The 114,036-nt window shown below is 61.7% G+C and carries 101 protein-coding genes, 1 tRNA gene and 1 pseudogene (2 of these 103 cut by a window edge); 53 read left to right on the top strand and 50 right to left on the bottom strand.

What is annotated here, in order from left to right; all coding sequences use genetic code 11:
* The 3 genes from KUF59_RS02425 to KUF59_RS02435 all read right to left on the bottom strand — a co-directional run.
* On the bottom strand, window positions 1-866 hold the 5' portion of the coding sequence (locus KUF59_RS02425; RefSeq protein ID WP_212456082.1) for an efflux RND transporter periplasmic adaptor subunit. 64 nt of this gene lie to the left of the window's left edge; 866 of the gene's 930 nt are visible here — the first part of the coding sequence; the start codon lies at window positions 864-866; the stop codon falls past the left edge of the window.
* A gap of 166 nt (window positions 867-1,032) precedes the next feature.
* Window positions 1,033-1,701, bottom strand: coding sequence for an OmpA family protein (locus tag KUF59_RS02430; RefSeq protein WP_212456081.1), 669 nt, complete (start codon window positions 1,699-1,701; stop codon window positions 1,033-1,035).
* 139 nt (window positions 1,702-1,840) lie between these two features.
* A complete protein-coding gene (locus KUF59_RS02435; protein ID WP_212456080.1) occupies window positions 1,841-3,406 on the bottom strand; it encodes a caspase family protein in 1,566 nt (521 codons plus the stop codon).
* A gap of 390 nt (window positions 3,407-3,796) precedes the next feature.
* Between KUF59_RS02435 and KUF59_RS02440 the strand changes: the two genes are divergently transcribed.
* The gene (locus KUF59_RS02440) at window positions 3,797-4,603 is read left to right on the top strand and encodes an N-acyl homoserine lactonase family protein (RefSeq protein ID WP_212456079.1); all 807 of its coding nucleotides are present in this window, start codon (window positions 3,797-3,799) and stop codon (window positions 4,601-4,603) included.
* An 81-nt stretch (window positions 4,604-4,684) separates the two neighbouring features.
* On the opposite strand, the gene KUF59_RS02445 is transcribed toward KUF59_RS02440, so the two are convergent.
* Together KUF59_RS02445 and KUF59_RS02450 are read right to left on the bottom strand one after the other, a co-directional pair.
* Entirely contained in the window at window positions 4,685-5,428 is a 744-nt protein-coding gene (locus KUF59_RS02445; protein WP_212456537.1) for a class I SAM-dependent methyltransferase, read from the bottom strand.
* A 181-nt stretch (window positions 5,429-5,609) separates the two neighbouring features.
* Complete coding sequence (locus tag KUF59_RS02450; RefSeq protein WP_212456077.1) at window positions 5,610-6,173, bottom strand: MarR family winged helix-turn-helix transcriptional regulator; 564 nt, start codon at window positions 6,171-6,173, stop codon at window positions 5,610-5,612.
* A gap of 111 nt (window positions 6,174-6,284) precedes the next feature.
* On the opposite strand from KUF59_RS02450, the gene KUF59_RS02455 reads away from it, so the two are divergent.
* From KUF59_RS02455 to fahA, 5 genes are all read left to right on the top strand, one after another.
* Entirely contained in the window at window positions 6,285-7,898 is a 1,614-nt protein-coding gene (locus KUF59_RS02455) for an FAD-dependent oxidoreductase (RefSeq protein ID WP_258768124.1), read from the top strand.
* Between the two features lie 11 nt (window positions 7,899-7,909).
* Window positions 7,910-8,134 (top strand): DUF2783 domain-containing protein, encoded by a 225-nt coding sequence (locus tag KUF59_RS02460; protein WP_212456074.1) that lies wholly within the window; start codon window positions 7,910-7,912, stop codon window positions 8,132-8,134.
* A gap of 21 nt (window positions 8,135-8,155) precedes the next feature.
* The gene (locus KUF59_RS02465; protein ID WP_212456073.1) at window positions 8,156-9,112 is read left to right on the top strand and encodes an MBL fold metallo-hydrolase; all 957 of its coding nucleotides are present in this window, start codon (window positions 8,156-8,158) and stop codon (window positions 9,110-9,112) included.
* A 2-nt stretch (window positions 9,113-9,114) separates the two neighbouring features.
* The gene (gene hmgA / locus KUF59_RS02470) at window positions 9,115-10,461 is read left to right on the top strand and encodes a homogentisate 1,2-dioxygenase (RefSeq protein WP_212456072.1); all 1,347 of its coding nucleotides are present in this window, start codon (window positions 9,115-9,117) and stop codon (window positions 10,459-10,461) included.
* 205 nt (window positions 10,462-10,666) lie between these two features.
* Window positions 10,667-11,938, top strand: a complete 1,272-nt coding sequence (gene fahA / locus KUF59_RS02475; RefSeq protein ID WP_212456070.1) for a fumarylacetoacetase — start codon at window positions 10,667-10,669, stop codon at window positions 11,936-11,938.
* 132 nt (window positions 11,939-12,070) lie between these two features.
* Here fahA and KUF59_RS02480 read toward each other — a convergent pair whose 3' ends face one another.
* The 5 genes from KUF59_RS02480 to KUF59_RS02500 all read right to left on the bottom strand — a co-directional run bounded on the left by KUF59_RS02480 (window position 12,071) and on the right by KUF59_RS02500 (window position 17,607).
* Window positions 12,071-12,382 (bottom strand): DUF1272 domain-containing protein, encoded by a 312-nt coding sequence (locus tag KUF59_RS02480; protein WP_212456536.1) that lies wholly within the window; start codon window positions 12,380-12,382, stop codon window positions 12,071-12,073.
* Window positions 12,383-12,503: 121 nt separating this feature from the next.
* Window positions 12,504-13,616 (bottom strand): CaiB/BaiF CoA transferase family protein, encoded by a 1,113-nt coding sequence (locus tag KUF59_RS02485; protein WP_212456069.1) that lies wholly within the window; start codon window positions 13,614-13,616, stop codon window positions 12,504-12,506.
* Window positions 13,617-13,757: 141 nt separating this feature from the next.
* Window positions 13,758-14,558: an FAD binding domain-containing protein gene (locus KUF59_RS02490; RefSeq protein ID WP_212456068.1), complete on the bottom strand. Its 801-nt coding sequence runs from the start codon at window positions 14,556-14,558 to the stop codon at window positions 13,758-13,760.
* Window positions 14,559-14,696: 138 nt separating this feature from the next.
* Window positions 14,697-17,039 (bottom strand): xanthine dehydrogenase family protein molybdopterin-binding subunit, encoded by a 2,343-nt coding sequence (locus KUF59_RS02495; RefSeq protein ID WP_212456067.1) that lies wholly within the window; start codon window positions 17,037-17,039, stop codon window positions 14,697-14,699.
* Between the two features lie 82 nt (window positions 17,040-17,121).
* Entirely contained in the window at window positions 17,122-17,607 is a 486-nt protein-coding gene (locus tag KUF59_RS02500) for a (2Fe-2S)-binding protein (protein ID WP_212456066.1), read from the bottom strand.
* A gap of 557 nt (window positions 17,608-18,164) precedes the next feature.
* On the opposite strand from KUF59_RS02500, the gene KUF59_RS02505 reads away from it, so the two are divergent.
* The 5 genes from KUF59_RS02505 (at window position 18,165) to KUF59_RS02525 (ending at window position 23,540) form a co-directional block, all read left to right on the top strand.
* Window positions 18,165-18,614: an SRPBCC family protein gene (locus tag KUF59_RS02505; protein ID WP_212456064.1), complete on the top strand. Its 450-nt coding sequence runs from the start codon at window positions 18,165-18,167 to the stop codon at window positions 18,612-18,614.
* A 290-nt stretch (window positions 18,615-18,904) separates the two neighbouring features.
* Window positions 18,905-20,620, top strand: coding sequence for a PQQ-dependent dehydrogenase, methanol/ethanol family (locus KUF59_RS02510; RefSeq protein WP_249140060.1), 1,716 nt, complete (start codon window positions 18,905-18,907; stop codon window positions 20,618-20,620).
* Window positions 20,621-20,748: 128 nt separating this feature from the next.
* Complete coding sequence (locus tag KUF59_RS02515) at window positions 20,749-21,951, top strand: c-type cytochrome (RefSeq protein ID WP_309500920.1); 1,203 nt, start codon at window positions 20,749-20,751, stop codon at window positions 21,949-21,951.
* A 103-nt stretch (window positions 21,952-22,054) separates the two neighbouring features.
* Window positions 22,055-22,738 (top strand): response regulator, encoded by a 684-nt coding sequence (locus tag KUF59_RS02520; protein ID WP_212456059.1) that lies wholly within the window; start codon window positions 22,055-22,057, stop codon window positions 22,736-22,738.
* Window positions 22,739-22,841: 103 nt separating this feature from the next.
* The gene (locus KUF59_RS02525; RefSeq protein WP_212456057.1) at window positions 22,842-23,540 is read left to right on the top strand and encodes a response regulator; all 699 of its coding nucleotides are present in this window, start codon (window positions 22,842-22,844) and stop codon (window positions 23,538-23,540) included.
* An 82-nt stretch (window positions 23,541-23,622) separates the two neighbouring features.
* Here the strand turns inward: KUF59_RS02525 and KUF59_RS02530 are convergent, their stop codons facing one another.
* From KUF59_RS02530 to KUF59_RS02590, 12 genes are all read right to left on the bottom strand, one after another.
* Window positions 23,623-24,207, bottom strand: a complete 585-nt coding sequence (locus KUF59_RS02530) for a DUF1349 domain-containing protein (RefSeq protein WP_212456055.1) — start codon at window positions 24,205-24,207, stop codon at window positions 23,623-23,625.
* A gap of 85 nt (window positions 24,208-24,292) precedes the next feature.
* Window positions 24,293-25,135: a hypothetical protein gene (locus tag KUF59_RS02535; RefSeq protein WP_212456053.1), complete on the bottom strand. Its 843-nt coding sequence runs from the start codon at window positions 25,133-25,135 to the stop codon at window positions 24,293-24,295.
* A 10-nt stretch (window positions 25,136-25,145) separates the two neighbouring features.
* Entirely contained in the window at window positions 25,146-26,138 is a 993-nt protein-coding gene (locus KUF59_RS02540) for an ABC transporter substrate-binding protein (RefSeq protein ID WP_212456534.1), read from the bottom strand.
* 29 nt (window positions 26,139-26,167) lie between these two features.
* The gene (locus KUF59_RS02545; protein WP_212456051.1) at window positions 26,168-28,285 is read right to left on the bottom strand and encodes an adenylate/guanylate cyclase domain-containing protein; all 2,118 of its coding nucleotides are present in this window, start codon (window positions 28,283-28,285) and stop codon (window positions 26,168-26,170) included.
* 39 nt (window positions 28,286-28,324) lie between these two features.
* Entirely contained in the window at window positions 28,325-29,290 is a 966-nt protein-coding gene (locus KUF59_RS02550) for a SphA family protein (RefSeq protein WP_258768126.1), read from the bottom strand.
* An 85-nt stretch (window positions 29,291-29,375) separates the two neighbouring features.
* Window positions 29,376-31,742, bottom strand: a complete 2,367-nt coding sequence (locus KUF59_RS44170) for a DUF1254 domain-containing protein (protein WP_212456048.1) — start codon at window positions 31,740-31,742, stop codon at window positions 29,376-29,378.
* 67 nt (window positions 31,743-31,809) lie between these two features.
* Window positions 31,810-32,880 carry an HAD family hydrolase gene (locus tag KUF59_RS02565; protein ID WP_212456046.1) on the bottom strand — a complete coding sequence of 357 codons (1,071 nt, stop codon included), beginning with the start codon at window positions 32,878-32,880 and terminating at the stop codon, window positions 31,810-31,812.
* A gap of 53 nt (window positions 32,881-32,933) precedes the next feature.
* The gene (locus KUF59_RS02570) at window positions 32,934-34,628 is read right to left on the bottom strand and encodes an arylsulfatase (RefSeq protein ID WP_212456044.1); all 1,695 of its coding nucleotides are present in this window, start codon (window positions 34,626-34,628) and stop codon (window positions 32,934-32,936) included.
* 10 nt (window positions 34,629-34,638) lie between these two features.
* Window positions 34,639-35,598, bottom strand: coding sequence for a formylglycine-generating enzyme family protein (locus tag KUF59_RS02575; protein WP_212456533.1), 960 nt, complete (start codon window positions 35,596-35,598; stop codon window positions 34,639-34,641).
* Window positions 35,599-36,130: 532 nt separating this feature from the next.
* Complete coding sequence (locus KUF59_RS02580; RefSeq protein WP_212456042.1) at window positions 36,131-37,891, bottom strand: SulP family inorganic anion transporter; 1,761 nt, start codon at window positions 37,889-37,891, stop codon at window positions 36,131-36,133.
* A gap of 287 nt (window positions 37,892-38,178) precedes the next feature.
* On the bottom strand, window positions 38,179-39,528 hold the full coding sequence (locus KUF59_RS02585; RefSeq protein ID WP_212456532.1) for a hybrid sensor histidine kinase/response regulator: 1,350 nt from the start codon (window positions 39,526-39,528) through the stop codon (window positions 38,179-38,181).
* A gap of 5 nt (window positions 39,529-39,533) precedes the next feature.
* Entirely contained in the window at window positions 39,534-40,697 is a 1,164-nt protein-coding gene (locus KUF59_RS02590; protein WP_212456041.1) for an FIST N-terminal domain-containing protein, read from the bottom strand.
* A gap of 239 nt (window positions 40,698-40,936) precedes the next feature.
* On the opposite strand from KUF59_RS02590, the gene KUF59_RS02595 reads away from it, so the two are divergent.
* Together KUF59_RS02595 and KUF59_RS02600 are read left to right on the top strand one after the other, a co-directional pair.
* The gene (locus KUF59_RS02595; RefSeq protein WP_212456038.1) at window positions 40,937-42,976 is read left to right on the top strand and encodes a methyl-accepting chemotaxis protein; all 2,040 of its coding nucleotides are present in this window, start codon (window positions 40,937-40,939) and stop codon (window positions 42,974-42,976) included.
* Window positions 42,977-43,345: 369 nt separating this feature from the next.
* The gene (locus tag KUF59_RS02600; RefSeq protein ID WP_258768128.1) at window positions 43,346-45,379 is read left to right on the top strand and encodes a methyl-accepting chemotaxis protein; all 2,034 of its coding nucleotides are present in this window, start codon (window positions 43,346-43,348) and stop codon (window positions 45,377-45,379) included.
* 233 nt (window positions 45,380-45,612) lie between these two features.
* Here the strand turns inward: KUF59_RS02600 and KUF59_RS02605 are convergent, their stop codons facing one another.
* Complete coding sequence (locus KUF59_RS02605; RefSeq protein ID WP_212462746.1) at window positions 45,613-46,002, bottom strand: DUF3175 domain-containing protein; 390 nt, start codon at window positions 46,000-46,002, stop codon at window positions 45,613-45,615.
* A gap of 179 nt (window positions 46,003-46,181) precedes the next feature.
* On the opposite strand from KUF59_RS02605, the gene KUF59_RS02610 reads away from it, so the two are divergent.
* The 3 genes from KUF59_RS02610 (at window position 46,182) to KUF59_RS02620 (ending at window position 50,227) form a co-directional block, all read left to right on the top strand.
* Complete coding sequence (locus tag KUF59_RS02610) at window positions 46,182-47,669, top strand: MFS transporter (protein ID WP_212462745.1); 1,488 nt, start codon at window positions 46,182-46,184, stop codon at window positions 47,667-47,669.
* Window positions 47,670-47,672: 3 nt separating this feature from the next.
* Window positions 47,673-48,524 carry a trehalose-phosphatase gene (otsB, locus tag KUF59_RS02615; protein ID WP_212462744.1) on the top strand — a complete coding sequence of 284 codons (852 nt, stop codon included), beginning with the start codon at window positions 47,673-47,675 and terminating at the stop codon, window positions 48,522-48,524.
* 239 nt (window positions 48,525-48,763) lie between these two features.
* The gene (locus KUF59_RS02620; protein ID WP_212462743.1) at window positions 48,764-50,227 is read left to right on the top strand and encodes a trehalose-6-phosphate synthase; all 1,464 of its coding nucleotides are present in this window, start codon (window positions 48,764-48,766) and stop codon (window positions 50,225-50,227) included.
* A 44-nt stretch (window positions 50,228-50,271) separates the two neighbouring features.
* Here the strand turns inward: KUF59_RS02620 and KUF59_RS02625 are convergent, their stop codons facing one another.
* Complete coding sequence (locus KUF59_RS02625) at window positions 50,272-50,613, bottom strand: hypothetical protein (protein ID WP_212462742.1); 342 nt, start codon at window positions 50,611-50,613, stop codon at window positions 50,272-50,274.
* Between the two features lie 208 nt (window positions 50,614-50,821).
* Between KUF59_RS02625 and KUF59_RS02630 the strand changes: the two genes are divergently transcribed.
* Window positions 50,822-50,911 (top strand) — tRNA-Ser (locus tag KUF59_RS02630).
* 576 nt (window positions 50,912-51,487) lie between these two features.
* Here the strand turns inward: KUF59_RS02630 and KUF59_RS02635 are convergent.
* From KUF59_RS02635 to KUF59_RS02670, 8 genes are all read right to left on the bottom strand, one after another.
* Entirely contained in the window at window positions 51,488-52,741 is a 1,254-nt protein-coding gene (locus KUF59_RS02635; protein ID WP_258768131.1) for an efflux RND transporter periplasmic adaptor subunit, read from the bottom strand.
* 2 nt (window positions 52,742-52,743) lie between these two features.
* The gene (locus tag KUF59_RS02640; protein ID WP_258768133.1) at window positions 52,744-55,107 is read right to left on the bottom strand and encodes an ABC transporter permease; all 2,364 of its coding nucleotides are present in this window, start codon (window positions 55,105-55,107) and stop codon (window positions 52,744-52,746) included.
* A gap of 4 nt (window positions 55,108-55,111) precedes the next feature.
* A complete protein-coding gene (locus KUF59_RS02645) occupies window positions 55,112-55,819 on the bottom strand; it encodes an ABC transporter ATP-binding protein (RefSeq protein WP_258768134.1) in 708 nt (235 codons plus the stop codon).
* A 58-nt stretch (window positions 55,820-55,877) separates the two neighbouring features.
* On the bottom strand, window positions 55,878-56,351 hold the full coding sequence (locus KUF59_RS02650; protein WP_258768135.1) for a hypothetical protein: 474 nt from the start codon (window positions 56,349-56,351) through the stop codon (window positions 55,878-55,880).
* Between the two features lie 15 nt (window positions 56,352-56,366).
* Complete coding sequence (locus tag KUF59_RS02655; RefSeq protein ID WP_258768136.1) at window positions 56,367-57,044, bottom strand: methyltransferase family protein; 678 nt, start codon at window positions 57,042-57,044, stop codon at window positions 56,367-56,369.
* Entirely contained in the window at window positions 57,044-57,298 is a 255-nt protein-coding gene (locus KUF59_RS02660; protein ID WP_258768137.1) for a DUF2933 domain-containing protein, read from the bottom strand. The genes KUF59_RS02655 and KUF59_RS02660 overlap by 1 nt, the downstream gene beginning before the upstream one ends.
* A gap of 121 nt (window positions 57,299-57,419) precedes the next feature.
* Window positions 57,420-57,902: a DUF411 domain-containing protein gene (locus KUF59_RS02665; protein WP_258768138.1), complete on the bottom strand. Its 483-nt coding sequence runs from the start codon at window positions 57,900-57,902 to the stop codon at window positions 57,420-57,422.
* A 73-nt stretch (window positions 57,903-57,975) separates the two neighbouring features.
* A complete protein-coding gene (locus KUF59_RS02670; RefSeq protein WP_258768139.1) occupies window positions 57,976-58,662 on the bottom strand; it encodes a Spy/CpxP family protein refolding chaperone in 687 nt (228 codons plus the stop codon).
* Between the two features lie 185 nt (window positions 58,663-58,847).
* Here KUF59_RS02670 and KUF59_RS02675 point away from each other — a divergent pair, with 185 nt between their 5' ends.
* From KUF59_RS02675 to KUF59_RS02690, 4 genes are all read left to right on the top strand, one after another.
* A complete protein-coding gene (locus tag KUF59_RS02675; RefSeq protein WP_258768140.1) occupies window positions 58,848-59,096 on the top strand; it encodes a hypothetical protein in 249 nt (82 codons plus the stop codon).
* Between the two features lie 341 nt (window positions 59,097-59,437).
* Window positions 59,438-59,716, top strand: a complete 279-nt coding sequence (locus KUF59_RS02680) for a metal-sensing transcriptional repressor (RefSeq protein WP_258768141.1) — start codon at window positions 59,438-59,440, stop codon at window positions 59,714-59,716.
* 35 nt (window positions 59,717-59,751) lie between these two features.
* Window positions 59,752-60,972: an efflux RND transporter periplasmic adaptor subunit gene (locus KUF59_RS02685; RefSeq protein ID WP_258768145.1), complete on the top strand. Its 1,221-nt coding sequence runs from the start codon at window positions 59,752-59,754 to the stop codon at window positions 60,970-60,972.
* Window positions 60,973-60,975: 3 nt separating this feature from the next.
* Window positions 60,976-64,215 carry an efflux RND transporter permease subunit gene (locus KUF59_RS02690; RefSeq protein ID WP_258768146.1) on the top strand — a complete coding sequence of 1,080 codons (3,240 nt, stop codon included), beginning with the start codon at window positions 60,976-60,978 and terminating at the stop codon, window positions 64,213-64,215.
* Between the two features lie 54 nt (window positions 64,216-64,269).
* On the opposite strand, the gene KUF59_RS02695 is transcribed toward KUF59_RS02690, so the two are convergent.
* A complete protein-coding gene (locus KUF59_RS02695; RefSeq protein ID WP_258768147.1) occupies window positions 64,270-65,001 on the bottom strand; it encodes a sulfite exporter TauE/SafE family protein in 732 nt (243 codons plus the stop codon).
* Between the two features lie 307 nt (window positions 65,002-65,308).
* On the opposite strand from KUF59_RS02695, the gene KUF59_RS02700 reads away from it, so the two are divergent.
* From KUF59_RS02700 to KUF59_RS02710, 3 genes are all read left to right on the top strand, one after another.
* Window positions 65,309-65,539: a hypothetical protein gene (locus tag KUF59_RS02700; protein WP_258768148.1), complete on the top strand. Its 231-nt coding sequence runs from the start codon at window positions 65,309-65,311 to the stop codon at window positions 65,537-65,539.
* 2 nt (window positions 65,540-65,541) lie between these two features.
* Window positions 65,542-66,039, top strand: a complete 498-nt coding sequence (locus KUF59_RS02705) for a hypothetical protein (RefSeq protein WP_258768149.1) — start codon at window positions 65,542-65,544, stop codon at window positions 66,037-66,039.
* Between the two features lie 75 nt (window positions 66,040-66,114).
* Window positions 66,115-66,351, top strand: a complete 237-nt coding sequence (locus tag KUF59_RS02710) for a PepSY domain-containing protein (RefSeq protein WP_258768150.1) — start codon at window positions 66,115-66,117, stop codon at window positions 66,349-66,351.
* Window positions 66,352-66,529: 178 nt separating this feature from the next.
* Here KUF59_RS02710 and KUF59_RS02715 read toward each other — a convergent pair whose 3' ends face one another.
* The 3 genes from KUF59_RS02715 to KUF59_RS02725 form a co-directional block, all read right to left on the bottom strand.
* On the bottom strand, window positions 66,530-66,994 hold the full coding sequence (locus tag KUF59_RS02715; RefSeq protein ID WP_258768151.1) for a chromate resistance protein: 465 nt from the start codon (window positions 66,992-66,994) through the stop codon (window positions 66,530-66,532).
* 26 nt (window positions 66,995-67,020) lie between these two features.
* Window positions 67,021-67,911 carry a YncE family protein gene (locus KUF59_RS02720; protein ID WP_258768152.1) on the bottom strand — a complete coding sequence of 297 codons (891 nt, stop codon included), beginning with the start codon at window positions 67,909-67,911 and terminating at the stop codon, window positions 67,021-67,023.
* Between the two features lie 208 nt (window positions 67,912-68,119).
* Window positions 68,120-68,812, bottom strand: a complete 693-nt coding sequence (locus KUF59_RS02725; RefSeq protein WP_258768153.1) for a glutathione S-transferase family protein — start codon at window positions 68,810-68,812, stop codon at window positions 68,120-68,122.
* Here KUF59_RS02725 and KUF59_RS02730 point away from each other — a divergent pair.
* From KUF59_RS02730 to KUF59_RS02785, 12 genes are all read left to right on the top strand, one after another.
* The gene (locus KUF59_RS02730) at window positions 68,799-69,014 is read left to right on the top strand and encodes a hypothetical protein (protein ID WP_258768154.1); all 216 of its coding nucleotides are present in this window, start codon (window positions 68,799-68,801) and stop codon (window positions 69,012-69,014) included. The two genes, KUF59_RS02725 and KUF59_RS02730, sit on opposite strands and share 14 nt — an antisense overlap.
* A 207-nt stretch (window positions 69,015-69,221) precedes the next feature.
* On the top strand, window positions 69,222-70,157 hold the full coding sequence (locus tag KUF59_RS02735; RefSeq protein WP_258768155.1) for a transcriptional regulator GcvA: 936 nt from the start codon (window positions 69,222-69,224) through the stop codon (window positions 70,155-70,157).
* 757 nt (window positions 70,158-70,914) lie between these two features.
* Complete coding sequence (locus KUF59_RS02740) at window positions 70,915-71,088, top strand: hypothetical protein (RefSeq protein ID WP_258768156.1); 174 nt, start codon at window positions 70,915-70,917, stop codon at window positions 71,086-71,088.
* A 174-nt stretch (window positions 71,089-71,262) separates the two neighbouring features.
* Complete coding sequence (locus KUF59_RS02745) at window positions 71,263-72,009, top strand: ABC transporter ATP-binding protein (protein ID WP_258768157.1); 747 nt, start codon at window positions 71,263-71,265, stop codon at window positions 72,007-72,009.
* A gap of 7 nt (window positions 72,010-72,016) precedes the next feature.
* The gene (locus KUF59_RS02750; protein WP_258768158.1) at window positions 72,017-73,369 is read left to right on the top strand and encodes an ABC transporter permease subunit; all 1,353 of its coding nucleotides are present in this window, start codon (window positions 72,017-72,019) and stop codon (window positions 73,367-73,369) included.
* The gene (locus KUF59_RS02755; RefSeq protein ID WP_258768159.1) at window positions 73,366-74,043 is read left to right on the top strand and encodes a LamG domain-containing protein; all 678 of its coding nucleotides are present in this window, start codon (window positions 73,366-73,368) and stop codon (window positions 74,041-74,043) included. Before KUF59_RS02750 ends, KUF59_RS02755 begins: the two co-directional genes overlap by 4 nt.
* Before the next feature lie 178 nt (window positions 74,044-74,221).
* Window positions 74,222-75,511: an MFS transporter gene (locus tag KUF59_RS02760; protein WP_258768160.1), complete on the top strand. Its 1,290-nt coding sequence runs from the start codon at window positions 74,222-74,224 to the stop codon at window positions 75,509-75,511.
* Between the two features lie 130 nt (window positions 75,512-75,641).
* Entirely contained in the window at window positions 75,642-76,232 is a 591-nt protein-coding gene (locus KUF59_RS02765) for a superoxide dismutase (RefSeq protein WP_258768161.1), read from the top strand.
* A 140-nt stretch (window positions 76,233-76,372) separates the two neighbouring features.
* Window positions 76,373-77,248 carry a DUF1259 domain-containing protein gene (locus KUF59_RS02770; protein ID WP_258770095.1) on the top strand — a complete coding sequence of 292 codons (876 nt, stop codon included), beginning with the start codon at window positions 76,373-76,375 and terminating at the stop codon, window positions 77,246-77,248.
* A 467-nt stretch (window positions 77,249-77,715) separates the two neighbouring features.
* Window positions 77,716-80,169, top strand: coding sequence for a 3-keto-alpha-glucoside-1,2-lyase-like domain-containing protein (locus KUF59_RS02775; protein ID WP_258768162.1), 2,454 nt, complete (start codon window positions 77,716-77,718; stop codon window positions 80,167-80,169).
* Window positions 80,170-80,172: 3 nt separating this feature from the next.
* Window positions 80,173-82,053, top strand: coding sequence for an alpha-amylase family glycosyl hydrolase (locus tag KUF59_RS02780; protein WP_258768163.1), 1,881 nt, complete (start codon window positions 80,173-80,175; stop codon window positions 82,051-82,053).
* A gap of 158 nt (window positions 82,054-82,211) precedes the next feature.
* Window positions 82,212-82,604 carry an ABC transporter substrate binding protein gene (locus tag KUF59_RS02785; RefSeq protein ID WP_258768164.1) on the top strand — a complete coding sequence of 131 codons (393 nt, stop codon included), beginning with the start codon at window positions 82,212-82,214 and terminating at the stop codon, window positions 82,602-82,604.
* A gap of 212 nt (window positions 82,605-82,816) precedes the next feature.
* Here the strand turns inward: KUF59_RS02785 and KUF59_RS02790 are convergent, their stop codons facing one another.
* Both KUF59_RS02790 and KUF59_RS02795 read right to left on the bottom strand, forming a co-directional pair.
* Window positions 82,817-84,382 (bottom strand): winged helix-turn-helix domain-containing tetratricopeptide repeat protein, encoded by a 1,566-nt coding sequence (locus KUF59_RS02790; RefSeq protein WP_258768165.1) that lies wholly within the window; start codon window positions 84,380-84,382, stop codon window positions 82,817-82,819.
* 201 nt (window positions 84,383-84,583) lie between these two features.
* Entirely contained in the window at window positions 84,584-84,961 is a 378-nt protein-coding gene (locus KUF59_RS02795) for an NUDIX hydrolase (RefSeq protein ID WP_258768166.1), read from the bottom strand.
* Window positions 84,962-85,474: 513 nt separating this feature from the next.
* Between KUF59_RS02795 and KUF59_RS02800 the strand changes: the two genes are divergently transcribed.
* Window positions 85,475-86,539, top strand: a complete 1,065-nt coding sequence (locus tag KUF59_RS02800) for an ABC transporter substrate-binding protein (protein WP_258768167.1) — start codon at window positions 85,475-85,477, stop codon at window positions 86,537-86,539.
* Between the two features lie 200 nt (window positions 86,540-86,739).
* On the opposite strand, the gene KUF59_RS02805 is transcribed toward KUF59_RS02800, so the two are convergent.
* Window positions 86,740-87,363 (bottom strand): DUF1629 domain-containing protein, encoded by a 624-nt coding sequence (locus KUF59_RS02805; protein WP_258768168.1) that lies wholly within the window; start codon window positions 87,361-87,363, stop codon window positions 86,740-86,742.
* A gap of 472 nt (window positions 87,364-87,835) precedes the next feature.
* Between KUF59_RS02805 and KUF59_RS02810 the strand changes: the two genes are divergently transcribed.
* Complete coding sequence (locus KUF59_RS02810; protein ID WP_258768169.1) at window positions 87,836-88,798, top strand: ABC transporter substrate-binding protein; 963 nt, start codon at window positions 87,836-87,838, stop codon at window positions 88,796-88,798.
* An 89-nt stretch (window positions 88,799-88,887) separates the two neighbouring features.
* On the opposite strand, the gene KUF59_RS02815 is transcribed toward KUF59_RS02810, so the two are convergent.
* Together KUF59_RS02815 and KUF59_RS02820 are read right to left on the bottom strand one after the other, a co-directional pair.
* Window positions 88,888-89,523 carry a tyrosine-type recombinase/integrase gene (locus KUF59_RS02815; protein ID WP_258768170.1) on the bottom strand — a complete coding sequence of 212 codons (636 nt, stop codon included), beginning with the start codon at window positions 89,521-89,523 and terminating at the stop codon, window positions 88,888-88,890.
* 175 nt (window positions 89,524-89,698) lie between these two features.
* Window positions 89,699-90,676, bottom strand: a complete 978-nt coding sequence (locus tag KUF59_RS02820; protein ID WP_258768171.1) for a VOC family protein — start codon at window positions 90,674-90,676, stop codon at window positions 89,699-89,701.
* Window positions 90,677-91,008: 332 nt separating this feature from the next.
* Here KUF59_RS02820 and KUF59_RS02825 point away from each other — a divergent pair, with 332 nt between their 5' ends.
* Window positions 91,009-91,497 (top strand): hypothetical protein, encoded by a 489-nt coding sequence (locus tag KUF59_RS02825; protein WP_258768172.1) that lies wholly within the window; start codon window positions 91,009-91,011, stop codon window positions 91,495-91,497.
* A 372-nt stretch (window positions 91,498-91,869) separates the two neighbouring features.
* Here KUF59_RS02825 and KUF59_RS02830 read toward each other — a convergent pair whose 3' ends face one another.
* Window positions 91,870-92,211: a cupin domain-containing protein gene (locus KUF59_RS02830; RefSeq protein ID WP_258768173.1), complete on the bottom strand. Its 342-nt coding sequence runs from the start codon at window positions 92,209-92,211 to the stop codon at window positions 91,870-91,872.
* 376 nt (window positions 92,212-92,587) lie between these two features.
* Here KUF59_RS02830 and KUF59_RS02835 point away from each other — a divergent pair, with 376 nt between their 5' ends.
* The 6 genes from KUF59_RS02835 to KUF59_RS02860 all read left to right on the top strand — a co-directional run bounded on the left by KUF59_RS02835 (window position 92,588) and on the right by KUF59_RS02860 (window position 98,821).
* Window positions 92,588-93,406: a DUF2066 domain-containing protein gene (locus KUF59_RS02835; protein ID WP_258768174.1), complete on the top strand. Its 819-nt coding sequence runs from the start codon at window positions 92,588-92,590 to the stop codon at window positions 93,404-93,406.
* A 208-nt stretch (window positions 93,407-93,614) separates the two neighbouring features.
* Window positions 93,615-93,845, top strand: a complete 231-nt coding sequence (locus tag KUF59_RS02840) for a (2Fe-2S)-binding protein (protein WP_258768175.1) — start codon at window positions 93,615-93,617, stop codon at window positions 93,843-93,845.
* Between the two features lie 154 nt (window positions 93,846-93,999).
* Entirely contained in the window at window positions 94,000-95,031 is a 1,032-nt protein-coding gene (locus KUF59_RS02845) for an IS110 family RNA-guided transposase (protein ID WP_258768176.1), read from the top strand.
* A 459-nt stretch (window positions 95,032-95,490) separates the two neighbouring features.
* Window positions 95,491-96,495, top strand: a complete 1,005-nt coding sequence (locus KUF59_RS02850; protein WP_258768177.1) for an ABC transporter substrate-binding protein — start codon at window positions 95,491-95,493, stop codon at window positions 96,493-96,495.
* Between the two features lie 198 nt (window positions 96,496-96,693).
* Window positions 96,694-97,683 (top strand): ABC transporter substrate-binding protein, encoded by a 990-nt coding sequence (locus tag KUF59_RS02855; protein WP_258768178.1) that lies wholly within the window; start codon window positions 96,694-96,696, stop codon window positions 97,681-97,683.
* A gap of 106 nt (window positions 97,684-97,789) precedes the next feature.
* Window positions 97,790-98,821: an IS110 family RNA-guided transposase gene (locus KUF59_RS02860; RefSeq protein WP_258768179.1), complete on the top strand. Its 1,032-nt coding sequence runs from the start codon at window positions 97,790-97,792 to the stop codon at window positions 98,819-98,821.
* Window positions 98,822-99,213: 392 nt separating this feature from the next.
* On the opposite strand, the gene KUF59_RS02865 is transcribed toward KUF59_RS02860, so the two are convergent.
* Together KUF59_RS02865 and ku are read right to left on the bottom strand one after the other, a co-directional pair.
* A complete protein-coding gene (locus KUF59_RS02865) occupies window positions 99,214-99,831 on the bottom strand; it encodes a cell envelope biogenesis protein TolA (protein ID WP_258768180.1) in 618 nt (205 codons plus the stop codon).
* 30 nt (window positions 99,832-99,861) lie between these two features.
* On the bottom strand, window positions 99,862-100,791 hold the full coding sequence (gene ku / locus KUF59_RS02870) for a non-homologous end joining protein Ku (protein WP_258768182.1): 930 nt from the start codon (window positions 100,789-100,791) through the stop codon (window positions 99,862-99,864).
* Between the two features lie 208 nt (window positions 100,792-100,999).
* On the opposite strand from ku, the pseudogene KUF59_RS44175 reads away from it, so the two are divergent.
* The 4 genes and pseudogenes from KUF59_RS44175 to KUF59_RS02890 all read left to right on the top strand — a co-directional run bounded on the left by KUF59_RS44175 (window position 101,000) and on the right by KUF59_RS02890 (window position 102,998).
* Window positions 101,000-101,403, top strand: a pseudogene (locus tag KUF59_RS44175) (hypothetical protein).
* A 27-nt stretch (window positions 101,404-101,430) separates the two neighbouring features.
* A complete protein-coding gene (locus tag KUF59_RS02880) occupies window positions 101,431-101,880 on the top strand; it encodes a hypothetical protein (protein ID WP_258768183.1) in 450 nt (149 codons plus the stop codon).
* A gap of 2 nt (window positions 101,881-101,882) precedes the next feature.
* Entirely contained in the window at window positions 101,883-102,605 is a 723-nt protein-coding gene (locus KUF59_RS02885) for an SOS response-associated peptidase (protein ID WP_258768184.1), read from the top strand.
* Between the two features lie 126 nt (window positions 102,606-102,731).
* Entirely contained in the window at window positions 102,732-102,998 is a 267-nt protein-coding gene (locus KUF59_RS02890) for a hypothetical protein (RefSeq protein ID WP_258768185.1), read from the top strand.
* A gap of 404 nt (window positions 102,999-103,402) precedes the next feature.
* Here KUF59_RS02890 and KUF59_RS02895 read toward each other — a convergent pair whose 3' ends face one another.
* Window positions 103,403-104,434: an IS110 family RNA-guided transposase gene (locus KUF59_RS02895; protein ID WP_258768179.1), complete on the bottom strand. Its 1,032-nt coding sequence runs from the start codon at window positions 104,432-104,434 to the stop codon at window positions 103,403-103,405.
* Window positions 104,435-104,820: 386 nt separating this feature from the next.
* Here KUF59_RS02895 and KUF59_RS02900 point away from each other — a divergent pair, with 386 nt between their 5' ends.
* Window positions 104,821-105,621 carry a GNAT family N-acetyltransferase gene (locus tag KUF59_RS02900; protein WP_258768186.1) on the top strand — a complete coding sequence of 267 codons (801 nt, stop codon included), beginning with the start codon at window positions 104,821-104,823 and terminating at the stop codon, window positions 105,619-105,621.
* Between the two features lie 343 nt (window positions 105,622-105,964).
* A complete protein-coding gene (locus KUF59_RS02905; protein ID WP_258768187.1) occupies window positions 105,965-107,737 on the top strand; it encodes an adenylate/guanylate cyclase domain-containing protein in 1,773 nt (590 codons plus the stop codon).
* A gap of 543 nt (window positions 107,738-108,280) precedes the next feature.
* On the opposite strand, the gene KUF59_RS02910 is transcribed toward KUF59_RS02905, so the two are convergent.
* From KUF59_RS02910 to KUF59_RS02920, 3 genes are all read right to left on the bottom strand, one after another.
* Complete coding sequence (locus KUF59_RS02910; RefSeq protein WP_258768188.1) at window positions 108,281-108,769, bottom strand: peptidoglycan-binding domain-containing protein; 489 nt, start codon at window positions 108,767-108,769, stop codon at window positions 108,281-108,283.
* A gap of 710 nt (window positions 108,770-109,479) precedes the next feature.
* The gene (locus tag KUF59_RS02915; protein WP_258768189.1) at window positions 109,480-109,689 is read right to left on the bottom strand and encodes a PRC-barrel domain-containing protein; all 210 of its coding nucleotides are present in this window, start codon (window positions 109,687-109,689) and stop codon (window positions 109,480-109,482) included.
* 47 nt (window positions 109,690-109,736) lie between these two features.
* Window positions 109,737-109,937 carry a hypothetical protein gene (locus tag KUF59_RS02920; RefSeq protein WP_258768190.1) on the bottom strand — a complete coding sequence of 67 codons (201 nt, stop codon included), beginning with the start codon at window positions 109,935-109,937 and terminating at the stop codon, window positions 109,737-109,739.
* A gap of 398 nt (window positions 109,938-110,335) precedes the next feature.
* Between KUF59_RS02920 and KUF59_RS02925 the strand changes: the two genes are divergently transcribed.
* Window positions 110,336-110,512, top strand: a complete 177-nt coding sequence (locus KUF59_RS02925; protein WP_212460766.1) for a hypothetical protein — start codon at window positions 110,336-110,338, stop codon at window positions 110,510-110,512.
* A 385-nt stretch (window positions 110,513-110,897) separates the two neighbouring features.
* Here KUF59_RS02925 and KUF59_RS43960 read toward each other — a convergent pair whose 3' ends face one another.
* Window positions 110,898-111,485 carry a DUF2934 domain-containing protein gene (locus tag KUF59_RS43960; protein WP_309500922.1) on the bottom strand — a complete coding sequence of 196 codons (588 nt, stop codon included), beginning with the start codon at window positions 111,483-111,485 and terminating at the stop codon, window positions 110,898-110,900.
* A 598-nt stretch (window positions 111,486-112,083) separates the two neighbouring features.
* Here KUF59_RS43960 and KUF59_RS02940 point away from each other — a divergent pair.
* Window positions 112,084-113,778 carry a glycosyltransferase gene (locus tag KUF59_RS02940; protein ID WP_258768191.1) on the top strand — a complete coding sequence of 565 codons (1,695 nt, stop codon included), beginning with the start codon at window positions 112,084-112,086 and terminating at the stop codon, window positions 113,776-113,778.
* 93 nt (window positions 113,779-113,871) lie between these two features.
* Here the strand turns inward: KUF59_RS02940 and solA are convergent, their stop codons facing one another.
* Window positions 113,872-114,036, bottom strand: the 3' portion of a protein-coding gene (gene solA / locus KUF59_RS02945) for an N-methyl-L-tryptophan oxidase (RefSeq protein ID WP_212460764.1). Its footprint extends 1,023 nt past the window's final position; only the last 165 of its 1,188 coding nucleotides appear in the window; the start codon falls outside the window, past its right edge; its stop codon occupies window positions 113,872-113,874.

Consider the following 114,036-nt stretch of genomic DNA (forward strand, 5'->3'; position numbering starts at 1 on the left):
AGCGAAGAGCCGGCATCGGCCACGACGATTTCGCCGACGTCGAGCCCTTCCAGGATTTCCGTTGAGCTGTCAGACGTCAGCCCGACCCGCACCCGGCGCGTCTCGACCGTGTTTCCTTTGACCACCTGGATGGTGAGATGGTCAATGGCGGTCTTGGGAACCGCGACGCCGCAGCTCCGCTTGGCGTCGATCGAGGCGCGGGCGAACATGCCGACCTTCAACGAGGGATTGTTGGTGACCGTGATCCGCACGCGGCCGAGCTGCGTCGAGCGGTCGATCTCCGGCGAAACCAGCCGCACTCGCCCGATCAGATCGGGCGCGTCGTCACGGCTGATGCGGACGGTCGCGCCGGTATTGAGCTTGGACATGTGAACCGCCGGCACCTGCGCATCGAGCTCGATCTCGTTGTTGACGGCGATGCGGAACATCGGGCCGGCCTGCGGCGAGGCAGGAGCGCCGACGATGGTCCGGACTTCGGTGATGAGCCCGGGAGCCGAGGCTTTCAGCGAGATCGGACCCTGCGGGCCCGGCCGCTGCGGCTGTCCCGGCATTTGCGGCGGCGGGCTCAGCCGCGCCAGCTCCTGATTCTCGGTGACGACCGTGCCTTCTGAAACGAAGAGGTCGGTGACCCGCGAGCCTTCCTGGTCGGCAGAGACCACGGCCTCGCGGCGCGGCACGAAGAAGCCGGTCACCCGCACCAGGTCCGAGAAGCACGCATTGGTCGATTTCGTCACGACCACGAGCGCCTCGCCAGGCGTTTCCTTCGCCTCGGGGCGATGGCGGTTCTCGAACCAGTAATAACCGACGCCGAGTACGACGACGAACAGCACGGTTCCCGCAGGCTTGAGATATTCGGAGATGTTCATCGCCGGATCATCCTGGCCTGGTTCGCCGATGCCGGGACAAAGCCTGCGGACATCGCCAAAAGAGATTCCCTGAAACGAAGCTGCGTCCCGCAAGGGGGCGGGACGCATCGTGGAACTGCCAATTTACACAACATCACGACCGGTCACTTGAGCAATTGTGTCGCGGTCACTTCGATGCGGTGGTCTTGTTTTCCATGTTGACGACTTGCACGCGTCGGTTGGCCTCGGCCATCGGCTGGCTCGGATCCTTCAGCTTGCTCTTGCCGTAGCCGACGGTGACGAGGTCGGAGGCGGGGATGCTGTACTTGTCGATCAGATAGCGCTTGATCGAATCCGCCCGGCGCTCCGAAAGATCCTGATTATAGGTCTCGCCGCCCGCGGCGTCGGTATGGCCGGCGACGACGAAGGTCGAGCCCTTGAGATCGGGATTGGTCAGGGCGCGGCCGAGCGCCTGCACCGACGGCATCGACTTGGCACTGATGTTGGCCGAGTTGTAGTCGAAGGTGATCTCGAGATCGATATTCGGCTTGTCCTTGGCGGCGGTCGCGATTTCCTCACGCTCGACGGCCGAGAGCGAGCGCGTCGAACGGCCGCGGACGGACTGGATAAGCTTGGTCTCCGCCGCACTCGGGGCCGGCTCGGTTTGCGGGCCGATCGACAGGCCGCGGGTCAGGGGCTTCTTCGCCGGCGGGGCCAATGCCCTCACGATCTCGTCTTCGGAGACGTTCTTGGTCTTTTCGTCACCCGCGAATGCGCCCGACGGCGGCAGCATCAGCGCCGCGCCGATCGTCATGACAGAGAGGATCGCGGTAAAACCCTTTGCGGAAAATGTCATTCCCAGTCCCTCCTGCGCTGCCCGCGCGGTTCCAAAATTCCTGCAACAGGGCCCCGGACGGGCCAGGCGGCATCCTTCCGTTTGGTCTTCGCTGACCCCGCCTGGGTTCGAGCCGCGGCGGCCCCATTTCAAAAAAATATCAACGTACTCCGTAACTTGCGAATTCCTGGACGATGTTCGGGTCCATCGCCTTGGCGTTCGCAATATCGAGCGCGCCTTCGGAGGCCGAGCCGTTGCGCTGCTTGGCGATACCCCGCCCGTAGAGCGAGGAGGTCAAGCGCGGGTTGATCTTCAAGGCGGCGTCGAAATCGGCGATGGCGTTCTTCACCGCCCCGGATTTGAGGTTCACCAGGCCGCGGCTGTCGAGCGCGTCGACGAAGTTCGGGCGCAGCCGCAGCGCCTCGTTGCAGTCCTTCAGCGCACCCTGGAGGTCGCCGATCACGGTCCGGGTCCAGCAACGGTTGTTCAGGGCCTCGACGTCCTTCGGATTGATCCGCAGCGTGTCGTCAAAATCCTTGATGGCGAGGTTGTAGGCGCCCTTGCTGGCATAGACCTGACCGCGCCGGTACAGCGCGTTCACGTCGTCCGGATTGGAGGCGATCTTGGCCGTCAGGCTCTTGATGGTCGGGTCGTCAGCCAGCGCGGCGGTATCCACCGGCGCGCTCGGGCTGGTGCCGGTATCGGCCGGCTTCACCGGCGGGGGCGGCGGCGGAAGGGCGGCCTCGATCTGCGGCCTCGGCGTGGGTGACGGCGCAGGTGCAGGTGCAGGCGCAGGCGAGGGTGCAACGCTGACTTCCGGCGGCTTCGGCAGCGGCGGCGGTGCCGGCGGAGCGGGAGGCGGCGCAGGGGGCGGGTTGTTGGCGACGACCGCAGGCGGTGCAGGCGGCTGCGGCGCGGGCGCTGGCGTCGTTGCCGGCGGCGTCACATTGGTCGCCGTGGGGCGTGAGGTGTGGGCGCCCGGGATGAAGGAGAAGTCCTCCGCCAGCGAGGAGGACAGCCACGGCACCTGCTCGTTACGCGAGGCGCGGGTCACGCCCATCTTGGTGCGATTGAGCGTTTCCTCGGCCATCAGGTCGGGGACGCGGATTTCCTTCAGCAGTTCCTGCACGAACAGGCTGTGGTCGCCGCCGGTATCCGAGATCACCGAGGCGAGCGCGGCCGAATACATCACCAGCGTGCCGTTCGGCGCGATGACCGGCGCCAGCCCTGCCGAGTAGCTGCGGAAGCGCCGCTCGAACGGGTTGCGCCTTGAGGCATCGATCAGCGCGATCTTGACGCCGGCGCCACGCGTATTGATCTCGCCCAGCACGGTTTCGAGGCTGAAACCGTCTCGGCGCACGTCGGATTCGGTCCAGATCTGCGCATCGACCGGGATCATGTAGCTCTGGCGCGCCGACTGGATGCCGAAGCCGCTGAAAAACACCAGCGCGACCGAGCCCGGCTTGACCTTGCCATAGAGCTTGTCGAAGGCGCGGCGCATGCCGTCGCCGGTCAGGTTCTCGCCGATGTCGACGGTAAAACCATCGCGCTTGAGCTCGTCGGCGACGTCGCGGGCGTCGTTGAGTGGTTCCTTCAGCGGCGTATCGGCATCCGGATATTTGGCGTTGCCGATCACCAGCGCAAAACGGTCGCCGGCGGCGACGGATGGCGCGGTCGGGATGACCGAAAGCATGAGGGGCAAAAGCAGAAGGAAGCGAATTTTCATACCAGCGCGGTCCAGCCAAAAAGGCGCCGATCCAGCTTGCGCCGCGGCGACCTTAACTTACGCAATTTGCATTATCAAACCGGGGGCGGGGGCGCGTCAACCGCTTGGAGAACCGGCATTATCGCGACAATTGATCGCGACGAGGGGGCTTTGCATGAGGAGAATATTTCGCGTGTCACGGCTTCACTCGATCAAGATCCGTCCGGCGCCAAGGATGGCTCCGAGGCCGGCTCCAGAACCTCATAAGGCAGCTCTTGGGACCAAAATGTGATTGGTCTCACAGTCATCGCAAATGGATCGAGCGCTGGCGGCGTTTGACCTTTGCGACCGGCGATGGCTTGGTTCGCCGGATCGATCCTCAAGGCCGTCCTGAGAAGAAAAAGGTCAACAATGGGAAACGTCTACGAAATCTACGCGCTCCGTTACGCGACGATGTCGCCGCGCACGCCCAACATGAACTTCCTGTCGCCCGATCCGCACGAGACGACGGCGCAGGACCTGGACTACTTCGTCTGGCTGATCCGGGGACAGGGCCGCGATATCCTGGTCGATACCGGCTTCAACGCCGAGGAGGCCTCCTTACGCGCCCGCAAGCTGACGCTCAATCCGGTCGATGCGCTGGAGCGGTTCGGCGTGTCGGCGTCAGCGATTCGCGACATCATCGTGACACATCTGCATTACGATCACGCCGGCAATCTCGATCGCTTTCCGAACGCGCGTTTCCATCTCCAGGAGCGCGAGATGGCCTACGCGACCGGACGCTGCATGTGCAACGGCCTGCTGCGACATCCATTCTCGGTCGAACACGTCACGCTGATGGTGCGTCACGTCTATGGCGAGCGCGTCAGCTTCTATTCCGGCGACGGCGAGGTTGCACCCGGCGTGACGGTGCACCGCGTCGGCGGCCATTCCGACGGCTTGCAGGTGGTACGGGTCGAGACCGCGCGCGGGCCTGTCGTGCTGGCGTCCGATGCCGCGCACTACTACGCGAACCTGCAACGCAAAAGCCCGTTCCCGATCGTCTACAATGTCGGCGACATGGCAGTGGGTTGGGAGACGATCGAGCGTCTCGCCGGCCATCCCGACCGCTTCATCCCCGGCCATGATCCGCTCGTCACCGAGATCTATCCGCGCGCCAGCGACAAGGTCGATGCCTGGGCGCTGCATCTGGCGCCGTCGCGCTCGTTTGCGAAGTGATGGAAGCGAGCTCGGGCGTGTACCAAAAACCCTAACGTCTTCGGACATGTTCAACTTCCGAGACGGGCGGCGGGAGTTGTGTCAGCGAGTGCTGGAAGGATCCCCACAAGCAACGATATCGCGAGGAGATTTTCGACCCGCTATCTCCGGCGGAGAGAATACCGCCAGGTATCCTCCATCCCCTGCGAGCTTAGATGTGGTGACCTCGCGATAGCCGACGGCGGTCAATTCGCAGCGCAAGAGCTCAATTGGCGTGCCATGCTTCGACGTCGGAAGCTCAAGGTCGACAATTCCGACCCGCGCACCCTGCTTCAAGGCGGGCGCGAGATTGTAGAGGAAGGCATAGGGTTGGGCTATCTCGTGATACATGTGCACGAGGATTGCGGCATCCAGCGAGGAAGCGGGCAGGCGCGGGTCGTGTGGTTCGCCGAGCGCGAATTGCACGTTCGTCAACTTCAGACGTTCTGTTCGCCTGGCGAGCTCGATGAGGTAATCCCGCGTGACGTCCTGTGCTACGACAGAGCCGGCGGGTCCGACGAGGCGCGAGAGCCTGACCGTGTGGTAGCCACTGCCTGCACCAATGTCGCCGACTGTCATGCCTGGTTTCAATTCAAGAACACGTGCGATCTGACCGGCCTCATTGAGGGCGTCGCGGCGCTCTTCGGCGGAGCGGCGTGGGCTGACAATCCCTGCAACAGGGCGCTGCGGTGAGGGAAACTCGTTTGCAGCGACTCCGGGGGGAGCCAGATAACCTATGTCAGTGGCGTATGCGCGAGTTGCGGCAATTACCACAAGGAGCGTCGCTGCATGGGCCAGTGCCGTCACGGGCCTACCAAGCTTTCCCAGCCGGTTTAGGCGCAGTCGTCCAGGTTTTGTGAGCTTCAAATGCGGGCCCACCGTCATGTCAACGAGGTTCAATGTAGCAGGCAACTCCATCCGTGCGCCTCGCGCTTGCGCCCGCCAATCGCACCATAAGCCGACGTCTGCGCCCTCATGAGCACACGCCCTAATACGCCTGCTTCGCGTCCGCCTCTTCGCTGGTCTGGATCAGGTCGAGGCTCTGCTCGATCTTGCCGAGCAGCGCGGAAAACTGCTTGCGCTCCTGCGCCGTTAGGCAGGCGAGGATCTCGTCCTCCCGCCGCAACAATTGCGGAAAAAGTTCTTCGTAGAGCGCGCGGCCCTTCCTGGTCAGTTGCAGGCGGAATTCGCGGCGGTCGGCTTCGTTCTCGACGCGCTCGATCAATCCCTTGTGCAACAGCAGCGTCACGGCACGGCTGATCGTCGATTTGTGCGTGCGGGTGCATTGCGAGATGAACTGCGCACTGCAGGCGTCATTGCGGAAGCCGAGCGTGGCGAGCACGCGCCAGGCCGGAATGTCGAGCCCGTGGCGCTCCTGATATTCGGTCGAGAGCGCGGAACTCACCTCCGCCGCCAGCCGGTTCAGGCGGAACGGCACGAATTTGAACAGATCGAGCCGCGCCTTTGCCGTGCTCGAAGGCGATTTGGGCGCAGCTTCCTGCTGCTCGGCAGAGCGCGCTCTCAGCGCGGTGTCGCTTGATGTCTTGCCCAAGAAAAATAACTCCGAATTCCAGTTGACGCGCGGCGGCGGCCGGGCCAAGATAGTTGCACGTGAGACTATCTAGCAGATCAGGTCTCCCCTGACCAGAGCCGAGGTTAGCGCATGGCGCAGGCAAAAACCCAGTTCGGCTACCGCCGTCACCCCGATCAGGACCGCCCAGGCGCCAATCCGGCCGAGCATGCGGTCGTGGTGGTGGGGGCGGGGCCGGTCGGATTGTCGCTCGCGATCGACCTCGCGCAGCGCGGCCAGCGCGTCGTGCTGCTCGACGACGCCGACCGCATCGGCGAAGGCTCGCGCGCGATCTGCTTCTCAAAACGTTCGCTGGAATATTGGGACCGGCTCGGCGTCGGCGACCGCATGGTCGAGAAGGGCGTGGTGTGGAGCGTCGGCCGCATCTTTCACGGCGAGTCCCAGCTCTACCAGTTCAACCTGCTGCCTGAGGACGGCCACAAGCGGCCGGCCTTCATCAACCTCCAGCAATATTACGCCGAAGCCTATCTGGTCGATCGCATCACCGATTTGCCCGGCATCGATCTGCGCTGGCGCAACAAGGTGAGCGCGCTGGAACAACGCAACGACTCCGTCGTGCTGACGATCGATACGCCGGAAGGCGCTTATCGCCTGCACGCGCAATACGTCATTGCCTGCGACGGTGCGCGCTCCTCGCTGCGGCAGATGGTCGGCGCGGAATTCGCGGGCCAGGTGTTCGAGGACCAGTTTTTGATCGCCGACGTCAAGATGACGGCGGAATTTCCCACCGAGCGCTGGTTCTGGTTCGATCCGCCCTTCCATGCCGGGCGTTCGGCGCTGCTGCACAAGCAGCCCGACGACGTCTGGCGCATCGACCTGCAGCTCAACCGTTATGCGGATCCCGCCGTCGAGAAGCAGCCGGAAAACGTGCGGCCGCGGATTGCGCGCATGCTCGGGCACGACAAGTTCGAGTTCGAGTGGATCTCGCTGTACAAATTCCAGTGCCGGCGGATGGATCGCTTCCTTCACGGCCGTGTGGTCTTTGCCGGAGACTCCGCGCATCAGGTGTCGCCGTTCGGCGCACGCGGCGCCAATTCCGGACTGGAGGACGCGGAGAATTTGTCCTGGAAGCTCGATCGCGTCTTGCGCGGCCAGTCGCCGGCGAGCCTGCTCGAGAGCTATCACGTCGAGCGCAGCATGGCGGCCGACGAGAACATCCGCGAATCCACCCGTTCGACCGATTTCATGGCGCCGAACTCGCATCAGGAGGCGCGGCTGCGCAAGGCGGTGCTATCGCTCGCCAAGGAAACCGAGTTCGGCAAGCGCATGGTCAATGGCGGCCGGCTTTCGGTGCCCTGCAGCTACGACACGCCGCTGTCCTCGGCCGATACAGATGCATGGGGCGGTGGCCCGCGGCCCGGCTGTTCCATGCTCGACGCGCCGGTCGCGCCACGCGGGGGCGAGACGGCCTATCTCACCGATACGTTCCGCCAGGGCGGAACGGATTTTACCCTGCTCGGGTTTGGCAATGGAGCGGCGATCGATGTGCCTGATGGCGTCAAGGAGATCCGCATCGGCGGCGCGGACGGTTTTGGCGATGCGGCCGGCCCGATTGCGAAACGCTACGACGCCGCACCCGGCAGCGCCTATCTGCTGCGGCCCGACGGCTATGTGGCGGCGCGCTTTCGCCATCCCACGCGCGAGGCGATCGCGGCGGCGCTGTCGCGGGCGCAAGGTCTGAACTGAAGGGTTTGCCGATGGCTCTTTCCACCAGCTCGAACTTCGCGCGGCCCGATGACGCCTTTCGCGCCATCGTCGAGGCGCATCGCGGCCTCACGGAGGAGCAAAGTGCTGATTTCGACGCAGCGCTGGTCCTGATCCTCGCCAATCATATCGGCGACATCGACGTGCTGCGCGAGGCGATCGATCTCGCGCGCAGGCGCATGGTCGACGGCCAGCAGCAACAGCAGCAACAACAATAGCAAGACTCAAAGGAACTGATGATGGCGAAGAACTTCGCGTCCACCGGCGATCTCTCGGAAAAGAAGATCACCTTCGCCGAGATCGGCACCGATCTCTATGCCTTCACCGCCGAGGGCGATCCCAACACGGCCGTGATCGTCGGCGACGACGGCTGCCTCGTGTTCGACGCGCAGGCGACGCCCGCGATGGCGGGCAAGGTGATCGAGCGCGTCCGCACCGTGACCGACAAGCCGATCAAATATGTCGTGCTCTCGCACTATCACGCCGTGCGCGTGTTAGGGGCCTCCGCCTACAAGGCGCAGGGCATCGTCGCTTCGCAGGAGACCTATCGTCTCATCGAGGAGCGCGGCAAGCAGGATTGGGATTCCGAATATGGCCGCTTCCCGCGCCTGTTCCAGGACGCCCAGAGCATTCCCGGGCTGACCTGGCCGACGCTGACCTTTGAAGGCGAGATGTCGATCTATCTGGGCAAACGCGAGGTGCGTTTGATGCAGCTCGGGGCCGGCCACACCTCCGGCGACATCGTCGCCTGGGTGCCGGATGCGCAGGTGATGTTCTCCGGCGACCTCATCGAATATCACTCGGCCTGCTATTGCGGCGACGCGCATTTGCGCGAATGGCCGCTGACGCTGGACGAGATCCGCAACTTCAATCCCAAGGCGATCGCGCCGGGTCGCGGCGATGCGCTGAAGGGCCTGGCGACCGGCCGCGAGGCCATCGCGATGACGCGCGATTTCGTCACCTCCCTTTATGGCGCGGCAGAGATGTCCGTCGCCAAGGGCCGCACGCTGAAGGAATCGATGGCGGCGACGCGCGAGGTGATGGATCCGAAATTCCATAGCTTTGCCATCTATGAGCACTGCCTGCCGTTCAACGTGTCGCGCGCCTTCGACGAAGCATCCGGAATCGACGATCCCGTGATCTGGACCGACAAGCGCGACCAGGAAATGTGGGCCGCTCTGCAAGGAGGAGGATAGTCATGAACATCAACACCTCGCCTGATCAGATCGTTCGCTCTACCGCTCAGGTGACGCCGGGCTACATGTCCGGCTTCGGCAACTCCTTTGAGACCGAGGCGCTGCCCGGAGCGCTGCCGATCGGGCGCAACTCGCCGCAGCGTTGCGCCTACGGGCTCTATGCCGAGCAATTGTCCGGCTCGCCCTTCACCGCGCCGCGCGGCACCAATGAGCGTTCCTGGCTCTACCGCATCCGTCCCTCGGTGAAGCATTCGGGGCGCTTCACCAAGGTCGATGCCGGCCTCTGGCGCTCTGCGCCGTGCCATGAGAACGACCTGCCGATCGCGCAACTGCGCTGGGACCCGACGCCGATCCCGACGGAGCAGATTACATTCGTCCAGGGCGTGCAGACCATGACGACGGCGGGTGACGTCAATACCCAGGCCGGCATGGCGGCGCATGTCTATCTCATCACCAAATCGATGGAGAACCAGCACTTTTACAATGCCGACGGCGAGCTGATGTTCGTGCTGCAGCAGGGCAACTTGCGCCTCGTCACCGAGTTCGGCCGCATCGACGCCGAGCCCGGTGAGATCGTGGTGATCCCGCGCGGCGTCAAATTCCGTGTCGAGCTCTTGAACGGCCCGGCGCGCGGCTATCTCTGCGAAAATTATGGCGGCGCCTTCACGCTGCCGGAGCGCGGGCCGATCGGCGCCAACTGCCTTGCCAATGCGCGCGACTTCCTGACGCCGGTCGCCTCTTACGAGGACAAGGACACGCCGACCGAGCTGTTCGTGAAATGGGGCGGCTCGCTGTTCAAGACCACGTTGCCGCATTCGCCGATCGACGTCGTCGCCTGGCACGGCAACTATGCGCCCTACAAATACGATCTGCGCAGCTTCTCGCCGGTCGGCGCGATCGGCTTCGATCATCCCGATCCCTCGATCTTCACCGTGCTGACCTCGCCGTCGGAAACGGCGGGCACCGCGAATATCGACTTCGTCATCTTCCCCGAGCGCTGGATGGTCGCCGACAACACCTTCCGGCCGCCCTGGTATCACATGAACATCATGAGCGAGTTCATGGGGCTCATTTACGGCGTCTACGACGCCAAGCCGCAAGGCTTTGTCCCCGGCGGTATGAGCCTGCACAATTGCATGCTGCCGCACGGCCCCGACCGCGACGCTTTCGACCACGCCAGCAATGGCGAATTGAAGCCGGTCAAGCTCACGGGCACCATGGCCTTCATGTTCGAGACCCGCTACCCGCAGCGCGTCACTGCGCATGCCGCGAGTTCCGCGACGTTGCAGGATGACTATGCGGATTGCTGGAAGGGTCTCGAAAAACGGTTCGACCCGAACAAGCCGTGACGCTCTCTTACCCTCCCCTGGAGGGGGAGGGTCGCTCGCGCAAGCGAGCGGGGTGGGGTGATCTCTCAACACGGGCAGCGTTCGATGTGGAGAGACCTTCACCCCACCCCGTCTCATATTTCGCTGCGCTCAATATGAGCCGACCCTCCCCCTCCAGGGGAGGGTGAAGATGCCGGCACCACTTGCGGCTACATCCGAGAAACCAATGCCCCATCCCAACGACTCATCCCTCCGCTCCTTCATCGACGTCGATCCCGCCTCCGACTTCCCGATCCAGAACCTGCCCTATGGCGTGTTCTCGACCGCGGCCAATCCGACACAGCGGGTCGGCGTCGCGATCGGCAATTATGTGCTCGATCTCTGGGAGCTCGAGCAGGATTCCCGGCTCGATGTCGGGCCACTCGGCGTGTTCTCCGCGCCGTCGCTTAATCCGTTCATGGCGCTCGGGCCAAAGGTCTGGGCAAAGACGCGGGCGCGGATCAGCGAGCTCTTGCGATCAGATCATCCGGAGCTGCGCGACAACAAGGAATTGCGCGACCGCGCGCTGGTGCCGATGACTGAGGTGACGCTGCATATGCCGGTGCAGGTCTCCGGCTATACCGACTTCTATTCGTCCAAAGAGCACGCCACCAATGTCGGCGTGATGTTCCGCGGCAAGGACAACGCGCTGCAGCCGAACTGGCTCTATATGCCGATCGGCTATAACGGCCGCGCCTCCACGGTCGTGGTGTCGGGCACCAAAGTGAAACGCCCGCGCGGACAGTTGAAGCCGCCGACGGCTGACGTGCCGAGCTTTGCGCCCTGCAGGCGGCTCGATTTCGAACTGGAGATGGGCGTTGTGGTTGGCCAAGCCGCGCCGATGGGCGGGATGCTGACCGAGCAACAGGCCGAGGAGATGATTTTTGGCTTCGTGCTGCTCAACGACTGGAGCGCGCGCGACATCCAGCAATGGGAATATGTGCCGCTGGGGCCGTTCCTCGCAAAGGCGTTTGCGACCTCGATCAGCCCGTGGATCGTCACCCGCGAAGCGCTGGAGCCGTTCCGCCTGCAGGGGCCCGAACAGAGCCCGGCGCCGCTCGATTATCTCAAGCAGGACAAGCCGCAGAATTACAGCGTCGAGCTCGACGTCGCCTTGCGCGCCGCCGGCGCGAATGCGCCTGCAAGCATCAGCCGCACCAATTTCAAGTACATGTACTGGTCCTCGGTGCAGCAATTGATGCACCACGCCTCCGGCGGCTGCGCGATGAATGTCGGCGATCTCCTCGGCAGCGGCACCATCTCCGGTCCCGAGAAGGATCAACGCGGCAGCCTCTTGGAGATAAGCTGGAACGGCACCGAGCCCGTCGAATTGCCCGGCGGCACGAAACGCTCGTTCCTGGAGGACGGCGATTCGCTCGTCATGCGCGGCTGGTGCCAGGGCGACGGCTATCGCGTCGGTTTTGGCGAGGTCGAGGGAACGATTTTGCCGGCGGAATAGGGGACTGGAGGAGTGACGCAACGCTCCGTCCACATTCTCCGTCATTGCGAGCGCAGCGAAGCAATCCAGAATCTTTCCGCGGAGACAGTCTGGATTGCTTCGCTGCGCTCGCAATGACGATGTGGAGGCAGCTTACCGCATCTCCGGCGGTACCTCGCGGACCCTCGCGCAATGCGTCGCGACGTCCTCGACGCTGTACTTCAAATGCACCCGCTTGTCCGAGGGCACGTGCTTCGTCACGCACACGCCGGGCCGCCACTCCCGCGTGGGCCGAATCGGGCGCGGGGCGAAGCCGCCGCCGCAGTTCGGGCAGACGTTGGAGAGTTTTGTCTCGACGCAGTCCGCACAGAACGTGCATTCATAGGAGCAGATCCGCGCATTCGTTGCGTTCGGCGGCAGGTCGCAATCGCAATATTCGCAGTTCGGCCGCAGTTGCAGCGCCATGTCGAACACCTCGCTTCGGGAACCCATCATCGCAGATCGCGCCTTTGGCGCGAACGGCATATTTCCCTCGATTTCAGCCAGGCCCAAGCTGCGCTTGTCCGGAACGACAGCGGTGGTTGGGTTACTTCCCTGCCTTCCACGCTTTCGTCACCGCACCGATCTCCGCCGCCTCCGGCTCGCGGATCGCCGACACCGTCCGTGAGAAGCGCGGCGCGGGAGCGGGCTGCTTGACGCCGTGGCGCTCAACGAAAACCTTGCGCGCGACCATATGCGGATGCTCCGTCGCTTCCGACATCGTCAGCACCGGTGCGAAGCAGATGTCGGTGCCTTCCATGATCTTGCACCAGTCCTCGCGCGTCTTGCTCTTGAAGACGGCCTTCAGCTTCTCCTTCAATGCGGGCCAGGCCTTGCGATCCATTTGCGCGTCGAAATCGGCATCCGAGAGGCCGGCATGCTGACGCAACAGCGCATAAAACTGCGGCTCGATCGAGCCGATCGAGATGAAGTGGCCGCAGGCGCATTCGTAGACGCCGTAGAAATGCGCGCCGCCGTCGAGGAAATTCTGGTCGCGGCCTTCGGCCCAGCGACCCATCGCGGTCATGTCGAAGAAGAACGACATCAGCGACGCCGCGCCGTCGCACATCGCGGTGTCGACGACCTGGCCCTTGCCGGATTTTTGCGCTTCCAAAAGTGCGGCAAGCACTCCGACGACGAGATAGAGCGCGCCGCCGCCGAAATCGCCGACCAGGTTGAGCGGCGGCACCGGCGCATCCTTCGTGCCGATCGCGGCCAGCGCGCCGGTGATGGAGATGTAGTTGATGTCATGGCCGGCGGCATTCGCGAGCGGGCCTTCCTGGCCCCAGCCGGTCATCCGGCCGTAGACCAGCTTTGGGTTGCGTGCGAGCACGACGTCAGGCCCGAGCCCGAGCCGCTCCATCACGCCCGGACGAAAACCTTCGATCAGCGCGTCCGCATTGGCGAGCAAATCGAGTACGTCAGCGATCGCCGCCTTGTCCTTCAGGTCGAGCTCGACCACCTTGCGGCCGCGGCCCGCAACCGACTTCATGCTCTTCTTCGCGCCGACGCGATCGAGCGTGACGACCTCGGCGCCCATGTCGGCGAGCAGCATGCAGGCGAACGGGCCCGGACCAATGCCGGCGAACTCGACGATGCGAAAACCTGAGAGCGGGCCGGAGGCGCGAACGGAGGATCCTTGAGCTGGTTTATCGAGCACGGTTCTTGTTTCCTCGCGAGTTAATTGCTCGATTAACTTTTCCCGCCTTGATCCCCGAGAGGCAAGCGCTTTCGTGCCGCACACGACAAAAAAAGCGGCGCGCATTTCTGCGCGCCGCGGAAAATTTGTGTTGAGGCGCTATTAGCCCGCAGCAGTGACCGCGCGCGCCGCCATCACCTTGATGAGATTGGCGCGGTAGTCGGACGAGCCGTGGATGTCGGACAGCAGGCCGCTCGCGGGAATCGAGACGCCGTCGACCGCCGATGCCGACCAGTTCGCCTTCAAGGCGTTTTCGAGCGCCGCAACCCGCATCACGCCGCTCTGCGACGCGCCGGTCACCGCGACGCGGACGTCACCCGCCTTGGTCTTGGCGACGAACACGCCGGTCAGCGCGAAGCGCGAGGCCGGATGCGGGAACTTTGCGTAGCCCGCCTTCGCCGGAACCGGGAACGAGACCGCGGTGATGATCTCGCCGTCCTCGAGCGCCGTCGTGAACAGGCCCTTGAAGTAGTCGTCCGCGGCAATCGTGCGCTTGTTGGTTTTGAGCGTCGCGCCCAGCGCCAGCACCGCTGCCGGATAATCCGCGGCCGGATCGTTGTTGGCGAGCGAGCCGCCGATCGTGCCGCGATAGCGAACGGCGGGATCGCCGATCAGCGAGGCCAGATAAGCGAGCGCAGGGATCGCCTGCTTCGCGGCATCGCTGGTCGCGACGTCATAGTGCGGCGTGGCGGCCTTGACGGTCAGTGTGTCGCCGGCGGCCTCAATGCCGATCAACTCCTTGATCTTGGCAAGGTCGATCACGTCGGAGGGGCTGGCGAGCCGCTGCTTCATGACCGGCAGCAGCGTCTGGCCGCCGGACAGATACTTTGCCTCGCTGCCCTTGGCGAAGAGGGAGGCGGCCTCGTCCACCGAGGAGGCACGATGATAAGTGGTCTGGTACATCTTGTTGCTCCTGAAATCTTTTCTCTGTCATTCCGGGCTGCGCCGCAGGCGCAGACCCGGAATCTCGAGGTTGAATTCGTAGCTCCAGATTCCGGGTTCGACGCTTCGCGTCGCCCCGGAATGACGATGGTTGGGCTCTTAAGCCGCGTGGATCGTGCGCCACACCCGATCGGGGGTTGCGGGCATTTCCAGATTGTTCTTGCCGATCGCGTCCGTGATCGCGTTGATCACGGCCGCGGAAGCGCCGATCGCGCCGGCCTCGCCGCAACCCTTGATGCCCAGGGGATTGCCCGGGCAGAGCGTCGTGGTGTGGCTGAGCTTGAACGACGGCAGATCGTCGGCGCGCGGCATGGTGTAATCCATGAACGACGCGGTGACCGGCTGGCCGTTGGCATCATAGACGGCGTGCTCGAGCAACGCCTGCCCGATGCCCTGGGCAAGGCCGCCATGGACCTGGCCTTCGACGATCATCGGGTTGATCAGCCGGCCAAAATCGTCGGCCGCGACGAAGTTGACGAAGGTGGTCTTGCCGGTGCCGGGATCGACCTCGAGCTCGCAGATATAGGCGCCGGCCGGGAAGGTGAAGTTGGAGGGGTCGTAGAAGGCGCTTTCCTTCAGGCCCGGCTCCATCCCGTCAGGCAAATTATGCGCGGTGTAGGCCGCGAGTGCGACCATCGGCAGTGCGATGGCCTTGTCGGTGCCCGTCACCTTGAACTCGCCGTTCTCGATGACGATGTCGGCTTCGGAAGCCTCCAGCGCATGCGCTGCGATCTTCTTGGCCTTGGCCTCCATCTTCTCCATGGCTTTGAGGATCGCGGTGAGACCGACAGCCGCCGAGCGCGAGCCGTAGGTGCCCATGCCGAACTGCACCTTGTCGGTGTCGCCATGGACGATCGAAACCTGGCTGATGGGAACGCCCAGCCGATCCGCGACGAGCTGGCAGAACGTCGTCTCGTGACCCTGGCCGTGGCTGTGCGAGCCCGTGAGGATCTCGATCGTGCCGACCGGGTTGACGCGTACTTCGGCCGACTCCCACAGGCCAACGCCGGCGCCCAGGCTGCCGACCGCCTTCGACGGCGCGATGCCGCAGGCCTCGATGTAGCAGGACACGCCGATGCCGCGCAGCTTGCCTGCGGCTTTCGCCTGCGCCTTGCGGCTAGCGAAGCCCGCATAGTCGATCGCCTTCATCGCCGCGTCGAGCGAGGCGTTAAAGTCGCCGATGTCATAGGCCATGATGACGGGCGTCTGATGCGGGAACTGGGTGATGAAGTTCGTCTTGCGTAGCGCGGCCGGATCGACCTTCAACTGCCGCGCCGCCGTCTCCATCATCCGCTCGATCAGGTAGCTCGCCTCGGGCCGGCCAGCGCCGCGATAGGCATCGACCGGGGTGGTGTTGGTGTAGACGCCGATCACCTCGGCATGGATCGCCGGGATGTCGTACTGGCCCGACAGCAGCGTCGCGTAGAGATAGGTCGGCACCGCCGAGGAGAACAGCGACATGTAGGCGCCGAAATTGGCGTAGGTCTTCACCCTGAAGCCGAGGATCTTGTTGCTGGCGTCGAACGCCATCTCGGCATGGGTGACGTGGTCACGGCCGTGCGCGTCGGTGAGGAAGGCTTCGGTGCGGTCGCCGGTCCACTTCACCGGGCGGCCAACCTTCTTGGAGGCCCACAGCGCCACCATCTCTTCCGGATAGATGTAGATTTTTGAGCCGAAACCGCCGCCGACGTCGGGCGCGATCACGCGCAGCTTGTGCTCGGGCGCGATGTTGTAGAACGCCGACAGCACGAGGCGGGCGACGTGCGGATTCTGTGAGGTCGTGTAGAGTGTGTAGTGCTCTTCCGCTGTGTCGTAGTCGGCAAGCGCCGAGCGCGGCTCCATCGGGTTCGGCGCGAGGCGGTTGTTGGTGACATCCATCTTCACCACATTCGCCGCCTTGGCGAAGGCGTCGTTCACCGCGTTCTCGTCACCGATCACCCAGTCATAGACCTGGTTGCCAGGCGCTTCGGGATGCAGTTGCGGCGCGCCGGCCTTGATCGCGGCGTTGACGTCCGCCACCGCCGGAAGTTCCTCGTAATCGACGACGACGGCCTCGGCGGCGTCGCGCGCCAGATTCTTGCTCTCGGCGATCACGACCGCGACGGCCTGTCCGACGAAGCGCACCGTCTCCGGCGCCATCGCCGGCCATGCGCCCATCTTCATCGGGCTGCCGTCCTTGGAGGTGATGGCCCAGCCGCAGATGAGGTTGCCGACCTTGTCGTCGACGATCTCCTTGCCAGTGAGCACCGCGACCACGCCCGGCAACTTCAGCGCGGCGGAGGAATCGATCCCCTTCACCTTGGCATGCGCATGCGGGCTGCGGATGAAATGGGCATAGGTCATGCCCGGCAGTTTGATGTCGTCGACGTACCGGCCCTTGCCGGTAATGAAACGCTTGTCTTCCTTGCGCACGACGCTTGCGCCAATGCCTTCAACACCCATGTCCTGTCCTCCCGACCGGAATTTGTTTGACCGCGCTTTCCATCGAAAGCAGCAGTGGTTGTTCGATTAGGCGTGCAGCGGCCTACTCGGCCGCCTGAGAGACCTTCATGCGGCCGGCCGCATCCAGCACCGCCTTGACGATGTTGTGGTAGCCGGTGCAGCGGCAGATATTGCCTTCGAGCTCGTGGCGGACGGTGGCTTCGTCGAGCTGGCCGCCATGGCGGTGCACGATGTCGATCGCCGACATGATCATGCCCGGCGTGCAATAGCCGCACTGCAGGCCGTGATTGTCGCGGAACGCCGCCTGCATCGGATGCAGCTCGTCGCCCTTGGCGATGCCTTCGATCGTGGTGATGCTGGAGCCGTTGGCTTGCCCTGCGAGCGTGGTGCAGGACTTCACCGCGCGGCCGTCGATATGCACGACGCAGGCGCCGCACTGGCTGGTGTCGCAGCCGACATGGGTGCCGGTGAGGTTGAGGTGATCGCGCAGGAGATGGACCAGCAGCGTGCGGTCCTCGACATCGACTGAGACGGCCTTGCCGTTCACTGTCAGTTTGACTGTAGACACGTGAATACCCTCCCGAATGTTTGTAGTTATTCCAATTAGAAACAGCGCAACGGAACTTTGCAACTGGGATTTTGCGCGCCATGGCGCCGCAAAGGGCGTCACGGAAAAGTCATCAAGATCGCTGCCGCGGCGTTGAGCCAGGCAGCACATCTCTGCGTCGCCGCCAGCGGATGGTGCGACCTGCACGATGTCTGCGAAATGAAATAGGCGTCTCGTCTGCAGCGGCGTGTTTGCTTGCGACCATGCGAGGCCGTTCGCCCTCGACGTCAGTCCTGCTGCGCGTCGTCTCCCTCAAGATGTGTTCGTTGTTGCGACGAATAGGAACACGACGTTGAGGCTTTGTAATCGCGATCTTGGTAGTAGGCGGATTAGCAGCTAAGTCATTGATTTTCTTCATGACGAGCCGCGCGCCGAGCACCTGGGCCGACTTGCCGCACTGCATGCAGGCGCTTCGGCCGCGCGGCATACGCCCTCCTGAGTCTAGTACTTCCTGGCGATTGTCTGTCGCGCCGAACCAACCTAACGGACCATACAAACAACAGCGGAGGGTGGAAGCGATGCAGATGATCGACAGCCAACGTATTCCGGCATCGAAGGCCAAGGTGTGGGCCGCGCTCAACGACCCTGATATCCTCAAGCGCTGCATTCCCGGCTGCCAGTCGCTCGATATGGCGTCGCCGACCGAGATGACCGCCACGGTCGTGCTGAAGGTCGGTCCGGTCAAGGCGACCTTCAACGGCAAGGTGACGCTGACCGATATCGACGCGCCCAACTCCTATCGCATCATCGGCGAAGGCGCCGGCGGCGTTGCGGGTTTTGCCAAGGGTGGCGCCAAGGTGAGGCTCGAGGAGGAAACGCCCGACATCACCATCCTGCATTACGAGACCGAAGCGCAGATCGGCGGCAAGCTCGCGCAGCTCGGTTCGCGGCTGATCGACTCGACCTCCAGGAAACTCGCGGCGAACTTCTTTGAGAATTTTGCCGCCGTCGTCGCGCCCGCATCCTGATTCTCTTGCACGCGCCGCGCGCTTTTCGCGTGGGACGATCGGATTGCTGCACGAGAATGCCGCAATCCGATCGCGCAGCTTTACGCTGCAAACGAGCGGCAAGATGCAAGCGACGACAACGACATGTGCCGCAAATTCCGACGATGATTTGCACTACTACCTTCCGCCTATACTAAGCGCGCGAACGCGATGCTGTAATTTTCACGATGCTCGCAGTCGAACTGCGCATCGCTAAGCACAAAGCGCATCAGCGCCCAACGCGGCGCGGCAAACAACATCGCGGAGGGAATATGACCTTAGGCACCAAGGGATTTTTGGCCGGCATTTCGATGATCGCCATGCTGGCGGCCGGCACGGTTGGCGTTCGCGCCAACGATTCAGTACTCAAAGCACAATCCGACGCGAACCAATGGGCGGTTGCCGGTCACGACTACGGCAACACGCGCTTCAGCTCGCTCAACCAGATCAACACCGAGAACGCGGGTAAGTTGTCGCTCGCCTATTCGTTCTCGCTGGCCTCGCTGCGTTCGAACGAATCCTCGCCGATCGTCATCGGCAACACGCTCTACGTCTCGAGCTCCTGGGGGCCGAAATACGTCTACGCGCTCGACGCCGCGACGGGCGCGCGCAAATGGACCTACGAGCCGGATATCCCGGACGACGTGCTGCAATACGCCTGCTGCGACGTGAACAATCGCGGCGTCTCCTACGCCGACGGCAAGATCTTCGTCGGCCGCCTCGACGGCAAGCTGACGGCGCTCGATGCCGCGACCGGCAAGTCGCTGTGGACGGCGAAGGTGGTCGACTACAAGCAGGGCTCGGTGATCACCTCGCCGCCGGTGGTCGTGCGCGACAAGGTCATCACCGGCTTCGGTGGCGGCGAGTATGGCGTGCGCGGCGCGCTGCTCGCCTTCGACATCAACACCGGCAAGCAGCTCTGGCAGACCTATACCGTGCCGGCACCGGACGAGCCCGGTGGCGACACCTGGAAGGGCGATTCGGCGCAGCATGGCGGCGGCGCGGCCTGGCTGGTCGGCTCCTACGATCCCAAGACCGACACGGTCTATTGGGGCACCAGCAATCCGGGCCCGTGGAACACTGCGGTGCGTTCGACCGGCGACGGCAATTTCGGCAAGCTGACCAACCTCTACACCGCGTCCACGCTGGCGCTCGATCCGAACACCGGCAAGATCAAGTGGCACATCCAGACCACGCCGGCCGACGCCTGGGACTATGACGGCGTCAACGAAGCCGTGCTCGCCGATCTCAAGATCGGCGGCAACACCGTTCCGACGCTGATGAAGGCGGATCGCAACGGCTTCTTCTTCGTCGCCAACCGCGAGACCGGCAAGGTGCTGTCGGCCGAGAAGTACGTCTTCTCCAACTGGGCGAAGAAGTTCGACCTCGCCACCATGCGCGCGGAAGAGGATCCCGACAAGCGTCCCGGCCCGGGCCATCCCGCCAAGGACATCTGCCCGAACCTGATCGGCGGCAAGAACTGGCAGCCGATGTCGTTCAACCCGCAGACCGGTCTGGTCTACATCCCGTCCAACAATGTCTGCATGGACTGGTCGGTCGGCGACGTCACCTACAAGCGCGGCGTGTTCTATCTCGGCGCCGAATTCCCGACCAAGGAAGGTCCGGGCGGCTTCCTCGGCGAGCTCGTGGCGTGGGATCCGGTGAACCAGAAGAAGGTCTGGTCCATCAAGGAAGACCTGCCGTTCAACGGCGGCACGCTCACCACCGGCGGCGGCCTGGTCTTTGCAGGCAACATCCATGGCGACTTCCGTGCCATCGACGCCAAGTCCGGCAAGGTGCTCTGGAGCAAGAACCTCGGCTCCGGCATCGGCGCGGGTCCGGTGACCTATCAGGTGGACGGCAAGCAATACGTCGCCATCGTCGTCGGCCGTACCGCTGCGCTGCCCGCGTTCCTGGGCGAGGTAGGAAAGAAGATGACGGCCGCAGCTCCCGAGGGCGGTTCGCTCTTCGTGTTCTCCGTCCAGTGACAACTGCGCGCGTATCCTACCTGACATTCGGGATACGCGCGCTTTTTTCCAGAGCTTATCGTTGCGGCGCCGGCAGGAGCCTTGCGCCGCAGCAGTACCCCAACCATTCCCAACTAGGGGAGATGAGGATGCGTGCAAATCATTCTGGTACCGGCAAGCGACATGACGGCCGTTTCGCTATTGGTTGTGCCATTGCCGGCATCTCCGCGCTCGCGGCCGTCTCCGCACCGATCGCACCGGTGACGCAGGCTCGGGCCGACGAGGAACAGCCCTTCCGCCTCTGCGCCGATCCGACCAATCTCCCGTTCTCCAGCGATAGTCCCGCGCAGCCGGGCTTCTATGTCGAGATCGGTCAGGCCTTGGCGAAGGCGCTGGGCCGGCCGATCGCCTATGATTGGTACAAGTCCTATTTCGGCAAGCGCACCGTGCGCGTGACGCTGCTCGGCAAGCAATGTGACGCCATGATCGGCCTGCCGCGCTCCGACGATTTCATGGGGCCGGCCGTCATCTTCTCCAGCACCGTTGCCAAGGAAGGCTACGCGCTGGTGACGGCCAAAGACCGCGCGGTGGGTGGCGTCGACGATCTCCGCGGCAAGCGCGTCGCGGTGCAGTTCGCCAGCACGCCGCAAAATCTCTTGGCGAGCCGCGACGACATCGAGAAGGTTACGGTGCTGTCGCCCGAGGAAGGCATGAAGGCGCTCGACGCGGGCAAGGCCGATGTCGCTTTCATCTGGGGCCCGGTCGCGGGCTGGCTCAACACGACCGCCTATCAGGACCGCTACCGGATCCAGCTCACCGAAGGCGAGGGCCTGGCGTGGGACGCGGCCATCGGTTTTGCCAAAACGTCGACCGAGCTTCGCGACCGCGTCGACGCCGTGCTGCCGCAGCTTGCGCCCGTGATCGCCGATCTCGCGGTCAAATACGGCCTGCCGGCCGGTCAGCCGGTTCGCTTCGGTGCGGCGCAAGCGGCGCCATCAGGTGTGACGACGGGAAACGGGACCAAATTGGCGCAGGTCGCCAACGTGGTTGCGACCGAGACCAAGGGCGATGCATTGCCGAAGAACGCCGAGGCGGTCTCTAACGGCAAGGAAATCTTCAACGGCACCTGCGCGCATTGCCATGGGCCCGATGCCGTCCAGAGCGAACGCAAGATCGATCTGCGGCTGCTGCGTCATCGTTACGGCGACGACATGCACGACACCTACCTCAAGACCGTGCATGAGGGCCGTCCGGCCAAGGGCATGCCGGCCTGGAAGGAGGTCTTTACCGACGACCAGTTCGAGAACATCTACGCCTTCCTGATGACCGTCCAGGTCGAGTCCAACGACTGATGCGGTCATGACCGGACGGATGCGGGAAGATGTGATAACCTCCGTTCCGCATCGCCTCGGCGCGCATAGGGTGGACGCAGCGGGTGAGTTCCTGGAAGATGCCATGACCAGCTTCCTGATCATCGATGATCATCCGCTGTTTCGCGAGGCGCTCGGCAACGCCGTCCGCCTGGCGCTGCCGGAGGCGCAGATTTTCGAAGCCGTGTCGATCGAGGACGCCCTGCATATCCTTGCCTCCGAACAGGGCATCGACCTCGCGCTGCTCGACCTCTCGTTGCCGGATGCCGACGGGTTTTCAGGCTTCCTCCGGCTGCGCGAGACCTATCCGCGCATGCCCGTCGCGATCGTCTCCAGCGAGGAAGATCAGCACGTGGTCCGCGAGGCCTTAGCGCTGGGCGCCGCCGGCTATCTCCCCAAATCGACGTCCAAGCGCGAACTGGCGCAATCGATCGAGGGCGTGCTGAGCGGTTCGGTCTCGGTGCCGAAGGATTTTGTGGCGACGCCGGAGCGGCGCAAGGCCGCGAGCGCCAAGGCGCTGCAGGTCAAGCTTCGCGAGCTGACGCCGCAGCAGCTTCGCGTGCTGGATCTCTTGCGCCGCGGCTATCCGAACCGGCAGATCGCCCAGGAGCTGCAGCTCGCCGAATCCACGGTGAAGGCCCACATCACCGAGATCCTGCGCAAGCTCGGCCTGTTCAGCCGCAACAAGGCGGTGATCGAGATCGGCAAGATCGAACTGCCCGATCCCAGGAGCAGGTCCCACGCCCGGGTCGATCGCGGCACGCCGTAACGACCGCTCCCCATTTTTGATCTGAATCAAGCCGTCCCCGCACGGCTGATACATGCTATATCGCTCCGCATCGAAACCCGGCAACGATTGGGAATGCCCGAACGTGACGCGATTTCTGATTGTCGAAGATCACCCGCTGTTTAGCGAAGCTCTGGAAAGCGCCCTGCAGATGGAGGCGCCCGGAGCCGAGGTCTTGCAGGCGACCTCGATCGACGGGGCGCTCAGCCTTTTGTCGTCGACCGGGGCCGTCGACCTGATCCTGCTCGATCTCTTGATGCCGGGCACGACCGGCCTGTCGGGCATCATCCGCATCCGAAAGGCGTTTCCGCGCATCCCCGTCATCATCGTTTCCGGATATCAGGATCCGCAGATCATCGGCAGTGTGCTGTCGCTCGGGGTGTCCGGCTATATCCTCAAATCCTCGTCCAAGCAGGAGCTGGCGCAGTCGATCGGCGAGGTCCTGCGCGGCGCGGTCTGCCTGCCGCAGGCCTACCGTGCGCTGGCGCGTCCGCAACGCTTCCCCGTGCCCGCCCAGGATCTGCTCAAGCGCCTGCACGATCTGACGCCGCAGCAATTGCGCGTGCTCGAGATGCTCAAGCGTGGCCTGCAGAACAAGCAGATCGCCTATGAGCTGAAGATCTCCGAGACCACCGTGAAGGTCCACGTCTCCGACATCCTGCGCAAGCTGAACGTCCTCTCCCGTACCAAGGCGATCGTGGAGATGTCGAGAATCGATTTCACGACGCTGGCAAGCCAGGGCGCCGCCGCAAAGCGCGAGCAACCCGATTCGCCGTCGAACTAGGTACTCATTACGCGGCTGGCCGAACGTCGCACGAGGTTGCCGCAGGGCCAGAAGGGCCTAAGGTCAACACTACGGAGTCCCCTTAGCTTAGATCGTGCAAATTCCTGCCAAGCGGCGATGACAGTCGAAATGTCGTGAACAGAACCTTCAACCCGTCCCGCTCGGGTGTACAGGCCATTGGCCCCACAAGATAGGAGCTTGCCCTCGGGAATGGTGCCAGCCGCATGAGCGGCCAAAGCTTGCCGTCAGCCGAAACCTGCAGGCGAAGGACACCATTATCGACGGTCGCTCGTACCCAGAAGTCGCTGGCATCGTGTTCATACGGTGCAGTCGTCCAGTCAGAACGCTTGTCGGTCAACACGCTCGCAAGCATGGCGCGTCCGTCCGAGAACTCGATCCCGGCCTTGACCCAATGCTGCGCGTCGATGCGAACCATGATGCCCGCTTGATCGTAGAGTTCCTGGAACTCGCCCTGGACGTGCAGTTCGGCGGTGAATGCCCCGCCAGTCGGAAAACCCAAGAAATGCCCACTGTCGCGATTGAAGCCATAATGGGTTTCGCGCCAGAAATCGGTGGCTTTGTCAGTGACGATTTGAAGACTGTCACCTTCCGCCGTCCATCTCTGGGGTTCGTTGAGCCACACACCGTCACTTCTGCCGAAAATCATTTCAAACCTCGATGAAACTATCGGTGGCGCCCGAACTCTCCGATCGACGGGGCATCGAGAGGCTGTGTGCCGATCGCGCAGGGGGTCACGGACGAACTCTGACGTCACTGCGCGTGATCGGAGTGTAGGTCAGGATGATGCCAGGCGGATTCGGACCCGGTGTCCACTTTCCATTTTCGAGATATTCAACGGTGAAGTTCGCTCCGCGACAATCCGGCGCGACCGTCACGCGCGTGCTGTATTGCTTGCTGAACGGCACCTTCTTGCTTTCTCCCAGCACAAAACAGCTGTCCGCGAGCTTGGGCGCACCTTCGCGGGCTGCTGGGCGCGGTTTAGGCGGGCTGGCAGTCAAATTGACCCGTGTCCCATTGATGCAGCCGTCGCCTGCCTCCGCGCAGAAACTGCTCTTTGCGCAGAACTTGCCGGACGAACAAGCCTTCATCACGCGAAGGTCGACGCAGAGATCGCCCCTCACACAGGAAAATCCGGGCGAGCAACGCTGATCGCCGCACATCTCCCCGGTGGTGAAAGCGGGTACGCAGCCCTGGGGGCTGCAGCTTTGCGGGAATGGGCAATTCGTCCCGTTGCCGCAATCGACGGTGTTCGGCGCCTGGCAGGTGCCTCTTGCCGTGGTCCGCCATCCAGCGGGACAGGCGGAGCCATTGAATGCGCATCCGCCTCCCTCGATGCAGGCGGCGTTGGCCGGACACACGCTGCCGTCCCTGCAGGCTGCGAATGAAGCGTTGAGACAGCAACCCCAAAACAAGACAGTAAACAAGAACGCGAGAATATGCCTGAAGACAGTCATCATCTTCCCAAAAAGGCCGAAACCGGCCGTTTGCCCATTGCGCAATGATCGCACATTATCGCCGATTTGCCGACGCGTCAAGAGAACTTCGGATAAACGAAATTCATTGGCATGGGCCATCCGCAAGCCGTCATTGCACCGTCGCGAGATAATGGCTGGGGTCAAAATACTCCGACGCGCGTTTCGGGTTGGCGATGCCCGCATTGCTCACGAAGAAATCGCTGACCTGCTGCAGCCATTTCTCGACGGTCCCGTCGGCGTAAAGCCGTCGCCACTCCCGCGACGTGAACATTTTTTGCGCCTTGAAGGCTTCGACGACGTCGGCGATCGCAGCCTGCGGGTAGTGGTTCTTCTGTAATGCCTCCGCCGCCGCCCTGGTGTTGCGAACCATGTAGTCATTCGCATCCGCCCATCCGCGAATGATCTTTGCGAGAACGTCCTTGTTGGCCTCGTAATAGTCGGGGTGAACGACCCAGCCGCCGACCACCGCGGACTGCGGATAGAACGCAGATGCGTCCACCAGCTTCACCGCGTCCGGCAGCTTTTCCCTCACCGCGATATTGAAGGGGACCCAGAGTGCGACGGCCGGCACCTCGCCGGCGATGAAGGCCGCGACCGAAGCGGACATGGTGCCGTTGACAACCTCGACATCGGCGAGGCCAAGGCTGTTGGCGCGCAGCGCGCGGTCCAGGAAGATATGTGCCGTTGTCCTGGTCGTGGTCGCGATGCGCTTGCCGCGCAGGTCGGCGAACGTTCTGACGCCGAGATCCGGCCGCACCCAAAGCTGTGCGGTGGCGATCTCGATGTCGTTGATCAGGAAGGCGCGACCCGCGCCAAGCGCCAGATAATTCGAGATGACGCCGCCTGCCGAGAGCACATCCAGCTTGCCTTCGGCCATCGCCTCGAACACCAATGGGCCGGTGTTGAATTCGAACAGATCGAACGCGATCCCTTCTTTTTGAAACGAGCCGCGGTCGAGCCCCGTGAAGATATGGCCGTCGACCGCGACGACATGGAGATAGCCAAGCCTGATTTTCGTCACGTTCTGCGCGACCGCCGGCGCACCGAGCGTGGTGGCAAGGGCTGCGCCCGCACCGCTCCCCAGCAGCCGCCGGCGCGTCAACAACGGCATTGCGCTTCCGCCGCGACGTTTCATGCTGCGGCCCCCGGCATGCTTTGAACTGAGTGTCGTGCATGATGCCGCGCGACGCCATCGTCGGGATAGTCGATCAAAAATCCGGTCAACCGGGCAAGGATGCCGTCGCGTTCACCGCGCATGATCGCTGCATGGATATCTTCCCAGCGTCGGCAGATATCGAGCTCCGCGGCGGTTGCGTCGGCACGCCGGCCGCGCAATTCGCTGATCGTGACGGGCTCGGCAAACCCCTTAGGCCGGATGCAGTCGACGCTGCGGAACAAGAATTCCTGTTCCGCGCGGGCGCGAACGGCAGAGCTCACCAGCACCCGCGTGCCATAGTCCTTGTTCAGCCCCTCGAGCCGTGCCGTGAGATTGATGGTCGCGCCGAGCGCCGTGAAGTTCATGCGGTCGACGGAGCCGATATTGCCGACGACGGCGTCTCCGGTATGAAGCCCGAAGCGCGTTTTGTAGGGCGGCCAGCCCTCTTCTTCGAAATGTCCATTCAGTTGCTCGTTCCTTTGCAGGCAAGCAAGGACCGCCGCGCAGGCATTGGCGACATGGTTCGGATCGTCGGCCGGAGCATTCCAGAACGCCATGACCGCATCGCCGATGAACTTGTCGACCGTGCCGTGCCGCGACATGATCTCTTCGGACAAGGCCGCGAAATAGCGCGAGGTGTAGATCATCACCTGCGACGGATCGGCCTTCTCGGTCTTGGCCGTGAAGTCGGCGACGTCAGTGAAGAGCACGGTGATCTCGCGCCTGGTCCCTCCGAGTTCGAGCGAGGTGCCCGATTCGATCAGTTGCCGGACGATCTGCTTGGGAATGAAACTCGAAAAGTTGCGGATCACCGTGCGCATGGTGAAAACCGAGCGCCCGAGCTCGTCGATCTCCTGAATGATCGAGCGCAGCCGCGGCCGCTCGATGATCTGGAATTTCTGGATCTCGTCGGTCTGGCTCGCGAGCGCGCGCAATGATCGCGCCATCAGCGAGCCCATCCAGAAGGCCAACGGTAGCGAGGCCAGCACGAATCCGAGCGCCACGGCAAACAATGCCCGCCGCTCGGCGATGATGCTGGAAAAGAACTCGTCGAGCCGGGCGACCACCGCAAGGCGGATGTTGGCAGAGCCCGCGGTCTCGATGGTGTGGAAGGCCGCCACATAGCTCATGCCCGCAGCGTCGGAGAAGAACTTGTGAGATTCGCGGTCCTGTCTCCAGGACCTGATAGCAGCCGGCAGCCCGGTCAGCTTGACGGCATCCAGCTTCGGAAGGCCCTCGTGACGGCTCTCGGACGCCTGCTCCATCAGAATGCTCATATTCGGATGGGCGACGATCTGGCCGGCATCGTTGAACAGGAAAACCAGGCCCGAATTGCCGAGCCGCTGCCGGTCCAGCATGGCCTCGGACTGCGCCAGCAGAATGTCGCCGGCGATGACGCCGCGACGCCCTTCCTGCAACGGCGATCGCAGCGTGTAACCATGATCCCGCGTTGCGTAGAACAGATACGGCCCCGTGACGAGCGCGTCCTCATCCTTGAAGGCGTCGATGTACCACGGCCGCCGTCGCGGATCGTAATCGGCCGGACCCGGCCGCTCTTCGATGGTGATCAGATTGTCGGACAGGAATATGGTCTGCGCGCGCGCCGGCGTGGCCGAACGATTGATCGCGACCATCCGGAAGACGGCGTCTTCGGGCACGCCGAGATTCGCCCTGAAGACCGGATTTGCGCGATCGATCAGGTCGATCTCGAGAAAGGAGCCGTCCTCATAGCCGACATACAGGTTGAAGAGCTGCGGCGTGTTGCGCAGCATCGCCGCCATCAACGCATAGAGTTTTGGGTTGTCGTCGATCTCCGCCGCCTGGATCGACGGCAAGCCGCCGAGAATGCCGAGATTGTCCCGGATGGTCCGGAACTGTGCGTCGATCCGGTCGGCGCCGAGCTGGGCGACCTTGTCGATGAACGTGCCGGCGGCGGTTCGCGTGATCGAGGTAACGCGATTGAAGCTGAGATAGACCAGCGTCAGGCCAACGAACAGCACAGCCGCGATGAACACGGTGATGATCGACGCGCGGAAGCCGATTTGCCATCCACGCCGATCGGTCGCATTCATTGCGTTTTTAGTCTCGTCCATCGACTTCAGCCTGACGGTGACGCTCTCACATGTACCGTCCTAGTATTTGCGCGTGATCGGCTTTGCCGCCGGTTCCGGCGGCGCCGGTGAAACCACAAAGGTGACCCATGTGCTCCAGGTGCTGGCACGGTTCTCCACCTCCAGGTCCTTGTAGCCCTTGATATTCAGATAGCCCTGGTACTCCTTCGACATCGAAATGATGAAGCCGATCTGTGGGCCGAGGCCGATCGCGCGCCCCCTGAAGCCGCCGAGCTTCGCGCCGGGGCCGCTGTCGTCGGTGATCTGCTGCAGGAAGTAACCTGCCACGCCGATTTGCACGTTCTTGCTGATGAACTGCGAAGCCGCCCAGTCGACATGGAAGTCGATGCCGTTCTGGTATTGCAGAAACGGGTTCTCGAGGCTGTAGGTGAGGCCGCCGACGATCGAAAACTCGTGACCGGCTTTCGGATCGAGATAGGTGTATCCGGCGCCCACATCATATGCGACGAAGCCGAGATTGAGATTTGCCAGACGGCTCGGGTCGTAAGTCCCGCTCGGGATGTTGCCGACGATGTAGACCATCTCGTTGTGGACGCCCTGATTCCACTTCAGCGAGCCCTGGTAGAACACGTCGGATAGCGTTGTCCTGTTGTCGATAGCAGTCCCTGAGATCGCGTTGCCGCGCGGGCCGGTCAGGGTAGCGTCGATACCCACACCGACGTTTCCGGGCGCCGTGATGATCGAGAAGGCGGCCTGGCCGCCGAGCACCGGTGTCGGCGACGTATAGATGACGGCGAGAGCGAGCGCGTCGCCATGGGCGCTCAGGCCGGTGACGACCGAGCCTCGCCCGCCGCCGCTGGTCACGAAGTTCTGCGTCGCTCCCGCATTGGCCTGCAGATGCAGATAGATCGAGGCGTAGGCCCAGCCGGGAACCGTCGGCGTCGCCGCCAGGCTGCCGAAGATGCCCGGCAGCCAGAAGCTGACCCCGCCTGCGGCGGCCTTGGCGGAAGATGGAAGCAGGGACACGGCCACTCCGGCTGCCGCTGCGAATGAAATCCATCGCCGTTGAAGAGCCATGCTGTCCTCCTGCCATTCACGTCCAAATCGATTGTCAGCTCACCGGCTGGGGTTCGGGAAACTTCCATTTGCCGCTCAGGATTTCCTCGCGCGGCCGGTAAAGCCGGACGGTGTAGTTCCATCCCTTCGTGATCGGCAGGCAGTTGGGAATCTTGCCGTCGCAACCGCCGAACTGGACCGCGATCGAGCCGTCAAAGTTTCGCTTGGCCGTCAGATTGTTCAGCGAATAGGCGTCATACTGATTCTTCTCATAGTAGCCCTTCTCGTCGTAGACGCTGACCGACCAGAAGCCGTCGACCGGGACGTCCTTGACGTTAAGCTTGTACACGGTCGTGCCGTCGTTCTTCGCAGGCGTGATGTTGAGGTAGGTCGCGTCCTTGTCCGGGTTGCCACCCCAGCCCGCGGCCGTTCCGATCAGATGCCGCACCGGATCGACCTCGGCCTTGGTGCCGAAAGCGTGCTTGAAATCGGGAATCGTGCTCGCGAGGACCAAAAGCGCGTCGCGGACTTTTTTCTGGCTGGCCTGATCCCAGCTCGGCACCTCGAACTTTCCGCCGTTCTTTTGGCTGACCTTGACGGCGTCCTGAAGCTTGTGGACCTCTTCGACGTCCTTTGGATCGGACGGATTGACCAATGTTCTGATACCGGCAACGACGTAGCGCGTGCCGACCTTGTCTCTCGTCAGCGTCCGCGTGCCCGGGCCATAGGTGACGTCGACCACGTAGTGATCCTCATTGATCACCTGCATCGACATGAAGCGCTTGCCCGGATCGGGCATCGTGATCGACACAGGGCCGGCGTCGAGGTCGAAAACGCCGCTGGAATAAAGCGTGTCGCGGTTGAGGCGAATGACCGACTGGTTGTCGATGGAGGCGGGTTCACGGCGATGGTTGAATTTGCCGAGCCCGCTTTCCTTGACGAGATTGCTGAAATAGAGGTCGGATTCGGCCCGCTTGAAATTGTCGATGGTGACCGGCGCACCGCCTTGGGCCGGCGCGGCTCCAACCGTTGACGCCGCCGCCATCAATGCCGGCTTCGTCCATTTGCCGTCCAGCGCTTCTGCCTTTGGCCAGTAGAGTCGCAGCGCCGTCATGAATGGAGCGTTCGGCGCCGGTAGCCAGTTTGACTCCTTGTCGGCGCCGGGCGACTCCCGCTGTACGTAGAGTGTCAGCCCGCCGTCGGCGTTTTTCTTGAGGTTCGGCAGCATCGGCGAGTTGATCAGATAGCGATTGATCGGATTTGCGACGAGATATCGCGCCGGCAGCTCGTACATGGTGAGTGACCAGAACGAATTCACCGGCGGCAGTTGCCCAGGCGGGAATGTCAGGGTGTAACGCCCCGTCGTTCCGTTGAGAGGCTTGCCGTCGGCATCGATCGCGTAGGCGGGATAGATAGCTTCGTCGCGCGAGTTGCCGTAGATGCCGTCAACCGCGCCGACCATCCGGCGTGCGTAGTCATTCCCGAGAAACTCGCGTGTGCCAAAGACGTCGGCGCTGGTCATTGCGCCCGTCTTCATCTTCTCCTCGTTCTTCTCGTAGACCTTCCATGCATCGGAGATGCCGTCCTGGACCGCCTGACGAAGTTCCGGCGTCAATTGCTCGGGCTTGAACGGCTTTCCGCCTTCGATGCCGAGCTTGGCAAACCGCGCCCGTAATTCGGACTCGGAGGGATGGACCGGACAGAATTGCAGCGCGAAGTTCAGAACGTTGAAGAACTCGGCGGAGCTGCGCTGCTGCTGCGGCGTCAGCGGCTTGACGAAATCGACGGCGGGGGCGGCGGGTGCCGCCGCCTTGCCCGGGAACTGCGACAGCGGCTGCACCTTGAAACCGGCCTGCACCTTCTTCACCTTGTCGATGTCGTTGGGTCCGAACAACTGCGTCCGGTAAAACACCAATACGAACTCCGTTTCCGAGCGCAGCACATCGTTGATGCCGTCCGGCTTGTCGCCCTTCCAGTTCGGTCCGGCCAGCAGATAGCTGCCCGCATTGTTGCCGGTCGCGCGGCTGCCGACATAGGCAAAGTTGAAGGTGTACTGGTCGATGAATTGCAGCGAGTAGTAACGGTCCTTCTCGACCTCCGGCACAGTGAACACCAGAGGCTCGGCCCGCAGGTCCGCGCCGACATAGGAATAGGGCGTGTCCGAGTTGGGCGTCTGGATCGCCTTGTCATCCGGCGTGTAGACGCGGGCGTTGTTGAACAGCGTGTTCCACGGCGCCTTGTATTCGGCGCCCCCCTTGTCGACGAAGTACGAATACTGGACGCGATAATTGTCCACCATCGGATAACCGAAGATATATGCGTCTCTTGCGATGTCGCGCGCTTCATTGGGTGTGAGAGCTTGGGAGCATGCAGCTGCCGGCATCGAGAGAGAAATGAGTGCGGCGAGAAACAGTTTTTTCATGACAGCCCTTCCCGATTGATACGTCCTGCAACGTCGGTGGTGTCCGCGTGCATTCATTCGCGTTGTCCTACGGTTCGAACGCAAAAACCTTCTTCCAGTCGGCCTTCATGTCGACCACGGTCCAGCCCTTCGCCTTCGCCTCGTCCCACGCCTTGTCGAGCTGTCCGATCTTCGACGGCCGGTCGTAGGCGTATTCGCGCGCCTCGTCGGTGTGATGCACGATGCCGGCAAAGCGCGCGCCTGGTCCCGCCATGGTCCATTGCAGCATCTGGTGGTCGCCGTCGGAGTTGCCGAAGGTGAGGATCGGACGGCGACCGATCATCATGTTGATGCCGGACGGCTTACCCGGGCCGTCATCGATGAACTGCACCTTGGCCGTCTTCAGCAGCGACGGCTTGCCCGCGGTATCGAGCTGATATTGCGTGACGCCGGAGGAGCCCATCACCTGCTCCGGCGGGATGCCGTAGGCCTTTTCGGCCCACACCCGCATGAACTCGACACCGCCGCCGGATACGATGAAGGTCTTGAAGCCGTTGGCGCGGAGGTAAGCCAAAAGCTCGACCATCGGCTGGTAGACGAGCTCGTTGTAGGGACGGTTGAAGCGCGGATGTCTTGCGGTCGCGAGCCAGTCGGCGACGGATTTTGCGAATTCATCCGTGGTCATGCCGCTATGCGCGGCGGTCACCAGCGTCAGCAGGGCCTCTTCGCCCTGTTCGGCCAGCGCCTTCCTGTCGCCGGCGAGGAACGCCTTGAATGGCTGTTGCTGCTCCCACTCGGGATGCTTGGGCGCCATCGCCTTGACACTGTCGAGCGCGAAGGCGGCCTGGAAATATTCAGGCTGCTCGCACCACAGCGTGCCGTCATTGTCGAACACGGCGATACGCTCGGCGGGCGGCACAAAGTCTGCGCCGCCCTGCGTCGTCACCTTTGCGACGAAATCGCTGATGGATTTTTTCGCCGCGCCGCCGTGCCAGGAGGGCAGGGGATCGGATTGAGCAAGAGCAACCCCGGCATGCCAGACGAGGAAAAGCAACGCGATCACGGCCGAACTGAGCGAGGCTTTCCAGGTGCGTCCGAATACAACCAGGTCGAAGCCATTCCAAACTCGGCGGCCACCAACCGCTCTTGTTCTTGGCATGGTATGCCCCTTCAACTCCCAGCGCCCTCCGTGCACGCAGTTGCCGGTCCCGATCAATTCTTCGCGACACCCACTGTGACCTTCTCCATCGCATCACTGACGGTGAAGCTCGCCGCCTTGGCGCGCGGCGGGAATTCCTTGAAGCTCTCCAGCCACTGCGCGACGATGGCCTGCGCGGGCACGAACAGAAATGCCCGGCGTGCCTGCCAGTTGCCGTAGTAAATACTGTCAGTGCCGCGCTCGAACGGATCGGCCCGAAGATTGTAGAGATTGGGCCCGCGCAGCTTGGTGAAGTTGCCTTGCCAGACACCGATCGGAGTCTTGGGGTTCGGTTCGGCGTGCTGCTCCATGAAGGTGATCTTCCATTCGCGGACACGAAGCGCCATCAGGTCGCCGTCGTCGCTCCAGTAAAGGAATTCCTGACGCGGCGAGTCCTTTATGTCGCCCCTGAGGAAGGGCATCAGATTCTTGCCGTCGAGGTGAACCTTGAAGTTCTTGCCGTTCAGCGTGCCGCCGATCTTCAGCTTGTCGACCAAACCAGTCTCGCCCGCTGCTGCCGCGAAGGTGGGGATGAAGTCCTCATGCGCACAGACATCGTTGACAACGGTTCCAGCCTTGATCACGCCCGGCCAGCGGATCAGGCAAGGGACCCGGAAGGCGCCCTCCCAGTTCGTAGCCTTCTCACCTTTAAACGGGGTTGCGCCGCCATCAGGCCATGTGAACACTTCGGCGCCGTTGTCGGTCGTGTAGACGACGATGGTGTTGTCGGCAGCGCCGAGATCATCGACGAGCTTGAGCAACTGTCCGACGTGCCCGTCGGTCTCGATCATGCCGTCGGGATAGAGGCCGAGGCCAGTCTTGCCATCCGACTCCTTTTTCAGATGGGTGAAGATGTGCATTCGGGTTGAGTTGAAATAGCAGAACCACGGCGTTCCGGCCTGCTGCTGACGGGTGATGAAATCCTTGGCCGAGGCCAGGAATTCCTCATCGACGGTTTCCATGCGCTTTACGTCGAGCGGTCCGGTGTTCTCGATCACCTGCTTGCCGACGCGTCCAAAGGCTGGGTCGACGGTCGCATCATCGCGGTCGCTCGCCTTGCATTTGAGCACGCCGCGCGGCCCGAACTTGGCGCGGAATTGCGGGCTCTTGGGATAGTCCGGATTCTCCGGCTCCTCTTCTGCATTGAGGTGATAAAGATTGCCGAAGAACTCGTCGAAGCCGTGCACGGTCGGCAGGTACTCGTTGCGGTCGCCGAGATGGTTCTTGCCGAACTGGCCGGTGGCGTAACCGAACGATTTCATGACGTCGGCCACGCTCGGGTCGAGGGGCCCAAGCCCGAGCTCGGCGCCGGGGAGCCCGACCTTGGTCAACCCGGTGCGGATCGGCGACTGTCCCGTGATGAAGGCGGCGCGGCCGGCGGTGCAGCTCTGCTGGCCATACCAGTCGGTGAAGATGGCGCCTTCCCTGCCGATCCGGTCGATGTTGGGCGTGCGGTAGCCCATGATTCCGAGATTGTAGGCGCTGATGTTGAACCAGCCGATATCGTCGCCCATGATGAAGAGGATGTTCGGCTTGCGCGCATCGCCTGCGGGCGATGCGGCCGGAGCAGGCGCCGCCTTCTGCGCCTGCGCGAATGCCTCCGAGGTCAGCGTTGCGGCGGCGACGATCGACGACGTGCCCAAAAGAAGAATTCTGCGATCGATCGTCTGCTCAGCCCGGGACTGCTTGTTCTCGTTCTCGCTGCTCATGCGATACTCCCTACGTTGATATTGGGGCCATTTCTTCCTGCTCGTGACGAACGACGGTGGGCGACCGCACCACGCACCTGAAGCCGACATGGCTCGTCGACGTGTCGACTGGTTCGGCATGGCGTGCCGCAGGCCGGTAGCGGCGGCAATAGTTCGGCGCGCAGAGATGGGAACCGCCCTTCAGCACCTTGCGCGGAATGCGGATGTCGGGTTGGCATGGATCAAAGCTGGCTTCCTCGCCTCCGCCGCGTGGATTGACCGGAATGCAGCAGGGCTTTGCTGGGTCTGCTTCATGCTTCGCCGACCACCAGTCCGAGGTCCACTCCCACACATTGCCGATCATGTCGTAGAGGCCGTAGCCGTTCGGGGGAAAGGCCATGACAGGCGAGGTACGCTCGAAGCCATCCTCACCGAGGTTCTGGACAGGGAACCTCCCCTGCCAGATGTTGGCCATGTGCCTGCCGCCCGGCGCCAGCGTGTTGCCCCAGGCGAATTCCTCACCGTCGAGCCCGCCGCGCGCGGCGAACTCCCATTCCGCTTCGGTCGGCAGGTCCTTGCCGGCCCAGCGCGCATAGGCGAGTGCATCGCTGTAGGAGACGTGCACGACCGGATGATCGTCGAGGCCCTTGAGGTTGCTGTTTCGACCGTAAGGATGGCGCCAATTGGCGTCGCGCATGAAGGTCCACCACTGGCTCCAGTCCCTGAGATCGGTGATGCGCGGCAGCGGCGAGAACACGAGAGAGCCTGCGTAAAGCATGCTCGCCAGCGCGCCGGGATAGTCGTTCGTGTCAGGCACGATCTGCGCCGTCGTGACGTGACCGGTCGCGTTCACGAATGCCTTGAACTGCCGATTGGTCACCGGCGTACGATCGATCCAGAATCCGTCGACCGTCACGTGGTGACTTGGCGCCTCCTCCGGATAGTGGCGATCGGAGCCCATGCGGAACGTGCCGCCGGGAATCCACGCCATGTCGTCGGCGCGCGGGATACCTTGCTGATCGCTATCGATGTCTGGCTGCAGCACGACACATCCCCTTGCAGCGCGACTATTGCGGGCAGTCGCCCCAAAAACCCTGCGTGCGGGAGGGACCGGTGGAGTACCGGAACAATGGGAAAAGTCCGAGCGTCAGGGTTGCAGTTGCAGAGCGGAGGTTCGGCGCAGGCGAACGAAAATCATCGAGGGGACGCATACACATCGTCAGGCCCTTCATTGTTCTTCTTGTCGTTCTTGAATTCGGTCGCGCCTGGCGCGGCCGAAATGTCAGCCTTTCTTTTCTTGCCGATACAGGAACGCGCGCGCTCCACCCAATCGCGCAAGACAGCGGTCGCATGCTACCTCACGTTGCCTATTCTGGGACGTGTACCTTGTGCCAATGCGCGGAGACGTCGCTCACTGGGACAACGCGCGGCAAATTTGATGCGAATCGAGTGGGCTACGCTCCGAATGCCAGCTTGCCAGCGACTGTTTCGAAGGCATCGGAGATACGTGAGCCACTCTTACATTAAATCCTCTTTGGGCCAGACGCGCTGGTTCGGTCCGTGACGGTCTCCGAGCCCGGCATGCCCTGGTCCTCCCAGTCCTCCCACTCGACATTGTTGATTTCGAGATAGCGGGAGACGGCTACACCGATTGTTGGGAAGAAGTAATGCTCTCCAAGCTGCGCGAACAAGCCAAATCTTTTCAGCTTGTCCTTCACGGGATCTTTGAGCTCGGCAAAACAAAGCTCTATGCCCTGCGCGTGCAAGGTCTTGTCCAGTTCGGCAACCACGTCACAGGCGGTGACGTCTACGCTCGTAACCGGCTCCGCGGTAACAACCAGCCAACGTACGGGTGTTGGCGATGTTGCTATGGCACCCAGCACACGTTCCCTGAAGAATTCAGCGTTGGCAAAGAACAGAGGCGCATCCCACCGAAACAGGACCAGTCCGGGGATCCGACGTGCATCCGGATATCTGGTGATGTCGTGATAGCCCTTGACGCCCTGGGCGCGCCCCAACACGGCGGAGTGCGGGCGCCAGCCGTCCCACAGGAACTCGATGATTGCGAGCGCGATCGCAAGACCTATTCCCGGAATTACTCCGAGCACCGCTACACCGACGAAGCAGACGATCGCCAGCCAGAATTCCCAGCGTTGAATGCGATAGATTCGTCTGAGGTCGGCGACTTCGATCAAGCCGATCGCCGCGGCAATGACGACGGCGGCCAATGCGGCCGTGGGCAAATGTTGAAGGAGGCTTGGCGCGACCAGCAGAAGCAAGGCGATGGCTAGCGCGCCAACGACGCTGGTGAGTTGGGTGCGGGCGCCGGCGGCTTCTGCAACAGGCGTCCGCGAACTGCTGCTGCTGATCGGGAAACCCTGGAAAAAGCCTGCCGCCAGATTGGCGGCACCAAGCCCGACCATCTCCTGGTTGGGATCGACCCGAGACCCCAGTCGTGCGGCGTAGGCGCGTGAAAGGACGCTCGTATCGGCAAACGAGACTAGCGCTATTGCGCAACCGCCGAGCAGCACCGGGACGATGTCGCTGGAGGTGATCCGTGGCACGACGAAACCTGGCAGCCCCTGAGGAAGCGGGCCCAACACCTTGACGCCGTGGTGCGTCCCGAGATCGAGCACCCCGACGACGATCGTCGCCCCAACGACCGCAATCAGGATGCCCGGCAACTTGCTGTTCCTGAGAAGCAGGATCACGATCAACGTGGCGACCCCGATCGCCAACGCGACCCAATTTATCTGTCCTGCAAGGATCGCGCTGACGATTGCCCACAAGCTCCGCAACGGTCCTTCGTTCTCAATGGAGAAGCCGAAGAGTTTTGGCAGCTGGCTGATCAATACCGTCAGCGCAATTCCGTTCATATATCCGTAGCGTATCGGCTTGGAGAGAAGCTCGGTTACAAAGCCAAGACGCGCGACGCCTGCCAGGATGCAAACCATCCCCGAGACGATCGCCATCATGCCGGCGAGCGTCACCGCCCGCGCGGGATCGCCGTGAGCCAGGGGAGCGATGACGCCTAGGAGTATTCCTGCCAGCGCGGAGTCCGGGCCCAGGACGAGAATGCGACTTGGGCCGAACAACGCGTATGCCAGCAGCGGCACGATCGTTGCGTACAGACCATAGATGCCGGGCAAGCCCGATGCGGCTGCATAGGCAATTCCAACCGGGACCAGCATTGTCGCCAGGACGACGCCGGCGAAGACATCGTGCGGAAGCCATGCTGCTTCATATCGACGGAGAGTGTCGAGTCCGGGCAGCCAGTGCTTCATGGGTCGTCACTCCCAGCCCGCGCTGAGCCAGTTAGCCTCGCGTGATGTTTTGGCCTGATCAGGCTAATACGACCGTAGCGAACTGAACAGCGGCTTGGCGCCATGGCCCCATGGGGGCTTTCCGGCGCACTGTCGCCCGCTCGTTACGCGATGATCGCATATTGCCACCGATTTGCCCGACGTGTCAAGCGAAATTCGGATAAATGAAATTCGTTGCGCTGCAAGCCGCTTCTACGGTGCATGGGGTTGTTTCGACGCTTTGTGAGCGGGCCGCCCGCCCGCCCGGTCTATGTCAGCAAAAACGACAGCAGCGCCCGCATCTCGGCCGGCTTGATCGGCTTCTTCAGCACCTCGAGCCCGTAGAGGCTCGCTTCCTTGGCGGCCTTTTCGGAATAGTCGGCGGTGATGATCATGGCCGGCACGTCCAGCTTGAGCTGCCGGCGGATCTCTTCCACGGCGGACAGCCCGCTCTCGCCATGATCGAGATGGAGATCGGCGATGATCGCATCGGGCGCGCCGCCGAGCTCGCTCAGCCGCTCCGCCGCTTCAGTGCCGGATCGGGTCGTGGCGACGTCGCAGCCCCATCCCTCCAGGAGCGCGGCCATCGCCGCAGAGCCGGACGGATCGTTCTCGATCAGCAGGATTTTTGCGCCCTCCAGGCCGCCATAGTGGAGATTGGCGAGCTTGACCTCATGCACCTCGTCGCAGACCTCAGTGCGGTCGGCCTGCTCCAGCTCCAGCACGAAAGTCGATCCGCGTCCGACCTGGGACGACAGCCGCACCTCATGGCCGAGCACGGTCGCAAAGCGGCGGACGATCGACAGGCCGAGCCCAAAGCCGGCCTGGTCGATGGCGTTGGCCTCGCCGCGCTGGAATTCGCGAAAGATCGCCTCCTGCTGCGCAGGCGCAATGCCCGGTCCGGTATCGGTGACCTGGATCAGGACGCGATTGCCGCGCTGCCGGCAGCCCATGATGACACCGCCGCTGCGGGTGTAGCGGATCGCGTTGGCGAGCAGGTTTTGCAAAATTCGCCGCAGCATCATCGCGTCGGTGGAGACCGCGAGCGAGGAGGGACGGATGCGCAACGACAGCCCTTGCCGCATGGCGATCGGCTCGAACTCGGCGCGCAACTGCTGAAACAGCGGCGCGACCGCGATCGGCCGCACGTCCGGCCGCAGCGCGCCGGCATCGAGCTTTGCGATCTCCAGCAGCGAGCGCAACAGGTCTTCCAGCGTCACCAGGGAGCGGTCGACCTGGTCGATCAGCAGGCCCGCTTCCTGCGATTCCATCATCTCGGTGAGCGCCGAGAGCGTCAGCCGCGCCGCGTTCAAGGGCTGCAACAGATCGTGGGTGACCGAGATCAGCACCGACGATTTCAGCGAGCTCGCGGCCTCGGCCTGCTGCTTGGCGCGATGGAGGCCCTCATTGGCGCGCTCGACCGAGTGCAGCGCCTCGCGCAATTGCTGGGTCCGGTCGCGCACCTGGTGGTCGAGCGCGATCGCGGTCTCGAACAGCGAGAAGGCGTTGAGCTGCTGGTCCATCGAGCGTTCGACGCGGGACATCAGCGCGGCGTTGATCTTCTTCAGCTTCGCGGCCTCCCGCCGAAGCTGGTCGACCGTCTCGGGTCCTTGCCACATGTCCGTCACGCGGGCCGCCTGCCGATGGCGACGCCGGTGAAGGTCTGGTTCACATGCATCGAGCCGAACTGTTCGCCATAGGTCTGGAAGCCGACGACGCGGTGCCGCCGGTACAGCTCCGACATGTCGCGGGCGAGCTGGTGCTGCTCGGCATCGAGACGGCGAAAGAGGCATTCGAACCCGATATAGAGCGAGACGTCGCCGATCTGGTTCTCGGTCTCCGCGAACATGTCGCGTGTCGCGCCGACCAGGCTGCGCGAGGTCGCGGCCGTCAGCACCATGCCCTCGTCGATCGCGCAGAAGAAGTGCAGCGAGCCGTCAGGCTCGACGCGCTGGATCGAGCGCGCGTAGTAGGAGCCGCCGACCCGGACCAGCACCGGATGCGAGGCAAAGGAGAACGGGTCGAGCTTTGCGTCCATGATGCCGACGACGCGGGAATATTCCTGCGCCGCGGGCTCTGCGTTCAGCTCCTTGACGGTGCGATTTTCGATGTCGGCCTCGGTGACCACCATCTTTTGCGTGCGCGGCTCGAAATTGTCGCATTTGAAGACGCGGAACGGCAGCGAGGTGTTGAGCAGGATCAGCAGCGCGGCATTGGTGTGGGCCTCGCCGTCGAAGAACACAAAGGTCTTCTCGAAGCGCAGGCCGTCGCCGGCCGAGCCGCCGACCACCGGAATGTCGTCCAGCGAGGCGTAGAGGGCGGACATGACCGCCTCTTCGCGGCGACACAAGCCGTCGATCAGCACGAGGCCGAAGGGGTTTCCGCCGTCGACGTCGGAATTGGCCCGCAATTCCTGCCGCAGCTCGGCGCCGATCCGGCGGCCGTCTTCGACGCGAAAATTCTGAAGGTTGAGGATCGGCCGGTGCGCGACGCTGAAATCCTGGCGGCTGAAGGCCAGCGCCACGACGCTGTTCTCATCCCAGCCGTCGGGGGCGAGTTCGCCGGCCGTGGTGCAGCCGCAAACCAGCGTGTCCGCGAAGCGCGCGGCCGTTTCGGCGATGAAGCGATGGGGATCGTAGTGCGGCGACAGGAACACCAGCACGAGCGCCGTATCGTCGGACGGAAGCTGCTCGGCGATGTCAGCCACGGCCTCTTCCTCGGTCGCAGCCTTCGACTTCGCGACGGCAACGCCTGACGAACTGCCAAACCGAAGATCGGCTTGCCCCACGCGGTAGCTCCCTCTGGATAGGCTTGGTCTTGTGCCAAGTATTGGAAGAGTAGGGCCTTTCCGGCACTGCCGCAACAATGGGCCGATGCCGCCGAAGCCGGCTGGACAACCCCCGCGATTGCCCACCCTTCCGAATTTACCGCCCCTTATTGATTCTGCCCTAATTTTTCGCCCCGGTCTGGGAGACAACGGCTTCCCGGACCGTTGGGGGTTACCGCAAGGCAAGGGTGAGGGCTGGAATGACCGGGCGTATCGCGTCGAAATCCAAGGGCACAATACTTCCGACCCTGCGGTTTCGCGGCAAAATCATCCTCGGCTTCGCCGTGGTGCTCGTCATCTCCGCCGCCAGCATGGCTTTCGCCTATTTCGGCTTCGAGGGTGTTTCGGTCGGGGCCAGATCCTATCGCGCCAGCGTTTCGGAGGCCGACCTCGCCCGCAACATCGACCGTGAGCTGATCTCCTACCGCGCCCTCGTCCGCTACTACGTCGTAACGGGCAAGGAAGAGGACGCCAAGGCGGCCGTCGCAGCCGAGGCCAGCCTGAAGAACGCAATCGATGAGTCGATGCGGGGGACCGCCAACAAGGCGCGGCAAGAGCAGGTCGGCAAGCTTTCGGGTGCGTTCGGCTCCATCACCAAGAACTTTGCCGACATTCTGAAGGCGAAGGAAGAGAGCGAGTACCTGACCAAGAACGCGTTCACGCGCAGCGAGATGTCCATGGAATACAAGGTCGACGACCTCGCGAGCGCCGCGCAGGAACTCGAACTCGCGGACGTCGCCTTCGGCGCCAAGCAGATCCTCACGCAATTCCAGGCCATCAAGGTGGTGTCGAACAACTTTCTGGCCGCTGGCGACCAGTCGATCGCGACGAGTGCCGTCAGCCGTCTGAGTTTTCTCGACAACGCGCTGAAGAACATTCCTTCGACGAACGAAAAGATCCAGCCGATTATCAAGGAGATCGGGGGTCTCCTGACGACGTATCGGGACTCGCTCGCCAAGCTGATCGAGAACAGAAAGAAGGTCGAAGGGCTCATCACCGAATTGAGCGCATCGACCGAGAGCTTCATGAAGGGCGCGACCTCCATGAAGGCGGACCTTATTTCCGAGCAGCAGCGATTGGCGGCGGAGTCGGAAGCCGCAATCGGACAGACCGAGCAGATGATTTTGATGCTCGCGGGCGGCGGCACGCTGCTCGGCATTATCTTGGCCTTCGTGCTCGGTACCGGCATCTCGCGTCCGATGATCGCGATGTGCAAGGCGATGCGGGAGCTGGCCTCGGGCAATTTTGACGTCGTGCTGCCGGGCCTGGGCCGCAAGGACGAGATCGGCGAGATGGCCGGTGCCGTCGAAGAGTTCAAGGTGCAGGCCGTCGCCAAGGCCGAGCGCGATGCCGCCGCCAGCGAAGCCCAGAACAAGGAAGCCAGTGCCGTACGTCGCGGCGAGCTGATCCGCTTCGCCGACGATTTTGAGAGCGCCGTCGGTGCCATCGTCTCCAACGTCTCGGCCTCCGCCGTGCAGCTTGAATCCGCAGCGTCGACGCTGACCCGCACCGCCGAGACCACGCAGACGCTGTCGAGCCAGGTCGCCGGCGTCTCGGAAGCGGCGTCCAGCAACATGCAGTCGGTCGCAACCGCGACCGAGGAGCTGTCAGCCTCGGTCGAGGAGATCGGCCGCCAGGTCCGCGACTCCAGCCGCATCGCCGAAGGCGCGGTCGCCCAGGCCAAGGAGACCGACGCCCGCATCGGCAAGCTGTCGCATGCCGCGCAGCAGATCGGTGACGTCGTAAAACTGATCACGGCGATTGCCGAGCAGACCAATCTCTTGGCGCTCAACGCCACCATCGAGGCGGCCCGCGCCGGCGATGCCGGCCGCGGCTTTGCGGTGGTTGCAAGCGAAGTGAAGTCGCTGGCGAGCCAGACCGCGAAGGCGACCGACGAGATTTCGTCGCACATCACGGGTATGCAAGGTGCCACCGCCGAATCGGTTGCGGCGATCAAGGAGATCGGCGCGACCATCGGCCAGATCTCGACCATTGCGACCTCGATTGCGAGCGCGGTGGAAGAGCAGGGCGCCGCCACCCAGGAGATCGCCCGCAGCGTCCAGAACGTGGCGCAGGGCACCCAGACCGCGGCCACCGACATCGGCCAGGTCAACCGCGGCGCGGCCGAGACGGGGTCTGCCTCGGAAGAGGTGCTGCATTCGGCCAAGACGCTTTCGAGCGAAAGCACCCGCCTGCGCGCCGAACTCGATCGCTTCATGGCGAATATCAGGGCGGCGTAAGTCGCTGCCGTATTGCTAGCTACTGCTACGCCCTCAGGTGTCGTCCTGGCGAAAGCCAGGACCCATTACCCCAGGGAGCGGTTTGGCGAAGACTCGTGGTTGCCATCTCGCGCCATAACCACGCCCTGGCTTATGGATCCCGGATCGGCGCTGCGCTGCGCGCCGCTTGTCCGGGATGACGTGAGGAGGGACTTACGTTCGGTTGCCCGGACGACGTGGCATCCGCACCCCACCTCACCTAACCGCAAGTTGCGGTTCGTCCGCGTTTACCGCGGTTTATCCTTTACGCCTTATTTTCCCCTGTCGAGCCTGGAAGGGGCTGCTCCCGGGCTGCGGCTGATTTTCCGCGAATGGAAAAAGGGGTGGGGTATGTCCGTCAAGTCCAAGCCGAACCGTTTGAAGCTTCCGACCTTGCGCTTCAGGGCCAAGATCGTCCTCGGCTTTGCGACCGTACTCGCCATCCTGGCCGTCAGCATGGCCTTTGCCTATTTCGGCTTCGAGCGGGTTGCGACCGCTGTCGCGTCGTACCGGACCAGCGTCTCCGAAGCGGACCTTGCGCGGGCGGTCGATCGGGAGCTGATCACCTATCAGGCGTTGGCGCGCGCCTACACGCTGACCGGCGCGGCCGAGGACGAGACCGCGGCCAAGACGGCCGAAGCGAACCTGAAGGCAGCCATCGGAAAATCCATGGCGGCCACCACGGCGCCGGCGCGGCGCGAGCAGATCGCCGGGCTGCAAAAGGAGTTCGACGCCTTTGCAAAGGTTTTTGCCGACATCATCACGTTGACGCGTGAGAACACCAGGATCGCCGGTGACGAGCTCAACGGCGTCGGTAACAAGATCCGCTTCAAGTTCGACGATCTTGCCGACACCGCCGCACTGGCCGGCCTGTCGTCGGTTCAGACCACGGCCAAGGACATCACGACGCAATATCTTTCCGTTTCGACGTCGGTCAGCGCCTTCGTTGCAAAGCCCGAACCGAAGACGGCCGACGGCATCGTCGCGCGGGTCAAGTTTTTGGAGACCCTGCTGGTCTCGATCTATGCCAACGACCAGAAGATCACCCAGCGGGTGACCGAGATCGGCGACCTCCTGAAGCAATACCGCGCCTCCTTCGGCAAGCTGAGCGAGAACGTAAAGGCCGTCGTCAAGCTGAACGGCGAGATGTCCAAATCGGCTGCAGCCATCCTCAAGCTTTCGGGTGAATTGCGCTCGGACCTGTCGGCCGATCAGCATCGCATCGAAACGGAGACCAACGCGACCATCGGCGAGACCGAACGGCTCATCCTGATGCTGGCGCTGGGAGGCCTCGCGGTCGGTGCCGTGCTGGCGCTGATGCTGGGCAATGGCATCTCGCGTCCGATGATCGCGATGTGCAAGGCGATGCGAGAGCTGGCCTCGGGCAATTTTGACGTCGTGCTGCCGGGCCTGGGCCGCAAGGACGAGATCGGCGAGATGGCCGGCGCCGTCGAAGAGTTCAAGGTGCAGGCCGTCGCCAAGGCCGAGCGCGATGCCGCCGCAAGCGAAGCCCAGAACAAGGAAGCCAGTGCGGCCCGTCGCGGCGAGCTGATCCGCTTCGCCGACGATTTTGAGAGCGCGGTCGGCGCCATCGTCTCCAACGTCTCGGCCTCCGCCGTGCAGCTTGAATCGGCAGCCTCGACGCTGACCCGCACCGCCGAGACCACGCAGACGCTGTCGAGCCAGGTCGCCGGCGTCTCGGAAGCGGCCTCCAGCAACATGCAGTCGGTCGCAACCGCGACCGAGGAGCTGTCAGCCTCGGTCGAGGAGATCGGCCGTCAGGTCCGCGACTCCAGCCGCATCGCCGAAGGCGCGGTCGCCCAGGCCAAGGAGACCGACGCCCGCATCGGCAAGCTGTCGCATGCCGCGCAGCAGATCGGTGACGTCGTAAAACTGATCACGGCGATTGCCGAACAGACCAATCTCTTGGCGCTCAACGCCACCATCGAGGCGGCGCGCGCCGGCGATGCCGGCCGCGGCTTTGCGGTGGTTGCAAGCGAAGTGAAGTCGCTGGCGAGCCAGACCGCGAAGGCGACCGACGAGATTTCGTCGCACATCGCAGGCATGCAAGGTGCCACCGCCGAATCGGTTGCCGCGATCAAGGAGATCGGCGCGACCATCGGCCAGATCTCGACCATTGCGACCTCGATTGCCAGCGCGGTGGAAGAGCAGGGCGCCGCCACCCAGGAGATCGCCCGCAGCGTCCAGAACGTGGCGCAGGGCACCCAGACCGCGGCCACCGACATCGGCCAGGTCAACCGCGGCGCGGCCGAGACGGGGTCTGCCTCGGAAGAGGTGCTGCATTCGGCCAAGACGCTGTCGAGCGAAAGCACCCGCCTGCGCGCCGAACTCGATCGCTTCATGGCGAATATCAGGGCGGCGTAAGTCGCTGCCGTATTGCTAGCTACTGCTACGCCCTCAGGTGTCGTCCTGGCGAAAGCCAGGACCCATTACCCCAGGGAGCAGTTGCGGCGCGAACTTATAGCCCCGAGTCTTCGCCAAATTTCTCCCTGTGGTTATGGGGCCTGGATCGGCGCTCCGCTCCGCTTCGCTTGTCCAGGACGACGTAAGAGAGGATTTGCGCTCGCGCCCCTCCAAGACCACGAGAGCACCGGACCTCACTCCCTCCCGAACGCCCGCTTCAACTCCACCTTGGCGCGCTCGAGGCGGGTGCGTTGCATCTTCGGCAAGGTCTTGCCGGCGCGGTTGATGTAGAAGGTGAGCATCGAGAGCGCCGAGCGATAGGCGCCGGTCTTGCGGCGCTTGCTGTGCTCGGCAGAACGCTTCAGCGATGCCGCGATCTTCTTGAGACTCGTCAGCGAAAACACGCCGCGCTTCAGGTCCAGCGCGTCGCTCTCCCGTGTGACACGCTGCGACCAGCGTTTTGGCGTCGCGCGCTTCGACGTCTTGCGTGCGGTGCCACGCGTTGCATTGGCGCCTGTCTTTCGATCTGACGACTTGCGCGCTCCGGCTTTGCGGGAATAGGTGGTCCTCCTTGCGTGAGCCATGCGTCAACTCCTTGCAGCTCCAGCGGAAACAAGCCTCTATCCGAAGGGTTCCTGAGGAACTTCACCGCGCGCGGCGCGTTGTCGCGGGTGGCAGGTGGATGTGCCGCGACCGAAAGACCGAATCGGCCTCGGCCATATCTGCGCCGGGGTTGGGTGCATTGCTCAGATGCAACGAAGCGATGGAATTGCAGCAAACCTCAGCGCTGAATGTTGCTCCTGCAGTCCCGGTGGCTGCGGCGCGAGATCGCGTCATCGAGACCAGTATTCCTGCGCGGCTCGACGCTCTATCGTGGAGCGGCTTTCACACGCGAGTCGTGCTCGCGCTCGGCATCACCTGGATTCTGGACGGACTTGAAGTGACGCTCGCCGGCGCGCTGTCAGGCGCGCTGAAGCAGAGCCCGACTTTGCACTTCTCGAACCTCGATCTGGGTATCGCCAATTCCGCCTATCTTGCCGGTGCCGTGCTCGGCGCGCTCGGTTTCGGCTGGCTCACCGATCGTATCGGACGCAAAAAACTGTTCTTCATCACGCTCGCGGTTTATCTCACCGCCACGGCCGCGACTGCGCTGTCCTGGAATGTCGCGAGCTATGCGCTGTTCCGCTTCCTCACCGGCGCCGGTATCGGCGGCGAATATACCGCGATCAACTCGACCATTCAGGAACTGGTGCCGGCGCGTTATCGCGGCTGGACCGATCTCGTCATCAACGGCAGCTTCTGGATCGGCGCTGCCATGGGCGCGGTGGCGGCCATCGTGCTGCTCGATCCCACGCTGTTCGGCCCCGATCTCGGCTGGCGGCTCGCTTACCTCATCGGCGCCGCCATCGGGCTCGTCGTGCTCCTGATGCGGATGTGGATTCCCGAAAGCCCGCGCTGGCTGATGATTCACGGCCGCCCCGAACAGGCGCATGCGATCGTCGACGATATCGAGCGCTCGGTGGTCGGCGACCGGCAGGATCAGTCCGGGGCAGGCTTCGCAAAAATTCGCCTGAGGATGCGCGACCACACCCCGATCAGTGAGGTCGTGCACACGCTGTTTACGGTCTACCGCCATCGCGCGCTGGTGGGCCTCGTGCTGATGAGCGCGCAGGCCTTCTTCTACAACGCGATCTTCTTCACCTTTGCGCTGATCTTGACCGATTTTTACGGCATCAGTGCGGATCATGTCGGCTGGTATATTCTACCCTTTGCCGCCGGCAATTTCCTCGGGCCGCTGCTGCTCGGCCGCCTGTTCGATACGCTCGGCCGGCGTACCATGATCGCGTTCACCTACGGTGTTTCGGGTGTTCTGCTCGCGCTTTCCGGTTATCTGTTCTCGATCGGCGTGCTGAGCGCGCAGGGACAGACCATCGCCTGGATGGTGATCTTCTTCTTCGCTTCGCCGGCAGCGAGCGCTGCCTATCTCACCGTCAGCGAAACCTTTCCCCTGGAGGTGCGGGCCCTGGCGATTGCGGTGTTCTATGCAATCGGCACCGGTATCGGCGGCGTCGTCGGGCCTGCGCTGTTCGGCGCGCTGATCGACACCGGCTCCCGGACCAGCGTGTTTGCCGGCTACCTCCTGGGCTCGGTGCTGATGATCGCGGCCGCACTCGTGGCGTGGCGCTATGCCGTCGCCGCCGAGCGAAAATCGCTCGAACATGTCGCACGGCCGCTCGCCTTTATGGAGTAGGATATGAAATCAGAACTCGCGGAAATGCCAAGAGAAATGCCAAGAGAAATGCCGAGTGACGACGAACGAATCATGCGTGACGATGACGATGCGCCCGAAACGGTGCCGGTGCCGCGAGCTCTGGTCCCGCATCTGAGCGAGACCGCGATTCTGCTCGACATCGACGGCACGCTGCTCGAATTGATGCCGACGCCGCGCGAAGTCTGGGTGCCGCCGGGGCTCTCCAAGACGCTCAACCGCCTTGTCGAATGCACCTCCGGTGCGCTGGCGCTGGTCAGCGGACGCTCGCTCAACGACATCGACCTGATCTTTGCGCCGGACCAGTTTCCCGCAGTCGGCGGCCACGGCGCTGAAATGCGGCTGTCGTCCGATAACGAAGCGGTGGCGAGCCACGCGCCGCCGATGGACAAGGAGTTGAAGCGGCGGCTGGCGGCGATCGCAAAGCTCAGCCCCGGCATTCTGCTGGAGGACAAGGGCTATTCGCTCGCGTTGCATTACCGTCTCGCGCCGCATGCGGAGAAGGCGATCTACGCGGCGGTGTCGCTGATCCGTGCCGATTTGCCCAACGCGCCGATCGAGGTACTGCCCGGCAAATCGGTCTGCGAGATCAAGCATTCCGGATTCACCAAGGCGAGTGGCGTGCGCGAATTGATGACGCATGAGCCGTTCAAAGGACGCCGTCCGCTCTTCATCGGCGACGACGTCACCGATGAAAGCGTGTTCGCGATCATGCCGGACATGAACGGTCTCGCCTTTTCGGTCGGCCGCCGCGCCCGTGGCGTCAATGGCCATTTCGATGCGCCGAGCGACGTGCGCGAGTTCCTCGCGCATCTCGTCGACGACCACGCAAGGTAAAAGCAAGGCAGCGCCACCTCGCGGCCATATTGCGTGCGGAACCGTTGGCCGCGCGCGAAAATCTTGCGGCGCAATGTTCGCGCAAAAAACTGTCTTTGCGTCGAATTTTTATTTTTTGCGGCCGAAACCAGGTTCCAACGTGCGCGCCCGATTTTGGTTTCAATTCGTTGAAACCATGAACAGGAACCATATTGATGAACGTCAGTTAAACGTGGCGGAATAACAGGAGGGGACGACCTGTGAGTCTCGTTGTCGTTTCGAACCGTGTTGCACGCGGAAAACCGAATGAACCCATGACGGGCGGCCTTGCGGCTGCCCTGCTTCCGGTGGTGGAATACTCCGGAGCGATCTGGGTGGGTTCCTCAGGCCGTGTGCGCGATGGCCATCAGAAGGAACCGTTCGCCGAAGTCGAAGCGCTCGGTACGGGCGCGCTTGCGACGCTGGACCTGCCGGCGGCGCATTACGGTGGCTATTACGAAGGCTTTGCCAATTCAGCGTTGTGGCCGGCGCTGCACTCGCGCAGCGACCTCATCCGCGTCTCGCAAGGCGACTATCGCAGCTATCGCGAGGTCAACGCCTTCATGGCGCGCGCGCTGTTGCGCTTCCGAAAGAACAAGACTGCCTTCTGGGTGCAGGACTATCACTTCCTGGCGCTCGGCGCGGAACTGCGCGAGCTCAGCGTCGACGATCCCGTCGGCTTCTTCCTGCACACGCCGTGGCCCGTGCCTGCGGTGATGCAGGGTGTGCCGAATCACCGCGAACTGATCGAGGCAATGCTGGCCTACGATCTCATCGGCTTCCAGACCGAGGAAGATCGCCAGAATTTCCTCGGCTATATCAGCCAGGACCTCGGGCTGACGGCCGAGGACGGCATCGTCGTCTCGCGGCATGGCCGGACGCAGTGTCAGGTCTTTCCGATCGGAATCGATGCGGAAAAATTCGCGCAATATGCCGCGAAGTCGATTTCGCATCCCGACGTGTCGCGGCTGCGCAAGAGTCTCAATGGCGAAAAACTCGCGATCGGCGTCGACCGGCTCGATTATTCCAAGGGCCTCGTCAACCGCGTCAGCGCGTTCGATCGCCTGTGGACCGAGCAGCCAAACCTCGCGCGCAGCATTTCGCTGTTGCAGATCGCCAACCCCTCGCGTGGCGGCATCGAGGCCTATGGCAATCTCCAGAACGAGGTCGCCCGCCTCGTGACCGACGTCAACGGCCGCCATGGCGAGGTGGACTGGACGCCGATCCGCTATCTCAACAAGGGCTTTAGCCAGGCCGTGCTTGCCGGCCTTTATCGTACGGCGCAGGTCGGCGTGGTGACGCCGTTGCATGACGGCATGAACCTGGTCGCCAAGGAATACGTCGCCGCGCAAAACCCCGCGGACCCGGGCGTGCTCGTGTTGTCGAAATTCGCAGGCGCCGCCAACGAGCTCGACACGGCGCTGCTGGTCAATCCGCACGATATCGACGGCATGGCGCGTGCGATCTCGATCGCGGTCTCCATGCCGTTGACCGAGCGTCGCATGCGCTGGGAAGCGATGATGAAGAAGTTGCGCGGCCACACCATCCAGCAATGGTCCGCCGATTTCGTTGCGACGCTGGAAGCGTGCCGGGGCGAAAGGGCAGCCGTCGCACCGCTCGCCGCACAACCGCCGCAGGCGCTGCGCTGGCTGCGCTCTGCAATCTCAGGCGCAAGGTTGATTTGAGTGCTGACCCTTCTCCCACGATGGGAGAAGGGAAGAGCATTCACTCAATAACAATACGACACCCCGTCGAGGATCGCGCAGCGCGTTTTGTTGAGCGCGTTGGGATCATCCAACGGCACCTTGCCTTTGCCCTCGCCGACGAAGACGCCGGTGCCGACATGCACGGATGATTTGTTGCCGATGATGACGCTCGGATGCGGCGCGGCACTCGAGCGTGTGCCGTCGGCCCAGATGATGGATTCGCCCGCGAGCACCCCGCGCCGGCCGTCATTGCAGGTGACGTCGATGCCCTGGCGTGTGCAGACCTGCGCCGCAGCGGGCGCGATCGCGGCAAAGGTGAGTGCCGACAGGATGCCCAATAGGGCGATGGATCGATGCTTGGTCATGGAGCCCCTCTTGGCGTCCGCCGGTCTTGCCGACATTGGCTATGTGAATCGTCGCGCCGGAGCCACATCCGGTTCAGCCGGCGTGCCGTCCGAAGGCCACCGAACCGGATAATATTCTCTTTAAGATACAGTTACTTAACGAAATCTCGCCGGAGAGCCAAGCAGTCCCTTGCAAAATCGGCGGCGCCCCTTCAAGAGAGGGCGCTCCGGAGAGATGGCCGAGTGGCTTAAGGCGCACGCTTGGAAAGCGTGTGTGCGGGAAACCGTACCGTGGGTTCGAATCCCACTCTCTCCGCCAGCCAGCCGACGCTATTTCGTACTGCTATATGGAGACAAGCTAAAAATCCGGCCGTTTTTCCTGCATTTTTCTCACCAGAGAAATCCGATCGTCGATCCAAATAGCATTCGCTTGGCCCGGAGAATCGAATTTTCTCCAAATCTTTGTACCCCGCGAACTCGGTCTAGTACGGCATTTTCCGGCAGACCAAGGGCTTATTGGGAAGCGGTTTGTATCTCCCTCGCTCAACCGGATGAGAACGGAATTGCGGATTCGATTCGTCCCCGACGGCTGCGGTGCGCTTAGACAAGCCAGGGTAAGTAGCCGGCCACGGGTCCCTCTGGCATATGAATTCGTCCGCGGGTAATTCGCACCCCTCGGTCTCGGTAGCTGGCGCACTTAAAAAGTTAGGTTGACACGGTTGACAAAGTTGACGTCGAGGTTGACCCGCAACCGGCCCCTCACCAGTCAGCAGACCAAAATTTTCAGGTTAACGCGGTTAACACGTCAGTTAACACCACCGACACTTCTTTGTCCGAAACCAGCCCTTCCTGCGCGCGCGGGCGCGCGCTTAGTCGCCATATGCTCCGCATCCGCCTAATAGCGGTTCACCTCTTGGCCAGATCGCGACGCGATTTTGCTTCCGTCGACAATTCGGTCACCGGGATGCAGCACGACGCGGTCGCCGACAGCGAGCCCTGACAGAACTTCGGCCATCCGATTATTGCGGTGGCCGATCTGGACCGCGGTCGTTCTTGCGTAGCCGTTTTGGTCGACAAAAATGGCCCATTGATCGCCTTTCCGGAATAGCGCACTCACAGGGACGCTCAGGGCATCCGAAGCGCTCCACGTGGTGACATGGACAACGACGCGGTAGTCGTGGCCAAGCGAGGCCCAACTCTCCGGCGGGTCCACAAAGTCGATGGTCACCCGGACGCGCTGCTCCTCGATTCCAAGCGCCGAGACCTTCAGGAAGCCAGCCGGATCCACTCGGACAACCTTGCCGCTGACGGGCTGCCCGCCCCAGCCGTCGATCCGGACGGGCGCGCCCACCTTGATCTGGACGGCATCGGTCGAAAGCAGGTCAGCCACGACCTCCAGATCGAGAGGGTTGCCGATGTCGACCAGCGGTGTTCCAGGCAAAACCGTCGCCTCGCTGTCCTGAATGATCTTCAGCACCCGTCCGCTTGCCGGCGCGAGCACCCGGACACAGCAGGTCGGCTCTGCCGACGGCGCGGCGTTGGCCGGGTCCATCAAACGGGCCGCCAGGCTGGTGCGCACCGCGCGACGCATGTCGACCTGAGCCTTGGCGCTTGCCAGGGCGGCCTCGTTGGTGGCGACCTCGAACTTCGCCTTGTCGAAGGCCTGGGCGGAAATGGTCTGCGTCCGTGAGAGCGCCTGGGCTCGCTGGAATTCGGTCCGGGAGAAGTCCAGCGCGGCTTCGATCCGCTTCACCTCTGCTTCCTGCTGCTGAATGGCTGCGTCCGCGGCCAGGACCTCGGCCTGAAGCTGGTCGCGCGAACGAACGTCGATGAAGCCCGGCAGCGTCGGCTGCATCAGGGCGATGACGGTCCGGTTGGAGACGACCTCGTCGCCGATGTGAAGCGACGGCCCCCGTTCGCCGAGCGGGTGCGAGATCCTCAGCACCTTTCCGGCGATGGGCGCCGAGACGGTGTAGACGTGGCGAACGTGAGTCTTGCCGTCGTCATCGGCGGTGACTTCGATCGGGCCCTTCGCGACCGTTGCGAGATCGACCAGGGCCGGCCGAGGCCAGGCGAACCAGGCCAGTCCTCCCGCGATCGCGGCTAGAAGCGCAGCACCGATGATACGTTTGGTCCAGTTCGGCGGCATGGCTAATCTCGCGTCTTGAGGACCGCGACAAGGTCCAGTTTATCGATGCGTTCACGGATGACCGCCGCGGAAGCGACGGCAGCCAGCACCACGACGGACGTTGCGACGACATACGTCGAATGCTCGACGACGAGGCGGACGCGCATCAGTTCGCCGGCCAGGTTCGTCTTCATGACCCACGCCAGCCCGTAACCCATCACCCAGCCCGGCGGCTGGGCGATCAGTGTCAGGATGGCGAGCTCGAGCAGGAGGATGCGCAGCACCTCGCCGCGCGTGAAGCCGAGCACGCGCAGGCTTGCCAGTTCCCGCGCCCGTTCGGAGAGCGAGATCCGCGCGTTGTTGTAGACGACGCCGAATGCGATCACGGCGGCGAGCCCGGTGTAGATGCTCGCCATCGTGGTGACGAGCAGCGCAACGGACTTGCGAAAATTGTCCAGCGACACGCGCTGCAGAGCTACGCCACCGACCGTCGGCATGGACTTCACTGCCGCGTAGAAGTCTTCCTTCCGGTTCTCGTCGAGGCTGAGGTTCACGCTGTTCACGACAGGCGCCTCGCGCATCAGCTTCCGGAGCGCCTCGATGTCCATCATTCCCCTGATGCCGAAATAGTCCTCGACGGTTGCCACGATCGGCATCGTGACCGTGCGGCGGGCGCCCTCCAGCAGATCGATCTCGACGGTGTCGCCGGCTCCGACGCCGAGGATATGGCCGAGCATGCCCGAGATCGCGAGGCCCGTCTGTGGAAGCACGACGGGTTGAAGGTCGACGTCGATGATGCGCCTCAGATCGGCGTCAAGGCGGCGGCTGCTGATCGTGATCCGACGTTCGACGTTGCCATGGCGGATCCGAACGGGCACTTCGCGGAACGGCTCCGTGGCGAGAACGCCCGGAAGCCGGTTCACTTGCTCGACGACGTTCTCGACCCGCTTCTCGACGAAGCCGATGGTCGCGTCCTGCCGGTCGGCGAGGAAATAGGTCACGTCGATCAGCTGCTCCATCGTGTCCCGGGTGAACAGCGAGGCGATCAGGATTGCGGTGGCCAGCGCCATCCCAAGGGCCGTGAACGCCGCCCGCACCGGATGCCGCGCGATGTTGCGGACCATCATCAGCGTCGGCTGCGACACGATCTGGTCGAGCTGGATGCTCGCAGGAAGCAGCCGCCTGTAGACCGGAGGGGCAGGGGGTTGCATGGCGACGGCGGGCGGCAGCTTCACCACGTCGCGCAGCGCCCGTAACGCGCCGATCGCGGCAGCCGCTGCGCTGAGCGCGCCCGCGGTGACGTACAGATCCGGCGCCTTCGCGAATACCAGGAACGGGAAGTGGAAGAAATCGCCGAACAGCGCTGTGACGCGCAATCCGAGCCATGTGCCCGCGACGCCGCCCAGGATGATGCCGATCACGACGATCAGGGCGACGAACTTGAAATAGTGCAGCACGATGCTGCTATTTGAATAGCCCAGCGCCTTGAGCAGGCCGATCTGCTCGCGCTCGAGCGCGACCAGCCGGCTCAGGGTGAGATTGACCAGGAACGCGGCGACCAGAAGAAAGATCGGCGGCAGCGTACGGCTCATGTTGTTGAGCATGTCGAGCTCATGATCGAGCCAGGCGTGCGAGGTCTGGTCCTTCCGGCCGTGGGCCGCCTGTCCGCCATAGGGGTCGAGCAAGGCGTCGAGCCGCGAGATCACCTCGCGCTCCGAGGTGTCAGGCTGCAGCTTGATCGACACCGCGGAGAAGGCGCCGTCGAGATCGTAGACGCTGGCGAGCGCCTTTTCCGACATCCAGACGATCGCATAGCGACGGTCATCCGGCATCAGGTCGCCGGGGCCAACCGTGTAGACGAACTCGGGTGACAGCGCGGTGCCGACGATGACGAGCTCGCGCTTCTTGCCGTTCAGGATGGCCGAGAACCGCGCCCCTTCGGAGAAGCCGTGAGCCCGGGCGAACGGCTCGTTGACCACCACTTCCTCCGCCCGTCCGGGTTCGGGAAGCCGTCCGGAGCGCATGTAGAGCCGATTGAGACGCGGCTCGCTGTTGTCCGGCAGCGAAACGACTTGTCCGCTGGCCGGCTCGGAAAAGCCGGGAATGTCGAGCAGCGCCAGCTTGGCGATGCGGGTGTCGACGGCGGCGACGCCTGGGATCTCCGCCATCCTGTCGGCGAGCGCCTTGGGCGCACGCTTCACCTGCGCGAACACGTTGCCGAACCCATATCGTTCGTAATATGCGATCCGGGTCTCTTCCAGCGAGCGATGCGATCCGACGGCGAGCACCAGCGTGGCGACGCCACCTCCGATGACCAGCGCGACGGCGAACACCTGCGCCCAGAGCCGCCTGACGTCCCGAAACAGCTTGATGTCGAGCGCCGTCATATCGTCACCAGCTAAGCTCGGCCGCTTCGCGCCGGGTCTCGTTCTTCTGGATCCGGGAGATCCGGCCGTCGGCGAAGAACAGCACCCTGTCGGCGACCTCCTGGATGCTGGCGTTGTGCGTGATGATGACTGTGGTCGTGCCGAGCTGCCGGTTGACCCCGAGCAGCGCCTCGATCACGCGAATGCCTGTCTTCGAGTCCAGCGCTCCGGTCGGCTCGTCGCAGAGTAGCACCGCCGGGCGCTTTGCGATTGCGCGCGCGATGGCGACGCGTTGCTGCTCGCCGCCGGATAGCTGGGCGGGAAAGTGATGCATGCGCTCTTCGAGCCCGACCAGGGCGAGGGCGTCGGCGGGCCGCATCGGGTTCCTCGCCACCTCGGTGACCAGCGCGACGTTTTCGTAGGCGGTGAGGCTTGGCACCAGATTGTAGAACTGGAAGACGAAGCCGACGTGGTCGCGGCGATATTTCGTCAGTTCACGGTCTTCGAGGTCCGTCAGGTCCAGATCGCGGAAGAACAGCCTGCCGCTGGTCGGCCGGTCGAGGCCGCCCATGATGTTGAGTAACGTCGTCTTGCCGCTGCCGGAGGGGCCGAGCAGCACGACCACTTCCTTCTCGGCGATTTCGAGGTCCACGTCGTTGAGGGCACGCACCATCACCTCGCCTGAGACGTAGGTCTTCGTCAGTCCCTTCGCTGTGAACACGGCTTCGCTCATGGCTGCCCTTTCGGGACGCGATTGTCGGCCGGATCCGGCGTTCCGGTATTGACGTAGGTCAGGGTCTCGCGCCCGGCTCGACCGCCACCCTCGGAGCAACGGCGGATTCACGGATGAACATTGCAATGCTCGCCGCCCAGACGAGCACCATGCCGAGCAGGACCCATTTGAAATCGGAATGGATCATGAAGTTGACGACGGCCATCAACCCGATCGAAAGCCCGCCGGCAAACGTGGCGCCGGCCGCAGCCATAGCGCGATGGTCACGGAAGGACGTCAAGGCCAGGGTGAGCGCGAGCACTCCCGTAGCCGCCACGTAGCCGCCCATGACGCGAAAGACGTGGGTAAGCCATGATGTCAGTCTGGGCCCGATCGACTGCAACTCCGCCGGAGTAAGGCTCATGTACCGGATGTCCTCCGGCAGCAAGGGCGGCCGAAGGAAGAGGAAGTAGATGCCGACCCCGATCAATAGGATGCCGGAGGCCGCCAGCAGCATCGCGGATGGACGCCAGCGGTACGGTGTGTCGCGCATCGTGGCCGCCCCGGATCAACCGTGACGATAGGTGCTGCCGGTCGAACCCTGACCGAGAATTCGGCTCGACCGCGGTATGAAGCCCGGGACTCCTGCAGCGTATTTCGAATAGGCCTCGCCGAACTCTGACCTGGCGTCCCGCTCCTCGCCGCGCGCGAGCTTCACGTACATGACGGTCAAGACCGGAAACATCGCGAGCGTGAGAATCGTCGGCCATTGCAGCAGGAAGCCGAACATCACCAGGACGAAGCCGACATATTGCGGGTGCCGGACGTAGCTGTAGGGGCCGGTGGTGGCGAGGCTGCGGGTCTGCTGCGCATCGTACAGCACCTTCCAGGCGGCGGAGATCAGAATGAACCCGGCCGCGATGAAGATGAAGCTCAGGATATGGAAGGGCCCGGCGTGCGGATTTGTCTTCCAGCCGAACATCATCTCGAGCAGGTGGCCCGCGTCATGCGAGAACCAGTCGACATTCGGGTATTGCGACTGCAGCCAGCCCGAAAGGAAATAAATGGTGAGCGGGAAGCCGTACATCTCGGCGAATAGCGCCACCAGAAAAGCGCTGAAGGCGCCGAACGAGCGCCAGTCGCGGGAGGTCTGCGGCTTGAAGAAGCTGTAAGCGAACAGGATGAAGACCGCCGAATTGACGATGACCAGGCTCCAGAGGCCGTAGGCGGGCGCGGTGTCGTGCATCACACGCTCCTTGGATCGTTCGGTCGATCGCCGCCATGGTGGCGACCATGTCGTCCATGCATGAAGAAGTGCATCAGCGGACAGGCGAGGAGCGGCAGCCAAACCAGCAATCCGAGCACGTGGGTCCTGTGCTCAGTGAACAAGAGCGCGCCGGCGATGACCATGAATCCCATCAGGACCAAGCCGGCCTTGGCCTTGAGGGACAAGCCCTCCTGAGGGCGCTCTCGATACCCGGAATGGTCCTGCACCGACATTGGCACGCTCCTGTGACTTTCGGAGCATAGTGGCGCCGTTGCTATCATTGTTGACGCAGGTCAACGGCGGTGTCGGCCGTGAATTCTCGGACTCGGCGCAAGCCGCCGTCGACTGGCGCGACTACGTGATCGCCTGCTTGCCGATGAACCGCATGAATGGACGTTGGCCGTCGGCACCGAACAGGACAACCGTGTAGGGCTGCGGCGTGGCCCCCTCCATGCCGGGTGATCCGACCGGCATGCCCGGCACGGAGATGCCGCGGGCGTTCGGTCGGTCGAGAAGAAGTCGGCGGATGGCCTCGGCCGGCACGTGCCCTTCGACGAGATAGCCACCGACTTCGGCCGTGTGACAGGCCGCCAGCTCGGTCGGCACTCCCAGACGGTTTCGGACCGACTCCAGGTCCGATGCTTCCTCCACTCGCACCGCGAATCCGGAATCGCTCAGATGCTGCGCCCAACCGGTGCAGCAGCCGCAATTCGGATCCTTATGCACCAGGACAATCGTCGCTTCGGCATGCGCCGCAGCGGCAGGCCCCACCAGGGCCGCCAGACCCATCAGTTTCACAAGTGACCGGCGCGTTATCGGATAGCTGCAGCCCTTCATCCTTCGCTCTCCTTCACTTCACCGCCATGTGGCCGGTCATTCGGTAACTCCGTGGCGGTGCTCGAGATCCAGTCTACTGCGGCGCCTTGCGGGCCGGCATTCCCATGCCCATCGTGCCTCCCGCCCGCATCGCCGACATCATCGGCATCATACCCATATTCGGCGCGAGCAGTTCGTCGGCGGACTTCTTCTGCTCGTCGGAAAACGTCGCGACCAGGTTCGAGAGCGCCGACTTCATCGCCCGGGTTCCTTCCAGCCGGGCCGCGAACCACTTCTCCTGCAAGCCAAGCTTTTCGACCAGCCCTGGAGAGCCTGCGCCCTGTTGAGACATCATCGAGCTGCGCATGTCTCCCAGTGTCTTGGCGTTAGTCCGCAGCGCATCGGCGAACGCATTCCAGGCAGACTGCTGGGCGTCCGTGATCTTGAGCTCGGTCCGGAGGAACGCGATGCGTCCTTCGACGCGATCGATTGTCTCCATGCCGCCCATTCCGTCTCCGCTGCCAGACTGACGCATCATGCCCATCATCCGCATCATGTCCGACATCGGCATGTTGCCGCCCATCATGTTCATCATGCCGCCGCCCATCATGCCCTGAGAGGGGCCGGCGTTGCGCGGAGTCTCCGGTGGCGTAGTCGGCTTTGCCGCGGGCGCCTCCTTCTGATCCGGATGATGGCCCTGGTGCTCGGCAGGCGATTGCGCGAGGGCGGGGCTGCCGAGGATCGCGAGCAGCAGGGTTGCCGCAAGTGTTGGGCGTCGCATCGTGGTTCTCCTGAAATTCAGCGTCTCGCTTGATTCTGCCGATTGCCGATCAAGTCGAGTTGACCCAGGTCAACGAACGGGGCCGTCGCGACAGGATTACCAAACGTTCATTCTTTGAGACCGCTCAAAGCGGAACGCGCCGTTGAGTCTTACCGTGAAGCCTCCTGCAATCCGGAGACCCGAACATGATCACGAAGAAGCTCTTGGCCGCCCTTGGCGTCGTTTCCCTCCTGACCGTTCCGGCGATGGCTCAGACCACCGACAAGGAAAAGAGCGGCCACCACTACAGCGGTGGTCCGAAGACCGAAAGCCTTCACCACATGGGTAAGAAGGAGACGACCGGCTCCTCGAAGAAAACTACATCAGGCGGTCATCACTACACCGGCGGACCGAACACGGCGTCGCCCCACCATATGGGCGAAAAGGACAAGTGACCCCGTACAGCGCCGGTCTGGGATGGTCGCGTCTTCTCAGACCGGCGCCGCGTATGAGACGCGCCTTCATGCAATGGTCGACCAAGCTCGAGGAGCAGCGCCTGACGCCGTCTACCGGCCGTGCTTTGACCGACAGCCCTGAAGCCCCCCGATCTCGTCTCCTTTTCGCCCTCAAGATCATCGGAAACGTGGCCTTATTTGACTTGACGTAAACCCTCAGCGGGCCTGGACCGCACCAGACAATTTCCTCCTGACAATAACTCGCAATCTGCGACGCCTTGGCGAGCCACCTGCGGCCTCTTTGCACTTGGACTATCCCCTCCGGGGGGATAGGGTTGGCTATGACAAGCAAACACGTTCATGAAACTCACCCCGATATCGTCAAGCGGCTGCGGCGGGCCGAAGGGCATCTGCGCGGGGTCATCGAAATGTTCGGCGATGGGCGATCCTGCCTCGACCTTGCCCAGCAACTTCATGCCGTCGAAAAGGCGATTAGCGAGGCCAAGCGAGCCTTGATCCACGATCACGTCGATCACTGCCTGGACGCAGCCGCGAACGGGTCCGCGAAATCGGCCAAGAGCGTGCTCGCCGAATTCAAGGCCATCTCGAAATACCTTTAACGGCTGTCCGGCCCGTCCCCCGTCAGAGCTGCCCGATGGCAAGTCGTTCTTTCATTGTAGTCGTCTCCTTTCTGGCAGGCGCCGCGGTCGTGGCGCTGGTCCCGGACGTTTCGATCAGGCTGCAGCGCGCTGCCGGAATCCTGCCAGGCAAGACCGTCGCCCAAGGCGACAGCAAGCCCAGCCAGGGCGAGCCAAGACCGCTCGTGATCGCGATGGACGACGAGCGGATCAAGCTCGCCGACATCGCGTTGACGAAGGTGGAGGCTGGAACGGTCGCGAGGCGCCTGACCGTTCCCGGCACGATCATTCCGGATGCGGACAGAGTGGCCCATGTCTCGGTGAAACTGTCGGGCACCGTTGCAGAACTTCGCAAGAAGATCGGCGACGATGTCGAGAGGGGCGAGATTTTGGCCGTTCTCGAAAGCCGCGAGGTGGCCGATGCCAAGAGCGAGTATCTCGCCGCGCGCCTTGCGAACGAGCTGCAGCAGGATCTCGCCGCACGCGACAAGGCGCTGTGGGAAGGACGTGCGGTTCCGGAGCTGCAATACATCAAATCGCGCAATGCCGCTGCGCAGACCGAGATGCGCTTCAACATCGCGCGTCAAAAATTGCTGGCGCTCGGCGTCGAGGCCAACGAAATCGCAGGTCTCCCGCAGTCCCCGGACGCGCTGCTGCGCAGCCAGAACGTCCGCGCGCCGATCTCGGGACGGCTCGCCGAGCGCAAGGTCGAGCTCGGAACCGCGGTCGGCCGCGATAATCTCGAAACGGAGCTGTTCGTCATCGTCGATCTCAGCCGCGTGTGGGTCGAACTGTCGGTCTCCTCCGGTGACCTGCCTCTGGTCAAAGAGGGCCAATCGGTCCGTGTCTCCGCGCGCGGACTTTCGGAAACGGCGACGGGCAAGGTCGTGTTTGTAAGTCCCTTGCTCGACAAGGAGACCAGGACCGCCCGCGTGGTGGCCGCGCTCGACAACACCGGCGGGCACTGGCGTCCGGGATCGTTCGTCACGACCGCAATCGCGCTTAGCGAACGCCGCGTCGACGTGGTGGTGCCGGCGAGCGCAGTCCAGAACGTTGACGGCGGCAAGGCCGTGTTCGTGCGCACCAAGGACGGATTTGAAAAGCGCAACGTCGTGGCGGGCGAGCAGGACGGCCAGACCATCGAAATCGTCTCCGGCGTTGCCGTCGGCGAGTCCATCGCCGTTTCAAACACGTTCTCGCTCAAGGCGGAGCTCGCAAAACCCCGCGACGAGGATTAGGTCATGATCGCGCGGATCGTCGACTTCTCCGTTCGTCGGCGCTGGCTGGTACTGCTGGTGACGCTTGCGGCTGCCACCTCCGGCTTCTGGTCGCTGACCCGCCTGCCGATCGACGCCGTCCCCGATGTGACCAACGTGCAGGTCCAGATCAATGCGGTTGCGCCGGCCCTGACGCCGGTCGAGATCGAAAAGCAGGTTACGGTGGCCCTGGAGACGGCTCTGGCCGGGACCCCCGGGCTCGACTCCACGCGGTCGTTCTCGCGCAATGGCTTTGCGCAGATCACGGCGGTCTTCGCCGACCGCACCGACATCTATTTCGCCCGCCAGCAGGTGGCCGAACGCATCAATGAGGCAAAGGCCAATCTGCCGCCCCATGTGGACGTTAAGATGGGACCGATCTCGACGGGCCTTGGCGAGATCTATTGGTGGGCGGTCGAATATGGAAAGCCCGGCGCAACCGCGAAGGTCGAGGACGGCAAGCCGGGCTGGCAGACCGACGGCAGCTATCTCACGCCCGAGGGCGAGCGCCTGACCGATGATTTCCAGCGCACGGTTTATCTCAGGACCGTGCAGGACTGGATCATCCGTCCGCAGATTCGGACTGTCCCAGGCGTTGCCGGTGCGGACGCAATCGGCGGCTATGTCAAGCAGTTCCAGGTGCAGCCGGATCCGGCGCGCCTGACGGCCTACGGCCTGTCGTTTGGTCAGGTGATCGCCGCCATCGAGGCGAACAATGTCAGCCGCGGCGCCAACTTCATCGAGCGGAACGGTGAGGGCGTCGTGGTCCGCGCCAGCGGGCGTGTCGAGAATATCGACGACATAGGCAAGATTGTCGTGACGACGCGGGGCGGCGTGCCGGTCCGCGTTTCCGATATCGGCGACGTCACGATCGGAAAGGAACTGCGCACCGGCAGCGCCAGCGTGGACGGCCGAGAGGTGGTGCTCGGCACTGCGCTGATGCTGGTCGGCGGCAACAGCCGCACGGTGGCCGCCGCGGCCGACCGCAAGATCAGAGAAGTCAGCCGTACGCTGCCGCCGGGCATTCATGCGCGCACGGTATTGAACCGCACGCAGCTCGTCGACGCGACAATCCAAACGGTTGCGACCAACCTCGCCGAAGGCGCGCTCCTCGTCATCGCAGTCCTGTTCCTGATGCTCGGCAACTTTCGTGCGGCGCTGGTCGCGGCCTGTGTCATTCCACTGACAATGCTTCTGACCGCGACCGGCATGCTGGGAGGCAAGCTCAGCGCCAATCTCATGAGCCTCGGCGCGCTCGATTTCGGCCTGATCGTGGACGGCGCGGTGATTATCACGGAAAACAGCCTGCGCCATCTGGCGGAACGGCAGCGCGATGTTGGGCGAACCCTGCTGCTGCACGAACGCCTCGATACGGTGACCGCATCGGCGACCGAGATGATCCGGCCAACGGTCTATGGCCAGCTGATCATCATCCTGGTCTACGTTCCCTTGCTGACCTTCACCGGCGTCGAAGGCAAGACCTTCGAGCCGATGGCACTCACGGTCATGATCGCGCTGATGGCTGCCTTCGTGTTGTCGCTGACCTTCGTGCCGGCGGCGATTGCGATCGCGATCTCAAAACCGGTGCGCGAGCAGGAAAACGCGATCATTCGTACCCTGAAATCCGCCTATGCGCCGCTGCTATCCCGCGCTGCGGTCTCCCCGCTGCCGGTGATGGGCATCGCCCTGCTGCTGGTCGTCGGCGCGGCAGCCCTATTCAGCCGCCTCGGACAGGAGTTCACGCCGACGCTGGACGAGAAGAACATCGTGATGGAAGTCAAGCGCGTTCCCAGCACCTCGCTGGCACAGGCGCAGGCGATGCAGCTCCTGATCGAGCGTACCGTCAGCAAGTTTCCCCAAGTCGCCTTCGTGTTTTCGCGCACCGGCACGCCGGACCTCGCCGCCGACCCGATGCCGCCAAGCGCCTCCGACACCTACATCATCGTCAAGCCGCAGCACGAATGGCCTGATCCCTCGATGTCCAAGGACGATCTCATCAAGACGATCGAAGCCGAGGCGGGCAAGCTGCCAGGTAACAAGCTCGGCTTCTCGCAGCCGATCGAGATGCGCTTCAACGAGCTGATCGCCGGCGTGCGCGAAGATCTGGCGGTCAAGGTGTTCGGCGACGACTTTGCCGAAATGCAGCGCACGGCAGCCGACATCGCCAATGTGCTGCGCCGCATCGACGGCGCGCAGAACGTCAAAGTCGAAGAGACCTCCGGCCTGCCGTTCCTCGAAATCAAGATCGACAAGGCCGAGATCGCGCGCCGCGGACTCAACCTCGCGACCATCCAGGACCTGATCGAGATAGCGGTCGGCGGGCGCGTCGCCGGGCTGGTCTTCGAGGGCGACCGCCGCTTCCAGATCGTCGTCCGCCTGAACGATGCGCTGCGCTCCGACATCTCAGCGCTGGAGAACCTGCCGGTGCCGCTGCCGCATGCCAATCCCGACGCGCCGGCCGCGTCCATTCCGCTGCGCACGCTCGCCGCCTTCGAGCAGACGGATGGCGCCAACCAGATCAGCCGGGAGAACGGCAAGCGGCGGGTGGTCGCAACGGCCGAGGTGCGCGGGCGGGATATCGGGTCCCTGGTTGCGGAGGCGCAGGCCAAGGTCGCCGAGCAGGTGAAGCTCGCCCCGGGCGGCTATCTGACCTGGGGCGGCCAGTTCGAAAATTTCTCCGTCGCGCGCCAGCGGCTGCTGTTCGTCGTGCCGGGCTGCTTCGTGCTGATCTTCCTGCTGCTGCTCGGGGCGCTGGGATCGGCGCGCGATGCGTTGCTCGTCTTCAGTGCCGTGCCGCTGGCCCTGACCGGCGGCATCGTTGCGCTCTGGCTACGCGGCATGCCGTTCTCAATCTCGGCTGCCGTCGGCTTCATCGCACTGTCCGGCGTCGCCGTGCTGAACGGCCTGGTGATGCTGAGCCAGATCCGCAAGCTGATTGATGACGGCCTGGACACGCTCGATGCGATCAGGGAGGGGGCTCTGACCCGTTTCAGGCCCGTGCTCATGACCGCATTGGTGGCCTCGCTCGGATTTGTGCCGATGGCGTTGGCGACCGGCACCGGCGCGGAAGTTCAGCGGCCACTTGCGACCGTCGTCATCGGAGGGCTGCTCACGGCGACGGTGCTGACGCTGCTCGTCCTGCCGGCGCTCTACGCCTATTTCGCGCCGCGGCACGCGGGGCCGGTGCGCGATCGATACTTCGTTCCGAAGCGCGCCGCAGAATAATTTGGATGTCGTCAAAGCCGGGTGCCGTACTTCGGCACAACGAGACTGCACCGGCTAGATGATCAGCACGGCGCCTGACATGAGGAGCAGCACCAGCACGATCCTGCGGAACATTGCCTCGTCCAGTCGGCCGAACAGTTTCAGGCCAAGCCAGGTCCCCGCGAGAAGCGCAGGCAAGCCAATCAGGAACAGCTTGATCGTCTCCGGAGTGATGGCGCTCCTGACGCCGATCCACAGCGCGCTCATCAGGAAGATCGCGGCCGCCACCGGCTGGAATACCGTGCGCTGCACCTCTTTCGGCCAGCCGCGCAGCCCGCACCAGATGGTGACGAGAATACCGGCGAGGCCGGTGATGCCGCAGAGCACGCCATTGAGAAAGCCGACGCTGGCATCCGCCACTGCGCCGCCGGCCTTGATCGGACGGATCGATGGACGGAGCAGAGCATAGAGGCAGTACAACACGAGGAAGGCGCCGACACCCGCGCGCACATGGGCAGGATTGGCCCAGGTGAGGATGCCGACGCCGACGGGAACGCCCATCGCTGCGCCGACCACAAACGGCCAGAGCTTCTGGTAATCGAGCAACCGCCTCAGCTTCCAGACCGAGTAGCCCTGAACGATCAGGCCGAAGGCGATGATCAGGGTGGCCGTCTGAAGCGGCGTGAGGATGTAGAGCCAGATCGAGGCGACGACGAGCCCAAAGGCAAAGCCGGAGAGGCCAGCGATCAGCGCGCCGGCGAATGTTGCGAGAATGAAGATCGGAAGTTCGAATGAAAACCCATCCATGTGCTCGCTCCAAATCAAAGCGAGCAGCGCTTGAATGGGATCACCATTTCATGGGGAGGCTGCTGCGTCCCCAGGGAATCAGCCTAGGTGAGGAGGCGCATTGGCGCAAGCCGTGCGCTGTCGCCGACTTTCGCTTCTCCCCGACCGAACCACGGTGGCTTCCACCTTCTCGATAGTTGGATGAGTCCACGCGGTTTCAGATTGACACAATGACACATTTTTCTGAAGGTTGGCTCATGGGGAAAGCGATCCCCACGAGGCGGCATGCCCAAGAATCGCGTCCGGTCTTCTCACCTAAGGACGCAGCATGTCTGATATCAAATTCACCCTTCCATATTTTGCAGTACCGGCGGACGGTTCTAGCGGCGTGGATCAGCAGGCGGCAATTCCGCCTCAAGTATCCACTGTCGTGTTCTCTGGGGACGTCGCACGGGTCATCGAAGGCTTTGCCCTCGCGCTTGACCTCATGGCCGCCAACCAGGACCTACTGATTACAGAGGCCACGTTGAGCGAGCGCGAATTGCCCGACGAGGATTAGCGATGATGCGTATCAGTCATTTCTGCTTACGCGTGGTCCTGGCGGCGTCCATTGGATTGTTTGCGCCAGAGTTTATGACCACATCAGCCTGGGCCGATACTGATGGAGGCAACAAGACAATTGTTTTCGTCTGTCTGCATGGCGTGGTGAACAGTCAGATGGCGGCCGCCTATTTCAACAAGGCGGCAAGCGAACGCGGCTTGCCCTACCGGGCGGTTTCGCGCGGCATTGATCCGTATTCGTCAATTCCGGTCCCCATTCGGGACGGGCTCGCTCTGGATGGCCTCGACCCCACCAATGCACCGGGCGTGCTGACGCCGGCGGATGCGAATAATGCAGGCCGTCTGCTGGCGTTTGACGCGGTGCCGGCCGAACTGAAAGGCAATGCCAGCGTGACATACTGGTCCGGCGTTCCGTTGGGCATCAATGACTACGATGCGGCGCGTGACGCGATTCTTCAGCGGATCGACGAGCTGATTTCGACGCTGGCCATGGAATAAGGGAGCTTTGGTGCTCGCACCGCGTTGGTGTGTCGGCGGACCCAATTTCATCGATTCAGCCAAGGAACACAGATCATGTCGACACGATTGATCCCCCGAGCAATCCTTTGCTTTATCTGGCTGGCCGGTATCTTTTCGCCTGCCCTTGCTCTCACCCAAGAGGAACTCGTGGCCAAGCTGCAAGCCGCCGGCTATTCGCAGGTTCGCGATATCAAATCTACGGCAGAAGGTATCTCCGTCAAGGCGACAAAAGACGGTAAGGACGTTTCCCTCGTCGTCGACAGCAGTGGTCAATTCAAGGAGCGGAAGTAGGGGCAGGAGCTCCGCTCACGCAAGTGTTTCAAGCGGCACTCTCGCCGTGCGGTCTGACGTGATCATGCGCTAGTTCATCAGGTCGCGCATGATCGTTGAGATTTATCTTCAGTTCACGCGATCCCGGCGATCCACGTGCGAGACTGCTCTGTGGCATCACTTCCGTGACGGGTCGCAACTAGTTTGCAAACTTCCCGGCTGGTTTTCCACCCTTCACCATTTCCTGGGCATAGGCGTACAGTGCATCATAGACGATCCACTCGGCGGCGTTGAGTGCATGATCGTCCTTGTAGCCGAGGCGGCGGAAACCTTCGGCTACCGCCTGTAAACCGGGTCCTTCGGCCTGCTGATAAAGAGTATTGTCCGTGTCGGCACCGTTCACGATTCTGCCGAGAAGGACGAGCGCCGCATCGTTCGTTAGCTTGTATTTCTTCAGTATCGCTTCGAACGAGCATTCCTTGCCATGGTGGCCGAGTTCGACGTCCTTGACGTCATAAGGAATGGCGTCGAGCCGCTTAGCCTCGGCCATGACCTTGTCAGCCGGCGAAAAGATGAATTCGGCATCCTTGTCGACGAATTTCTTGATGAGCCAGGGGCAGGCGACGCGATCGACTTTGACGTGTTCTCGGGTAATCCACTTCATCTTGTCCTCCTCTTGATCTTGGCAGATCACGCATCCGCCACAACGAGAATCCCGCCGTGGGTGGGTGAGATGACGTAGAGCTGGTCCGGAACCACCAGCGCCGTCGTGTGTGCACCGACACCCGTAGTCGTCTGAATAGCGGTGCCGGTTCGCGGATCGATGGTTTCGACCAGTCCGGGCTCGCCGATCGCCACGTGGACGCGGCCGGTGGCAGGATTGAAGAAGGTTACGTCCGGTGGGCCGGTGATAGGCCAGACATTGGCGACCTCGCCGGAGGTACTGTCGAGTTCGACCAGTGCGCCGTCGTCGCAAGCGGCGTAGAGACGCCCACGCGAATGGTCGATATCAAGGCCATGAGCGCCGCCCGATGGGAGCTTCCACTGCGCAATCGGGAGTAGATTGGGCAGGCTGGCAACGAGCACCATCGACGGATCGCGGATACAGAGGAATACCCGCTTTGCTTCCGCGTCCGTCACGCACCAGCGCGGCCGGCCCGGAAGGTCTATCGACGTGTGCTTCTGATCGTTCAGGCCGAACGCATGCAGCGTTGGCGTCTCCCGCTCGTCGCCGATGCAGGCGACGATCCCGAGCGAAAGGTGCTTGACGATCGCAGCGCCATTTGGCCGGGCGCCGGTTTTGAACACGGCCTTGGTCTCGAATGTCGCCGCATCCAGCCAGGCGAGGCTCGCAGAGCCGCGGTTGGTTACGAGGATTTCACCGTCGTCGGCGACGGCACCGGCGACACCTGGGAAGCCCGGCAACGTCGTTTCATGCCTGCCCGCATCGTGATCGATCACCTCGACCGTGCTGCGCGCGGTATGCGCGATGAAAACCCGCCGGGTCTTGGGATCGAAAGCGGCGTGATCGAAGGCGCTATCTGCAGCACCCGGTATTTTGATGATGCCAAGGCTCTTCAAGGGCATGGCGACCTCACGCCGCTACGCTGCCGAGAGCGGGCACTCCGTTGGATGGATTGAATGAAGACTCCGTCCACGTGCAATCTCCCCGAAAAATCGAGCGTTGCACAGAGCTTGGACGGTCCGCCCGTCTGGCGGGGAGTCTGTGTTTCCCCGTGGCATCAATTTAGGCCTTGCAAGAGGTGCCGACAAGGCTGGATCTGCAAGGTCAGTATTTTGGTCGGTGCGAGTTCGCCCACTCGCGGGCATGCGGAATGGGTACACGTGGCGGCAGGATCGCACGAAGCTTTTGCGTTGTCGGCAGACCTTCCATGCGCTCCCGCCAGCGGCAAAAGGCCGGATATTTTGGGTACATGGACTTGCCCTCTTCAGTCAGGCTGAACGCAAATGTGCTCGGCAACAGGAAGAAATCCGCGATCGTGAGTTCCGACCCAACCAAATAGTCCTGGCCGTGCGCGAGTTCGCGTTCGATGACCTTGAGCGTCGTTTCGACCTTTGGCAGTGCATGCGCCACGACCTTCTCGTCGGACGCGATCCCGAGCTCCGGAAAGACCAGCCGCTCATGGGTCACGTGATGGATCATGTAGGGGTAGACGTAGGAATTGACGATGCCGATCCATTGGTTCATGCGCGCCCGCGCGCGTGGATCTCGCGGCGTCAGCCGAGCTCCCTCGAACGCCTCGTCGATATAACTCACGATGGCGCTTGTCTCGTAGACGATGAAGTCGTCGTGTCGGAGGATGGGCACGCGGTTGAAGGGGTGCAGCGCGAGGTGTTCGGCCTTGCCCATCACCGGCTCGAGGTCCTGGAATGTGTAGGCGACGTCCTTGTGGGTCAGGACGAGCCGCACGATGTTGACGAACGTGCTCCGTGGAAAGCCGTAGACAATGATCTCGGACATCTTTCTCCTCCCCGTCCTTTCGCTTGTGGTCGATCGAGTTCGATTAGCGCCAGAACGGCATGTCGGCCTGCTCCAGGGCCTCTTCCCGGGTGAGCCCGAGATCGGCAAGGAGGTGGGGATCATCGGCAATCGCGCGCAGATCGGCGCGCTGGTGCTTCCGCTCGCTCCTCGTGAGCCAGCCGTCGAGGAGCTTCAGCCATGAATTTGGTTGATGATCCGCGGTCGTCGTGCCGCGTCGCACTCGCACTGGAAAGTCACTATCTGCAAAAATCGTTGACATATTGCGGCTCCAAATCCCATGATTTCGCATTGTCGCCGCCTGCATAGGGCCGGCGGGGCGCAATCCGCAAAGCATCGTTTCTCAGGCCTGCCCCAATTTTTCTCATGAACTCCCCTAGGAAGCTTCGCAATGCGCCCGCACTTGCCGCCGCTGAACGCTCTGAAGGCCTTCGAAGCCGCAGCCCGGCATGAAAGCTTTACGCGCGCCGCAGAAGAGCTGTGTGTCACCCAGGGTGCGGTGAGCCACCAGGTGAAGGCGCTTGAGACCGAACTTGCGATCAAACTCTTCAATCGTGAGCGGCAGCGACTGATTATCACCGAGGCGGGCAGGGACTATCTCGCCGTTGTGCGTGACGCGCTGGATCGAATCGCTGCGGGCACCGAGCGTTTGTTGCAGCGGCAGAGCGCAGGCGTTCTCACCGTCAGCACCTCGCCGGATTTTGCCGCCAAATGGCTGGTGCATCGGCTCGGTCATTTCGCGGGGGCGCATTCCGGCATCGATCTCCGCGTCTCGGCCACGATGCATCACGTCGATTTTGCCCGCGAGGAGGTCGATCTTGCCGTGCGCCACGGCGACGGAAATTGGCCGGGTCTCGATGCCGTAAGGCTCTCCTCGGAACGGCTGTTTGCCGTATGCAGTCCAAAGTTACTGTCGGGCCGCCGCCGCATCAGCGGGGTCGCCGATATTCTCAAATTTCCTCTGATCCACCTGGACAGCCGATCCGACTGGGCGAATTGGCTGCGCGGCGTCGGCATCGATGACGCCGATGTCACGCACGGCCCCGTGCTCAATCGTGCGAGCATGGTTATCGATGCCGCGATCAATGGGCAAGGTATTGCTCTTGCTCGCACGACATTGGCGGCCTGGGATCTGATCAACGGTCGGCTGGCGCTGGCTTTCCCGGAGTCCTTGCCGCTGTCGAAGACATATTGGATCGTTTGCCCGAAGGCGACTGCGTCGCTGCCGAAGATTGCGACTTTTCGTGACTGGCTGCTTGCGGAGGCGTCGAACGACCTGCGTGCCCTCAAATCGCTCACCGGGACCTCGAAGACGAAGCGCCGGTAATGCCAACGAAACCGTCGTACCTTGCCCAATTATCGTTGCTCGGGAGTCCGGTGCGATCTTGAACCGGGGAACTCAGCCACTCGTCAATGTTGGCACTGCTATCACACGCCAGGAACAGAAGGCCCCACGCTTTTGTTCAACGTCCAGAGTCTAACTCAAAGGACACGCAGGTGTTGTCGCCATGTCGGCTGTCTGCGGGGAGACCGGACATCGGATGTCGCGTTGACTGCCGCGTTTGACCCTGAGCGGCCTATTGCTACGCGTCGATTGCGTGATGTAGGACGTCCTCTAACGCGCTCTCATGATCGTACAGTACGGCTGTCCAAAATTCAGGTTTTGAACCGCATGGAGGCCCTGGTCGTGCAGTAAGGGCGCGAGCGGCCCGCCTGAGAGCCTCCTCTTAAGTTTTGTTCTGGCGTCGCTCTGGTTCCGGGTACATACTAGTTCCATCACGCACGCCATTGTTGCTACGGCCGGTTGCGCTCCTGCCCAATTCACGTAGGGAAAGGAGAGTGCCATGAGACGACGCTCACAACCCCACACATTTGACGACAATCTGCACGCGGAGAGAGTTCGCATCATAGCGGAACTGGAAAACACGCCGCCGGGACCGCAGCGTGATCTTCTAGAAGGCAAACTGCGCCAGCTCGAAACCGCTTCTAATATAGACGGGTGGCTAACGTCGCCGGGGCTACAACCTCCTGAAGAATAAGGCCGCCTCAGTTGGTGGCCTTTCGTTGTGAAAGGGGGTCGGCAGATGCAAGAGTACCGCGCACATATCATGGGCCTCGACGGGCATATCGAGCTTAGCATCCAACTGATCTGCGAGGACGAAACCGAAGCCAAGAAGCGCGCCAGAGTCTTGGCTGACGGGTACGACGTAGAGCTGTGGAGTCAAGATCGAAAGATCGCGGAATTTAAGAGTGAGTAAGGAGACTCGATCAAGCTGAAGTGAATGAGCCGTCAAGTTCGCGAGTCTCCCTTCTTGCTGGTTCCTAATTGACAAGCAGTCCCGCTTTGGCAAAGTCGCGGGCTTGGGGATGGCGATCTCCCCATGAGGCGACATGCCCAAGCATCGCGTCCGGATTTTTGAGAAGGACGCAGCATGTCATCCGTCAACGACGGGTTTTCGCCAGATCGTTCAGCGTCTTTGCTGAGCGTAAGAGACCTGACCAAGCGCTATGGAAGAGACGGCACCGCTATCGACGGCGTGACGTTCTCTGCTGTCGCAGGCGAAATCCTCGGCATCATCGGTCCAAACGGCGCCGGCAAGTCGACGCTCCTGGAAGCCGTTGCCGGACTTCTACCGGTGAATTCAGGCGACGTCTTTTGGCGCGGAGAGCCGTTGCACGCAGGTCGTCGACGCGATGTCCTGTTCTACCTGCCTGATGGCGTCCGTCCATACCAAGATCAATCGGCCCTACAGGTCGTGTCGTTTGTCGGCAACGTCTTTCGACGGTCCGACACAGACATCAGGTCGATCATAGAAGCGCTCGGGTTACAGCCGGTGCTTCGAAAGCGCGTGCACGCCCTGTCGAAGGGCTATGCTCGACGCCTGATGCTGACCATCGGACTGCTTGCGTCGCACGAGCTGCTGCTGATGGACGAACCATTTGACGGATTTGATCTGCGGCAGACGCGGGACGTCATGGGTCTATTGCGTCGCCAGACGGGACGCGGACGCACGCTGATCCTCTCAATTCATCAGTTGCGGGATGCCGAACGGGTCTGTGACCGCTTCATCCTGCTCTCGGCAGGGCAGGTGCGCGGGTCCGGAGGACTTGCAGACCTGCGTGCGCGAACGGGACTGCCGAACGGCTCACTGGAGGATATCTTCCTTGCACTCACGTGAGGCATACGTGCGGCCTACCGCACCGTTCGTTCCGCTGCTCGCAAAGGAGCTCCGCGAGGTAACGGCCGGACGAGCGCTTTGGACCATGTTGCTGCTGGTCTGTCCGCTCGTCGGGTACAGCTTCGTCCAGGCAGTCTCGCTCTACAGCGAGTCAAGCGCTACGGCCCTGCAGTCGCCAGTTTTGGCGAGGAGTCTCTCGCCGCTCGATGGAATTCTCGTTCCGACGTTCGGCGCATTCTATGTGGCGGTGACATTGTTGTTTCCTTTCGTGGCGATCCGGGTGCTGGGCCAGGAGAAGGAAAGCGGGGCATTGCGCCTGCTAGTCCAGTTGCCGTACCGAACCTCGACGCTGATCGCCGCAAAATTCTGCGCCGTAGTCGCAGCTTGGCTCATGGTGAGCATACCTGCGCTGTCCGCGCTGGCTTTGTGGGCCATATTGGGCGGCCATTTGGCTGCGCCGGAGACGCTGAACCTTCTGTTCGGTCATTTGCTCTACGGTCTGCTGGCCGGCGCCATTGGGCTACTCGCTGCGGCCATCTCCGACAATTCGGCAACCGCCGCCATCATCGCGCTTGCTGTCACGATCGGATCATGGGTGCTGGATTTCACGCTCGCGGGCCGCTCAGGCCTATCGGCCTGGCTTGCGCAGATGTCGCTAACCCAGACGCTGCGTCCATTCGAGCAGGGGCTTCTCTCGGCCGGCTTGGTGCTCGGTACAACTGCCGTCATTGGCGGGCTCGCGGCGCTGACAATTGTTTGGCTTCCGCCCGGTACTTTGCGGCGTGCCAAAATCATTCGCTCTGCGTGCTGCGTACTGATGATCTTGGCGGGCCTCGGTGTCGCGACGCAGCTCAGGGCATCCGTGGATCTCAGCAAGGATCGTCGCAACTCCTTTTCGCCTGCTGATGAACGTTTGCTCGCGACGCTTCGGCGTCCTCTCATCATCAGGGTCGCTCTCGCTGTCGAGGATCCCCGCTATATCGATCTCCGACGCAACGTGCTTGCGAAGCTCGAGCGCGCCGTGCCTGATGTCACCGTCATTCTCGCCAGCGAGCGGCCCGCGGCTGCCAACCCGTCGGACGACTATGGCCAGATCGAATATCGCTATGACGATCGAACCGACGTAAGCCGCTCCACCAGCCCGCGAGAGATACTGCCGCTGCTATATGCGCTCGCAGGCGCGCAGCCACCGGCACCTGGCGCGGAAGAGTACCCCGGTTATCCCTTGCTCGTTAGCGCGGACGCGACGCTGCTGTGGTTCTTCGGCGGATTGCCGCTCCTGATCGTGCTCGCGTGGTGGCGCATTCGCCGACTCCCTCCGGACAAGGGTCTTCTCGCTCATCAAGGAGTTAAGCCATGAGTGTCAGCAAGAAAATCGGAGTTGTCATCTTCGCGGCTATCGGTTGTGTGGCGCTGGGGTTGCCAGGCGTGGCCGCAGAGCCAATCAAGATTGACCTCTCGAATGAAACCGTCGGTGGGGAGCCAAAATCGCTGGTGCCAGTAGTTGGCTTCTGGAGGATCGAGGAGGAGGGGGGCAAGAAGGTGCTCACAGTCGATGGCCGCCAGTGGAAGGAAGGGCAATCGTCGGCAGGTATCGCCGACAAGGCACGGGCTCTCTACGGTGAACGCTACGCTGAGTTTCTCGATCGCGTGCAGGCCTACGCCTACTATCCCTACGCGGTCGCACCAAAAATCGAAAATTTCAGCGATGGCGAGATTTCGGTTCGCTTTGAAGGCTTGTCCGGTCGCATCGACCAGGGCGCCGGCATCCTATTCAACCTCAAGCCAAACGGGGACTACCTGACAGTCCGCGCGAACTGTCTGGAGAACAATATCGTGCTGTGGAAGTTCGAGAACGGAAAACGCTCTTCCGTCAAATGGGTACGCAATACGCCGACCGCCACGCGGCAGTGGCATGACCTCAAGATCCGCGTCAACGGCACGAAGGTGGAAGGCTATCTCGACGGCAAGCTCTATCTGGAACACACGCTGGCCCAACCGGTGTCGGGCCGGATCGGGCTCCTCGAAGGCTGACAGCCACATGTACTTCGCGGATTACACGGTCGCTGCTGGCAATTGAACGCGGTTCCGGCGAGTTGGTGGCGCCTTGACAAATCCGGGCGTCGCGCCTTACTTCCACTCATGGGGAAGCGATCTCCCCATGAGGCGACATGCCCAAGAATCGCGTCCGGTTTTCCAACAAGGACGCTGCATGTCTGCCGTTAAACCCATTCCCTCTACATATTTGCGGTCCCCAATCGCGCTGCTGTTCGCTGCACGCGCCGCGCGCGGGCTTGGTGACGGCTTTGCCACGATCATTTTGCCGGCTTACCTCGTCGAGTTGGGTTACTCCCCTTTCCAGATCGGCGTGGTTGCCACCGGCGCCCTGCTAGGGACCGCCATCCTAACGCTGGGCGTCGGTTGGCTGGGAGGTCGTCGCGATCTGCGCACGCTATTACTGCTGAGCGCCCTGACGATGATGGCGACGGGTCTGGCTTTTCCATTCGCGGAGGCGTTTCCGGTCATCCTGCTCCTTGCCTTTGTCGGCACGATCAATCCGTCGCCAGGAGACATCGGAATCTTCGTGCCGCTTGAGCACGCACTCCTGGCAAGCGATGCGAGCGACCAGAAACGTACGCAGGTCTTTGCCCGCTATAGCTTGATTGGTGGACTCTCGACGGCAGCGGGCGCCTTGATGGCCACTGCGCCCGACCTTCTTGTTTCGTTTGACGTGTCGAGGCTCGCTGCCCTGAAGTCCATGTTCTTCGTCTATACCGTCCTTGGTCTCATCGGCGCAGTTCTCTATCGTCTGCTGCCGGAAGCCTCAGCCGCAATTGACGAACGACCGAAGACGTCAGTCCTCGGCCCTTCGCGCCCAATTGTCTACCGGCTTGCAGCTCTCTTCAGCGTCGATGCCTTTGCCGGGGGCTTTGCCGTTCAATCGCTTGTCGCCTTGTGGCTGTTCGAGCGCTTCGACCTCTCGCTTTCGAGCGCCAGCCTCTTCTTCTTCTGGTCCAATACGCTTTCGGCCTTTTCCTATCCGCTCGCGGCAAGGCTGTCGCAGCGTTTCGGGTTGGTCAACACCATGGTCTTCACGCACATCCCCTCAAGCATCTGCCTGATCGCGGCCGCTCTCATTCCGAACCTGACGGTCGTACTGATCCTGCTTTCGATCCGGGCGGCGCTTTCGCAGATGGATGTGCCAACGCGCACCTCCTACGTGATGGCGGTCGTCACACCCGAGGAGCGCCCGGCGGCCGCCAGCGTGACGGCCGTCCCGCGCAGCCTTGCCTCAGCCATAAGTCCGAGCTTAGCCGGCGCGCTGCTCGGTACGGCATTTTCGGGACTACCGCTCGTGATCTGCGGCGCGCTGAAGATTGCCTATGACATCACACTGCTCCTGTCGTTCCGTCACATCAAACCGCCCGAAGAAGCCGAAGGGACGGTCAAGGAGGCGACCGGGAGGACGGGGCAGATTTCGAGGACCCGGAGAGCGGGATGACAGTGGATAGAACAGGCCGGAATTTCGTCGCCGCAGAGGCCTCGCCCGCCGTGCTGGGCAGCACGCCCGTCTGGGTGCAAGCCGTCACGTCCAATCTGAAAATGATCCGTGATCTCAACGGAGGAGCGCCATGACCTACGCTATGAAGCCGCTTTCCTGCGACCCGAGCCGAATCCGGGGCATGTCGGAGCGAATGATTATCAGCCACTACGAAAACAACTATGGCGGCGCGGTCAAGCGCTTGAATCTGATCGACGAAAAGCTTGCCGAGCTCGACTATGCAAATGCCGCGGGCTTCCTGATCAATGGTCTGAAGCGCGAGCAACTTATCGCGACCAACTCGATGATCCTTCATGAAGTGTTCTTTGACGGTCTCGGTGACGAAAGCGAACCGGGTGCAAGCTTGAAGGAGATCCTGGCGCACGACTTCGGTTCTTATGATCGTTGGCGCGTCGAGTTCATGGCTATGGGGAAGGCACTCGGCGGTGGCTCCGGTTGGGTGCTGCTGACATGGTCGCCGCGCGATCGCAAGCTCGTCAATCAGTGGGCCTCAGACCACTGTCACACCCTTGCGGGCGGAACGCCGATTTTGGCGCTCGATATGTACGAGCACTCCTATCACATCGACTATGGCGCCAAGGCAGGGAACTACGTCGATGTCTTCATGGCGGCGATTAGTTGGCCGGCGGTACAGCGCGCTTATGAAGGGATGCAAAGATGACACGCGGCTCCGGATTCTGAACGTGCGGGCAGGACTCATTGGAGACGACATGCCTGACGAAGGAGGATGCAATGCAGAAAAAACTCTGGATTGGTACTCCGATTCTCCTAGCGCTGTTGGCAGCCGTTGCTGGCGTGGAGATGACGAGCTGGATGAACTACAGCGAACCGTTTATCTCCAGCGCGCATGCGCAGGCCATTGACTGGCAGAAGGTCGACGAGACGCTCGGTCGAAAGCCTGCCGTCTCGGACGATGTTCATCGCTACGGCTTCCCGCGCACAGACCTCGCGGTGACTTTGGATGGGGTAGCCATCAAGCCCGCGCTCGCGCTGGGCGGCTGGATTGCCTTCAAGCCGGTCCACGGCAGCGCGATGATCATGGGCGACCTTGTGCTTCTGGAGACCGAGATCAATCCGGTGATGGCGAAGATGATCGCGAGCGGTGTCGAGATAACCGCCGTGCACAACCATCTGCTTCGCGCGAGTCCCGCGACGTTCTACATGCACGTCGCTGGCCACGGTGATCCCGTCAAATTGGCCTCGGCTATTCGCGATGCGCTGGCCGAAAGCAAAACTCCGCTAACGGCCGCGGCGCCGGCGGACCCGCCGCCTGCCGTTGACCTCGATACGGCACAGCTCGACCAGATCATCGGAGTTAAGGGGCAGGTCAACGGCGGCGTCTACCAATACAATGTAAAGAGGCGCGATCCGATCACGGAAGGCGGCATGTTGCTGACCCCGGTCGGTGCAATGGGTGTCGCGATCGGGATCAATTTCCAGCCGACGGGCGGAGGCAAGGCAGCAATCACTGGCGACTTCGTGCTGACCAGCGACGAGGTCAACCCGGTCATCGTGGCGTTGCGGGCGCATGGCATAGAGGTGACGGCGCTGCATAGCCACATGCTCGATGAGCAGCCGCGCATGTTCTTCATGCACTTCTGGGCCAGTGACGACGCCTTGAAATTGGCGAAAGGGCTTCGTGCCGCCCTCGACAAGACCGCCAGCACCAAGAGTTAGAACGCAGTCGATTTCGCGGGCTGGCCGTGGATGACGTCCTGACGGCACCAGCGCAGGGCGAATAAAGCCGCTATCTGTTCCGTTGGAAGATCAGCAGTGGCCCTGGGCGCATTTCCTGACCAGGAAAGCGAGTCTAACTCCGCGCAAATGTGCGACAACTTTCGCTCGCAGAGTGTGATCGTTGCGCGATCGCTGCCGATGATTCAACTCGCGGCTCTAGCGACGTAATTCTGTGCGCCAGCCCGAAAAAGGAGTAATGTGTGAGCTAGATCATTTTAGGTTGAGAGGGGCTGTGTCTAACTCGGTCGAGCAGCTTCCTTCGGTGATTCCCCTCGAAGGCACACGTGGCAGCTCTGCTGACTGAGCAGAAGTTTGAATGCCTATCGAGAGCAATGAATTGCAAATGTCCGAGTGGCTGTTGCCTCGGATGAACGCTGACTGTGAGGTTTGTATCAGGAGGGCGGACCATGCCGACCACTACGGAGACGACCTCGTTCACCAAAGACATCCAGGGCCGCTATCTCTGCAACAACCTCGCCGAGGTTGATGCTTGGAAGTCCGCAGGCGGGCGTCCGTTCGACTTCATCATCGTGGGAGGCGGGACGTTCGGCTCCGCAATCGCAGAACATCTTTGGTTCCGTCAGAAGCAGGCCGGTGGAGGCTTGCGAACGCTGGTTGTAGAAGCCGGGATGTTCACCGTTCCAGAGCACGTCCAGAACACAGGAATCCAAGGGTTTGCCGATCCGGCTACTCCATTCTTTCTGAACGACAACCTGCCTCAGCCGGAGCAGCCGCGTAACGAGGTCTGGGGCATTCCATGGAAATCGACCATTCCCTTCAAAGGGCTTGCCTATACGCTGGGCGGCAGATCGCTTTACTGGGGCGGGTGGTCGCCTCGGCTACTCGCCGAAGAAATGACGACATGGCCTGCGAATACCGTTGCTGATCTGAACAGCCGCTATTTCGATGAGAGCTCAAGGCAAATCGGTGTCGACGAGGCGAATGATTTCATTGCGGGCGAGCTCCAGAACGCGCTGCGACGTCAACTCTTCGACAATCTCTCCAGCGTCCCTGGTGCGTTTGCTCTCAATGCGCTCCCGCCGTCGCCGCTTCTGAAGCCGGGCTCTGACCCACTACAGCTACTCGGTCTGACGTCTGCCGGCGGCCTTTCTCAAGCAGACCTCCTGAACATGCTGAAGCTGGAGGCACCCCTCGCAGTGCAGGCACGGCCACCGCACGCAGGGTTCTTCCCGCTGAACAAATTCAGCGTCGTTCCTCTCTTGATGAAGGCGGCCCGTACTGCGGCGAGTGACTCGAACGGCAATGATGCAGCCAAGGAATTCATGGTGCTGCCGGACACGCATGTCTTGAAGCTGCGCACAGTCCCGACTGCCGGCGGTGCTTGGCGGGTCACCGGCATCGACACAAGCCGTGGTCCAATCGATCTTGCCCCGGGCGGCACCGTCATCGTGGCGCTTGGGACGATTGAGAACGCAAGGCTTGCTCTCGCTTCGTTTGACGCAACGGGGCTTCCGACCCTGCCGCTCATTGGTAAGAATCTGATCGCGCATCTTCGTTCTAACCTCGTCATCCGCGTGCCCCGGTCGGCGATTTCCGGCCTGTCTGCGGCGGTGAACGAGCTACAAACCGCAGCGCTCTTCGTGAAGGGCCGAGCGACGCGGCAGAACGGCGATTTGATTGGTCGTTTCCACCTTCAGATTTCCGCAAGCGGTGGCGGCACTACGGTTGGTGGCGAGGACGAACTTTTCCGTAAAGTTCCCGATGTCGACTTCTATGACCAGCTTCGCACCTCCAACGACACGCAAGTCGCGATCGCGATCAGAGGGCTCGGAGAGATGGAGCCCGCCGATCCGGCCGACCTTGCTGCCCACCCCAGCCGCGTCGACTTGAGCTCGCGAACGGATGAATATGGAGTTCGTCGCGCCTCGGTCGTGCTCACGCCGACGCCCCGGGACCAGGATCTCTGGGGCGCAATGGATGCGGCCATGCAGCAGGTCGCCGCGATCTTTGCCAACGGGCAGCCCATGCAGGTGCTCCAGAGCGGTCAGGATGGACTGGGCACCACCCATCACGAAGCTGGCACCCTTTGGATGGGGACCGATCCAACCATAAGTGTCACGGACAGCAATGGACGCTTTCACCACACTGAAAACCTCTACGCGGCTGGTCCGGCGCTTTTCCCGAGCATCGGCTCGCCCAACCCGATGCTGACCGGTATCGGACTGTCGCGGCGCACGGGCGACGTCATCATGGCGCCGTCACCATTCGCGGCCGACGCAGGCTTCGAGACGCTATTCGACGGCACCTCACTCGGTGACTGGATGATGTCGACGATCAGCAACCAGCCTGGGCGAGACGATCCCGGTTCGTTTCGAGTACGACGGGGGGTGCTCGAGGGGCGAACAGGGACGGATCTGGGCCTGCTTTGGCTGACGCGGGCGACACCAAGCCGCTACGTGTTGCGACTGCAATGGATGATGACGGCGGCGGACGACAATTCGGGCGTCTTTATCGGTTTCCCGGACCCGCGGAACGAGGGCTACAACAACACGGCCTATGTCGGCGTCAACTTCGGCTTCGAGATACAGATCGACGAATTAGCACGTCCAGACAATGCGCCAATCCACAGAACGGGAGCGGTCTACTCCTTCAAGGGCCCGACGGACGGTCCATTGATCGTCCATCCGGTCGGAGAATGGAACGACTATGAGATCACGGTCGATGGCGCCGACATCACGGTCGCACTGAACGGACAGACGGTGAATATTTTTCATTTCACAGGCGATCCGCAGTCTCCGCGGCGCGGGTTGCCTTCAACTGCGCAGGATCCTCGCTTCATCGGGTTGCAGACACATACTGGGCGGGTGCTTTTCCGCAACATCCAGTGGAAGGCGTTGTGACCGATGAACCTGATGCCGCTTGCATCGCTCGGCGCAGTCGAGACGAACGGCGTAGTTACGTTCGGACTCTGGCTTCCGTGGGTCTCTGCGGCGGACGGCAACATCGTGACCGTGAAGATCATTCATGAGAGGGATCAGTTTCTTCAGGCGATGCCGGCGCGAGAGTTTCAGCTCGCGCACAGTGTTCGGCCTCCTTACGGAGATTTCTGGTCGGCCACCGTGCCTATCGCCAGCACTGCTCCGGCGGTGCCGGGCTCTGCCTGGGGGAGTCAGGGCCGTTACGTGTACCGCTATGCGATCACGAACCCGAGCGTCGGCACGCTCGATTGGATCATCGATCCATTTGCGCGCGAGTTCGGTGTAGGCAAGCAGTCAGCCTTCACTTTGGGCTACCAAGCTTACGTCTGGAGTTCTGGTGAGGCCCAATGGCGAACGCCGGCGCTGGCGGATCTGATCCTCTATGAGGTGAACATCGCGGAGTTCGGCAATGACCTCGACCGCGCCCGCGGGTTCGTCGCTTACCTGGCCGACCTCGGGATCAACGCCATCGAGATTATGCCTTTGTCCAACGTTGGCAACTCGGTCGATTGGGGCTATTTGCCGATCGGCTACTTCGGGGTCGACGAGCGCTTCGGCAAGCGATCCGATTTCCAAGAGCTCGTCGACATCTGCCATCAGCACGGGATCGCCGTAATAGTGGACGTCGTCTATGGCCATACGGGCATAGATTTCCCGTACTACGATGCATATACGCGGCTGCGCTACCGCGAGAACCCCTTCATGGGCCCATTTGCCAAGGATTACTTCAGCAATTTCGGCAAGAGCACGGATTTTAATCGAGAGATCACCCGAGACTACTTCTATACGGCCAGCCACCATTGGCTCGATGTGTATCACGTTGATGGCTTTCGTTACGACTGCGTCCCGAACTACTGGGATGGTCCGATGGGCGTTGGCTATGCGGACCTTGTCTATCAAACGCACCAGCTTACGAAGGCGAAGATTGCAGCGGGTAATGCGTATTGGAGTCGCTTCGATGCTGGGCCTGGTAGGCCGTTGGCGCTCGTTCAAATGGCGGAGCAACTCGAGGGGCCGGAAGAAGTGTTGCGTACCACCTATTCCAACAGCACGTGGCAGAATGGCACTTTTGATGCGGCGCGCGCGGTAGCGCGGGGTGACCGCGGACGACTCTTTGATCTTGGCCTAAAGTTTGGACTCTTCGGCTATCCCGACCAAGAAACTGTGAACGGTGACAACATCCCCAAGACCGCACTTCAGTACATCGACAACCACGATCACGAACGATTCCTGTGCAACTTTGGCACTTACAATCCGGACGAAGCGGGCAATCCGCTGTTTGCGGAGGGCGACCGCACACGGTGGTATTTGCTGCAGCCTTACTTGATCTGTCTCCTGATGAGCAAAGGCATTCCGATGCTGTGGCAAGGCGAGGAGTTCGCTGAGAACTACTTCCTGCCCGACTTCGGAATGGGTCGGGTATCGCTGCTCCGACCCATGCGTTGGGATTTCTTCTACGATGATTCCGGCCGACCCATCGTAAGCCTAGTTCGCCGGCTGTTGCACGTTCGACGGCAGAGAGAGCACATTCGCGAGGGGACGTATTTCTTCTTCAACGATTGGGATCGCTATCAGCAGTTTGGCATGCTGCTGTTCGCTCGGTACGACGGCGCCCGGTACACGTTGGTCGCTGTCAATTTTGGGGACACGGACCAGAGCGTCCCCTTCTGGTTCCCGATGGCCGGGGACTATGTCGAGGAGTTGCATGGGGGCGCTCTCGATCTGAAAAACATTCCGGCTCTGCAGCAGGTGTGGCTGAGCGTTCCCTCGCACTACGGTCGAATCTGGACCTTGGGCAGGCCGTGAAACGAGACTGATGAACTTCACCTGGCGTTGGCGAATAAATTTCCACCGCGAGCACCTTGCCTTTGAACGCGGACTTCGGAGCTGGCGAGCCAGGCATCTACCGCCATGGTAAGCCATTTTTGCAACGGGTCGAGAGCGATGGGGCAGCTGCTGGGGTCATGATCAATCCCGTCATGATCCATAGCAGCACCGAGCTTGACGCTGCCTTTTCGGCATTGGACCAGGAGGCTCCGGATGCACTGATCGTCCAGCCCAGTTTGCCGATCCGGCGGGTTGCCGAACTGGCGGTCCGCTACCGGATTCCGGCGATGTCGTTCGTTCGCGAATTCGCAGATCAGGGCGGCCTGCTGAGCTATGGGTCCGATGAGGCCGATGCTTACCGGAAGGCCGCAACCTACGTCGATAAGATTCTGAAAGGCGCCAAGCCTGCCGACCTGCCTGTGCAGCAGCCTACGAAATTCGAGCTCGTGATCAATCTGAAGACGGCGAAGGCGATCGGCCTTACCGTGCCGCAATCATTTCTCCTCCGCGCGGACGAGGTGATCGAATAGTCGTTGTTTGCGGCACCGCCTGAATCCGCACATGGCCCCTCGCCGACATCCAACCTAGATGTTTGGACGTCCGCTGAACATATCAAAGCAGAACCGGCCTCTTGGTCGACGTCTTCCATAACCTATCATATCCGAAACAATGTCCGGTGCTCGGGCTGAAGCAGACGTGTCCGCACCATTGGTCAATGTCCGTCTTTGACCCATCTCCGACATTACCCCTCCGGTACTCCTGCCAATCGCATGCCCTCATAAATGCGCTCACGTTTGGCGAGATAAGCTGGATTGTCGGTCGACGGGCTGGCGCGGAAGCGGCGGATGCTGAAATTAGGTTGAAGCGCGAGCCCTGCTTGCGCGGCGGCCCGCGCGTCATCGAGTGCTCCAAGCAATGCTAGGGCAGCGGCGAGCCCAAAATGCGCAAACGGATAATTTCGGTTGGCGTCGATGCTCCTGCGGAGCCAACTGACGGCTTCCCTATCGGCACTAAGTTGCAACTTAGCGAAACCGACATACTGCATCCACATGAAGGCATGAATGTCGCGGGGAGACAGACGGAGTGCCTCTAAGACATGCGCCTCAGTCTCCCCGCCGCGCCCGAGGAAAATCTTGGCTTGACCAATTAACCCGTGCGCGTGTGCCAGATTTCGGTCCAGCGCCAAAGCGTGTTGTAGTTCCTCAATGCCCTCGGACACGCGGTTCGTGAAAATTTTTGCTGTTCCCAGATGTAAGTGAGCCAAGGCGTGGTTCGGCGCGAGGGTCAGGACTTGCATAACGGCCGCTTCTGCTACGGTAAGGTACTTCATCCGATTGTCGGTCATGTAGCCAGCACCAACAATGCCATCAACATGCGCTAAGCCCAGACGCGCTTCGATATTGTCGGGATCAACCGTCAGGGCGCGCTCGAAAAAATGGCGCGCCTGCAAGATATATTCGGAAGTCAGCCCCATATTGAGCTTAGCTCTGCCCTGGAAGTACAACTCCAATGAATTGGGATGCGCCGACCGTTGTGCTCTCATGGCCTCGGCTGCGACGAGCTGCGCGTCCAAGGAGTTAGCTAGCCTAGATATGATCTCGTCTTGGATAGCAAACAAATCAGCGGCGGGTTTGTCAAAGCGGTCGGCCCATAAATGCGCGCCGGTTTCTGCGTCCACGAGCTGAACGTTCACGCGAAGTCGATTACCGCCACGTTGCACCGAACCTTCGAGCGCGTACCGGACGTTTAACTCGCGACCAACCTGCTTGAGATCAACGGCCTTGCCCTTGTAGGAAAACGCCGTGTGTCGGCCAATGACACATGAGCCATGGATGCGGGAGAGGTCCGTGGTCAGGCTTTCGGTCACACCATCGACGAAGTAGTCCTGCTCGGGATCGGCGCTAATATTCACGAACGGCAGCACGACTATAGAAAGACGCGGTGCACACGACGGAGCTTCCACGATGGTATGGCCCCCCGGCGGGACCGAACCCTGTCGGTCTTCCTCCACGCCGCCAACAAAGCGAAAGCCTTTGCGCGGCAGGGTCTTGATCAAACGCTGCTCCTCGCCGGTGTCGCCGACGGCACCTCGAGCGACATTCAGACGTGTCGTCAACGCCGCATCTGAGACGGCGCGGCCATTCCAGATGGCACGGATGAGGTCGTCCTTGCTGACGACGCGCTCCCTGTTGCGGATCAGGTACGCGAGCAGGTCGAAAACCTGTGGCGCGAGAGGGATCATCTCGGCACCGCGACGGAGCTCCCGCCGGTCTGTGTCAAATATGTAGTTCTCGAAGAGATAGCGCACAGCTATTCCCCCGTTGCCGTTACTCCATGACAGGCACTCAACCGAAGATAAGCTATGCCGCCCGTAAGCAAAATGTAAGCCGCTCAAGGTCGGGAATGCCTGCTTCTGGCCCTTCTCGGACCTCCCGGCTGGTCCGCTTTCGCGCCGCTTTTTGAAGATAAGCGGACGGGACTGGCTCGGCCACAAGGTTGCGCCGAGATGTCAGCGCGGAAAGAGCTTGTCTCGGATGTAGCGCGAGGTGGGCGTTAGTCTGATGCCGCGCGGCTTGCGCCAAGCCGCCTTGTCGATCTCGTTCTTGTCGCCGATCTTCAAGGGACCCGACGCCTTCCTGGCGACGAAGATCGCGTCGCTCATCTTTCGCCCCGATCGACGGTTCTTTGCCTTCACCTCTCGCCAGAGCTTCAACGGCCCAAGTTTGAGTTTTGGCAGTTCTTCCCTGATCTCGCGGCGAAGGCAATTCCTTTCGCTCTCACCAACATGTTTACGGCCGCCCGGAAACATCCAGAGCTTATCGCGCCGTCGCCTCACCAGGAGCACGCGCCCCTTCTTCGCGGCGACAAGTTTTGAGGACTTTGCCATATCCCTTCGAATCGATCTGACCAATCGGCGTTAGTCTAGTCTGGCTGGTCCGACCTGCAACGATGAGCGTGCTTGCGACCCGTATTATCACGGCGTTAACGGGTCGTGACGACGAGGTCGTGGCTCGCTATTTCCTCAATATGCTCGACATCCTCCAAGAGCCCAAGTTCTGGATAGCGGTGGCCTGTGGACTGGCTCCTATCGTTGTCAGCATCATCATCTTGCGGTCGCGCCGATGAAATCGTCAGCGACAACTTCCGTCTCGCGGTATTGGGTGCTTCCGCTGCAGCGCGTACGTCGGCTGTTGGCCAAGGCGAAGTGCGGACCGGCTCTAAATTGGTCTGCTTATCGGGGTAGACCGGAAGTGCTTAGCGCAAGGCGAAAACGATGCGAATGACCCAGAGCGGTCCTTCAAGGCACGTCACAGCCCCGCTGCAAAGTGCTATTCTCGCCATCCCACGGGCGCGGTCCTCGCAGGAGGGACACATGCGAAGGCGGGAGTTCATCGGACTAATGAGCGCGACTGCGTTGAGTATTCCTCGAGCAGGTTATGCTCAGACAAAAACGAATATGCCGTTGGTCGGGTTTCTGCAGCCTCCAAAGCTGGAGACCTTAGTTGCAAAAGATAGAATTGCGGCGCTTCGAAAAGGCCTTCAGGAGGAAGGCTTCGTCGAAGGCGCGAACTATTCGCTTGCCGCGCGGTCCAACGAGGGAGACGTAGATCGCAATCCGCAGATTGCGAGGGAATTGGGAGCACTCAATGCCCGTGTCTTCGTCGTGTCTGGCACTCTCAATTATTTGGTAGATACTAAGTTTTGCAAGGAGGGATCGTACGGCGGACAACAAACGCCCGCCGACATCGCGCGTTCGTGCGACGTCTTTCACGCCTGGCGCCGATCATTTCCAAATCTGCCCGTCGTCTTTTGCAACGTTGCTGTCGACCCCGTCGCGCTAGGGATCGTCCAAAGCTATGCGCACCCGGGCGGGATCGTCACCGGAAACGTGATGAACGCAGTCGGTGGCGAGGATACGATGGTCCAAAAGCGGATCGGTTTCTTCAAGGAGCTTGTCCCAAATCTGGTCCGCCTCGGCATTATTGCGCCCGCTAACGGAGCAGTGTTGGCGAAGCAGGAGAAGGATGCCCTGCAAAGGGTGTCCGCCCAATTGGGCTTTGAGCTCATTTACTACGATATCAACACCCTTGACGATCTGCAGAGCGCCGTTGCGGCAGGTCTTCGGGATAACGTGAGCGCGTTCTACATCTCAGGCGAGCCCATGATGGGGGCCGATGTTTCACGCGTTGTAAGTTCCGTCATGGCCTCCAGAAAGCCGACTGTTGGTCCATATCTGTACTGGGCGCAAGCCGGACTTCTGATGAGCTATGCCCCCGACCAGTTCGACGGTACGCGTCGTGCAGGCATCTACGCTGGAAAAATATTGCGCGGCGCGAACCCCGGCGATCTTCCCATCGAGCAGGCGAGCAAGTTTAGCCTAGTCATCAATCTGAAGACCGCAAAAGCGCTTGGCATTAGCGTGCCTCCCACGTTACTGGCAGCCGCCGACGAGGTTGTCGACTAGAGGCTCGCCTTTGCTGCGGCGCATGAGTCCGAATCTGGCCCTTAGGGACAGGAGTCGATGTCCGCTCGCACTTCAGCATTCAAGGCAAGAGCGGACTCGTTTTGCTCAACGTGAGTTCTTCGCGTATTGACCCAAAGCGGAAGTCAACGTCGACACGAGTCTGCCCAAGTCCGCGCCCGTTTGACGAGCCTTGGATCGTCTCATCTTCCAATGACGTCGGCGAAGTCGATTCCCTTCAAATCCGCCAGCCGACAAGCGTCCTTCATGGTCTGATCGCAAATGACCGTCACATCCATAAAGGTCATTCGGAAAACGTGCGCGATCCCGACAGCGTCTTCGCGGAAGATCAATCGCGTCGACCCCGTCAGCAGATAGATTTTCTGCCCCATCTCTTCGACGATCCGCAGCTCCGACGCTTGCTCGTCCAGCGCATCGAGCTCTCGAACCACGTGGCATAGCCAGCGATCTGGCCCAGCCGTGCCGTCAGGCAAGCAGACCTCGCATGAGGCAAAGCTGAAGGCGTCGCGATCAACCTCTTCTAAAACCGCTTTCATACGGCTAGAGACGAGCCAATGTCCCACGTACCCTTCGACGTCGCGCGGCGGGCGGCCAAGCTTCTTGTCGAACAGAAATCGCGGCTTCTCGGGTAATTTTGAGTAGTAGGGATCTGATCGCCAGATATGGAGGAAGCGCTCGACAGTGTCAGCGTTCTCCAGCCTGAATCCCGGCGCACCTCCGCGATTGTAGTCGGCATCCATGCGATAAAACTTGCGGCCCTTCGGCTTGCGCGCAGCCTTGGCGAGGCCTGGTGTATTATCGACCATGCCTAAGCCCGTCCGGCGCTGTTACCCGCAGCAACGGCAGCCCGGCAAATTCGCGAGAGATCGAGTGATTGTGCATGTGGAGAATATACAACACAAAGTCTCATCAGAACAGCGACCGATGCGGCCAACAGAGGTCAGCTATTGGCCCGTAGCTGACATCTGACCCGTAGGTTCCCAGGTCTGCTGATCGAGCTACAGCGGGGTCGTAATTGCCCGGCTTCTTCCATAACATCTCGTTTGCGAATGATGTCCTGTACTAAGGGTAGAAGCAGACTTGTCAGCACCATCTTCAAAGTTCGCCTCTTGACCCCAAGCAGTCATGGTGCTGGGCCGAAATCTCGCAGAGCAGCAGTCTCCTGCTGTACTGAGGTGTGGTAAGGCGCGACCGATACTTAACAGGCTCCAACGCCTCTGTTAGGTTTGGTTTTCCGTGGCTCGGGGCTAAATATGAAGCGGCGGGATTTCATTCGGCTTGTTGGAACGGCAGCGGCTTGGCCGCTTGCAGCGCGCGCAGCAGACCGTGCCAAGCCCGAATATTGCGAAGATTGGTGTGCTTTGGCATGCGGGCAGCGCGGACGAAGAGAAAGTATATCTCGATGTGCTGACTAAGGCATTCGGCGATCTTGGTTACATCGAGGGCAAGAACGTTGCGTTCCTGCATCGCTTTCCCGCCGAACAGGCGGACCGATTTCGCGCCCTCGCGCGGGATCTGGTCGACAACAAGGTCGATGTCATCATCGCCACGACCCAAATAGGTGCGATGGAGGTCAAGCAAGCCACGAGCTCAATCCCAACAGTTTTTGTCATCGTGCCAGACCCAGTCGGTGCCGGTCTCGTTGAGAGTCTGGCACACCCGGGCGGCAACATGACCGGGCTCTCGATCATGTTTGGCGGCGTTCCCGGCAAACGTCTGGGCCTCTTGATGGAAGCGGTCCCAAACCTCAGCCGTGTCGCATTGCTCATTGACCCGAACGATCCGACTTCTACAAGCGCCATCACACCTTATTCGAATGCGGCGAAGGCTCTGGGCCTTGTGCTGCGTCCAGTCGAGGTGAAGACGCCCGACGCGATCGAGCAGGCATTTTCCGCACTTGCTCAGGACGGTTTCGACGCCGCGTTCGTAACCGGATCGATGCTGTTCAACGAACGCGCGCGTGTCGGTGCGTCGGCATTGGCGAGCAGGATGCCGACGATGTCAGTCACCGCCGAAATGGTGCCATACGGAATGTTGATGTCGTATGGGCAAAATGTTTCCGATTACCTTCGAAAAGCGGCTGGTTACGTCGATAAGATTCTGAAGGGCGCGAAGCCCGCCGAACTGCCCGTCGAACAGCCCACGCGCCTCAAGCTAGTGGTCAATCTCAAAGCAGCGAAAGTACTCGGCCTTACCGTTCCAACTTCGTTGATAATCGCAGCGGACGAGGTGATCGAATAGTCGCCATTTGCTGCGATGCATGAGTCCGGAAGTGGCCCCGAGCGGCCAGTTTCAAGGAGGGCGGAGCACGTCCGCTCCGCTCCTGTAGTTCAGACATCAACTTGTTCTGCAATTGCGAGCACATCGTCGACCTCGATGCCGAGGTATCGAACGGTACTCTCGATTTTCGTGTGACCCAACAAGAGCTGCACGGCGCGCAAATTGCCCGTTCGCCGATAGATCAGGGTCGCCTTTGTGCGGCGTAACGAATGTGTCCCGAACAGGTGCGGATCCAAGCCGACGCTGGCAAGCCAATCTGAGAGTAGCCGCGCGTACTGCCGGGTGGTCAGGCTAAACTGGGGCCCGCGTCGGCCGGTGAATAGATACTCTCCCAGCCGCTTGCCAGAGACCTTCAGATAGTCGTCGACGGCTTGGCGTGTTGCCTCAGTCAGTTCGAATTTGACCGGCCGGCCGGTTTTCTTCTGCCGAACTCTCGCGCGGTCGGCTGTATAGCCGCTTGGCGCGATGTCATCGACCTTCAGCACCACGACATCGCAGCCACGAAGCTTACTGTCGATGGCTAGGTTGAATAGAGCTAGGTCACGGAGCCGGCCTTCGACCTGGAGCTTTGTCCGGATGGACCAGACGTGCTTGGGGCGGAGTGGCGGCTTTGCGCCGACGACCTTTCCTTTATTCCACGGAACGTTCTTTGAGGCGTTTTCGGCGGTGCTCAAAACTTCGGTCATGGTGACCTCCTCAGTTAATGAGGCCGGCCATTCTCAAACTGATACCCTCGTGAAATGACGTCGGCTTTCAGACCATTGAAGACGTGCTTGGGTCCAATTCGACCGATTGGGCGACGCATTTTGACCCGACTGAGACATCGAGGTCCGGGCAATGCTTTCAGCGCCGAACACGGCGTTAGCGGGTCTTGCCGCGCATCGCATCCCACCACGGACAGGTGCCAGCCATGCGTTCGTAGTTGCCTTCCATCACCTGAACAGGGGCGCGGCGCGTCTCAGCACGTGGGGTGGGCGCGCCGATGTCCTCGAACAGGCCCTTGTGGCCCCAGAAGCTGCCAAGGTTGGTCATCTCCACGGGCGGCTTTACGTCGTCGACCTCCCTGCCACCCCAGCCGCATTCCACGTAGATATCCGACGGGGTGCGCATGTAATACGACGTCATGAGGTCGTTGGGATGGCGGCCGAGTGTGGCAACGATTTGCTCCGGGGTGCTCTGCAGCAGATCGTAGCCTTGGCCGACATCGTCGAGCTGATAGTACTCGACGAGCAGGTGATGCATGCTGCGCACCGGCGCGGCCACGAGAGCCACGCTGTGGTGGCGTGCGTTGACATGCATGAAGTAGGCCTTCAGCGGGGCAACCATGAAGTCGCTGATGCGAAACCCCAGCAGGTCCTTGTAGAAGGCCAGGGCGGCATCGACGTCGGGGAATGTTAGAAGGGTGTGGCCCATGCCTTGTGGGCCCGTACGGAAGCCGGAGACGTCGCGGCCAGGCTTAAAGACAGTGTCAGCTATCTGGGCGCCGTGGAAGGCTTCCAAACGATTGCCGGCGGGGTCAGCGAAGGAGATCAGGTCCGTCACACAGCGCTGATCGGCCAGCGCTGCGGGTTCGTGCTTCACGGCGACGCCGGCGGCTTCAAGGCGGGCAGCGAGCGAGTCGAGAACCGCGGCATTGGCGACTTCCCAGCCGAAGACCTGAGCGCCCGGCTCAATGGCCCGGTCGATGAACAGGCGCTGTTTGCGGTCGTCCATACGGAAGGCACGCATCGAGCTGGCGCGGTCCACGGCCTGCATGCCAACGTTTGATGTGGCGAACACGGCCCAATCATCGAGGTTCGACGCGCCGACGCCGAGATAACCGAAGGCCTGGATTTCCATGGTCTATCCTCCCCGGTTGTTTTCTCGACAAGGCTAAGAGGCCGCGAGCGCCATTGCAATCGGTGTATTGGGGCGTTCTCGTCAACCGACAGCAAAATACCGGCGTGGTCGCGACAGCCGGAATCACAAATTCACGCTGCCAAGTCGGCTGATGGCCGATCGCTTCAGTTGACGCAGCGCAGCGGTATGTCTGAAGTTGGGGGAGATCGGACGTGGCTGGCCAACTGCAAGAATGTCGAGATTGACCCAGAACGGACTTTCGATCTGGCAGCGGGCGCGCCCTATTCTACCTCTCCATTCGCGAGTAGAGTGCACAGCTATAGGAGGGCACGATGAAAACTGGCTTTCTTTGCGCCCTTATGCTTGCTCTTGCGACGGGCGCCGGCTTCGCACAGCAGCCCGCGCAGTGCCGAAACTTTGAGGCGACAATTGCGCTTCAGATGACTAAGGAAGGTTGGTCAAGCCAGATTGACCTTTGCACCGTCGGGACGGTTGTGAGCAACGAGCCCGCTCTCAGCGGCGCAACGTGGCTTTTCACGGCGCACGGAATGGCCGAAACGGCAGGACTGCCTTCGTTGCCCAAAACACTGCAATCTTACGCGGGAACGGTGTTAGTCACGGCAAAAGGGGCAACATTCACAACCACCACTGCGGGCATGTACGACACCGAGTCGCAGGCCTTCAGCCAACTGGATAAGATCGTCAAGGGAACCGATCGATTCAGCAACTCCGCTGGCAGGCTCATTTTTCTCACCGGCATCGGTCGGCAAGGCGGTGGATTTGATACGCATGCTCGCGGCGAGTTGTGCGTGAACGAGTAACCAGCGGGTCCGGTAACTGAGGTGGAGCTGGACCACACAGGACGAGAACCGCGCGGCGTTGAGAAGCCACTCGGTCCTGAAGCCAAGCCTTCAATATCGGCTGTTGGACCGAGGCTGACCTCTCTCCGGAGTATTCGCAGATCCGCCGAGAGCGTCTAAGCGGACGTCGACCGCTGCCCGACTTCTTCCATAACATCTCATATCCGAATGACGTCAGATGTTGGGGAGAAAGCGGACGTGTTGTCGAACCGGTTTCGCGTTCCGTTAGTGACCCAAAGCGGTCCTCGTCCACGGCGGTGCATCACTGTGCGCGGATGCGGACCAATAGACTGGTCGATCTCCGTACTCGGCTGATCCGATTGCGATAAGCGCTCACTCGAAATGGACGGCGAGCCAGACCGTTGGCTGTTGCGGCTCCGTCCACTCGACGTGATGGCGTTTCCTTGCAGGGATGAAGACGTAATCCCCCACGCCCAGCGATCGCGCGGCAGGCTCATGTTCGAACCGCAATGTGGCGCGCCCTTTCAGCACGATCACCCACTCGTTCCACGCCTGATCATACCAGAAGCCCGGCGGACTAGTTTGCCCCTGCGATATAATGCGCTCGATCTTCAATCCAGGCCGCGCGAGGATTTCGCTGAGCGCTTCTTCCCCTATGTTGGCGGCCGAAACATCCGCCACATCCGCGAATAGATTGCCTGCCTGGATTGTCATCGATATTCCCACGCCTTTCCAGAGCCGAATTACCTACAAACTCACGTAGCGCCCCTTTCAGGTCCGTTCAATGGGTCATAGCGGACTGGATTTGCTCACGTTGAGTTCTTCGCATTTTGACCCAGAGCGGTCCTCATGCAGCTCTTTCTAGAGTGCAGTCCAAATTGAGCGCCTCGCACCCTTGTCAAAAGGCCAACAAACGCAACTTTTGGGCGCCGTCCGGCTCCGCTAGTATCGGCTTAGTGTATATCGGACGCGCCTGAGCCCTGATGAGGACGCGGCCGGGCTTATCCTGTCGGAACTGGCGTCTCGTTGACTCCGACAGTCGGGAGGGATGATCGTGCTTACTCGGCATCTGACAGAGCGATGTCCAAGTGTGGTCGCTGTCATCATCAAGATGTGGCTAATTTCTGCTTTGGCCAGCTGGCCCAGCACGTTTGCAGCCGCGGCAGAGAGCCTCTATCGCGCGCAGACGAGCGTGACTGGACAGGGCGAAGCCAATCGCATCATCGGCTTCGCCGCCTGTCTCGAGGATGTTCTCATCAAGGTATCCGGGGCGCTCACGCTCGAGGGCGATCCTCGATTAAACGCGTACAAATCGCGCTCGGCTGATTTCGTGAGCGCCTATAGCTACCACGACCAGATGTCCGGTACGCCGAAGCGCGACGAGCAGGGCACCCGCGATCGGCCGTACGATTTGATCGTCGATTTCGATGATAAGAAAATCAACGACGTTCTTGACTCGCTCGGCGTCAAGCCCTGGCTTTCGCGTCGCCCGATCCTTGGCGTTTTTGTCGAGATGGAGCAGGGCTCAAGACAATACATCGCCACATCAGATGCAAAGCAGTCCGACCTGCAACGTGACTCACTCCTCGCCGCAGCCTCAAAGAGAGGCATGATGATCGTGCTGCCTGATGTCGCAGCATTAGCGAAAGCGAACATCGCTGCCGCAGAGCTTCTGGCGACACCATCCTCGACATTGGCGTCGGTGGCGGCCGAACGGGGTGGCGAAGTCGCCCTGGTCGGACGGCTAAAGTGGGAGGATTCCGAGCTCGGATGGGCGACGGAGTGGCGGATGGACTGGAATGGCCGAATGCGCCGATGGCAGCTTCGTGGTGTCAAGTTTGACGAAGCCTTCCGCCGCGGCATCGGTGGCGTAGCACAAATCCTCTCGGGCAACGGCGATCCGGGATAGGCGGTCGCGGCGATCTGCGGAATGTGCGGCGCGTCAGCCCGGCCTAGCCGAGCCGAACTGCCACGTCGGCTGTCAGGGGAGGACCGGACGCAATACCGCTTTGCCTCGAGCGCCGGTTATGACCTTTAGCGCGCGTCACCGTTGTCGTGATGAATGTCTGCTGTTTGCATGTTAAAGCAGACGTAGGAATTGAGCGAGCGGACCTCCTATGATCGTTTGTTCCTGCAACGTCCTAAGCGACACCGAGGTGCGAACTGTCGCCAACACTGCGACGCGTCGAACCACCAGCTATGTCTTTAGCTGCCTTGGCACCAGAGCTCGGTGCGGTCGCTGCGCCCGCACCATCCGAGAAATCATGGACGAGGTATTTGACGGAGCGAAAGTCGGTCGTGCGGATGGCGGCGCCGTACTTGCTGCGCCGACGGACAAGCAGCCCTAGGCTTCATGGTGCCGCCATCCAGGTGATCGAATAGCGATGCTATTTGCTGCGGTGCATGAGTCCGGTTGTGATGCTGTGGACGGCTCCTCCACCGGCACGAGAGTGCCAAGGAGTGGGTGCCTTTTGAAGCTCCCACGATTCGGAGGAGCAGCCAATGCAATCAATTTCGACGATCGGTCTGGACATCGCGAAGTCGGTCTTCCAAGTGCACGGCGTTGATACAGCCGGCCAGGTGGTGATACGCCGCCAGTTGAGGCGACGGCACGTCCTGGCTTTTTTCCAGAAGCTGCCGCCATGCCTGGTGGGGATCGAGGCTTGCGCATCATCGCACCATTGGTCCCGCGAGCTGCGGGCGTTAGGGCATACGGTGCGATTGATGCCTCCGGCCTATGTGAAGCCCTACGTCAAGCGGCAGAAGAACGACAGTACCGACGCGGAGGCAATTTGCGAGGCAGTCACGAGACCCAACATGCGGTTCGTGCCGACCAAGACGGTCGAGCAACAGAGCTGTTTGATGCTTCACCGGGCGCGCCATCTGTTCATCCGCCAGCAGACTGCCGTCATCAATTCAATCCGCGCCTATCTTGCCGAGTTCGGGATCATCGCCCCTGTCGGACGCAGGGGTGTCGAGCAACTGCTGGAAGTCGTCGCCGATGGAGCCGACCGCCGGCTCCCGGAGGTGGCCCGTGCGTGTCTTGCGGCTCTCGGCAGCCAATTGCGGGCGCTGAAGGCCCAAATCCTTGAGTTCGACCGACGCATCATCGCCTGGCATCGATCAAGCACGACGAGCAAACGGCTGGACGCGATCCCTGGCGTCGGGCCAGCGCTGGCGACGGCGCTGGTCGCGAGCGTTGCCGATGCCAAAGCCTTCCGGTCGGGTCGGGACTTCTCGGCCTGGGTTGGGCTCGTGCCGAAGCAGAACTCGAGCGGGGGCAAGGACAAGCTTGGCAGTATCAGCAAGCAAGGCGATCGCTATTTGCGCAGCCTGTTTACGGCGGGCGCGCTCGCCGTGATCCGCTATGCCAAGATCCATGGCACCGATCATCGGCCCTGGCTCACTCGATTGTTGGCCCGGCGCCCCACCAAGGTCGCTGCCATCGCACTCGCCAACAAACTCGCCCGGATGGCCTGGGCGATGATGGCCAGAAACGAACGTTACAATGAACCCGCCGCTCTCGCGGCGTGACGAGACGACATTACACCGGGACATCCGGTGTGACGTAACGGTTGGGAGGGCGAACAGCACGTAATGCAGCGCCGGTCGATCCGGCGATCAGGACAACCCACATGGGCCACAGCATCATCGAATGCGAGGTTTTGACCGGAACCTGATCCGCGGAGGGCATTATGGCCAGCGGTCATGAGTACCGCACAAACAGGCCGAACACATGGCTGCTCCGACCACGCTGCAAAGTGAAGATTCTTCTTGCCAACCCGGAGCCGTCCACACATGGCCCATCAGAGAAGTGACGACACCCCTCGTTGACGTCCGCTTATTGGAGCAGAGCGGACCGGATTTGCTCAGTCTGAGTTCTTCGCTTGTTGACCCATTTCGGACATCAGCGGCCCCAAATATAAAGCCGCAACATATTCCAAGGATGTAGGTTGGGCGGTTACAGTGCCCCAAAGATGATGGGGGACGGGCATGCAGCGGCGTGAGTTCATCGGGCTGTTAGGCGCGACTGCGCTGAGTTTACCGCGACCGGGCTACGCCCAGACCAACGCCGGCTTGCCTCTGGTTGCGGTTTTGATGCCGTTCAAGCAGGACGACGACTATAGGATTGCCGCGCTCCGCAAAGGCTTACAGGAAACTGGTTTCATCGAAGGGAAGCACTATTCGCTGGCCGTGCGGTATGGCGAAGGAGATTATAGTCGCATGCCCCAGCTAGCGATGGAATTGGCCGCGCTCAATCCGCGCGTCTTCGTCACTTTAGGTTTTGGGGTTGGACCTAACCGAGTTTCTCCAGAGATACCGTTGGTTTTTTCCGGCGTTGCCGTGGACCCCGTCGCGTTAGGTTGGGTGCAGAGCTATGTACATCCCGGTGGGATGATCACCGGAAACGTGATGAACGCAGTCGGTGGCGAGGAGACCTTAACTCAAAAGCGTATTGGACTTTTCAAGCAGCTTGTCCCCGGCCTAGCACGAGTCGGCATGATAGCGCCCGTTCCGGGTCAAATTGGGCCCGGGACGTTGGTGATGAAGGAGAAGGAAGCGCTGCAAAAAGTGGCCGCCCAGTTGCACTATGACTTCGTCTTCTGCGGTTTCAACACCCTTGACGATCTGGAAAGCGCCTTTGCGGCTGGCCTTCGAGATGACGTGAGCGCATTCTACATCTCGGGAGAGCCACTGCTTTCCGCCAATATATCGCGCGTCATACCTTTGGTTGCAAGGTCGGGAAAGCCGACCGTCGGACCATATCCGATATGGGGACGTAGTGGCCTTCTGATGTCTTATTCAACTGATCCCGTAGACGGTTTTCGCCGCGCAGGGACATACGTCGCGAGGATTTTGAAGGGCGAGAAGCCCGGCGATCTCCCCGTCGAGCAGGCGAGCAAGTTCACTTTCGTGATCAATCTCAAGACCGCGAATACGCTCGGCATCACCGTGCCCCCCGCCTTGCTGGCGCTCGCCGACGAGGTGATCGAATAGCGCCCTACTTCCGTTCATGGCCCGAAGACGAAGATCGCGACAACGCCCGGCACGTCGGCAGTCTAAGCCAGACCGGACTTGGTGGCGACCCGGCCAAAACGACGCGAATGACACGCAAGAGACATCAGCGAGCGTGCGGTGCACCTATCGGATGGTAGTCTGAGCCGATAGGATATTGGCTCCGAGCCGGGGGCGGACATGAAGCGACGAGACTTCATTGCGGCTATCGGCGGCGCGGTAGCTGTATGGCCGTTCGCAATGCGCGCGCAACAGCCGGCTATGCCAGTGATCGGCTACCTCGGTATTGGCACGTCCGACACGGAGGTGTCTCTGGCCGCGTTCCGTCAGGGGCTGAGAGAAGCCGGTTACGCCGAGGGCCAGAGCGTGACGATCCATTATCGCTGGGCGGAGGGTAACCCCGAGCGGTTCCCCGCGCTCGCGGCCGAACTGGTTATGCTCAAGGTCCATGTCATCTTGACCGCTGGAGGCACACTCGCCGCCATAGCCGCCAAGCGGGCGACGGCGACTATCCCCATCGTCTTCACTGCTGTTGGTGATCCGGTAGAAGAGGGTCTCGTCGCGAACTTGGCGCGGCCTGGCGGCAACGTCACAGGGTTTTCTGTCACCCTTCCCGACCTTATCGGCAAGTTCCTGGAGTTGATCAAGGAGGCCGTGCCGGGGGCCAGTCGGGTTGCCCTTCTCTTGAAACCAGACGCCATGCCCGCTCTTGCCAGAGAGGTCAGACTGAAGGAGGCCGATGCCTCGGCGCGGGCGCTCGGGGTGAAGCTTCAAGTTTTTGAGGCGCGGCGGCGGGATGACTTCGACGAGGTCTTCTCGGATATGTCTATGGCGGGCGCGGATGCACTGGTCGTGTGGCCAACACCCGTGTTCCAACTTGAGCGACGACGCCTCGTTGACCTTGCGGCAGAGCATCGACTGCCAGCGGTCTTCCCCTTCAGGAACTATGTCGAGGCTGGCGGCCTCATGTCCTACGGACCGAACCCGTCCGACCTGACTCGGCGCGCCGCGATTTACGTAGGCAAGATTCTCAAGGGAACGAAACCGTCCGACCTGCCGGTCGAGCAGCCGACCAAATTCGAGCTAGTGATCAATCTCAAGACTGCCAAGGCGCTTGGGATCGCTGTCCCAGCCTCACTACTCGCCCGCGCGGACGAGGTGATCGATTGACGCGGACCGACTTCCGGTTCTGATGCTGTGGACGGCTCCTCCACCGGCACGAGAGTGCCAAGGAGTGGGTGCCTTTTGAAGCTCCCACGATTCGGAGGAGCAGCCAATGCAATCAATTTCGACGATCGGTCTGGATATCGCGAAGTCAGTCTTCCAAGTGCACGGCGTTGATGCAGCCGGCCAGGTGGTCCTACGCCGTCAGTTGAGGCGCCGGCACATCCTGGCATTTTTCCAGAAGCTGCCGCCCTGCCTGGTGGGCATCGAGGCTTGCGCGTCATCGCACCATTGGTCCCGCGAACTGCAGGCGTTGGGGCATACGGTGCGATTGATGCCTCCGGCCTATGTGAAGCCCTACGTCAAGCGGCAGAAGAACGACAGCACCGATGCGGAGGCAATTTGCGAGGCGGTCACGAGACCCAACATGCGGTTCGTGCCGACCAAGACGGTCGAGCAACAGAGCTGTTTGATGCTTCACCGAGCCCGCCATCTCTTCATCCGTCAGCAGACTGCCGTGATCAACTCAATCCGCGCCTATCTCGCCGAGTTCGGGATTGTCGCCCCTGTCGGGCGCAGGGGTGTCGAGCAACTGCTGGAAGTCGTCGCCGATACAGCCGATGACCGGCTGCCCGAGGTCGCCCGTGCGTGTCTTGCTGCTCTCGGCAGTCAATTGCGGGCACTGAAGGCCCAGATCCTGGCGTTCGACCGCCGCATCATCGCCTGGCATCGATCCAGCGCGACGAGCAAACGGCTGGACGCGATCCCCGGCGTCGGGCCGGCGTTGGCAACAGCTTTGGTCGCCAGTATTGCGGATCCCAAGGCTTTCCGATCGGGACGGGACTTCTCGGCCTGGGTGGGGCTCGTGCCGAAGCAGAACTCGAGTGGGGGTAAGGACAAGCTTGGCAGTATCAGCAAACAAGGGGATCGCTATTTGCGCAGCCTGTTCACGGCTGGCGCGCTCGCCGTGATCCGCTATGCCAAGATCCATGGCACCGATCATCGGCCCTGGCTCACTCGATTGTTGGCCCGGCGCCCCACCAAGGTCGCTGCCATCGCACTCGCCAACAAACTCGCCCGGATGGCCTGGGCGATGATGGCCAGAAACGAACGTTACAATGAACCCGCCGCTCTCGCGGCGTGACGAGACGACATTACACCGGGACATCCGGTGTGACGTAACGGTTGGGAGGGCGAACAGCACGTAATGCAGCGCCGGTCGATCCGGCGATCAGGACAACCCACATGGGCCACAGCATCATCGAATGCGAGGTTTTGACCGGAACCTGATCCGCGGAGGGCATTATGGCCAGCGGTCATGTGAGCCGCACAAACAGGCCGAACACATGGCCGCTCCGACCAACGCGCCGCAAAGTGAAGATTCTTCTTGCCAACCCGGAGCCGTCCACACATGGCCCGTAGCGGACACCCTATCCGCATGTTCGAAAGCCTGCTGTTCGGACTAAAGCGGGCGCCGGTCATTAGCCGACTTCTTCCAAAGCATCTCATATCCGAACGGCATAAACCTGCCGGCTCTCACCCTCGCACTTTTTGCAATGCCGCCTCCAGCCTAACCCTTTCCTTTTCCCACCGGGCTTGTTGGGTTTGCGACTTCCTTTCGAGAACATCGATCTGCGCTTTTATTTCAGCAGCTTTCGTTTGATACTTCTGACGGGCTGCATCCAAGGCGTTCTGGGCTTTAGAAATGGCGCGCTGCCGACGCTCTCGCTCCCTCTGCTGCACGGCAGCTTCCTTAACACGCTCCTGTGCGCGGCGCTGTTCTTCCTTCTCGAACGCAAGTGTGGCCCTTCGCTCGGCTTTCGGATCCCTGGGTCTCTTTGAATGCTTCGGTGGCTTGTGGTTCTTCGACTTGGGCTGCGCCTTTGTCGCATCGCCATCGTCCGCAAGATTTGTGGGCAACTCGGCTTGCTCTTTGTAGGGACCGGTAGACCCAACGGGGCGCTTGAGGACGACGCCCGGCGCAGCCATGGCCGCCTCTATCACGTCGGGATCCTCGCTTTCCTTCGCGAAGCCTTGGTGAAAGAGATTGCTGTCGGCGCCCCAGGCTTGCAGGGCCGCCTTCATAGAAGGCGCCGCTATTACAAGGTCAAAGAAGCCTAGCGAGGTTTGGTAGGTTTTCAGCTTCCTAGCCATCTGGGTGGTCTAGCGCCCTCGCTTCCCGGATCAGGCAGACTTGCGCTGCGGCCTGGCAGCGGGTTTTTTCGTCGCCGCCTCCTTCGCCTGCTTCTTACCCGAGATCGGCATCAGCATTTCCTTTTGTCCGGCCGCCGCTTTGCGGGGCTTCTTGGCGGACTTCTTCGGAGCCTTGGCCTCTGCTGCCGTGCCGCCGACGCTTCGACGAAGGGCCTCCATTAGGTCGACAACGTTCTCGCCGCGCGGCCGCTCCTTCGGCGTAATTGGCTTACCCGCGCGCTTCTGATTGATGAGGTCGATCAGGGCGGTTTCGTATTGGTCCTCAAACTTGTCGGGTTCGAAACGGCCGGCCTTCTGATTTACAATGTGCCTGGCGAGATCGAGCATATCCTTGGTGACTTTGACATCCTGGATCTCGTCAAAATACTCATCCTCGTTGCGCACTTCGTAGGGGTAGCGCAGCAACGTGCCTACGAGGCCCTTCTCTAGCGGCTCGAGCGCGATGATGTGCTCGCGATTGGTCAGAACCACGCGCCCGATCGCCACCTTGTTCATCTCCTTGATGGTCTCGCGAATGACCGCAAAGGCATCGTGTCCGACCTTGCCGTCGGGACGCAGATAGTAGGGCCGGATCAGATAGCGCGGATCGATATCGGATTTTTGGACGAACTCGTCGATCTCGATCGTCCGGGTGGATTCCAGCGCGATCTCTTCGAGCTCCTCCTTCGTCACCTCAATGAACTGGCCCTTTTCGAGTTCATAGCCTTTTACGATGTCCTCGTTGGCCACCTCGTCGCCAGTGTCCGCGTCGACCTTGAGGTATTTGATGCGGTGACCCGTCTGCCGATTGAGCTGGTTGAACGAAATCTTCTCGCTCTCGGAGGTGGCCGGAAACAACGCCACGGGGCAGGTCACGAGAGACAAACGCAGAAAACCTTTCCAATTGGCTCGGGGGGCCATGAACGCGATACTCCGATGAGCTGTTATGGACTCAAGACGAACAAGGCAGGCTGGTTCCGACACGATCGGCCCCGAATTTCTGCCCTTCCTGGCGTCGTCCACAAAATCTGTGCGGACCGAGCTCCCCGCGTGAGCGGCAGAAGAAAACTTGTCTCGGCCGCATTTCCCCGGACTCGACATTCGTTCTTCTTATGTTCTAAATTGCGCCATGAGCGATCGACCCGCGAGCTGGCGCATGCCGACCCCCAAGCAAATGGAAAAACTGGCCTTTTCGGCCGACGGGCAGGCCCGGAGGCAAGTTCTTCGGAACCGATCGACGAGTTGACGCCGGAATATTGGGAGGCCGTCCTGAGCGATCCGCGCCTTCGCGCAGAGGCGCCCGGACCGGCGATCCAGACGCGGCGGCTATCCGAGATCCAACAGCACGTGCTGCGGGTCACTTGTCGCCGATGTGACCGTATCGTCGAAATGCAAAAGGCAGATGCGGTCCGCATGTATGGCCCAAAGGCCCTCTGGAAGGATGTCGGGCAGCGGCTTCTGGACAACACGTGTCAGCAGCGAACCGGGCGTCATGAGGAGGACGGCTGCTGGCCTGTTTTCGACTGCCCTTAATCTTGCGCTGCCGAAGGACCGCACCGGATGGCGCCGAAGCATCATCCAACGCCGCTTTCTGGAGGCGATCGGAAAGCTCTGAAGACGGAGCTGGGCAAGGCGCGCGCGATGACGACCATTCTCGCCGCGCAATCTGCTGAGGCCCGCGCGAAGGGCGATGCGCTGATAAGGCAGGCGGACAGGCTGCTGTGCGAAAGCTGGAACGAGCGAATGTGGGCGGATGGCGAGCCAATCGACCCTTCGCCGACAATCGATCAGGCGATCAACGGCGGCTATCCCTGGCTCGAGATTCGGTGCTCGCGTTGCAAGACGGCGCGGGATGTCGACTTGGCGACGCTTCCGCATGTCGCTACGACCTTCATCCACGACCTCGCTGGCAGGCTCCGATGCAGCAAATGTGCTAAGGCCGGTCGTCGCCCGGCCGCTACCCTCCTCCAGCTCGCGCAGCGGCCACGCCATGCCGCTCCGGAGACGTGATCGTGTGCAATCTCTACTCCATGACCAAGAACGTCGACGCCATTCGCCGACTGTTCGATGCTCTCAACAACCGCGTCGGTAACCTGCCTTCGCTGCCCGGTATCTTTCCGGACTATCCGGCCCCGATCGTTCGCAACGCAGCCGACGGCCGTGAGATCACGATGGCCCGCTGGGGCATGCCCTCGTCTCGGCAGGCGTTATTGAACGCCACCAAGAAGCGGGCGCAAAAACTCGAAGCCAAGGGCACGTCAGTCGACTTCAAGGATTTGCTCCGGATGGAGCCTGACTCGGGGACGACCAACATTCGGAACGTCGGCAGCGCCCACTGGAAGCGATGGTTAGATCCAGAGCATCGCTGCCTGGTGCCGTTCACCTCATTCAGTGAGTACGACACCATCGATGGCAAGAAGGTGCCGGTGTGGTTTGCACCCGACGACAGCAGGCCCCTCATCGCTTTTGCAGGCCTTTGGAGCAACTGGACGAGCGTCCGCAAGGCAAAGGAAGGCGAGGTCACCATCGACGTCTTCGGTTTCCTGACCTGCGAACCGAATGCCGAGGTCAAGCGCGTTCATCCGACGGCGATGCCTGTCATCCTCACGACGAGCGAAGAGTACGATGTCTGGATGCGCGCCTCGTGGGATGAGGCCAAGGCGTTGCAGCGGCGGCTCCCAGACGGGACACTCAAGATCGTCGCGAGCGGAGAAAAGGAAGATCCCGCTACCTGACTTTTGCACAGAGGATTGGAACAGGTGGACAAGCGTGAGCTCTCGTCATTTCGAATCCCTGGTCTGTGCTAACCGCCGGGAACGAGGAGGGGCGCTAAGGATTCCTTCCCGGCGGGAGCCATCTTGATGCTGATGACGAGGGAAAGACGGCCAGGATTCCGGACATTGCGGGGCTGGGCGATTGCCGTCTTGAACGACGCCGGCGCCATTCGGGAGTGTGAGGAGCACGGCTGGATGCAGGATCGCGCCGACCCGCATGCCCGCGATCGCGCCTTCGAGATCGCCCGCCGCAATCCGCCGCATGGCATCTCGTCTGAAGCTGCGGCCGCGGCCATCGTTGAGGTGCTCGACGGCATTGGGGACACCTGCCCGGAATGTCCCTCGCGCGATTAAAACCGACGAGAACCGCAATTCTGTAGTCTAGTCAGCTCGCCCACTGGCGATTTCTTCCATAACTTTCAATTTGCGAATTCCGCTTTCGGGCGCGGAGCGAACAATCAGCAGATTGGCAGGGGCGCCTTTGGGGCCATGTGTGGACGGCTCCGGGTTGGCAAGAAGAATCTTCACTTTGCGGCGCGTTGGTCGGAGCGGCCATGTGTTCGGCCTGTTTGTGCGGCTCACATGACCGCTGGCCATAATGCCCTCCGCGGATCAGGTTCCGGTCAAAACCTCGCATTCGATGATGCTGTGGCCCATGTGGGTTGTCCTGATCGCCGGATCGACCGGCGCTGCATTACGTGCTGTTCGCCCTCCCAACCGTTACGTCACACCGGATGTCCCGGTGTAATGTCGTCTCGTCACGCCGCGAGAGCGGCGGGTTCATTGTAACGTTCGTTTCTGGCCATCATCGCCCAGGCCATCCGGGCGAGTTTGTTGGCGAGTGCGATGGCAGCGACCTTGGTGGGGCGCCGGGCCAACAATCGAGTGAGCCAGGGCCGATGATCGGTGCCATGGATCTTGGCATAGCGGATCACGGCGAGCGCGCCAGCCGTGAACAGGCTGCGCAAATAGCGATCCCCTTGTTTGCTGATACTGCCAAGCTTGTCCTTACCCCCACTCGAGTTCTGCTTCGGCACGAGCCCCACCCAGGCCGAGAAGTCCCGTCCCGATCGGAAAGCCTTGGGATCCGCAATACTGGCGACCAAAGCTGTTGCCAACGCCGGCCCGACGCCGGGGATCGCGTCCAGCCGTTTGCTCGTCGCGCTGGATCGATGCCAGGCGATGATGCGGCGGTCGAACGCCAGGATCTGGGCCTTCAGTGCCCGCAATTGACTGCCGAGAGCAGCAAGACACGCACGGGCGACCTCGGGCAGCCGGTCATCGGCTGTATCGGCGACGACTTCCAGCAGTTGCTCGACACCCCTGCGCCCGACAGGGGCGACAATCCCGAACTCGGCGAGATAGGCGCGGATTGAGTTGATCACGGCAGTCTGCTGACGGATGAAGAGATGGCGGGCTCGGTGAAGCATCAAACAGCTCTGTTGCTCGACCGTCTTGGTCGGCACGAACCGCATGTTGGGTCTCGTGACCGCCTCGCAAATTGCCTCCGCATCGGTGCTGTCGTTCTTCTGCCGCTTGACGTAGGGCTTCACATAGGCCGGAGGCATCAATCGCACCGTATGCCCCAACGCCTGCAGTTCGCGGGACCAATGGTGCGATGACGCGCAAGCCTCGATGCCCACCAGGCAGGGCGGCAGCTTCTGGAAAAATGCCAGGATGTGCCGGCGCCTCAACTGACGGCGTAGGACCACCTGGCCGGCTGCATCAACGCCGTGCACTTGGAAGACTGACTTCGCGATATCCAGACCGATCGTCGAAATTGATTGCATTGGCTGCTCCTCCGAATCGTGGGAGCTTCAAAAGGCACCCACTCCTTGGCACTCTCGTGCCGGTGGAGGAGCCGTCCACAGCATCACAACCGGACTCATGCAACGCAGCAACGAGTCCCCGAGCGGCTTGCGATGAGAGAACGGCCGTAGCTGGACCATGTCAGGAGGTATATTATGCGAAGGAATGGCGCTGTTGAGCCATCCCTGCGACCGGCATCGATGAGAGGGGTGCTGTGGAACAATCATCCCCGAGCATATCGATACGACCTCTCGACGTAAGCGACCTGCCGGAAGCCGGCGCAATCTTGCGTCGTGCATTCGCGGCCCAGTTTGGGATGGCGCCAGATACGTTTTGGACGGATCGGGACTTCGTTACCGGACGTTGGATGACAGATCCCTCGCTGGCTTTTGGCGCATGGATGGGAGATCGGTTGATCGGATCGAGCCTGGGAACTAGCTGGGGAAGCTTGGGAATATTCGGCCCGATCTCCACACACCCCGACACCTGGAATCACGGGACCGCCAGACTTCTCATCCCGCCGGTGCTCGAACGGTTGAATGCATTGGGAGCTCGGCATCTAGCCTTCTTCACGTTTGCCGAGAGTACAAAACACATTGCCTTGTATCAGAGGTTTGGCTTCTGGCCGCGGTTTCTCACCGCGATCATGACCCGCTTGGTCGAAGCCAATGAGATAATGCCAGAAACGACTCGCTATTCGACCGTTGCCGGCGCAGGTCAAGCACATTGGCTTGACGCATGCCGAGCTTTAACGACTGAGGTGCGCGACGGATTGGATCTCTCAGCGGAAATACGCACTGCTCACGCGCAGGGACACGGCGACAGCGTCTTTCTTACGGATGGATCACGAATGGAGGCGGTGGCTTTGTGCGAGTATGGACCGAAGAGCCCCGCAGGGGCCGGTTCATGTTTGATCAGGTTCGGAGCGGTTCGCCCCAGCTCGGAGAGTGAAACGCGCTTCAGTCAATTGGTCACTGCCTGCGGAGCACTGGCAGTAGACGAAGGGCTTAAGCAGGTGGTGGCATGTGTAAATGCCAGCCGGCCCAAAACATATCGACATCTCCTGTCAATGGGCTTCCGTGCCCAACGCAATGGCGTAACTATGCATCGCCCGAATGAGGACGCATACCATCAAACAGCCTCGTACATCCTTGATGATATGCGATAGTCCGCGCTATGGCGTCCGACAAAGCGACTTTTGATCTGTCGCAGCACTGGCACTAGTTGCTCTGCTGAGAGACGTGCCCGTCTCGAGGTCACAAGCGGTGGTCGAGGACGACGCGAGGGAAGTCAGGTGTACCCGTGACAGCGCACCTGAGGTGGCCTGTTTGAGCTTCGTTCGCCTTGGAGCTGAGCGATAACGCGGCTTTGGGAAGCATCATCCCGAAGCGCGCCCTTAACTCGGCTGGATCCGCCCCTGTCTGGCTAAAGAGCGAGGGCGTGGGATCCATACTTGCTTTTACTCTCGCGTCCACATCGGCTAGACTTTCGTTCGCAGTACGGGGATGACTATGGACATCCCTCAGATCATGAGACGTTTGGCTGCGATTCTGGCAACGGATGTTGCCGGCTATAGTCGCCTCATGGCGGCGGACGAGGAAGCGACCCTGCGGACCCTGGACGCGTACTGTCGCACGATATCCGACCTTGTTTCTGAACACGTGGGGCGCATTTTCGGATCCGCCGGAGACAGCGTGATTGCAGAGTTCAGCAGCCCGGTGCAGGCCGTGCGCGCCGCAGTCGCCATCCAGCGCGCGCTTGCTCGCCACAACGCCGATCTCCCGAGCGACCGGAAGATGGAACTTCGAATTGGCATCAATCTCGACGACGTGATGGTGGACAACGACAACCTGTTCGGCGACGGAGTAAACGTTGCTGCGCGGTTGCAGGGCGTTGCTGACCCCGGCGGAATTTGCATCTCCGGTGTGGTCCGCGATCAGATCGAAGGCAAGCTGAACTTTCCCCTTACGCCAATCGGACAACGATCGTTAAAGAACATCAGTCGTCCGGTTTCGGTCTACTCAGTGGACTGGCGGCTCCAGCATCCGGCGGCCACGGGCGTTTTAGCCGGCGAGCTCGCGCTGCCAGACAAGCCATCGATTGCGGTGCTGCCGTTCTCCAACATGAGCAGCGATTCCGAGCAGGAGTACTTCGCGGAAGGCATTACAGAAGATATCATTACCGCTCTGTCACACCACCGATGGTTCTTTGTCATCGCGCGAAATTCGAGCTTCGCCTACAAGGGGCGGACCGTCGACGTAAAGCAGACCGCTCGCGAGCTTGGCGTGCGATATGTTCTCGAAGGGAGCGTAAGACGGGCCGGTCAGCGGGTGCGGATCTCAAGCCAGCTGATCGAAGCGGAAACCGGAAACCACCTCTGGGCCGAGCGGTTCGACCGCGACCTGGCCGACATTTTTGCCATCCAGGACGAGATCACACAGAGCGTGGTCGGCGCGATCGAACCCGAGATGCTTCTCATGGAAGGGAAGCGGGCCTGTCGCAAGAGCATCGGCAATTTGGACGCGTTCGACTGCTGCATGCGCGCGATGTGGCATTTCTCGCAACTCGCTCCCGAGCACCACGAGCAAGCCATAGCCCTGCTGCGACAGGCGATAAAGGTTGACCCGAACCTCGCCCAGGCACACATGATGCTCGCACGGACACTGGTCGGCCGGATCATGTACGGTTGGAGCAGCGATCTCACAAACGACGCATCTGAGGCTCATACGGCTGCGGCGCGCTCGGTTGCGATCGATGACCGCGATCCCTACTGCCACTACGCGTTGTGCTGGACGAGTTTGGTGATGCGAATGCATGCGCAGGCGCTTTCGGAGGCGCAGCGCTCGATCGACCTCAACCCGAATTTCGCGCTCGGGTTCTTCGTCCTTGGCGTAGTTCGGATCCATATCGGACACTTCAGAGAAGCTCTTGACGCTTTGCGACGTTTCCTTCGTCTGAACCCGAATGATCCTCAAGCCCGTGCCTTTCTCAGCTACGTAGCGCTGGCACATTACCATCAAGAGAACTACGAGGAGGCAGCACATTTTTGCGAGTTGGCGGTCAGTGCGCGCCGCCCTTACATTGGTCTCCGAACTCTCGTGGCAAGCCTGGGTCAACTTGGACGCGTTGAGGAAGCGCGCCATTTGCTAAACGAGTTAATCTCCCGACAGCCGATAGATCCCCAGCAGCTGTTCGACATTACAACCCCCTACCTTGACGAGAAGTATCGGGAGCACCTCGCAGACGGCTTGCTTCGCGCAGGCGTGACCAACTTGCGGCAATAGGCATTGGTGGAATGGCTGGTCGAACCCCGCAACAGCTCTCTGCCACGCGAAGCAGTGGCTCTGAACCGTTTGCTCTGCCAAGGGGACTCCATCGGTAGGCCGAAGTCGCCTAAGGGTCACAAGGTGCCCTATTCGACGTGTCCGGCCTTGGAACAAAGCGGATCTGGTGCAAACGTGCTTAAGCCGCCTGTGCACTCCCACGTTCGCCGGCAGTCGGCCAATGGCCGGCTTCTTCCATAACTATGAATACGCGAACGACGCTGCGCTGAGTCTCCGCGATCACGCGATCGGGGGCTCGGTCGCTGACTGAGTTATCCTATAGAAACGCACCTGCGAATGATGCCCCGTACGCGGGCGGAAGCAGACGTGTTAGCAACCTTCAAAGCTCGCCTTTTGACCCATCTCCGACATCGCCCCTCCGGCCGCCAGCCATTCGCATGCCCTGATACATGAGCCCGCCCTCGGCGAGCTAATCGTCACAGCCGTCCTACAAAGTGCTGGGCCGCCATAGGCGTGTTTCCCACTATCTTGAGCCTGGACGAGTCATCTGCGGAATAGTCCGGCCACGCCCCCCACTACGTTGTGCACCGCGCCGCCGATTGCGCCGATCGGACCGCCGACACCACGCGAATAGGGAGCACGGCTCCCAGCGCGACGACGGTCTTGATGGTCAGATTTGGCAGCCTCCGTCGCGGCGTCCATTAGTACCTTGTGCTCGGCGGCGTTGAGGAAGCCAGTCGTAGGGTAGCCGTGCTCCTCCTGCCAGCGCGCGATGACAGCGCGAGTCGATTCGTCGAACTTCCCATTGACCTTGGTGTCGAACCCGAGCCTGGTTAGCCCATGTTGCACTTCACGACGCTTTGCCTTGGTGAGGCCGATCTGATCCTCGGTCTCCTGAGTCGCTTCGTCGGTAGCGATCGCCGCATCGGCGGGTGCCAACGTTTCGCGGGGCGTGCTGCTCAGACCAGCCTTGGCAACGTGCGCGCTGTCGACGATCGCTAGGATGGACAATACTAGGATCAAGGCGCGCATGGCCTTTCCTCGCCCTCAAGTCTGCCGATGAAAATAAAGCTACATCGCGCCGCCCTGAACTATCAACATCCGGCGGCGCCACTCCGCTTCGTCGTGGGGTAACTGTTGCCCGTGGCACACGGTTCCCTAGCCTCGCGCCGAATGTTACGCCGCATTGCACGCGGGGCATGGGATCGGAGCACCGCCTTGGGCGTTTGGCGAAAGATCGTCTGGAGACAAAAGGGCTTCTGCGGGCGACGGATTCTGCAGTCGGCCTCGACCGACTGCCTTGAGCGCTTGTCCTTTTCACCGACAAGGTGATCGAACAAGGATGCTGCTTGCTACGGTGCATGAGTCTGCCCTGGCTCCAAGGCGAAGTCGGCCGGTGGCTCGCTGAAGTCGGCTGTCACGAGTCAAGCGGACTCATTTGCCAGATCTTCGACCGGCGCTTTTGACCCCAAGCGGACTTCGTCATAGGCCGCCTCGGAGGCCGACTCCGCTCGCATCTCGCCGTCTGCGTTTGGAACCGAAACCTTTTCTAGCCTGAATGATTTACTCCCGGGGCTTCGCAAGATGCGAGGCATTCATGAACCCTCTCTCGGCGAGCGACTTGTTTCTTACGGTCGCGATCATGAGCGTCACTTTCCTGACCGAAATCGCTCTCTTCATCTTGATCGGAATGATCTGAAAGAATCCCGCTGTTCTGGGCAGCGCGCAGCCGATGCGAAGGCCTAGTTCTCCGTGAACTTGATGGTTGAGACTGGCCATCTTCCGTCATGATCTTTGATCGAAATCCGAAGCCCGTGCAAATCATCCAGCCAAACGTTCTCGACCGTGCCCGCCTTTCCGTCGGTAAGGACGACGGCTTTGCCGATCAATTCGGATTGCGCCGCACCGTACTCATTCAAAATATTTGAGGCACGGTGCTTCACCGATGGCATTGCGCCTCCACATTCGGCCGAGGCGTCCGCGCTGTTCTAGGGGCGGCTCAACGGCGACGTTTGTCCCAGCGCTCAGCACTGGGAATGATTGATGGCGACTGCTCTTCCAATTCGCGGAGACGGCCGATTTGCGCTCTGAGGCTCCCCGGTAATTCCGGCTCTTCTTTCAGGAACGCGTGCAGCCTTTCTCCAATTTCTTGAACGATTGCTCGGCTGTGCTTGGGATCTAGGTCAATGCGGTTGCGCATAAGAAGCCTCGTTCGGGTAAGAAAGCGCCAGCGTCCACTCCTCCCGCAGCTCTCCAGCTTGCGAGCACGGCTGGCAATTTTGGAATGGAACCGGAGACCGCCGCTTTTGGCTATCTGCGCGAGCGCTTGTTTTTGAAAACAGCGGGCCCTGCAGTGAGGAACCTTTGGCTATCCGCGACATGCGCCGTGTAGTTAACGGCGAGCGACGGTCTCGTATTTCTAAAGTTTTGGCAGGAGCTTCCGTTCCAAATCTTTGGCCGCGCCGCCGCTTCGGTTTGACGAGGATGCCTTTTGGACGGCACGCAAGCAGGCGTTCCAAGGGCTAGGGTCGAACAGCGCTCTCGGAACCATTTCTCGGCGTATCCGGTTAGTTCGTGGGATCGATGGAGGAATTCGCTATGAGGATCGAATATCATGCTGCAATTGCGATAGTGGCTTTTGCCGCTGGTGCTGGACTGGCGGTCCATTCTGTCGGCTCGCTGCCGCCCGAAAAGCAGTCCACGCCTGCCGCCGCCCAAATGGCCACCCTGTTGGCTGAGTCCGTGGATCCGTTTTTGCATCGGTCCGGTGGCTAACGGCCGGCGCAACTCCAAAACGCATTGGCGGCGTTACCTAAGTCAGGGGGCACGTCTCGTCCGGTATCTCCGATATTGGCCCGAACCCGCCGATCTGGGCGGGGAGCAAATCGGCAGCTATCAGCGGTACAGCGGACGCGGCGCTAACACATTCGGGAAGGCAGCACGTGACCCAAAACAGACGTCGTTTCGCTTCATTCAAAGTTGAAGTGGCTTGAAAAGTAGATCTGTGCGGCTCATGCAACCGTTGTCTAGAGAAGAGACGACGAAACGAGGGGCGAGGTAATGCGACCCGCCATTGTGGGCGCGGTCTTGGCGCTGGCGACGCTTGATGGCCGTGTCGAGCTCGACAACAACGTGGGCCCTGATGATCGAGGGTAGATTTTCAAAGCGTGTCCGGCGTCTTCAATTCGTGCCTGACCTGTTCCTCTTTGAGCTGGCGCTCGGCCTCCTGCCAGAACTCGTCCCGACGTCCTTCAGGCCTGCCGGACTCTTCCCAAAGCTTGTAGGCACGCGCGCGGATATCATCGTCATAGACGTGAGCCATGCGAACCTCCCGATGAAGCACGGCCTCGCCGTGGGGGGCTGGTGGGGTTAGAGCCAAAGGCCGTGCAGGCCGGCTGTCGGCGGGAAATCCGGCCTGCGGATTCAAGTCGTCGGATCGACGACGGTTCCAAATCCCTGGTGCCGTGTGCGTTGAAGTCTGGTCGTTGCCCGTCCACTCCCTTTCAGCACGCAACCAGAACTCCAGATCACGTCCTTCCGGCCGGCCCGCTTCCAGCCACAGCACAAAGGCACGGCTGCAAGTTTCCTCGCGCTGAATTGACACCTGCAACTCATCGAGCCTGCCCTTGATCACCTTCGCGAAGCTTTCGAGCCGCTCCACGGTGGCAACGTCGCAAATCAACGGGATCATGCGATTAGCCAGTTCGAGCTGATGTTGCAGCCTCTGAAGTTCGCCCCGGTGGTCCACGATGTTGCTCCGATTGGCTATATGACGCCGGGGCCCGCGGAATGTTCGATCAGCACGGCCGTCCTTGCGTAGTTCGCAAGTCCATCGGAAAACAATTCGGGAGGAGCAAACCTCCGGCCATCCGGCCACCAATGCTCAGCCTCGACCTGCATCGTGCAGATCGGAGAATGGGACTGGAGATACAGCTTCGGCGTCAGAGACGGCCGATTTCTTGTCCGCCTGCCTGAGGATCGCCGCCAGACAAATCATTGGCGCATTGCGATCAGAATGCATGATAACGCCTTCCGCGAATCGGCCTATTCAGTGGCCAGGCATCTACCGCGATGGTGCCCTCTCGTCCGGCAAGCGATCTGATTGTTCGGATTGGCTACACGTCCGATCGGTAGATCAGGCTCCAGCCAATCAAACCTTGTAACATATTGAAAATAAACGGCTTTGGAGGTGGTGCGCCCGGCGGTGTTTCCGAGCGGCTTGCGGAGAAGGTTCGAACCTGGTTTCTCTCCCTCCGCCAGCCTTCAGGCGCCAGGCTACCCGCTGCGCTGAAGGCGCTTGTGTACGAGTGGGCGTCGAATTGTCTCCTGTGAAGCCAGCTCAAGCCGTGACGGTCCGTGACGATGGCGCGGGCGCATTGTCCGATGCACCTTCGCAGAAGCTGCACATCTGTCACGTCGCTGCGACGACGGAAGGGGCGCTCTGGGTGTTCGAGCAATTGCGCGATCTGCGCGATCGGTTCGGCTACGACGTGTCGGTCATCCTCAACGGCAATTCGGGAACGCTGGTCGACCGTTTCCGCGCCGCCGGTATCCGGGTTCTCGTGAGCGATTTCGAGTTCCTTGCGACCGCCGACCTGTTCGCGCTGCCGAAGAAGATTCTCGCGCTTGCCGCGATCCTCAAGCGCGAGCGCTTCGATGTCGTGCAGACGCACCTGTTCCACTCGATGGTGATCGGCCGGATCGCGGCATGGCTAGCCGACGTGCCGGTGCGGCTCGCCATGATCGCCGGGCCCTTCCATCTCGAAGCCTACACGCCGCGCTGGATCGACGGCTCGACGCAGTGGATGGAAACGGCGCTGATTCCGTCGTGCGGGCTCAGCCGCGATCTCTACATGTCGATGGGAGTCGCGAAGGAGCGGCTTTCCGTCATCTATTACGGTCCCGACGAGACCGCGTTCGATCCTGCGCAACACGCTGCCGACGATCTTCGCGCCGAGTACGGCTGGCCGCAGGATACCCCGCTGATCGGCATGGTCGCTTATTTCTATGCCGAGCTTGGCACCAACCGCTGGACGCCGCCGGCCGTGCATGGCCGCTCGGTCAAATGCCACGCCGACCTGATCAAGGCCATGCCTGACATCCTTCAGGAGTTTCCCGCCGCCAAGCTTTTGCTGGTGGGGAAGGCCTGGGAGGAGGGCGGCCGGCAATATCTTGCGAAGCTGGAAGCGCTGGTTGCCGACCTCGGCCTGTCTGACAACGTCAAGTTCACGGGCTATCGGAAAAGCGTCCCGGCGACGCTGAAGTCTCTCGATGTCGCAGTCCAGGCCTCGCTCAGCGAAAACCTCGGTGGATCGATCGAGGCGCTGCTGATGGAATGTCCGACGGTCGCGACGCGGGTCGGCGGACTCGTCGACAGCGTGATCGACGGCGAAACCGGCGTGCTCGTTGCGCCCGCCGATCCGGCCGATCTCGCGCGCGGAATCCTGACTCTGCTGCGCGATCCGAAGATGGGGCGCGAACTGGGTCAGCGCGGCCGTCGCCTGATGCTCGAACGCTTCACCTTGCGGCGGACGGTGGAAAACCAGCACAGGCTGTATCAGAGGCTGAAGCGCGATGCCCCTGCCGGTTACCGCAAATCTCGCACCGCGCTTCGTACCATCCTGGGCGCCGGGGTCTGCGGCTACCTCGGGTTTCGCTATCTCGTGGTCGATTCGCGGATCCTGCCGGCATGGGACGCCGGCTGGCGTCCCTGGCATTTTGCGCGAGCCCGCTACCGGATTGCCCGTATCCTGCACGCGCTCGCGTCACAGATCGACAGGCGGAGCAAGCGCCGGCAGATGCGAGCCGTGACGCCGGTTGCCGCTCCCGCTGCTCAACCGGTGCAGGTCAATCTGCAGTTCCAGTCGGTGCAGCCGGCCGCGCCGGAGCCGATCGCGCCGCAGCTTCGGCTGCTGGCCCGCATGATGCTCTACCGGTTTTACGCCTTTGTCGGACGCCAGAAGCTCGGCTGGGGTCTGCGCGCCAAATTTCGTCGCATGCTCGCGACGGCCTGGCAAAGGTTGACCGGCTTGTGGCGATGATCGCTGCGGCGTGGTCTGCCGCGTCGTGCTGACAAACGGTCGCAACTGACATCGCGCCGGTGCCTATGCAGAAACTCACGAAATCAGCGCCTATCATGCTGCACCTACCCGCGCCGGCTCCTCGAACGTAAATTGTCGCATATCGATATCGGCTGGAATCGTCTCGCGAAGCGCCAACTTTGCGAGAACTTCACCGATGCCGCCCGAATGCTTGAAGCCGTGCCCGGAGCACGGCGAAGCCACGAGAACATTCGGCAT

Origin of the sequence: Bradyrhizobium arachidis (genome assembly GCF_024758505.1) — a bacterium.
Classification (GTDB): Bacteria; Pseudomonadota; Alphaproteobacteria; order Rhizobiales; family Xanthobacteraceae; genus Bradyrhizobium; species Bradyrhizobium manausense_C.

What these genes read in the sequence shown, in the direction of transcription:
- KUF59_RS02430 (WP_212456081.1), bottom strand. Translation starts at nt 1,701, where the DNA reads ATGACATTTTCCGCAAAGGGTTTTACCGCGATCCTCTCTGTCATGACG.
- KUF59_RS02435 (WP_212456080.1), bottom strand. Translation starts at nt 3,406, where the DNA reads ATGAAAATTCGCTTCCTTCTGCTTTTGCCCCTCATGCTTTCGGTCATC.
- KUF59_RS02440 (WP_212456079.1), top strand. Translation starts at nt 3,797, where the DNA reads ATGGGAAACGTCTACGAAATCTACGCGCTCCGTTACGCGACGATGTCG.
- KUF59_RS02455 (WP_258768124.1), top strand. Translation starts at nt 6,285, where the DNA reads ATGGCGCAGGCAAAAACCCAGTTCGGCTACCGCCGTCACCCCGATCAG.
- KUF59_RS02460 (WP_212456074.1), top strand. Translation starts at nt 7,910, where the DNA reads ATGGCTCTTTCCACCAGCTCGAACTTCGCGCGGCCCGATGACGCCTTT.
- KUF59_RS02465 (WP_212456073.1), top strand. Translation starts at nt 8,156, where the DNA reads ATGGCGAAGAACTTCGCGTCCACCGGCGATCTCTCGGAAAAGAAGATC.
- hmgA (WP_212456072.1), top strand. Translation starts at nt 9,115, where the DNA reads ATGAACATCAACACCTCGCCTGATCAGATCGTTCGCTCTACCGCTCAG.
- fahA (WP_212456070.1), top strand. Translation starts at nt 10,667, where the DNA reads ATGCCCCATCCCAACGACTCATCCCTCCGCTCCTTCATCGACGTCGAT.
- KUF59_RS02480 (WP_212456536.1), bottom strand. Translation starts at nt 12,382, where the DNA reads ATGGCGCTGCAACTGCGGCCGAACTGCGAATATTGCGATTGCGACCTG.
- KUF59_RS02490 (WP_212456068.1), bottom strand. Translation starts at nt 14,558, where the DNA reads ATGTACCAGACCACTTATCATCGTGCCTCCTCGGTGGACGAGGCCGCC.
- KUF59_RS02495 (WP_212456067.1), bottom strand. Translation starts at nt 17,039, where the DNA reads ATGGGTGTTGAAGGCATTGGCGCAAGCGTCGTGCGCAAGGAAGACAAG.
- KUF59_RS02505 (WP_212456064.1), top strand. Translation starts at nt 18,165, where the DNA reads ATGCAGATGATCGACAGCCAACGTATTCCGGCATCGAAGGCCAAGGTG.
- KUF59_RS02510 (WP_249140060.1), top strand. Translation starts at nt 18,905, where the DNA reads ATGACCTTAGGCACCAAGGGATTTTTGGCCGGCATTTCGATGATCGCC.
- KUF59_RS02515 (WP_309500920.1), top strand. Translation starts at nt 20,749, where the DNA reads ATGCGTGCAAATCATTCTGGTACCGGCAAGCGACATGACGGCCGTTTC.
- KUF59_RS02520 (WP_212456059.1), top strand. Translation starts at nt 22,055, where the DNA reads ATGACCAGCTTCCTGATCATCGATGATCATCCGCTGTTTCGCGAGGCG.
- KUF59_RS02530 (WP_212456055.1), bottom strand. Translation starts at nt 24,207, where the DNA reads ATGATTTTCGGCAGAAGTGACGGTGTGTGGCTCAACGAACCCCAGAGA.
- KUF59_RS02535 (WP_212456053.1), bottom strand. Translation starts at nt 25,135, where the DNA reads ATGGCCCATGCCAATGAATTTCGTTTATCCGAAGTTCTCTTGACGCGT.
- KUF59_RS02545 (WP_212456051.1), bottom strand. Translation starts at nt 28,285, where the DNA reads ATGGACGAGACTAAAAACGCAATGAATGCGACCGATCGGCGTGGATGG.
- KUF59_RS44170 (WP_212456048.1), bottom strand. Translation starts at nt 31,742, where the DNA reads ATGAAAAAACTGTTTCTCGCCGCACTCATTTCTCTCTCGATGCCGGCA.
- KUF59_RS02565 (WP_212456046.1), bottom strand. Translation starts at nt 32,880, where the DNA reads ATGCCAAGAACAAGAGCGGTTGGTGGCCGCCGAGTTTGGAATGGCTTC.
- KUF59_RS02570 (WP_212456044.1), bottom strand. Translation starts at nt 34,628, where the DNA reads ATGAGCAGCGAGAACGAGAACAAGCAGTCCCGGGCTGAGCAGACGATC.
- KUF59_RS02575 (WP_212456533.1), bottom strand. Translation starts at nt 35,598, where the DNA reads ATGGCGTGGATTCCCGGCGGCACGTTCCGCATGGGCTCCGATCGCCAC.
- KUF59_RS02580 (WP_212456042.1), bottom strand. Translation starts at nt 37,891, where the DNA reads ATGAAGCACTGGCTGCCCGGACTCGACACTCTCCGTCGATATGAAGCA.
- KUF59_RS02585 (WP_212456532.1), bottom strand. Translation starts at nt 39,528, where the DNA reads ATGTGGCAAGGACCCGAGACGGTCGACCAGCTTCGGCGGGAGGCCGCG.
- KUF59_RS02595 (WP_212456038.1), top strand. Translation starts at nt 40,937, where the DNA reads ATGACCGGGCGTATCGCGTCGAAATCCAAGGGCACAATACTTCCGACC.
- KUF59_RS02600 (WP_258768128.1), top strand. Translation starts at nt 43,346, where the DNA reads ATGTCCGTCAAGTCCAAGCCGAACCGTTTGAAGCTTCCGACCTTGCGC.
- KUF59_RS02605 (WP_212462746.1), bottom strand. Translation starts at nt 46,002, where the DNA reads ATGGCTCACGCAAGGAGGACCACCTATTCCCGCAAAGCCGGAGCGCGC.
- KUF59_RS02610 (WP_212462745.1), top strand. Translation starts at nt 46,182, where the DNA reads ATGGAATTGCAGCAAACCTCAGCGCTGAATGTTGCTCCTGCAGTCCCG.
- otsB (WP_212462744.1), top strand. Translation starts at nt 47,673, where the DNA reads ATGAAATCAGAACTCGCGGAAATGCCAAGAGAAATGCCAAGAGAAATG.
- KUF59_RS02625 (WP_212462742.1), bottom strand. Translation starts at nt 50,613, where the DNA reads ATGACCAAGCATCGATCCATCGCCCTATTGGGCATCCTGTCGGCACTC.
- KUF59_RS02635 (WP_258768131.1), bottom strand. Translation starts at nt 52,741, where the DNA reads ATGCCGCCGAACTGGACCAAACGTATCATCGGTGCTGCGCTTCTAGCC.
- KUF59_RS02640 (WP_258768133.1), bottom strand. Translation starts at nt 55,107, where the DNA reads ATGACGGCGCTCGACATCAAGCTGTTTCGGGACGTCAGGCGGCTCTGG.
- KUF59_RS02645 (WP_258768134.1), bottom strand. Translation starts at nt 55,819, where the DNA reads ATGAGCGAAGCCGTGTTCACAGCGAAGGGACTGACGAAGACCTACGTC.
- KUF59_RS02650 (WP_258768135.1), bottom strand. Translation starts at nt 56,351, where the DNA reads ATGCGCGACACACCGTACCGCTGGCGTCCATCCGCGATGCTGCTGGCG.
- KUF59_RS02655 (WP_258768136.1), bottom strand. Translation starts at nt 57,044, where the DNA reads ATGCACGACACCGCGCCCGCCTACGGCCTCTGGAGCCTGGTCATCGTC.
- KUF59_RS02660 (WP_258768137.1), bottom strand. Translation starts at nt 57,298, where the DNA reads ATGTCGGTGCAGGACCATTCCGGGTATCGAGAGCGCCCTCAGGAGGGC.
- KUF59_RS02665 (WP_258768138.1), bottom strand. Translation starts at nt 57,902, where the DNA reads ATGAAGGGCTGCAGCTATCCGATAACGCGCCGGTCACTTGTGAAACTG.
- KUF59_RS02670 (WP_258768139.1), bottom strand. Translation starts at nt 58,662, where the DNA reads ATGCGACGCCCAACACTTGCGGCAACCCTGCTGCTCGCGATCCTCGGC.
- KUF59_RS02675 (WP_258768140.1), top strand. Translation starts at nt 58,848, where the DNA reads ATGATCACGAAGAAGCTCTTGGCCGCCCTTGGCGTCGTTTCCCTCCTG.
- KUF59_RS02680 (WP_258768141.1), top strand. Translation starts at nt 59,438, where the DNA reads ATGACAAGCAAACACGTTCATGAAACTCACCCCGATATCGTCAAGCGG.
- KUF59_RS02685 (WP_258768145.1), top strand. Translation starts at nt 59,752, where the DNA reads ATGGCAAGTCGTTCTTTCATTGTAGTCGTCTCCTTTCTGGCAGGCGCC.
- KUF59_RS02690 (WP_258768146.1), top strand. Translation starts at nt 60,976, where the DNA reads ATGATCGCGCGGATCGTCGACTTCTCCGTTCGTCGGCGCTGGCTGGTA.
- KUF59_RS02695 (WP_258768147.1), bottom strand. Translation starts at nt 65,001, where the DNA reads ATGGATGGGTTTTCATTCGAACTTCCGATCTTCATTCTCGCAACATTC.
- KUF59_RS02700 (WP_258768148.1), top strand. Translation starts at nt 65,309, where the DNA reads ATGTCTGATATCAAATTCACCCTTCCATATTTTGCAGTACCGGCGGAC.
- KUF59_RS02705 (WP_258768149.1), top strand. Translation starts at nt 65,542, where the DNA reads ATGATGCGTATCAGTCATTTCTGCTTACGCGTGGTCCTGGCGGCGTCC.
- KUF59_RS02710 (WP_258768150.1), top strand. Translation starts at nt 66,115, where the DNA reads ATGTCGACACGATTGATCCCCCGAGCAATCCTTTGCTTTATCTGGCTG.
- KUF59_RS02715 (WP_258768151.1), bottom strand. Translation starts at nt 66,994, where the DNA reads ATGAAGTGGATTACCCGAGAACACGTCAAAGTCGATCGCGTCGCCTGC.
- KUF59_RS02730 (WP_258768154.1), top strand. Translation starts at nt 68,799, where the DNA reads ATGATCTCGGACATCTTTCTCCTCCCCGTCCTTTCGCTTGTGGTCGAT.
- KUF59_RS02725 (WP_258768153.1), bottom strand. Translation starts at nt 68,812, where the DNA reads ATGTCCGAGATCATTGTCTACGGCTTTCCACGGAGCACGTTCGTCAAC.
- KUF59_RS02735 (WP_258768155.1), top strand. Translation starts at nt 69,222, where the DNA reads ATGCGCCCGCACTTGCCGCCGCTGAACGCTCTGAAGGCCTTCGAAGCC.
- KUF59_RS02740 (WP_258768156.1), top strand. Translation starts at nt 70,915, where the DNA reads ATGCAAGAGTACCGCGCACATATCATGGGCCTCGACGGGCATATCGAG.
- KUF59_RS02745 (WP_258768157.1), top strand. Translation starts at nt 71,263, where the DNA reads ATGTCATCCGTCAACGACGGGTTTTCGCCAGATCGTTCAGCGTCTTTG.
- KUF59_RS02755 (WP_258768159.1), top strand. Translation starts at nt 73,366, where the DNA reads ATGAGTGTCAGCAAGAAAATCGGAGTTGTCATCTTCGCGGCTATCGGT.
- KUF59_RS02760 (WP_258768160.1), top strand. Translation starts at nt 74,222, where the DNA reads ATGTCTGCCGTTAAACCCATTCCCTCTACATATTTGCGGTCCCCAATC.
- KUF59_RS02765 (WP_258768161.1), top strand. Translation starts at nt 75,642, where the DNA reads ATGACCTACGCTATGAAGCCGCTTTCCTGCGACCCGAGCCGAATCCGG.
- KUF59_RS02770 (WP_258770095.1), top strand. Translation starts at nt 76,373, where the DNA reads ATGACGAGCTGGATGAACTACAGCGAACCGTTTATCTCCAGCGCGCAT.
- KUF59_RS02775 (WP_258768162.1), top strand. Translation starts at nt 77,716, where the DNA reads ATGCCGACCACTACGGAGACGACCTCGTTCACCAAAGACATCCAGGGC.
- KUF59_RS02780 (WP_258768163.1), top strand. Translation starts at nt 80,173, where the DNA reads ATGAACCTGATGCCGCTTGCATCGCTCGGCGCAGTCGAGACGAACGGC.
- KUF59_RS02785 (WP_258768164.1), top strand. Translation starts at nt 82,212, where the DNA reads ATGATCAATCCCGTCATGATCCATAGCAGCACCGAGCTTGACGCTGCC.
- KUF59_RS02795 (WP_258768166.1), bottom strand. Translation starts at nt 84,961, where the DNA reads ATGGCAAAGTCCTCAAAACTTGTCGCCGCGAAGAAGGGGCGCGTGCTC.
- KUF59_RS02800 (WP_258768167.1), top strand. Translation starts at nt 85,475, where the DNA reads ATGAGCGCGACTGCGTTGAGTATTCCTCGAGCAGGTTATGCTCAGACA.
- KUF59_RS02805 (WP_258768168.1), bottom strand. Translation starts at nt 87,363, where the DNA reads ATGGTCGATAATACACCAGGCCTCGCCAAGGCTGCGCGCAAGCCGAAG.
- KUF59_RS02815 (WP_258768170.1), bottom strand. Translation starts at nt 89,523, where the DNA reads ATGACCGAAGTTTTGAGCACCGCCGAAAACGCCTCAAAGAACGTTCCG.
- KUF59_RS02820 (WP_258768171.1), bottom strand. Translation starts at nt 90,676, where the DNA reads ATGGAAATCCAGGCCTTCGGTTATCTCGGCGTCGGCGCGTCGAACCTC.
- KUF59_RS02825 (WP_258768172.1), top strand. Translation starts at nt 91,009, where the DNA reads ATGAAAACTGGCTTTCTTTGCGCCCTTATGCTTGCTCTTGCGACGGGC.
- KUF59_RS02830 (WP_258768173.1), bottom strand. Translation starts at nt 92,211, where the DNA reads ATGACAATCCAGGCAGGCAATCTATTCGCGGATGTGGCGGATGTTTCG.
- KUF59_RS02840 (WP_258768175.1), top strand. Translation starts at nt 93,615, where the DNA reads ATGATCGTTTGTTCCTGCAACGTCCTAAGCGACACCGAGGTGCGAACT.
- KUF59_RS02845 (WP_258768176.1), top strand. Translation starts at nt 94,000, where the DNA reads ATGCAATCAATTTCGACGATCGGTCTGGACATCGCGAAGTCGGTCTTC.
- KUF59_RS02850 (WP_258768177.1), top strand. Translation starts at nt 95,491, where the DNA reads ATGCAGCGGCGTGAGTTCATCGGGCTGTTAGGCGCGACTGCGCTGAGT.
- KUF59_RS02855 (WP_258768178.1), top strand. Translation starts at nt 96,694, where the DNA reads ATGAAGCGACGAGACTTCATTGCGGCTATCGGCGGCGCGGTAGCTGTA.
- KUF59_RS02860 (WP_258768179.1), top strand. Translation starts at nt 97,790, where the DNA reads ATGCAATCAATTTCGACGATCGGTCTGGATATCGCGAAGTCAGTCTTC.
- KUF59_RS02865 (WP_258768180.1), bottom strand. Translation starts at nt 99,831, where the DNA reads ATGGCTAGGAAGCTGAAAACCTACCAAACCTCGCTAGGCTTCTTTGAC.
- ku (WP_258768182.1), bottom strand. Translation starts at nt 100,791, where the DNA reads ATGGCCCCCCGAGCCAATTGGAAAGGTTTTCTGCGTTTGTCTCTCGTG.
- KUF59_RS02880 (WP_258768183.1), top strand. Translation starts at nt 101,431, where the DNA reads ATGGCGCCGAAGCATCATCCAACGCCGCTTTCTGGAGGCGATCGGAAA.
- KUF59_RS02890 (WP_258768185.1), top strand. Translation starts at nt 102,732, where the DNA reads ATGCTGATGACGAGGGAAAGACGGCCAGGATTCCGGACATTGCGGGGC.
- KUF59_RS02895 (WP_258768179.1), bottom strand. Translation starts at nt 104,434, where the DNA reads ATGCAATCAATTTCGACGATCGGTCTGGATATCGCGAAGTCAGTCTTC.
- KUF59_RS02900 (WP_258768186.1), top strand. Translation starts at nt 104,821, where the DNA reads ATGACAGATCCCTCGCTGGCTTTTGGCGCATGGATGGGAGATCGGTTG.
- KUF59_RS02905 (WP_258768187.1), top strand. Translation starts at nt 105,965, where the DNA reads ATGGACATCCCTCAGATCATGAGACGTTTGGCTGCGATTCTGGCAACG.
- KUF59_RS02910 (WP_258768188.1), bottom strand. Translation starts at nt 108,769, where the DNA reads ATGCGCGCCTTGATCCTAGTATTGTCCATCCTAGCGATCGTCGACAGC.
- KUF59_RS02915 (WP_258768189.1), bottom strand. Translation starts at nt 109,689, where the DNA reads ATGCCATCGGTGAAGCACCGTGCCTCAAATATTTTGAATGAGTACGGT.
- KUF59_RS02920 (WP_258768190.1), bottom strand. Translation starts at nt 109,937, where the DNA reads ATGCGCAACCGCATTGACCTAGATCCCAAGCACAGCCGAGCAATCGTT.
- KUF59_RS02925 (WP_212460766.1), top strand. Translation starts at nt 110,336, where the DNA reads ATGAGGATCGAATATCATGCTGCAATTGCGATAGTGGCTTTTGCCGCT.